Source organism: Nitrosomonas sp. JL21, from assembly GCF_009833095.1.
Lineage (GTDB): Bacteria > Pseudomonadota > Gammaproteobacteria > Burkholderiales > Nitrosomonadaceae > Nitrosomonas.
The window spans coordinates 1-111,182 of record NZ_QRCB01000007.1 but is presented as its reverse complement, the minus strand read 5'-3'; the positions used below and the strand labels follow the sequence as shown (position 1 = coordinate 111,182).

Sequence of the window (111,182 nt, the reverse complement as noted above, 5' to 3'; positions counted from 1 at the left end):
CCGGAACTAGTTGACCACTACAATGCAGCTTGACTCAAACTAAAAAGTTTCCGGAAAAACCGGCCCGATTCAGATGACCTCTTCAGATTATCTTGGGTGAAACAAAAAATCGAAATCTCCTCAATTCCCAATTTTTTGCACTTCTTCGACTAACATAATTCCCGACCGAATCCCAAATCCATACCCGCATTCTTTGGTTAAGCCTTGCCTGACGACCCAGCCGGTGATTCCCATCTGGAATGAACCCAATAAGGTGAGGGATAGTGTTTCCAGGCATAAGCTTCGATGATTCCAAAAGACCACACCACATGATATCGAGGCGCTGCAAATCGCAGTCAGTACGATACAGCACATAATCACTTTGACATTGCGCTGCTCGGCAAAAACTTAGGGACCAAGCTCTATCATTTTTTAGAAACAGGGAAGATATAACACAAATACTTATCAGATAAAAACGGTCAAGTTATTGAATCAAGGCGAAGTGAATAAGTGGAGGAAGAGGAAAGTTTCACAATTTCGAAGATCCTCTAAGAATCATGCTTCTTTTCAGTTTTAATCTTCCATTTGATCGTCACAAAGGTGCCGATATAGGCGCCCATAAAAGCGGCTGCTATGTAAATTTTATTTTCAACGTAATTGGTCACAGTAAATGCGGTCACCAAGATGATCATCGCTGACCAGAAAGCTGCAGGATGAGCCCTTCTTTCTTCCACATCTATAAAATAGAGCGTCCAGCATACATCTGCGAGCGCCATCGCCACCATGATCAATAAAAATGTAACAATCGAGAATTCTGAAAAATCCATCTAAAACCTGAAAAGATAATAAAGGCCATTCGGCCAACCCGACCATTTTACCAGTAATGCTGATGATGTCTGTAGTCAATCGGAAAAATCGGCTTCGGATAAGTGCCATTGACAAATCCGATGACCTTGCCTTGGTAACGAGTTTGCCCCCGAATTGATAGGTGTCCGCCAGTCTCAGTGATTTCCAAGCTTCCGCCCAGTGAATGAGTAACAACCGGCAACGAAATTCCAAATACTTTAGTTGCCACAAAGGCGCTTGCTGCACTGCCGGTACCGCAGCTCAGCGTGACATCTTCGACTCCGACTTCAAATGTGCGCACGGCAATTCCTTCCTGATTACGCCACACGAAATTAATATTGACCCCTTCAGGATGTCCCACCCATGCACACAACGATTTATCTTCGCGCAGGGATTTCCCGAGTATGCGAGCGTGTTCCAGCGTGATTTCCGATCCTAAGACGACGACATGCGGAACCCCGGTAAATACATAATGCATATGGTCACTGATCTGATGATAATCGCGCGCCATACCCAGATCGACTTCGGTGAGATCATCGATCACGCTGACTTCTTTATAACCGTCTCCGGTAACGATCGAAAAGCTGTCACGCGTCACATAGGTATCCCGAAAATAACGAGTTGCACAGCGAAGCCCATTGCCGCACATGGTCTCTTCAGTGCCGTCGCAATCAAAGATTTTCATCGAAGGCATTTTTTGCAATTGATCGACATCGACGTACAGAATGCCATCTGTCTCATGCTGATTGGCCAAGGCCGTTGCAATCGCTGAGCGGTCAAATCCAGCCAGCGGTGTTTTCATTTCATCAACTACCAAAAAAGAATTACCACATCCATCCATTTTTGTCGCTTTAATTCTCATGATTGGCATGCCTCATGTTATTTTCATTCAATCAAACTGAAAGACCGACATTCCGCTTAAGGCCGGTATCCCATCCGCCGCGTAAGGTGAGCCTGAGCCACGCCGGGAATAAATTCATCCTGCACAATGCCCGTCAATGCAAAACCATTCCTCAGATAAAATCGCAAGCTTTCATTGGCATCGGCATCGGTCACAACGTTGAGGATTTTTCCACCTTGCTTTTCCATCTCCGTAAAAATGCTGTCCAACATTCGAGATCCGAATCCTTTGCCACGATGCTGAATGTCGACCGCCAACGTCAGCAGGTGATAAGTATCGACCGTTCTCCTGGCAACGGCATAACCAACGGGAAAGCCTTTTGACATCGCGCAAACGCCGAAACTCTTGCCATTCGAAATATCTTCAAATTCATCCTGAATGGCTGCTTGATACATGGTGCCAATATCCTGCAGCGCAATATTCATCAGATCGGGATATAAATCTTTGGAAATGGGAACAATCATGATGCCTAAACTCCCAGCAGGGTATAGGTACGATCCTGATGACAGATCGTGCCCGCACTGGATGCTTTAGTAACGGCCCTATTAGTCAGTTCTGCGAGCAACTCCGTTTTCCCGGTGAAACGATCTGAATAATGAGGTGAAAGGCGTTGCACTGCCGCCTGAACAATCAACGCGATCATATCGTTATGCTCAATCTGGGCGTGACGGCACATGGTCGTCAAATCAGCTTCGGTGGGATGCAAGCCTGGAATTACATTGGCTTCAAGAAAATACAATTGATCGTCGCGCTCCCGAAAATCCATGCGGTTGTAATCGCGCACCTCCAAAGATCCGTGCGCCGCAATCGCAATTTTTGCAAATTCTTTCGCCTTCTCAGTCCATGTAAGGTAGGTAATGTACGGATTTTCGATGTCCTTGACATGGGGATCACGCACATGAGGCTGACCAGGAATTTTAGAAAAGTCGATTTCCAGGATCGGCAATACATACTGACCGATCACACCAATCGTATACTCTTTACCTGGCAGAAACTCCTCGACTAGCGCAGCTTCATTGAATTGTGTATACACCAAACTCACTGCATATTCGAGTTCGGCGATGTCATGCACCTTGCTTTTCTGACTGATGCCGATACTGGTTCCTTCGCTGTAGGGTTTGACCATCAATGGAAATGACAAGTCGCCGAGTTTGTCCCCAGGTATCATAAGCTGAAACCGTGCAGTGGGTACGCCATCATAAGCAACGATCCGCTTGGCGGTTGCCTTGTCCATTTTATTGATGAATGTCTTAGGACTGCTGCCGGTGTAGGGAATGTGCAAATGTTCACAAAAAAAAGGAACAATTGCTTCGCGCAATTCCTTTTCTTCCAATCCTTCGGTGTTATTGAAAACTAGGTCGATATGAGCCTTGCGTTTGTCGAGCTGATAATAAATGTCTGGCCCTACATCAATTAACTCGACATCGGCACCGATACGTTCCAAAGCTGCGGTTACAGCATTGATTGTGTCAGGACCTTCAAATTCGCCAAAGCGTTCATCTTCCATCCATGGTTGCCTGACATTGCAGGTGTAAGCAATATTGAGCTTCTTCATTGGGGGAGGGTAATTGGCTGAGTATTGCTTACATAAACCAAAGTCAGGGGTGTGGAACTCATGTGAAACTGCATGCCTATTTAACCTAGAAGTTGCAATAACGAAGCGGCATCTGATTGGTTGACATCTTCAACGCAGAAATTAGTAATTTTTTTGATAGGGGTATCTAAATCTTTATTCACGCACCTGCCATTCAGTAGTTTCATATTCACCAGACCAATTAAGGATTTAAGTAAATATCTTATTCTAAATTAATAGCAGAAAAGAGTGCTTCAGGTTATTTCCGTGGATCGCGATCTCGTTCGATGAGTATTCGAAAAGATAAAATGTATTGTATGATCGACCCGCAACCCAGAGAAAACAATTAAGGAGTCAACATGATCATGAACAAGCGATTAACAATGATGTTGCTTTCAGGATGTATGCTAGGCAACGCGGCCATTTTGCACGCAGCACCGAGTTACACATTTACCGATCTTTCACCTGCTAGTTCTTTCGCTATAGCCAATGCCATCAATAACCACGACCAGATAGCGGGATATCAATCCATCCAGGTACCCCTTCCCGGCATTCCAGGGTCAACCGTATCGACATTTACGGCTACTCTGTGGAACGGAGCAACAGGATCGGCAACATTTCTAACGACCCCCGCTTTCGATCTCGGTTCAGTCGCCAATGATTTGAATGATGCCGGGCAAGTTGTTGGGTTTACTTCGGATCTTGCCGGAAAAACAGCTGCCATACGTTGGGAAAATGGCATAACCACGCCGCTGCCCTCAATGAATGCTTTTTACGCAAATCCTCTGAGTGTCAACACATCCGGTGAAATCGTTGGCATTATCGGTCCTGATGATAGCTCAAGATTCCTTGCACACTGGGACAAGAATCTAACCCCGACACTTCAAGGGTCCAGCGGTGGAGATTATGCCATCAACGATTCGGGGCAGATCGCCGGCAGTTTTGAATTCAGTCCGGGCAATTTCCAGGCTGGCATATCATTAAATGGCAACTTGACCGCGATCGGCACATTGGGCGCGTCTTCTGACACACCTTTGGATATCAACGATCAAGGCATGGTAGTGGGTTTCGGAGTCACCCCAAGCAATAATATGAGAGCATTTTTATATGATGGCGATACGCTGAGCGCTTTGCGAATGATCCCTGGCATTGGAGGTCAGACCTTCGCCAATGCCATCAATGAATTGGGACAAGTGGTAGGTTCTTCGGTTGCAGCAGGCGGTGCGTTTGAACATGCCACTTTATGGAATGGCTATCAGGTGTTCGACCTCAATGATTTTCTGGATGAGAGCAGCAAAAATGCCGGTTGGGTACTGACGGACGCATTGGACATCAATGATCAAGGCTGGATCGTGGGCGAGGCAGAAAATACGATTAGCGGAGAAAAACATGCTTTCTTATTTTCTTCAGATCATCCCATTCCGCCGGTTCCAGAATCACAAACCTATCTCATGCTGCTGGCCGGTTTGGCCTTACTCGGATTGAAGTTACAAAAAAAGCATCTCTTTTGATATGCAGCACCGCAAACAATTAGGCTTTTCACTACTGTTCCGCGAATATCGATATCTGAGACTGCTCGAAAAACTCCTGCATCGATCTGAATGCCTTGAATTCAGGCTCAAAATGTTCATTCTTTAACCCCATATTGAGTCTTTAGAGTTGATTTCAGTTGACCATCCCTGAAATCCTTTCAAGAACCGCTCAATGTCAATCAATAGCCTCGGTTTAGGTATGACAAGTTGCGGAAGATCAGCGAATCAAAGATCAAGTGCAAACATCGATCAACCTGTCTCGGTTTTAGTTTTACTTGACTGGGGCAGGCGCTACGCCGATTTTCGCTGTTTTGTCTGGATCAGATCAATTATGGATTCATCGATTTGATGCGCCGTAAGATCGTGGCGAGGTAAAGAAGAAACGGAGGAAAACTCAGACACGATGCCAATGACGCTGCGTATCGAGGCAGCGATTTCTTGCATGGTTTGACCAGCATCAGTAACCAGCTTGTTACCATTAGCAATCTTGAGTTCCGAATCGTTTACCAATTGTTTGATTTCACTAGCTGCTGCTGCAACACGCTGCGACAGAGTGCGTACCTCCCCAGCAACCACCGCAAACCCTCGCCCTTCGCTGCCGGCACGCGCGGCCTCAACAGCGGCATTGAGGGCGAGGATATTGGTTTGAAAAGTGATTTCATCAATAATAACAGTGATTTCCGAGATCTTGTTGGAAGATTGTTTGATTGAATCCATTGTCGTCATCACTTGCCCAACGACATTCACGCCCTTGTCAGTGATTGGCGCCATGCCATTGGCAACACGCATGATGTCATTCAAATTGTTATCGATGAAAATGGAGAGTTGATTGAAGGATTCAGCCAAAGACCGGCTAAATCCCTGTTTGTTATGTATATCCATTTTGAGATTGCAACCACTTTTGTTATTGGCTGCAGCATCGACGATGTCCTGAATTTCATTGACGATCCTGGTTAACGAATCGACCGTATTATTCACGTCATTCTTGGTTTTCCCAAAAACCCCAGGATAGTCTTCGGTGATTTTCTGACTCAAGTCGCCCGCCGCCAATGCATTGGTGACTCGTATTACATCATTCAATCCGACTTCAGTAGTTTGTGATAATTGATTGAGCAAGCCGCAAATCTTGTTGCCGAAACCCTTTTTATTGGACAAATCGATTTTTTTGCTGAAATCTCCTTGTACGGCTGCGTTGACTATGATTTCAATTTCTGTCACCAGACGAGATAGACTTTCTTGCATGGCAAGCATGGACGCCAGCATGCCCTCCGAACCGTTCTCATGTCCTCCAACCACGCTTGAACTTAAATCTCCCTGCGTTATCCGCTCTGCCAGGAAGGCTACCTTTGCCGCTTCGATTCCTTCGGTACGTAATTGCAATGCCAGATAAACCAGAATGATCGATTCGAAAACGACATAAGCGGCGTGCAACAATACGATGCCGAAATTCTCACCATGATGGAAAATCCAGACATCGAGCTGAGCCGCCTGAAGAAAATTACCCACCAAATGCTGAACCGCGATGAGCGCCGCACCAAAGACGATCGGCCGCCAGTCCCGGTAAGCCAATAGGAATGCCAGCACCGCAAATAAGCCGAAATGCATTTCGATCATGCCGTGGCTCACCTGGATTTGAATTGCAATTAGAACAATCAACGCGCTGGCCATCGTTAATCTTGACATCAACGTGCCTTTCATCGAACGCCAGATAACTGCAGAGATGATCAGTGTAGGAATGCCAATCGCCAGACTCAATACCAATTGATCATAAACCAGCCCGACGGCAATCGTGACCAATAATAAAAACGCCGCTGTGGCCATCATTACCCCATCAACCCGGGTGCGCATCGGTTTCAGCAATTCTTCGTGATTGTCTAGCATGTGCATATACGTTGCTCCGCTCTGTTGCAAAAAAGTCTTACAGAAAAAAGCCCATTCATTCTTAGCCACGTGGCTGCAGGACACATGCAGTAAGTTCAGATTTACTGCAGAAGAACATCCCTTATTACCATAGCGATAATTCTGAATGTAGGAAAAACGGCAATCACGACTATAAATTTAGGGGAATTTGAAAAGAAAAGAGTGCAGTCAGGAAGAGCTTAAGAAGACTAAAAAATCATTGATGCGATGCAAAAACATATTGAACCGGCTTCCACATTGCATGATCGGGCGGCGCAGCATTTTTCGAAGATTCTCTGGGTAAATGCTGATTGATCGGCACACGAGAATGAGTGGCAGGCGAGAAACGGAGCAACCGAAACCTATCAATAAGATAATTGAGAAAGCGAGGGCCACGCAACGAAACAAATCGCTCGCGCTGTCAATCGATCAGCGTTTCTCAAGCATTATTATTGATCAATTTCTCGCGCAGACGCAATGCCAGAAGATTCAACGCAATCGATGACTCACCCATAACGAAGCCGCAAACAGCAATACGGCCCCGCCCTGATGAGAAGCGGCCAATGGTACCGGAACCACATGTAGCAATGTCGCGATTCCCAGACTGATCTGGATGACCAGCATCAGTAAAAACAAATGACAAGCAAAACGGGTCGTACCCGACAATTCTGCCTGACGGGATTTGAACCAGAACAGGGGCACCAGAAATGCCAATGTCCAGGCAATCAAACGATGATCAAACTGCACGGTCGTGATGTTATCGAAAAAATTGCGATACCACGGATCCAACCCAAATAAATCAGGTGGAATGAGATATCCGTTCATCAGCGGGAAGGTATTATAAGCCAGGCCGGCACGTATGCCGGCAACGAAACCGCCTGACAAAACCATGATAAAAATGAGTGTCGAAAGGCTGAACGAAAATCGACGCAATTTTATTGTCGCTTCAGTGTCATGGGATTTTTCGCGCTCCGGTGATAGCAGATCCAGAGCCACCCAGAACATCGTAGCAAAAATAACGAATGCCAAGCCCAAGTGCGCAGTAAGACGGTACTGGCTCACATGAGGGTCATTGATCAATCCGCTCATGACCATATACCAGCCCATGAATCCCTGCAATCCGCCCAGGATGAAGATACCTGTCAATTTCAATCCCAAGGGTCGATTGATTTGTTTTTTCCACAGAAAATAAACGAACGGTACAAAAAACGCCAATCCAATCAAGCGTCCTAGAACGCGGTGAATATACTCCCACCAAAAAATCGATTTGAATTCATCGACGCTCATGCCCTTATTGACTTGCTGATACTGCGGTGTGGCACGGTATTTTTCGAGCAGAACATCCCAATCTGCTTGGGTAATCGGAGGCATCGTGCCGACGATCGGTTGCCACTCGACAATCGACAGCCCGGAATCAGTCAGCCGTGTAACACCCCCCACCACGACCATGGCAAATACCATGGCACAACAAATTAATAACCAGATAGCAATAGGTTTTTGCATAATCATTTACTGTGAATAATATTAAATACAATGGATCGTCATGAAGATGACATCATTTTGAACGCAGCAGCCGCTGCTTGGTGCGTTCCCATTCTTTCGTTTTCTCGGATTCCCGCTTGTCATGCTGTTTCTTGCCTTTGGCCAGGCCGATCTCCAACTTGATCCTGCCCGACTTATAGTGCATATCCAATGGCATCAGCGTATAGCCGGCTCGCTCAACCTTACCGATGAGCCGTGTGATTTGCTCGGCATGCAACATGAGCTTGCGCGTTCGGACTGGATCAGGATGGATATGCGTCGATGCTGTTTTAAGCGGACTGATATGCGATCCGATCAAGAATAATTCGCCGTTGCGGATGATCACATACGCTTCTTTGAGCTGAACCCGCCCTTCCCGAATCGCCTTGACTTCCCACCCTTCCAGTACGACGCCTGCCTCATATTTTTCCTCGATGAAATAATCGTGAAAGGCTTTTTTATTTTGTACTATACTCATAGAGGAACGAAAGCGGCGGGATTGACTAAACGTGAGGGCATTTTATCAGTTTTTCAGTTTTGCCTCATGAGTACGAGGTAATTTACATTTATGGCAGAAATAGAAAAATCAGTCTTGGTTGAATACTCAGCAGAGCAAATGTTTGCATTGGTGGATAATGTTGAGGAATATCCAAAATTCCTGCCTTGGTGCGGTGGCACGTCGGTGGATCCACAAGATGAAATAACGACGCATGCAACCGTCAAAATCGATTATCACCATATCCAGCACAGTTTCACCACCATCAATAAGCGCTTTTCTCCCGATCTGATCGAAATGAGCCTCCTGAATGGTCCATTTGAACATCTGGATGGGTATTGGCAATTCATCGCGCTGTCCGAGCATGCGTGCAAGATCAAATTCAGGCTTCACTACACATTTTCTCATAAAATCCTCGAGAAATTGGTGGGGCCGGTGTTTCACATGATTGCAAATAGTTTCGTTGAGTCTTTTATCGAACGCGCCGAAGTGATCTATGGCCCACCGCATGACCAGTAATGTTCACCGTTGAAATCGCCTACGCGCTGCCTGATCTGCAGATACTAAAAAAGATTACCGTGCAGGAAGGCTGTACGGTACACGAAGCCATCCTCATTTCTAATCTTCTCGATCAGTTTCCTGACATCGATTTAACAAAACGTAAAGTGGGTATCTTTGGAAAATTTGCACACCCTGATACACCCTTGCAGCCCAACGATCGGATTGAAATTTACCGGCCATTGATCATTGAGCCCAAAGATGCCCGCAGGCAACGTGCAAAAATCAAATTGCGCCAATATCAGACTTAAGAAGCATCGCCCGATTGTTTTGAATATACGTTCGCAATATCTATTCGATTGATCTAGACAGACCCGATTCAGTTGTATTACATTAATTAAGCACTTAGAGACAATTCAGCAATGTAGTTTCTGAATTCCTTGACACTTTAAAGACCGGGAGGGTTACATTTACAGGGTACACCCGACATTACATTGTCCCTGTTTATTTAAAAGCTTAATGAGCAGCTCAATAACAAAAACAATTCAAATTTTACTGATAGGGCCCAGCTGCATCGTGCAATTTGGTTTGGAAACGTTGATCAACCAGCAAAAACCAAAAATGGAGGTCATTGGCAACAGCACGAGCTGCACTGATGCGCTATCCGATGTCAAGCATTTGTCAGCGGATGTCATCGTGCTGGATCTCAATCATGATTCTGGAGAAGAAATGACAGCGGTACTGCATTTGATTTCTTCCACTACGGCCAAGGTGCTTTTCTTCAAGTGGTCCGATGACACTGAGATCTACGATAAAGCGATATTGGCGGGTGCCAAGGGTATCATCGAAAAAGAAGCAGGATTGGAGACCATTCTGAAAGCCATCGAAAAAATTCACGAAGGCCAAGTTTGGTTAAACCAGGGCACCATTGAGCGATTGATCAATCAATTGTCGCAACAAAAATTCAAATCTGGAGACATTCAAGCAAAATATGGCGTCGATAAGTTAACTCCCAAGGAAAAAAAGGTTTTTTTTACGATGATAGAAAATGTCGGTATACCGGCCAAAGTGGTCGCGTCCAAATTACACATCAGCGAAAGCACGTTGCGCAATCACTTGACGGCAATCTATGAGAAACTTGAAGTCAACAGCAGACTGGAATTGTGGAGTTATGTGCACAAGCACAAATTGAAGTAGAAACCCATCCCATCACGGGATCACTCAACACGTGCTCGTTTTTTTAACGCTATCTGGAGAAATTGATCAATGATATCCCCTACTGATGCGCAGGCGAAGAATGCTCCTGACCTTTCCGAATCATCGACCAAGCGAATCAATATCAAGATGCAACCCACCGAACATACTCATCAACTCATGTATTCGAATTTGACACATGTGCAAGGCGAACAGGGCGTAGTCATCATTGATTTTGGTTTTCTCGATCCGCAGACGATCAATGCGGTCAATCAGCTCGCCAGAACCGGCGAAAAAGTGCCGGAAACCATCAATGCGCGGATGTCATGCAGAATGGCGATCAGTATCGAGGCAGCTACTCATCTATATCAGCAGTTGAATCAATTGATGCAAAAAAAAGGCTGACACGCAGCAAGATGCAATACAACCTCGCCAAGTTCTCCTGAATTCATCATCACTGACAGACGGATAGCAAATGACACATGACAACAACGTTTCTGCTCAAACGATCACCAGTTCGCCTTCATCCCCTATATCGCACATCAAGATTTCGCTGCAGCAGAGCGAACAAACCGGGCAGCCGATATATGCAAACTTCACATCGCTGAGCCCGGGTCAGGGTGTCGTGATTGTCAATTTTGGCTTCATCGATTCGCAAGCAATTCGGGCGTTACAACATAACATCAAATCCGGCCAAAATCCGCCTGCTCAGATTGCTGCGAATATGTCCTGCAGGGTGGCGCTGAATTCAAATGCCATCCAGCAACTCGCTCAACAACTCGGGCAATTGCTGAACCTTCCAATAAATACACCAGCAAATATTGATCAAAAGAACCCGACCCAATCACCACAGGAGCAGCCGTCGAACAACGCCCCGCCAGAGAAAGCAGCAGAAGCACCAAATTCTTCAGGTGGATTCCGGTTTCCCTGGTCGAAAAAATAGTCCTAATAAAAAACCAATCAGAAGCATCCGCACCGGAGTCTTCTGATTGGTTGATATACACACCTTCAAAACGCTAGAAAACTTCTGTCAAACTCCTGCATTCGGCAGTTTCCCCAGAAGCCAGGTTCAAAAATTTCCTCAGTTACCTTTCCTTCCGAAAGCGATGGCCCTCAGGATGGGAATACATATTAGTCCAATCAATACGCCGATTGCCATCATTCCATAATTGCGGAAATTATTGTTGGTAAAAGTAGTAATTTGCCGCATTACTGCATTCGGTTCTGCTTTGTCCGATGCTTTGGGCAGATTCTCAGCCTGATAGGTATCGTTGATGTTATACGATGTTACCCCTGGAATACTGGGAATGTCGTCGCCCCCCTTGCCCACCACCAGTTGCGCTTTCATGCCTTTTTCCATGTGATGGGAAATATCGCAATGCACCAGAAAGGTATCATCGGATCCAGGGACGATGATCGTGCCCGAGACCGTTTTGGGTCCGGTTACTTCGAGATGAAACATGCCATATTTATATAAGTACTTGGGTAAGCCATGCATCATGAACTGATGACGAATATCGTCTTCATTGATAAAGTGCCAGGTTACTTTCGCGCACGGTTTGACATGCCATTGCTGCTGATCAAATGCGAAAGCTGTGCCTGGGAACTTGGCAGCATATTTCCTGCCGGCGCGCACGGTAATTTCGACCTCCTCGGAAATACTTTTACAGCTACTGGGCAGTTTATCCAAATTCTGTCCCATGATCATGGTACCTTCATGGTCCATGATGTGGTCATGATCCATATGATGATGATGATGAAGGTCGCCATGTTCAGTCGCCTGCGTATCATGTTGACTGTGATCGATACTATGATCATGGCCGTGATCGGCGGCGGCCCCATGCTCAGCCGCATGATCCACGGCCGAACCACTCTGCTGGCTCATGCTATGACCGCTATGGTCATGCTTATCCATGTCATGGCCGCTGTGATCGTGCTCATTCTGAGTCGCGGCATGACCGCTGTGATCATGATGATCGTGGGCATCTTTTTGCTTGTCCTGTTCCTGTGCCATTGCATGGCCGTTAACAACTAGCATACCGGCAAGCAGGAAAGTGAGTGTAGTCTTAGCCATTATTCATTGCTCCCTTTTGGGCTTTTCAGACGTGAGACGGTTGCGGTGATGCTTTGCTTAATACCTTCCCGCTTGGCGAAAATAAAATAGATCACCAACCCTATCAACAACCCATACAGCGCATTCAGTAGCGAAGTTTGCGTTGCCGGGTCCAATCCCATTTGCCCGGCAGGTGAACCAAGACTTGCCCATTCATCCAGATCCTGCCAAATGGGATATCTTCTTTCGTAATATTCCTTGGTGAAAAATTCACTCAGATCAATACCGAAGTGGCTGACCTTCGGCATGCCATGCTCGCCCAGATACGACTTATAGACGATCGAGCTCATGCTGCCGCCTTCTGCCATACCGTTCGTGGTAATTCCCTTCTCGCGATGATCATGAATCAACCAATCACCTTCGCCATAACTATGCTTTCCGTCATTGATGGTTTCCAGTTTCAGATCCAGTCGCTGCGCTGGAGCCATGTCAAAGACATCACGCATGATTTGCGCCATCGGGTTATGTTCGACGCCATCGTAATGAGTGATCGTGGCATGATGGCCATGGGTATGAACGGCGATCATTTCTCCGCCACTGTTCAACATGCGCAGCTTTATTTTCTGATCCGGCTCAACCACGATCAGGGATTCTCTCAATGTGTACGGAAACGACAAGCCGTTCAAAGTGTAGTAATCCTCGGTAGCATCGGTTATGTCATAGCGTTGATTCATATCACGGGCAATCAGGCGTGGATCATTGTATTTTTGAACCATATCGCTGAGCTCTTTATCCATGGCGTGGTAATGCAAATCATATTCCTGAGTGAATTGCTCACGCACTGCCACCGATGGATGCCGCACATGACCGGCGCCGATATTGAGGGTTTGCAGCCAGTTATTGGGTTTGTTTTCTTCAATCACGATCATGCCGGCCAGACCCATGGTCAAATGGGTGTGCGTCTGAACATGGCAATGGTAAAACATCGTGCCGGGCTGGCGCGGCTGGAACTGATAGACTCGTCGGCCGCCGGGCATCAGTTCAACCTCGCTGGTTTGCGGCACACCATCCTGGCCGCCGTGTTCGCCATGCGAAAATGGATGATCTACGCCATGCAAATGGATGCTGTGGGGAAAATAATGGGTATTTTCCAGTACGATTTGAACGATATCACCCACTTCAACGCGGATGACCGGAGAAGGCAGGCGCAACAATGGATTGGCTCTGACGCTCTCGAAGTTCTCCGTCGACATGCCACTGGTTTTTGGAGCGAAAACCCAAGCGCCCGGCTGAATGCCGGGTGCAATGTCAAATGTGGGAATAATGCCCGGGAAATCCGGGGATTTGCCGTTGAGCTCCATGATTTCAAGCTTGATAATGATACGATCAGGATCTCCATCGCCATCCAAATCATCCGTCTTGATGATGGCATCGGGAGAAAGACCGGTCTTCATCAGCGTGTCCATCGAGATATGATTAGTACCTTTGACTGCAGCCGCAATCCAGGCAGGATTATCCGGACTGCACCCAGGGGAGGCTTCAATTTTGACCCCTTCGATTTCCTGAGCTTCGCGCCATGCAGGTGAAATCTTCGGATCGCACATCGGTTCGGAAGTCAACGCGGCCCGATCGACTTTAATTGTCTCAGGCAACTTCGACGCTGCCTGCGCAGACACAGCGAACAGCATTGTGTATACGGTCAACAGGGCAATAACAATATGGTTAGGCATATTAACGCACCTTTAAAATTTATCTAAAAAATAACTCAAAATATGATTTTGATTAGATCAGCGAGTTTTTGTTGCGTTCTACATCTCTCTTCAATAACAACATCATCTCATAGGAAAAATCTATAGATACAAAAATACAGTCATCGGTATCTCTGCAGGTCGGTAAAATGATGAAAAATAATTTTCTCCACATGCTTACAACAATAGTATCCGGCTTATTATACCGAACCCTATTTCCATTTTGTGGTTTTTCCATGAGCGAATGAGATTTTCATGATCAACATAATGAGCATGTTATGAAACTTCTTGAACAACCTGTATGAGTGATCTCACATTTCCGCCAAGAACTATGCCAGCTCTGCAATCAGCCATCCGATTCCTCGGTTACATACTCGTCAGCGCGCATGTGCTGGCCTGTGGTCGCACCGCCCCGCCCGCACCCAGCGTTCCTGCGGATCAACCGCTTATGGTTACGATAATGAACGCAAAACCCATCAGTTTACCGGTAAGCCTGGAAACCATCGCACAAACTGAAGGAGCCAAAGAAATCGAAATACGGCCTCGGGTGGGTGGAATTCTGCTCAAACGCCTGTATGTCGAGGGCGCGGCAGTTAAAGCGGGAGATCCTCTGTTCTTGATTGATCCCGAGCCATTTCAACATGCGTTGGCGGAAGCCAAAGCCCAGTTCCAGGAACACACAGCTCGGGTAGTGCGCGCCAAAACCGAAGAAAACCGCCAACGCCAACTGCTTGCGAAAAACTTTGTCAGCCAAAGCGCTTATGATCAAGCCAAAGCCGACCTGGCAATTGCAGAAGCGGCCTTGCAAGCCGCCAAAGCACGGGTTCGGCAAGCGGAACTCAATCTCTCCTATACCACCGTTACAGCACCTGTGAGTGGAATTACCGGCCGTTCGTCGTTTTCCGAAGGCACCTTGGTGTCCGCAAATGCCAGTTTATTGACGTCGCTGATTCAATTGTCGCCAATCTGGGTGCGATTCAGTTTCTCGGACAATGAGCTGGCTCAACTGGGCGAGCATTTGAACGAGAAGAATGTGCATCGCGTGAGCTTGATTCTGCCGGATGCATCGGAATATCAACAAGAAGGTAAAATCAACTTTGCCGCCAGCGCCATCGATCCTGCATTAGGCACGCAACAATTGCGCGCCACGTTTGAAAACACCGATCAGCGGATTCTGCCGGGACAATTCGTGCGCATTCGGGTCACCGCCGGCAAACCGAGAAATGTCTATGTCATACCTCAGGTTGCCGTGATGACATCCGATTTTGGAAGATTCGTCTATCTCGTTGATGAGAACAATACCGCGATACAGCGGCCGGTTACCGTAGGCAACTGGATCGGCACGGATTGGATTATTCTCAACGGATTGAACCCGGGCGACCGCGTGGTGATCGATAACCTCATCAAATTGACACCGAGAAAAGCAGTTGAGCCCCAATCACCGGCAACGCTATTGCCGGTACCATGATTAACTCTTAATTGCCGCAGAAACTGCACTATGGCTCATTTTTTCATTGCACGGCCGATTCTGGCATCGGTTTTATCGATCATCATCGTTCTGGCCGGTTTGGCTGCCGCTTTGCAACTACCGATCGAACAATATCCGAAGATAACGCCTCCCACGGTTATCGTGACAGCGACATTTCCGGGTGCAAATGCGGAAACCATGATCAAAACCGTCGCCGCTCCGATCGAAGAGAAATTGAGCGCCATCGAAAGTCTGCTGTATTACAGCTCGAGCGCTGACTCGAGCGGCCGGTTAACGATCACCATCACGTTCGAGATCGGCACAGATATCGACCGTGCCACCTTCAATGTCAGTAATGAAGTCAATAGCGCAGTGGCTCGCTTACCCGATGAAGTGCGGCGAACCGGCATCACCGTGCAAAAACGATCGAACGATCTGTTGCTGGTCTTTGCAGTCACCTCGGACGATCCGAAACACACCCAGCTTTTCATCAGTAATTTCATTACCAATAATCTTCTGGATGACCTCAGGCGCGCACCGGGCGTCGGTGAAGCGCGAATTTTCGGCGCTCAGGATTATTCCATGCGAATTTGGTTGCGGCCTGACAGAATGGCTCAGCTTGGCGTTACCACCAGTGACGTCACCAATGCGATTCGAGCGCAGAATGCGCAACCTGCAGTGGGAAAAATAGGCCAGGAACCGGCACTGGCCGATCAGCAACTGGTCTATACCGTCACCGCCAAGGGCCGGCTGCTGGAGCCCGAAGAATTCGAGCGCATCATTCTGCGATCGAATGGGCCCAGCGGCGTACTCTACCTCAAGGATGTCGCACGCATCGAACTGGGCGCCCAGGATTATTCCACTCGCACATTACTGAATGGCGAGCCCGGACTGGGCATCGGCATTTTCTTGCGAACCGGAGCAAATGCGCTGGATACGGCCGATGCCATCAAGCAAAAAATGCGAGAACTGGAGCACTTTTTTCCAGAAGGTATGCAGTACGTCATTTCCTATGACACCAGCGTATTCGTCAAGGCCTCGATTTTGGAAGTCGTGAAAACACTTGGAGAAGCGATGCTTCTGGTCGTTCTGGTCGTGTATCTATTTCTGCAAAGCTGGCGCGCTACGCTGATTCCCATCATCGCCATTCCGATTTCGTTGATTGGCACCTTTGCCGGATTATGGCTGCTGGGTTATTCGATCAATACGCTGACGTTGTTCGCGATGGTGCTCTCCATCGGCATTGTCGTCGATGATGCGATCGTTGTGCTGGAAAATATCGAGCGCCTCATGTCGCACGAAAAGCTCTCGCCAACGGATGCCGCGATCAAGGCCATGCAACAAGTATCCAGCGCCGTTGTGGCGATGACCATGGTACTGGCCGCGGTTTTCATTCCGGTAGCGTTTCTCGGTGGCATTGCCGGAGCGCTTTACCAGCAATTCGCAGTCACGGTCGCAGTGGCCGCCATTATTTCAGGTATCGTGGCGCTCACGCTGACACCAACCCTGTGCGCCATGTTACTCAGTCCCGCACATCAGCACTCGGTGTTTTTCACGTGGTTCAATGCACATTTTGAGCGCATCCGCAGATTCTATGTCCGATTGGTCGGCACCAGCCTGCGGCATGGCGCAAGAAGTGCAGCGATATTCGTCGTCATGTTGGGCGGCCTGGTCTATTTGGCGAGCCATATTCCAAACAGCCTGGTACCGCCGGAAGATCAGGGTTACGTCCTCGCGGCGGTCATATTACCCGATGGCGCGACATTGGCACGCACTATCAAAACTGCCGACGCCATCACCCGTGAAATGGCCAAGGAATCCGCACTAACCTATCAATTTGCCGTCAATGGACTCGATTTCATCGGCGGTGGCAATAAAACCAATGTTTCAACACTATTCGTGCGCATGAAGGACTGGTCGGAACGCACCACAACCTCAACCGACGTCGTCAATAAACTCTTCTTGCTCGGCTCGCAACAGCCCGATGGCATGGCGATTGCGTTCAATCCAGCACCGATACGCGGATTAGGCAGTACCGGAGGTTTCGAATTTTATGTGCAAAGCCGTATCAATTCGGATGTCACGCAATTGGCCGGCGTCGTCGGGGAATTGGTGCAAACCTTGAAAAACGAACCCAAGCTTGCCACGGTCAACTCTTTCTTGCGCTCATCGGTACCGCAATATTTCATCGAAATCGATGAGGCCAAAGCTATTTCTCAAGGCGTATCCGTTTCAGACATTTATGCCACGCTGCAAAGCACGATGGGATCGTTTTACGTGAATGACTTCAATCGTTCCGGACGCACCTATCGGGTGCAGTTGCAAGCGGAAGCAGCGTATCGGATGAAGGCCGAAGACCTCGGAAAAGTCTACGTTCGTTCAGACTCCGGCGTCATGATCCCACTGTCGGCTTTGAGCACGGTCAAGGATATTGTGGGCGCAGAGCAACTGGATCGTTTCAATGGATTACTGGCTGCGAAAATTGTCGGTAGCGGCGCCAGCGGCGTCAGTTCAGGCGAAGCCATCGCAGTGATTGAACAGATTGCCGCCGATACCCTGCCGGAAGGGTATCAGATTGCGTGGACAGGGACTGCATTCCAGGAAAAACGAATGGGATCCGCGGCGATTTTTGCATTCAGCCTCGCGATTGTGATGGTTTTCCTGATCCTCGCAGCTCAATTTGAAACCTGGGCATTGCCCTTGGCCGTCATCATGGCGATTCCCTTTGCGATGGTGGGCGCATTGTCGGCCATTTTGCTGCGCGACATGCCGAATGACGTCTATTTCCAGATTGGCATGGTCACACTCATTGGGCTCACGGCTAAGAATGCCATCCTATTAGTCGAATTTGCCAGCCAAACAATGAAGGGAGGTGCGGGAATGGCGCAAGCTGCGCTACAGTCTGCACAGTTGCGTTTCCGGCCTATCGTCATGACTTCCATGGCATTCATTCTAGGCGTGGTTCCATTGGTCATCGCAACGGGAGCAGGTTCCGCTGCCCGGCAATCGATGGGAACGGGGGTGTTTGGCGGAATGATCATGGCGACGACGATTGCCACCATCTTTGTGCCCTTATTCTTTTCTTGGCTGGTGAGAAAGCGGTCGGCTGCGCCCTCTTCCGTCCAACTCGCCAACGGTCGGCATAAGTCAGAATAATTAGTCGAATGAGAAATTCAGCTACAATCTCATCCATGAGTGCACCTAAAACAAAAACACGACACCCCGCTCAGAAAAAATTGGGCGATGTCAATATCATTCTGGTTGGTATGATGGGTGCTGGAAAAACCACCATCGGCAGAACATTGGCCAGCAACCTCGGAAAAGAATTCATTGATTCAGATCATGAAATTCAGGAACGTACCGGGGTTAAAATTCCAGTCATTTTTGAGATCGAAGGCGAAGCAGGTTTTCGCAAACGAGAATCCGAGGTACTGGCTGAATTGGTCAAGAAAAACAACATTATTTTGGCCACGGGCGGTGGCGCTGTGCTGAGTCAGGAAAATCGCCTGCTGCTGAGAGAACATGGCATGGTCATTTACCTGCGCGCATCGGTGCATGATTTGCACCGGCGTACCCGCCACGATAAAAACCGCCCATTGCTTCAAACAGATAATTTATTTGAGCGACTGAATGAACTTTATATCCAACGGGATGCTCACTACCGGGAAACCGCGCACGTCATCATCGACAGCGGAAAACAAGGGGTGCGCCAATTAATACAAAAACTCATCAATAAGTTAATATCGATTGATCTCGATTCTCTCAAACAAACTAATAATCAATATACTATGCACACCCTTTCGGTAGATTTCACTCCGTCTTCGGAAAAACGCAGCTATCCGATCCATATTGGGCACGGTATCTTGGAGCGCGTTGAATTGATCATCGCTTGCCTGCCGCAAAAACGCGTTGCCATCGTGAGCAATACCACCGTGGCCTCGCTTTATCTGGAAAAATTGCGTACTGCGCTGGAGAAACGTGCCGTGGCGTCCATACCCATCATCATTCCCGATGGCGAAATCCACAAGAACTGGATGACCTTGAATGTCATTTACGATGCGCTGCTGAAGAACCATTGTGAGCGCAATACCGCCATACTGGCATTGGGAGGCGGCGTCGTAGGGGATTTGGCTGGCTTCGCAGCGGCCACCTATCTACGTGGAGTGCCCTTCATACAAATACCGACCACCTTGCTCGCCCAGGTTGATTCGTCGGTGGGGGGGAAAACCGGTATCAATCATGAACTGGGCAAGAACATGATAGGCGCATTCTATCAACCCCGTATGGTACTGACCGATAGCGCAACGTTGGATACGCTGCCGGATCGCGAGTTTCGCGCCGGCCTGGCAGAAATCATCAAGTACGGATTGATCCGCGACCCGGCCTTCTTCGATTGGCTGGAACAAAATATGCGCCGGCTCCTCACACGCGACCCGATCATTTTGAATGAGGCTATCCAGCGCAGTTGTGAAAACAAGGCCGAAATCGTGGCTGCGGATGAAAGAGAAAAAGGAATACGTGCCTTGCTGAATCTCGGCCATACATTTGGCCATGCGATTGAGAATGGCATGGGATATGGCGTCTGGTTGCATGGCGAAGCGGTGGCGGCAGGTACTGTGTTGGCTGCAGAATTATCGCGCCGCATGAAACTCATCAGTGAAGCGGATGTAAACCGCATTCGCAAAATTTTTACGCAAGCTGGACTGCCGGTGACAGCGCCGAAAATGCCGGCAGAGAAATATTTGCAGTTGATGACGCTCGATAAAAAGGTGGATGCCGGAAAGACGCGCTTCATCGTGCTTAACCGCATAGGCGAAGCGATGATGCGGGCAGATATTCCGCCTGCTTTGCTGAACGACACGATACTTGCTTGCATGGCCGATGAGTGACCTGGCAAATTTTGCAGTATCGTCCACAAATTCACGCGGACGCAAAATTCGTGAAGCCCCTCCGACGACGCGCAGCGAGTTTCAACGCGACCGTGACCGCATCATCCATTCGGCAGCTTTCCGACGGCTAGAGTACAAGACTCAGGTATTCGTCAACCATGAAGGCGATCTGTTTCGCACGCGCCTGACGCATAGCCTGGAAGTCGCGCAAATTGGCCGTTCGATCGCAAGAACGCTGCGCTTGAATGAAGATTTGGTGGAAGCGATCTCGCTGTCGCATGATCTCGGCCATACGCCCTTCGGACATGCCGGTCAGGATGCATTGAACGACTGCATGAAGGACTATGGCGGCTTTGAACATAATCTGCAATCGCTGCGCGTGGTTGACGTTTTGGAAGAACGTTACGCGGATTTCAACGGCTTGAATTTATGCTATGAAACTCGCCAGGGTATCATCAAGCATGCCGCCAAAAAGAACCTGCCCAAGCTGGGGGAAATCGGCGAGCGTTTTCTGAAGAATCAGAGACCTTCCCTGGAAGCGCAGTTAGCGAATTTTTCGGATGAAATTGCCTACAACAATCACGATATCGATGATGGCCTGCGCTCGGGCCTGATCACGCTGCAACAATTAGAAAATGTGTCTATTTTTTCCCGACATTTGGCCGGCGTCAAAAATAAATACCCGGCGCTGTGTGAACGGCGCATGAAATATGAAACCATACGCAGCATGATCAATACGCTCGTGACCGATCTCGTTCAACAAAGCACTCATAACATCAACGAATCTGGTGTCGATAGCCTTGCCGCGATTCATGCTGCGCCGCCTCTGATCGGTTTCAGTCCACACATCAGGCAGGAACAGCAGGAATTGAAGAAATTTTTGTACGACAATCTTTACCGGCACTACCGGGTTGTGCGCATGAGCAATAAGGCCCAGCATACCATCCAGCAATTATTTTCAGCCTTCAGCTCCGAAACTCGCCTGTTGCCAACCGAATATCAGAAAAAATTCGATCTGGAAGGCCACCAAGTCATTGCCGATTATATTGCCGGTATGACCGATCGATACGCCATCAAGGAATACCAGCGTCTGTTTACAATTGCGGAAAACTAACCACGTCGACTTCATCAAACCTCACATGATGAATGATACTTCGATCGGTGATCAGCGCAGTTCAAGCGATATACGCAGCCGTCATTCGCTGGTAATATTGGGGACTGGTGAAAGGTTACTATTTTTGATGAGAATGGCCTTTTAAAAGAACAATAACACACAGGCTTTTTTGAATGACGACACTTAAAAATGATACGCTGCTCCGTGCCCTGTTAAAGCAACCTGTTGAATACACTCCGGTCTGGCTGATGCGACAAGCTGGCAGATATCTGGCCGAGTACAACGCCACCCGCGCGCGCGCCGGAGATTTCCTGGCTCTATGCAAAACTCCGGATTTTGCCACCGAAGTCACGCTGCAACCCTTGGCGCGATTTCCATTGGATGCAGCCATCCTGTTTTCAGATATTCTGACGATCCCGGATGCGATGGGACTGGGACTATATTTTTCCCAGGGTGAAGGGCCGATGTTCAAGCATCCGCTGCGGGAAGAAAAGGAAATTCTTGCCTTGGCGGTACCTGATCCAAGTGAAAAGTTACGCTATGTGCTCGATGCGGTTTCCCAGATTCGCAAGGCCCTCGACAATCGAGTACCATTGATCGGCTTTTCCGGCAGCCCCTTTACGCTGGCGTGCTACATGGTCGAAGGTCGAGGTGGCACAGAATTTCGAGAAATAAAAACGCTGTTGTACCAGCGCCCTGAGCTGTTGCATCATATTCTTGATATCAACGCCCGGGCGATCACGGCTTATCTGAATGCACAAATAGAATCCGGAGCGCAGGTGGCCATGATCTTCGATACCTGGGGAGGCGCGTTATCACAAGCTGCTTATCAGGAATTTTCCTTGCGCTATATCCAGCAGATCCTTGCGGGATTGAAGCGTGAACAGGATGGTCAGCGCATTCCAAGCATCGTTTTCACCAAGGGCGGTGGTTTATGGTTGGAAGCAATTGCAGCCAGCGGCTGTGATGCAGTGGGATTGGACTGGACAATCGATATTGGCGAAGCTCGCCGCCGAGTTGGAGACAAGGTTGCGTTACAAGGCAACCTGGATCCATCGGTGTTGTTTGCTTCACCTGCGGTCATCACTGCAGAAGTTGATAAAATTCTTACCAGCTATGGAAATGGCAGTGGCCATGTATTCAACCTGGGACACGGGATTTCGCAATTCACACCGCCTGAGAATGCCGCCGCTTTGGTGGAAGCCGTACATACGCTCAGTCGCAAATTTCATATAATGAGCAACTAGATACAATCAATCGCAGGTGGCTTTATGCATATATTGATCATTGAAGACGATTTAGCCATAGCGGCTAATCTTTACGATTTTTTGGAATCACGAGGACATAGTGCGGATGCCGCGGCGAATGGCATTGCCGGACTTCACCTTGCCGTAACACAGCGCTTTGACGCCATCTTATTGGATCTTGGCCTACCGGGCATGAATGGCATGACGTTGTGCAAGAAACTGCGTCAGGAATCCCAAATCGATACACCAATCCTGATGCTGACCGCGCGCGACACGCTGGAAGATAAATTAACCGGCTTTGAACATGGCGCAGATGATTATCTGATTAAGCCTTTCGCCCTGAAAGAAGTCGAAGCCCGGCTGCTGGCTCTGCATAAACGGCATGTCGGCAAAGTGGCCAACCGTAAATTGGAATTCGACAAACTCTCTTTTGACCCCAAAACGCTGACCATTCGTTTCGAAAATAAGGATGTCAAACTTCCGCCCAAATGCATCCGTCTCTTAGCCTTGATGATGAGCGAACCAGGCAGGGTTTTCAGTCGTGAAGAGCTCGAATTGGAAGCGTGGGAGGATGTGCAAGAAACCAGCGACACATTACGTAGCCATATGCATATCTTACGGCGCGCACTCACGAAAGCGGGCGGCTACGATCCCATTGAAACAGTGCATGGCCTTGGATATTGTTTAACATCCCGTGTACCGACCTCCGATTGAACACAACTTACGCTATCGCGTAGCGGTAGCGTTAGCAACTTTCAGCATCTTCATTGTTGGAACGTTGTGCATCATTCTCTATTTCTCTTCCGACAATATCGAAGAAGCCCATATCGAACAAGTGATCGAAATGGAAATGGACCATCTCGTTCATCGCTATCAAAAACATTCCGATTTTATTTCTCAAGTCGGCTCACACCTCAAAAGTTACGTCATCCATACCATTGATGATGAATTGCAGATCCCCGCGTATTTGCGCGGATTTTACACCGGCTACCATCGCATTAATTATAATTCGGCAGATTTCCATGTGTTAGTACGCACGATCGAGGGGGTAAAATTTCTTGTCGCCTACCGGATCGAACTCCACCAGCAACGGTTGAAAAAATTAAGATTACTGATTCTGTTGACCTGGATTGCCGTGATTGCCATTTCTTTTGGAGTAGGTTATCAACTCGCCAAAATTTTGGTCAAGCAAGTCACCGATCTAGCTGAGCGGGTCAATTTGTTGACACCGGGCGGTGATATCCAGAGCGGCCTATTGACCCAACCGGGAATGGACGAAGAAGTGGCTCAATTGGCTACCGCATTGGATAATTACCAGAATCGAATCAAGCGCATGCTCCAGCGTGAACAAGAATTCACCGCCAATATCAGTCATGAATTGCGCACACCCATTACTACCATCCTGACCAGTTGCGAATTATTGGTTTCAGAACCCAATTTACCCACGCGGGCGCACCAGCGGATCAAAATGGTCGAATCGGCCGCCACCCGTATGGGGGAGCAGTTGCAAGCTCTATTATTTCTTGCTCGTGAACAAGCCTTGGGGATAATCGAAACAGTTGCGGTAGCTGAATGCGTCCATGATGCTGCCGATCCATTAATGGCGGAAATCGGCAAGAAGAAATTGATCTTTGAAGTGCTGATCGCACCCGACGTCACTCTGACGGTCAACCGACAAGCGCTGCATACCGCCTTGATGAATTTGATCCGGAATTCCGTGCAATACACCAAACGTGGATATATCCGCATTAAATTCACTAGGCAGCGATTATCCATCGAAGATTCCGGCATTGGCATCGAACCGGCGTATCTTCCCCTCCTCTATGAGCGTTTCTTTCGTGGCTCCTCGCAAGGTGAAGGACTGGGAATCGGCCTTGCTATTGTGAAGCGGATATGCAATCACTATGGCTGGCTCATTGAGGTCGACAGCACGCCCGGAAAAGGAACTACTTTTCATATAATTTTCCCTTAATTTCTTAAAGATAGTATTTCAATTTCTTCACTAATAATTCACGAATTCTTCACATTTCTTGTGTTAACGTTTTGACGTGAAGGGCAATCCAGTCACAGGTTTTCGGATGTAAGAAGGGTTTTGAGCTTTTTTTATTGTTGTGTAATTCAGTGGGATTGTTAATTTTCATAACAGCACGATCAAAGAATCAAATCTACGTCTTCAATAATAGTAGAGAAGTTCGAGAGTGGAATTATGAAACATACCGAAAAGTACAATGATAAAGGCAGTATTCAAGAAAAAATATATAATTATTAAGTGAATAGGGAGTTTTGTATGGCAACTATACAACCGGTCGTACTGTTTTTTGTATTTGGTGTATTGGCAGGGGTAATAAAATCTGACCTGAAAATACCCGAGGCTCTATATAAGAGCTTGAGTCTTTTTCTGTTGATCGCCATTGGATTCAAGGGTGGAGTTTCAATGGCCAAGTATGAAATCATGGAAGTGTTACCCATCGCAATTTCCATGGTCGTCTTAGCTGCATTGATTCCACTGACAGCATATCCAATCCTAAGATTCATCGGTAAATTTACTCAAGCTGATGCAGGTGCAATTTCAGCTCACTATGGCTCGGTGAGTGCGGTGACGTTTGCCGTAGGTGTAGCTTTCTTAGCGGCGAAAGATGAACCTTCCGAGGGCTATATGGTACTGATTATGGCATTGATGGAAATACCCGCCTTGGTAACTGGTACGGTTCTGGCTCGTGCTGGAGCTGGCGGTGAAAAAACCCAATGGGGCAAGTTGATGCATGAAATTTTGACCGGCACCAGCTTGTATCTGTTGATCGCTGGTGTGATTATCGGCTATTACGCTGGTATAGTGAAATTGGTTTCTCCACTGGACAAAATGTTCATGGACTTGTTCATGGGAGTGCTGGCGTTCTTCTTGCTGGAAATGGGATTGCTCGCAGCTTCAAGATTGTCAGCAGTTTTGAAAAAAGGGGTATTCATTGTTTCGTTTGGTATACTTTTTCCATTAACAGCAGGATTTTTTGGCGCTTATTTAGGATGGTTATTCGGTTTATCGGAAGGCGGCACGATGTTGCTTGCTGTCTTGTACGCCAGTTGTTCTTATATTGCTGCTCCAGCAGCAATGCGTATTGCCGTGCCCGATGCTGACCCAGCAGTTTCAATTGGTGCTTCTCTAGGTGTTACCTTTCCCTTTAACATATTTATCGGGGTACCGATTTATTGGGAAATGTCGCATTGGTTTCATACTATCGCAGTATAAAGGCCATCATATTTAGAACGACTTTTATTGGAAAAGATTATGAATAACACAATTACAATGAAACGATTTGAGATTGTCATCGGGATCGAACAACTTGAAGATCTGATGGATTTGTTGGAAAAAAGCGGAGTTCGCGGCTATACCGTGATCAAAAATGCGGGAGGTTACGGATCCCGAGGAGCGCGAAATCCTGATGATGTGCTGATGGAACAAGAAAATATCGTTGTCATTCTTGCTTGCAAAGAAGATCAAGCCCAACGAGTAGTCAATGAATTGAGACCGGCATTGAAAAGCTTCGGTGGTATGTGTCTGATCTCAGATTGTCTCTGGCTTGAAGGCCCAGCTGTTTCTTACTAGCCTTGACTCCCTTGTTCAGCAATATTCTGTAACCTGCAAAACGTGCACTTCAAAATGCACGTTTTGCAATAAAACTCACCTCTCAGCCCGAATTCTCCAGTGGCGAATGAGCAAACATAGTACTAGCGAGTTCATTGCTATCTGAAGGTACAATCATTGCCAATCAAACGGGTGCTGGAGTAAGCAGATTTTTTTCTTTATCTACAATTTTTATTCTGTTTCAAGTACATCTGGAAATCTGCTCCCCATCACTATTCGGAAATATAGTGATAAAAATAAAAAACCGTCATCATAGCTACATGCTATTTATCAAAATTTCATTATCAGCATTACAAAGTCGTTTATATCAGCCATTGAATCAGGTATAATCCCGCGCTTTGGGTCGTTAGCTCAGCCGGTAGAGCAGCGGACTTTTAATCCGTTGGTCGGCAGTTCGAATCTGCCACGACCTACCAAATAAAAATAAGCACTTAGTGATTTTTGATCCTAAGTGCTTTTTTCTTGGGGTTACATTGCCCATTAAACTTCAACAAGACATGCAAAACTAACCAAGGTATATATCTCGATACCTCTCGCTCAGATCAACCTGAGCTATCACAATGCCAAATTGAGAGAGTAAACCCCGTATCTGGTTTGCCTGTGCGGTTCTGGCTTTGACGAATCCCTGTCTGGCACGGTGTATCGACAAGATCGCCTGTTGCTCAACGTTTTCCGGCAGATCATGCCCAGGCATTGAGTCATAGGTTATTTATCAATAAGGAATTATGGCATTGTTTGCCAATCGGCTGAGCTGTTAAAATGATCACCCTTTACCGGGGTGCTAATAGCTTTTCTATGTTTGAAATCAAAACCCTTTTGCTTTTCTTTCTAACAGCGATTGCCGAGATTATTGGGTGTTATTTACCTTACCTATGGCTGACGCAGGGAAAAAGTGTGTGGTTACTTATTCCTGCAGGATTGAGTTTGGCAATTTTCGTCTGGTTATTATCATTGCATCCTGCTTCAGCGGGCAGGGTATATGCAGCCTATGGAGGAGTCTATGTCTTTGTAGCCATTCTCTGGTTATGGGGGATCGACGGGATAAAACCAACGTTATGGGATATCGTGGGATCGCTGGTATCCATTGCAGGGATGGCGATTATCATGTTTTCTCCCAAAGCTGCCTAGCTCGAAATAACACAGGCTGTCCTGGAAAAAACAAAGTTATCCGAAAAAATAGTCAGAAGGAGGATGAGAAAAAAGAGTTTCCGGACTTTCCGAACTTCGGTAACTTTTCTCATCCACCCGAACAATCAAATATTTTCTGCTTTCTATATTTAACCACCTCCTTTCATCATTTAAAGATACTGAAATTTCTACAGTAACGCCAAATACAACCACCGATGACTATCGTCATCATTGATGGTCGCGTCGGTGCAATCGCCCCGATTGTCCGAATAATCCAATTGCATGCATGAGAAATCGCTCAGTGCCAGGGCGCGCTTCTCACTCTGCAATGTAAAGGTATATTCTCGAATAATCTCTTTTGCATCCAATGATCGTGTACTTTGTCCGGCAAATGAGTCGGTCAGATCGGTACCGTATTTCATCCCGGTCATAGAATCTTCATCGGTACGTAGATGCATTGATGTTGCCCTGATACGCAGAGAATTCAGAATGGTTTCATCAGCGATATCAAAATACAGGCCATGTAAATTACCCATGACGCCGCCGACTTGTTTGACCTTGAAGAACAGAGATCCGCCATTCATTTCTTCTATAGTTACCCAAGCTTTTGCCGCATTTTGTTCACTGTTCGTTCCTGATCCTTTAACGAGAAAAGATATGTTTGCCATGATCGCCTCCTGAATTCTCTGATTAAAAATTGTTTCGTTAAACCAAACTGCTCTTGCATTGGATGTAACTATAGAATGTTATGAGAGGCGAATTGTTAAGCAAATGTAAACTCTTTGTGAATTCTTCGACATGATTGGCAATATCGCAGGCAATGCCTTGAGATGTCATGCAACGCAATTTCTTGTAATCTATCCAGCATGAGCATTGATATAAAAACAACAATGGAGTTTGGATATGAAAGCAATATTTTTTCAGCATGGCGGATCGATCGACGTGCTGCAATATGGAGATCTTCCTTTTGCAGGCCAATGCGAGGATCACCAGGTGCTGGTGCGGATAAAAGCCGCCGGGATCAATCCGATCGATTATAAGATTCGCTCTGCGCCGGATCGCTTTCCGGTCACTTTCCCAGTCATTCCCGGCTGCGATGGCGCCGGAATCGTCGAAACCGTTGGTCGTCAGGTACGCAATTGCAAACCCGGCGATGAAGTGTATTTTTCACAGCCCGGGTTTAATAACCGCCAAGGCACCTATGCCGAGTATGTCCTGGTCGATGCGCATTTAGTGGCGATGAAACCGGCATCGTTGACGTTCGAACAGGCAGCAGCCGTGCCGTTAGTGGCAATCACTGCATGGGAGGCATTGCACGATCGGGCACGCCTCAGCAGCGGTCAAACCGTATTGATTCACGCCGGTGCTGGAGGCATAGGTCATATCGCCATTCAATTGGCGAAGCGGGCGGGTGCCATCGTAGCAACAACCGTGAGTAATGATGAGAAGGCAGATTTCGTAGAGCGCCTGGGTGCCGATAAAATTATCAATTACCGCACGCAGGATGTTGTCGACGAAATCATGCAATGGACGAACGGTCAAGGCGTTGATACCGTCTTCGATACCGTGGGTGGATCCGTACTGCAAGAATGTTTCCGATATGTGAAATGCTACGGTGATGTCATCACCATCTTGCAACCCTCAGCAGATTTCAATTGGAGCGAAGCCCGGCTGCGCAACATACGTTTTAGCTTCGAATTGATGCTGACCCCGGTATTGTTGGAGTTGGAGGATGCAAAATCTCATCAAGCAGACATCCTGCGCCAATGCGCAACGTTGTTTGATGATGACCAATTGTCGATTCAGGTGGCTCGCGTTTTCGATTTAGCAGAAGCCGCCAGCGCACAACACTATCTGGAACAAAATCATCCACTAGGCAAGCTGGTGCTTACATTATTATGAGCAGACACTAAAACCATAAAACTTACTCAAACCGGCGATATTGCCATCTTCAATCGGAGTCAATTATCTAGTGCAATAGTCAAATCGCTATGAAATGATAACTTTTTTTCACTTGCCCAATCAGAAAATAGTAGTCCTACCGGTCTTTAAAAAAGTGAAATTTGAATCATGAAAACAAGTCATTGCCGTTATAGTCAATGATAATTTCAAGCATCCAAAAAATGAGTGAACTCAATGTCTTGCTATTTCACCTCTGTCACTGTTAACACTATAAGAGACACATTAGTTTAATTTTCAATTCTTTAATTGTCCTCATTATTCTGATCGAGGGATTTGATATATGACAGCACATCCCGGAATTCTCATTCTAGGTCACGGTGAAATGGGCCAAGTGATGGCGTATTTGCTCAAGGATCAGCATACGGTAGATATTTGGGAGAAATTTCCGCATCGTGATTTTCCATATGTCCGCCTGGAAGACAGCGCACCGCGAGCCGATATCGTCTTGTTTTGCTTGCCGGTCAATCCGCATCGTGAAGTGGTGCAAGCCATTGCCCCTCTGCTGAAAAAAGACTGCTTATGTGTCAGTATCGCGAAAGGATTGGATGAGTCCGGCAAAACTGCTGCGCAAATTTTTGCGGAAAACTTACCGGCGCAGCAACCGTATGCGCTGTTGTACGGCCCCATGATTTCAGAGGAAATTCGCACCGGGCATCATGCGTTTGCCCAATTGGGGTGTCATGATCTCCGATCTTTTGAAACGATGCACGATTGCTTCCAAAATGTTCCACTATTGATGACTCATTCCTATGACATCATCGGAATCAGTTGGTCGGTAATTCTAAAAAATGTCTACGCGATGGCTTTTGGAATGGCCGATGAGCTCAAGCTGGGCGACAACGTCCGAGGTTTTTTGGCTGTCGCTGCTCTGCTAGAATTGAATCGGATCGTCGTGGAAATGGGCGGGCATCCTGGCACGCCCTATCACCTGGCGGGATTGGGCGATCTCATTACGACTGCCACCAGCATCAGTTCGCATCATCATGAATTAGGTAGAAAACTGGCTCGGGGAGAAACTGCTGAGATATCGGGCGAAGGGCCGCACACCCTGCAGATGGTTCATCAGCATCGGTTGTTCGACACCCAACCCTATCCGCTTTTTCAACTGATCCACTCCATCGTGCAAAACCCTCATCATGTCCGTAAAAAACTTGAAGGCTATTTCGAACAATTTTCAAGGCTGCCTATCGCGCGTTCTTCACTCAATGATGAATAGTTGTTAATTCCGTTCACGTTTCAATGTTGCATCAAAAATAAGTTAGAATACGGCTCTTTTAGAATTTTAGCGGGAGTTCCTGAATGTCAATGGCTGACCGTGACGGCGTAATCTGGTACGACGGAAAAATGGTTCCCTGGCGGGATGCCAATACGCATGTGCTGACGCACACGTTACACTATGGACTAGGTGTTTTTGAAGGATTGCGTGCTTACGAAACGGCACAAGGACCGGCGATATTCCGGTTACGGGAGCATACCGAGCGTTTGTTCAATTCAGCGCATATTTTCATGATGAAAATACCGTATGACAAAGCCACGTTGATGCAAGCGCAATGCGATGTCGTAAAACAGAATAAACTGACTGCCGGCTATATTCGCCCTATCGCTTTCTACGGCGCCGAAGCCATGGGCTTATCAGCCCGCACGCTGTCCGTTCATGTCGCTATCGCCGCATGGCCTTGGGGCACCTATCTTGGCCCGGAAAGCCTGGAAAATGGCATCCGCGTCAAAACTTCCTCATTCACTCGCCACCATGTCAACGTCAACATGTGCCGTGCCAAATCTGTGACCACGTATGCCAATTCCATCCTGGCCAATCAGGAAGTCGCCTTGAATGGCTATGACGAAGCCTTGTTGCTGGATGTCGAAGGTTATGTGGCGGAAGGATCAGGAGAAAATATCTTTATCGTCAAGCAAGGAAAACTGTATACGCCCGATTTGACATCCTGTCTGGAAGGCATCACTCGCGCGTCGATCCTGGAGTTGGCGGCTGAAATCGGTGTTCCTGTCATCGAAAAACGCATCACCCGTGATGAAATCTATTGCGCTGACGAGGCCTTTTTTACCGGCACCGCCGCCGAAGTCACACCGATACGCGAATTGGATAACCGCATCATTGGAATCGGCAAACGCGGACCGATCACTGCTCAGATTCAGACCATGTTTTTCGATTGCGTCAAGGGCAGAGCCAGCAATCACGCAGACTGGCTTACTCTGATTTAATACCGCCATAGTGGAGTTATTGTTATGAACCAGCAAACTGACAACAAAGCACGTGAAATTGAAGTAACCGCAGAGGATTTGCCATTGCATTGCCCGACACCGGCAATGAGACTATGGAATTCGCATCCGCGGGTGTTTCTGCCGATTGAAGCGACCGGTGAAGCCCTGTGTCCTTACTGCGGCACGCATTACATCCTGAAAGGCGGAGCAATAGCGGGACATCATTGAACCTGTTGATATCCCAAAAAGAATAATCAATCAAGCAATCGAATATAAGAATCAACGAATCTTTGGACACCATTTGATCAACCATCACTTTAATTTACTTTAAACATATGATGCATGAAATTCCTCCTGAAATTTTCAAGGCGTATGATATTCGTGGCATTGTCGGTAAAACGATCACAGTGGAAAACGTTGAGAAAATCGGTCACGCGATTGGCTCTGAGGCCCGTGCCCGCAAACTCACTTCGATTGCTGTTGGGCGCGATGGACGATTGTCCGGGCCTGAGTTGTCCCAGGCGCTGGCGCGCGGGATCCAGAAAAGCGGCATCAACGTCATCGATGTCGGAATGGTCGCCACCCCCATGCTGTATTATGCCGCTTACGAATTGTGCCAATATACTGGCGTCATGGTGACCGGAAGTCATAACCCGCCCGATTATAACGGCTTCAAAATCGTGTTGGGCGGCCAGACGCTGGCCGCCGAAACCATCCAGGCATTGCGTCTGCGCATTGAAAACAACGATCTTCAGCACGGCAGCGGAAATTATTCCGAACACGACATCGTAGATGCTTATATTGCGCGTATCAGTAGCGATATCAAGCTGGCACGGCCGATGAAAATCATCGTCGATTGCGGCAACGGTGTGGCGGGCGCATTTGCCCCCAGGCTCTATCGCAATTTGGGATGCGAGGTTATTGAATTATTTTGTGATGTGGATGGCAGTTTTCCTAATCATCATCCCGATCCATCCGTGCCGGAAAATTTGCACGATGTCATCCAGGCGCTGAAAACAACGGATGCTGACATCGGGTTGGCGTTCGATGGTGACGGCGATCGGTTGGGCATTGTCACCAAGAGCGGCGCCATTATCAATCCTGACCGCCAGTTGATGCTGTTTGCAGCGGATGTGCTGTCGCGCAATCCCGGCGGCAAGATCATTTTCGACGTCAAATGCACGCGCAATCTTGCACCCTGGATCAGTCAACATGGTGGCGTACCTATCATGTGGAAAACCGGGCATTCGTTCATCAAATCCAAGCTCATCGAAACTCAGGCATTGCTGGCGGGTGAAATGAGCGGTCATTTATTTTTCAAAGAACGGTGGTACGGTTTCGATGATGGCTTGTACGCCGGAGCCCGGCTGCTTGAATTACTGAGTCATCAAGCCGATTACAACGCCATTCTTCATGCCCTTCCGGATAGTATCAATACGCCGGAACTGCAGGTTCGCACTGCAGAAGGCGAAAATCATGCTTTGATTGCAAAATTACAGCAGCAGGCAGTTTTTGATCATCCGCAGCACGTCATTACGATCGATGGATTACGAGTGGAATATCCGGACGGTTTTGGCCTGGCTCGTGCTTCCAACACCACGCCGGTAATCGTGCTGCGCTTCGAAGCTGACAATGAGACGGCTTTACGTCGCATACAGGAAGATTTCCGGCGCAATATCCTGCAAGCAAAACCGGACGCCCAGCTTCCCTTTTAATGGATACTCATCCGGCAGATCATGCGCATTGCAATCGCTCAGATTAATTGTACCGTTGGAGATATCGCAGGGAATGCAGCTAAAATTCTGGAAGCCGTAGACCAGGCAAAAAAGGCTGGTGCCCAACTGGTGATGACGCCGGAATTGGCATTGTCGGGTTATCCTCCCGTTGATCTGCTGTTGCGTGAAATTTTTTGCCAATCCTGTAACGAAGCGCTTACCGAGCTGGTGAAAAAGATCCATGGCATCACACTCATCGTCGGCCACCCGAGCTTTCAGGATGATAAGCTCTACAACGCCGCTTCAGTGATCCAGAATGGCGCGATTACACACACTTACCATAAGAAATTTCTCAGCAAATCGCCTTTTTTCAATGAATCCTATTACTTCGACGCGGGCAAGGAGCCGTGCATATTCGAATTATCCGGAATTCGATTCGGTATCAATATTTGCTCGGATTTCTGGCTGGGCCATGCCGCCAATGTCATCGATCGCCCGCATGTCGATGTCCTGCTGGTTCTGAATGCTTCGGCATACCATATCAAAAAGCAAGTTTCCCGTTATCAGATCACTCATCAATTCGTTAAGCAAACCGGTATTTCCGTCATTCATGCCAATCTCGTCGGTGGACAGGATGAACTGGTGTTCGACGGCGCATCCTTTGCTATGAATCGTCAAGGAGAACTGACTCATCAACTGGAAGAATTTACCGAAACTGTCGGATTGGTCGACATTGAGAACAAGCATTTGATTTCCGGTAAACTCGCCGCCTCGCAACCCTCCATTGCCAGTGTTTATCAGGCGCTATGCCTGGGTGTGCGGGATTATGTCCGGAAGAATAATTTTCCCGGGGTGTTGCTGGGAATGTCCGGTGGCATTGACTCAGCGCTGACACTGGCCATCGCGGTGGATGCTATCGGCGCGGAAAATGTGAAGACCGTGATGATGCCATCACAATACACCGCTGAGATCAGCGTGCAGGATGCGCAGCAGATGACCCAAACCATGCAGGTCACGCATTCCGAATGTAATATTCAATCGTTGTTCGCGCTTTATTTATCAGAGATCGAAGCGGCCTTCGACATTCCCAACAAAGCCATCGACTCAGCGAGTACCATGCCGGAAAATCTACAAGCGCGCATCCGCGGCGCGATATTGATGGCGCTCTCCAATCACTCCGGATCGCTGGTACTGACGACCGGCAATAAATCTGAACTGGCGGTCGGCTATTGCACGTTATATGGCGATATGGCAGGTGGTTTTGCGGTCCTCAAGGATGTCAGCAAAACCATGGTGTATCAGTTGTGCGAGTACCGCAATCAGATCAGTCCGGTCATCCCGGAGCGCATCATTTCGCGCCCTCCTTCCGCAGAATTGCGGCCTGATCAATTGGATCAGGATTCGTTGCCGCCCTATGAAGTTTTGGATGGCATTATCGAAGCGTATGTCGAGAAAAATTATTCACCCGCTGAAATCATCAACCTGAATTACAATGTCGACGATGTCACCAAAGTCATCCAATTGATCCACAAGAACGAATACAAGCGCCACCAGGCCCCTCCCGGTATTCGCATCACTCACTGTGATTTTGGTACTGCCTGGTATTATCCCATTACCTCCAGCTATAAGGCGTGGTCATCCATTTGAGCTTCATAGCTCGGTTGGAACTTGATTCCTGCTTCAACATCCTATGATCATGATATTGATCCGTTTGATGGTCGTGCTGCCGATTTTGATTTCCGCACAGGGCTACGCGCATGAATTACCTGAATTGGGGGACATATCGCAAGCCACGCTGACACCGTATCAGGAGCGGCAATTGGGTTTGCAGATCATGCGCCAGATCCGTGCGGATCCCCGTTATCTGGATGATGCGGAAATTGCCAGCTACCTCAGTAACCTCGGTCATAAATTGATTGCCAATTCGAATGAAGCCAGCATCGACCAGACCTTTGAGTTTTTTGCCGTCCAGGATCCGTCGATCAATGCATTCGCGTTGCCCGGCGGCTTCATGGGATTCAACAGCGGACTCATCATCGCCGCTCAAAGCGAATCGGAACTGGCTGCCGTAATGTCTCATGAAATTGCCCATGTGACGCAAAAACATCTGGCCCGCATGATCGCCGAACAGAAATACGATTGGGTGAAATCGATTGCATCGCTTGCGGTTGCAATTCTCGCGGCACGATCGAGCGCTCAGGCAAGCCAGGCCATTCTTGTCGCATCGCAGGCCAGCATCATCCAATCAAAACTTGATTTTACCCGCAAGCATGAAAAAGAAGCCGATCGAATCGGTCTGAATATTTTGCTCGACGCTGGATTCGATCCCCAGGGCATGCCCACTTTTTTTGAACGGCTCCAGAAAGCCGGGCGCTTTCATGAAACCGGCGCGCCTTCATATCTGCGGACGCATCCGCTCACTTTCGAACGGATTGCAGATATTCAGAATCGAACGCGGGAAATGCCCTATCGCCAAGTTCCCGACAGCATCGATTTTTTATTGGTGCGCGCCAAGCTCCGCGCTTTGCAAGGGAAATCCTACGAGGCCGTCGCACAATTCAAGACCCGATTGGAAGAAAAACGCTATAACAACGAGGCCGTTGAGCGTTACGGTTACATTCAAGCGCTCTTGCGCGACAAGAAAGCGCATCAGGCCAATGCAGAATTGAATCGGTTGTACCAAGTGCTGCAAAGCGATCCTTCTGCATCGGTCCTGAGCGATCATGTGCTGGGGAAGCCGATACGGATCGAATACAAGCAATTAATAGCCGGTGCCATGATGGAAACACTTGCCGCCGATGTACTGGTGGCCAATGACAAAATCGCTGAGGCCATGAAAACCTATCAGCACGCCTTGAAAAGGTATCCTCAGCATCGCGCCCTGATTCATGGCTATGGACGCACGCTCATTCAGAACAAGAAACCGCAAGCCGCACTTGAGTTCATCAATAAACAACTCCAGCTCATTCAAGATGATGCGCAATTGTTCGGCTTGCAAGCACAGTGCTACGAACTGTTAGGTGATAAAATGCTTGAGCATCGCGCCCAGGCTGAAGTTTATTTTCTCAAGGGCCATTTTGGCGCCGCCATTGATCAACTGAAAACGGCATTACAGCACGGCAATGGAAATTTCTATCAATTATCCAGTATCGAAGCGCGCCTGAAACAGTTGCAGACGCTCAAGTCAGACGAAGAAAAAGCAGAAAAATAAACTTGCATGATCACGATCAGCTTCAAACACTCTATCATTGCCGCCGCGATAATCTCGGTTGCCGTCATGTATTGGTATGGCAATGAAAATAAGGAAGGCAAATCTACTCAATATAAAACCCGTACGGTAGAACGAGGTGATATCGTGCAGAGCATCTCTGCCAATGGCACATTGACGCCAGTTGTGCTTGTCAATGTCGGGACGCAGATTTCCGGCACGGTGGCCAAGCTGTACGCCGATTATAATGATCAGGTGGAAATCGGCCAGATACTGGCAGAACTGGATCCGGCATTGCTGCGCGCGCAATTGCAGCAATCCAAGGCAAATCTGCTCAATGCCCAGGTGGCGGTAAAGATTGCTGAAGCCAAACTGAAACGCAACCGGTTATTGAAGGAAAAGGAGTTCATTTCCCCCGAAGCATTGGAAATCGTCGAACAGGAAGTCGAAGCCGCGCATGCGCAGCTTGCGATCAGCAAGGCTCAGGTTGAGCGCGACCAGGCCAATCTCAATTACAGCGTCATCCGTTCCCCGATTTCCGGTGTCGTCATTGCACGGGATGTCGATATCGGCCAGACGGTCGCAGCGAATTTTCAAACGCCCACGCTGTTCCAGATCGCCAAGGATCTGCGCCGAATGCAGATCAATATCAGCGTTGCCGAAGCCGATATCGGTCAATTGCATATTGACCAATCCATCAATTTCACCGTAGACGCTTTTCCGCAGCGAAAATATACCGGCACAGTCAGACAAGTCCGGCTCAATCCCACCATCCAGGAAAATGTGGTCACCTATAATGTCGTCGCCATGGTGGATAATGAGGATGGCACGCTATTGCCGGGCATGACGGCAAACATTCACTTCGTCGTGATGCAGAAAACCGACGTGTTGCGGGTATCCAATGCTGCATTGCGTTATCAGCCCAAAGACAACGAATCGAGCCAGAGTCCCAAGCCGGCAAAATCCACTGCTCAATCGACGGTGTACCGGCTTTCCGATAATCAATCGATTGAGGTCAGTATCACTACCGGCATTACAGATGGCAATTTCACTGAAATCGTCACAGGCGACATCAACGAAGGCGATAAAGTCATCATCAGCGAAATCGTTGACAAAAAGGAATCGGAAAGCAAATTCAAACTACGGGTATTCTGATGCCCGCACAATCATTAAACCCGGCCGCTTACCCGCTGATCCAGATAGAACGGCTCTGCAAAAGCTATAGCTTGCAGGATGCATCGGGCAAAACCATCACTAATCAAGTTTTATTTGATATTCATCTGACTATCCAGCAAGGCGAGTTCGTCGCCATCATGGGTCATTCCGGTTCAGGCAAATCTACCCTGATGAATATTCTCGGCTGTCTGGATACGCCGACCAGCGGATCGTATTGGCTTGCTGAAAAAAATGTCGCGACACTCAGCAAAGATGAGCTCGCTCGTATTCGCAATGAGAAAATCGGTTTTGTATTCCAGGGATTCAACCTGCTCAAGCGCATGACCGCGCTGGACAATGTCGCAACACCGCTGTTGTATGCTGGCATCAGCCGTGCGCAAAGCCGCAAACGCGCGTTGGAACTTTTGCGCCGCACCGGCTTGGAAAATTTCGCGATGCATCAACCCAATCAGCTTTCCGGCGGACAACAGCAGCGAGTGGCCATCAGCCGCGCACTCGTCAACCATCCGCCGCTGATCCTGGCGGATGAGCCGACCGGCAATTTGGATACGCAGACCAGCCGGGAAATTATGCTATTGTTCGATCAACTCAATCGCGAACAGGGGATTACCATCGTCCTGGTGACGCATGAAGACGATATCGCTGCGTACGCTCATCGCTTGATCCGGCTAAAAGATGGGCATATCGTTCTTGACGAGAAGAATCGCCATGAAACAGCACCTGGCGGAACGCCATCGTTTCCATCACTTTGATAGCGATTACGTTGATCATGATCTGGAATTACCACTGACACATGAACTTGCTCTCGATCATTGGCGAGGCGCTGCGCGCCTTACGGCAGAACCGGCTGCGCACGGGCCTGACCATGCTCGGCATGATCATCGGCGTTGCCGCTGTCGTGCTGATGCTATCGATCGGCCAAGGCGCGCGTACCAAAATCAATGAAACCATCGCCGCGATGGGCAGCAATTTATTTTTAGTGGTGCCAGGCGCAACCTCGTCTGGCGGCTTCAGTTTCGGTAGCGGCAGCGTCAGAACGTTGACCATCAACGACTCGCATGCGATCGCCGAACTCACATCGATCAAAGCTACCGCTCCGGTCACGACCGGGCCGGTGCAGTTGAATTATGGCGCCAAGAACTGGAGCACGATCATCACCGGTACTACGCCCAATTATTTCGAGGTCGGCAATTGGAAAATGGAGTCGGGTGCTGCTTTTACCGAGTCTGATCTGCGTTCTGCAGCGCGCTTCGTGGTTCTCGGTTCTGTGACCGCCAAAAATTTGTTCAACGAAGAAGATCCTATCGGAAAAACCATCCGCATCAGCAATCGCCCCTTTGTCGTGGTCGGGATACTCATGGCCAAAGGCCAAAGCCTGACCGGACGCGATCAGGATGATACCGTGATCATTCCTATCAGCACGAGTGAGCGCCAGATTACCGGCAGTCAATTTCCAGGCTCGATCCGCTACATGCTGGTGCAGGCAAAAACGCCTGATGACATGGATATCGCTGAAATCGAGATCACCCAGCTATTGCGTCAGCGCCATCGCATCCCCAAAGGCAAGGAAAATGATTTCACGGTACGCAACTTGACCGCTATCGCCGATGTTGCGACCGACGCCGCCAAAGTCATGTCGATTGTGCTCGGAGCAATTGCATCCGTTTCATTGTTGGTGGGCGGTATTGGCATCATGAACATCATGCTGGTATCTGTCACGGAACGCACCCGTGAGATTGGCATACGAATGGCGATAGGCGCGAATCAACGTGCCATTCTGACGCAATTTCTGCTGGAAGCCATGATGATCTGCCTCATGGGCGGCATCATAGGCTTGATAATAGGCATCGGCGGCGCCTGGCTGGTCAGCCGCTTTGCTGATATGCTGATCGTCATTACCGCTGGAATGGTTGGATTGGCTTTCTTGTTTTCATCCGCTGTGGGTATTTTCTTTGGATTTTATCCAGCCAAGAAAGCAGCTTCGCTGAAACCGGTCGATGCGCTTCGTTATGAATGATTGGCCGATAAAAACAGTCAGCGGAAAGGATGAACGAGGCGCCCGAACTGGCGAGCGTGAATTAGTCCCACTATTCCGCGCTTATTATCGATTTTGTCACCTTTTTTTGGGCAGATAATATGTCAGAGAAAGAACAGGGAAGATTACCCATGGCAATCAACGAGCGCCCTACTTCCGATTTTCTGGCGATTATCGTCGTAGAAAACCAGAATACCGCGATGACGGTCGGTGAAATTAAAAATGCGTTGCATGAGCGCGGTTTCGGCATTCTGATGGCCATCGCATCGATACCGATTTGCCTGCCGGTGCCCGTTCCGCCAGGCTATACGACGGTATTTTCGATACCGCTGTTCATTTTCTCGACGCAGATGGTATTAGGTATGCGTGCACCGTGGCTGCCTGCCTGGATAGAGAAAAAAAGCATACCGCGTTCTGTACTGGAAAAAATCGTCGCTGCGATTACACCCTGGCTCAAGAAGCTCGAGAACCGCATGCATCCGCGCATGACCTATATCACGGTTCACACCTGGGAAAGAATCATCGGGATTTTTTCGTTTGTTTTTGCTCTCTCTATTTCACTACCCTTGCCATTGACGAATTTTCCGCCGGGTTGCGGCATACTGATCATGTCGCTGGGATTATTGAACCGGGACGGTTTCATGATCCTGATCGGTATGCTGATCGGCACAATCGGCATTGGCATTACCATGATCGTGCTGGTGATGATTTGGATGGGCATGTCGTTTTCATTGTTTTATTGAACCAAGATCATGGCGCTCTAACCTGAATCGCGATTCGACAATGTCCGTCAAAGTCTATTACAACAGCGCCTGCCCCGTTTGTAACGCAGGAATCCATAAGCAACGGCAACGCATGCAGCAATGCGGAGTTGACGATGCGGAATGGATCGATGTGCATCAGATGCCGGAAGCTGCCCAGGAACTAAGCATTCCGCTTGAGCAGATCAGGGAGCGTTTGCATGTCAGAGATGCCGATGGAGAGCTCTGCATTGGCATCGATGCGTTCGCCGAATTGTTCGAGCGCACACCGAGTCAGCGTGGATGGGGAAAATTGCTGCGATTGCCTATTATCAGATCTGTGGCGCCCCTCTTCTACAATGGCTTTGCACGACTGCTGTACCGGTGGAATCGCGCGCTCAAACACTGGTGACTGCCGGTAATTCGCTCCGATGGTTATGCCATCATCTTCCAGGTCAGCTTTTCTCCAGCATACATAGGTATCAGCGCCTCGCCGGCAAATTCGTAGCTTTTCGGGATCTGCCAATGTTGCCGGCGCAGCGTAATGCGTTCATCATTGCGCGGCAACTGATAGAAATCCGCACCATGGAAACTGGCGAAAGCTTCGAGCTTTTCAAGGGCATTGGCTTGTTCAAAAGCTGTTGCATAGAGTTCCAGCGCAGCATGGGCAGTAAAAATACCGGCGCAGCCACAGGCGTTTTCTTTGTTGACCTGTGAGTGAGGCGCACTGTCAGTGCCCAGAAAAAATTTGGCATTACCGCTGGTGGCAGCTGCCAGCAACGCTTGCCGGTGCTCTTCGCGCTTCAGTATCGGCAAGCAATAATGGTGCGGACGGATGCCACCTTGGAACAAGCTGTTACGGTTCAGCAATAAGTGATGGGCAGTTATCGTTGCGGCCACGCAGCCCGAGGATTGTTTGACAAAATCAACCGCATCACGGGTAGTAATATGCTCAAATACGATGCGCAGCGCAGGAAAATAATGCGTCAGCGGCGCCAGTACCCGATCGATGAACGTGCGCTCTCGATCAAAAACATCAATCCCGGTATCCGTGACTTCGCCATGTACCAGCAACGGCATCTGATGCAATTGCATGGCTTCCAGCGTGGCATAGCATTTGGCGATGTCGGTGACACCGGAATCTGAATTCGTTGTCGCACCGGCCGGATAGAGTTTGATGCCGTGCACGATACCGCTTGCTTTGGCGCGGATGATTTCGTCGGGAGGCGTGTTATCCGTCAAATAAAGCGTCACCAGCGGTTCGAACCGTGATTTCAAAGCGTCGGGTAACGCAGTGAAAATGCGTGTTCGATACGATTCCGCCAAATCGGTAGTAGTGATCGGAGGCCTCAAGTTAGGCATGATGATGGCGCGTGCGAACTGCTGTGCCGTATGAGGCAGCACAGCGCGCATCTGTTCGCCATCACGCACATGAACGTGCCAATCGTCCGGGCGGGTAAGAGTTATGCTGTCCACAATCGATTGCCGAGAGAAAATTGCATTATACGCCAAGCGCAAATCGAGTCTTGGATTCCGCCATTTGTAGGGAGAGAGTTGGGAAAGCTACTGAGCTTAATTATCATGTATAGAAATCAGGTTCAACATGCTCATTTACTTTTCCCAAACTGTGCTCTTACCCGACTCTGCCTTGCCTGATCGTCGCCAGCTAGCATTCTCCAAGTTTTTTTAATTCCAATGCCAATTGATAAAGTGCATTTTTATTTTCCGCAGTAATCTCTGCCGTTAATTTGACGGCCTGCTTGAGGGGTAATTCGGCCAGCAGACATTTCAGCGTGTGTTGCGCCTGTTCGCTGAGTTGGTTTTTTTCCTGGATTTCAGCGCCCTCCACCAACACGACGAACTCGCCTTTTTGCTGATTGCTGTCTGCCTGTAGCCAGGCATTGATTTCTTCGAGCGTACCGGTTTTGATCGTTTCAAATAACTTGGTTAATTCACGTGCAATCGTGATGGTGCGCTGTGGCCCGAATATGCTTTGCATATCGGTGATACATTCCAGGATGCGATGAGGCGCTTCATAAAAAATCAACGTGCAGAAATATGATTTCAAAGTGGTTAATTCTTGTTTTCGTAGACCGGATTTAGCCGGTAAGAACCCATAAAACAAAAAATGCGGATGCATGATTCCACTGGCTGACAACGCGCAGATCGCCGCATTTGCGCCAGGGATCGGAATCACCGTGAAACCTTGTTTTCTTACTTCCTGCACGACCAGAGCCCCGGGATCCGAGATGCACGGCGTTCCGGCATCGGTGATCAAGGCAACACTTTTACCGGCGCTCAATAGGGATAGGATCGTGTCAGCCGATGATCGCTCATTATGCTGATGCACATGGATCAATTGAGCCTTAACCCCATGTTTTGTCAACAAGTGCCTGGAATTCTGCGTGTGCTCGGCAGCGACCACATCAACATGAGCCAGTATCTCCAGCGCGCGTAGGCTGATATCGTTCAAGTTTCCTATCGGTGTCGCAACCACATATAATGCATTTTTTTTAAGCATGATCTTCACTATGCAACGTTTTTATTTTCTGTTTCTGGTCAGCGGTCTGTTGTTCATCACTTCATCGGCAAGTGCCATGGATTCAGCGGAACATCCTCAACCACAAACAACGTTCGAAGCGCCCATCATACGTCATATTGCAGTCATCCTGCCGTTGGAATCATCGTCGTTCGGCGAAGCAGCAACGATGGTAAAAGAGGGCTTTGCAGCTGCGACGTTGCGTGAAAAGCAGCTTCCCTATGTGATCCGGTTTTATTCGACCTCCGACGATCCTTTGGATATTTTTGCCACCCACCAGCAGGCGCTGGCTGCCGGCGCAGCTTTCGTGGTTGGCCCATTGACCCGCGATGGCGTTTCGGCAATCGCATCGACGGAGCATCTGGATGTGCCCACATTGGCGCTGAATACTTCCGACGGTGTGGCTGCGCTGTCATCCAAGCTTTATTTGTTTGGTTTGCGCATGGAAACCGAGGCCAGTCAAATCGCTCGATTAGCCTATGCGAGCGGCAAAAATCATGCGTTCATCATCACTGATGACAGTGGATTATCCAAACGTCTGCAAACAGCCTTTTCCGAACAGTGGCACAGCGAGATCGGCAAAACGGCAGAGGCTATCCGCTATAGTGAAGACCCCGCCAAGCTGCAGCAATTACGAACGATTACGGCCGATCCTGATCATTTGATTTTTCTCGCGCTGGATGCCGCCAAATCCCGCGTCATCCGACCATATCTGGATCCGGATGCTCCGGTCTTTGCCACGTCGCAAATTTTTACCGATGCCGAAAATTTTTTACTGAATAATGATCTGAACGGCATCGAATTTGTCGATATGCCTTGGTTATTGCAACCCGATCATCCAGCAGTCATGGCGTATGGTCATCCCAGCGCCAGCAAGAGCGCGGATATGAAGCGTCTTTATGCGCTGGGAATCGATGCCTTTCGTTTGATGACCCATCTATTGCCGCCGATGTCGCAGCCGATCGAAGAAATTCCCTTTGACGGCGTCACGGGCCATATCCGTTTCGTGCCCCCGAATCATTTTGTGCGTGAGCCTGTTGCTGCCCGGTTTGAGCAGGGAAAAGTCCAGTTGATCAGATCTCAGCAAGAATTCGCTCCCTATGAAAGGCAATGACGCCGAGTACCGAGCATTGGCATATCTGCAGCGCCAGCACCTGCAATTGATAGTGAAAAATTACCGTTGCCGCTTTGGTGAAATCGATTTGATCATGCGTGAAGGCAGCACCTTGGTATTTATCGAAGTGCGCCAGCGCAGCACTCAGAAGCATGGCGGCGCAGCCGGCAGCATTACCGCTGCGAAGCAGGCCAAGCTTCTGCAAACGGCCCGGCACTATCTGGCAGAAATCGGCCACGAACCGGCATGCCGATTTGATGCCCTGTTGCTATCTGGGAGCGATGGTGAGCATATCGAATGGATCAAAAATGCGTTTGGCGAATAACCGCTCGCACCGGTAGGTTTTTAAATCACAAGTGGATACTGCGGCCGCCGTCGACCGCAATCGTCTGCCCAGTGATATAAGGTGCATCAGCAATTAGAAATTGCACGGTGCGGGCGATGTCATCGGGCTCCCCGCAGCGTTTCAACAAGGTGCTGTCAATGATTTGCCGGCGTGCCGCTTCATCAGCCCACTCTCCTTCTTCCGGCCATAGAATCGGCCCCGGTGAAACGCCATTGACGCGCACTTCTGGCGACATCTCGACAGCGAGTGATTTCGTTAACGCCAATAATCCACCCTTGGCGGCATTGTAGATGACATAATTTTTCAAAGGCCGCTCGGTATGAATATCGACAATATTCACGATACAACCCCGCTGCTGCTTCAGATAAGGCGCAGCTGCCTGAGATAAGAACAGCGGCGCCTGAAGGTTGCTGCCGACGAGATCAATCCAGTCGGCCTGAGTCAATTGCGGCAGCGGGGTTGGAAAAAAACTTGAGGCGTTATTGATCAATCCATCTAATCGACCAAAGCGTTGCACTGATTTTTCGATCAGCTCGGGTAATAATTCAATGTCCAGTAAATCCGCTTGCACCAATGCCACCGAATCCGGCCGCTGCCGAGTCAATTCATCGTGCAGAGCCTTGGCTTCGTGCAGAGAAGTCCGATAATGAATGATCAGCCGCGCGCCATGTGCATGCAGCCGCCGGCAAATCGATGCTCCGACCCGCTTGGCGCCTCCGGTAATCAAAATTACGCTGTCTCGCACTTACACCTCCTCAAACAACTGCTACACTATATATTGAGATCATCAACAAGCTGCAATGTATCACAACACTTTTTCCTATGTCTGCACCGAAGACTTTGCCACTTGCCAACGAAGACGCATTGAACCATAGCCGTTCGGTACAGATGAGGATACGCGATAAGATAGTCGCCGCCGGCGGTTGGATTTCATTTGAGCAATTCATGCATTTGGCGTTGTATGCGCCAGGACTCGGTTATTACAGCAGCGGCGCAACCAAGCTGGGCAGCGCGGGAGATTTTGTCACGGCCCCGGAAATATCTCCGTTATTCGGTCGGGCAGTGGCTCAGCAAATCAAGCAAATAATCCACTGTATGTCTACCCCCGATCTACTTGAATTTGGTGCTGGATCTGGGAAACTGGCGCTGGATATATTGCTTGAACTGGAACGATCCAATGCCTTACCCAGAAAATATTATATTCTCGACGTGAGCGCAGAGTTGCGCTCACGGCAACAAGCGCTACTGGCAGAGCATGCTCCTCACCTCACAGCAATCATCGAATGGCTCGAGCAAATACCGCCTCGATTCAGTGGTGTCATGCTCGCAAATGAAGTGCTGGATGCCATGCCGGTGCATAGCATCGTATGGCATAGCAATGCAGCATTTGAACGAGGCGTGGCATGGGAGAATGAGCAATTTGTCTGGCAAAATCGCCCGATTCTGAGTGCTGAACTTCGTGCAATGGCTGAAACCTTGTCATCATTGATCAATCTCGGCGGATCGTCGCACCCGTATTTCAGTGAAATCAATTTGAATGCTCGGTATTTCATGCGCAGTCTGTCCGACATCCTGCAACAAGGCGTCATTTTATTGATCGACTATGGTTTCGGCCGTAATGAGTATTATCATCCGCAGCGCAGTGAGGGGACATTGATGTGCCATTATCGTCACCATACGCATGGCGATCCGTTTTATTTGCCGGGACTACAAGATATCACCAGTCATGTCGATTTCAGTGCCATTACTCAGACAGTTGAGAATACCCATTTAGAGCTTGGCGGTTATACGACGCAGGCGCACTTCTTGATCAATTGCGGCATCACTGACATCCTGGCCCAGACCTCTGCAGAGGATCTCACGCATTACTTACCTCAGGCCAATCAACTGCATAGACTCATCAGCCCTGCTGAGATGGGCGAATTGTTCAAAGCCATCGCATTTGTAAAAGATTTTCCCGAGCCATTGATGGGTTTTCACAGAGGAGATATGAGCCGCATGCTGTAACTTTGCTGTAAAGAAAACAAGAGACCCACCGTTATAGAGGAGATATTTTTTTATATTGTTAAGCATAAAAACTGAACTCATGTACTTCACGCCCATGACCAATTATTGCCAAATGTCAATTAAAGAAGATTAATCAAATGCTAGTGCTTAACAAATTAGAATTCAGCCATAATCTTCGTCGAACCCTGCAACACGTCTCACAGCTTCCTCCCCTGCCCGAAACAACCCAACAGCTTCTGAAGCTCCGCAACGATCCGGACGCCAATATTGAACGACTGACCAGTCTCATCGAGAAAGACCCGAGCCTGACCGCTTTCATCATGAAATATGCGCGAATGTCCATTTTTGGCTATGGCGACCGGATCAGCTCGGTGCATCATGCCATTACGCTGGTGTTGGGCTTCAATACCGCGCTTAATCTGACGCTATGCACAATTTCTGCCGGTTGCTTCAAGTTGCCTAATGATGGCGCCCTGGGCCGGGTCCGTATCTGGAGTCAAGCGCTGGCCTGTGCGACACTCGGTTCGGAACTGTGCCAGAAAATGGCAAATAAGGATTTGATCAATTGCGATCTCGCCTACTTGAATGGGTTATTCCATAACTTCGGGCATCTACTGTTCGGACATCTGTATCCCAGAGAATTCTCATTCCTGAACAATCTCGTTTCGCGGCATCCGGAGCTTAATGCACGCGCATTGCAATTGCATACGTTTGGAATCGCTTATGACACGATAGGGATGTATCTGATCAAAGCTTGGAACCTGCCTGAAGAAATCATGACGGCCGTGGCTGAGCAGCATTTCCCTGATTATTCGGGTAATCACGCAGCGTATGTCAAACTCATCGCCGTCGCCAAACGCCTGTTGTCGAATCAACCCAATCCTGATGGATGTTCCAACGTGGCAACGGCAGCACTTCTGGATGAACTCGGAATTTCTGAGTCCGATGCAAAGCTGGCTCAGGAAAGAATTTGCGGTTCGCAAAATGAATTTCTTGTCATCGCAGAAGAGATAAGCGATTAAGTTTTTGCCTTCCGTTTCATGATGCGGCTTTGCAGCCACCAGCATTGACTCGATAAATCGTCAAAGTCATAAAAAGCTATTACGAAAATTTGAAAACTGCTGAATCATATTGAAAATTCAGCAGTTATCGAGGTAGGTTCGGAAGAATCAATCAAAGAAATCGATTACCCGAAATTCTGCGATCAATTGAAATTGACAGTCCATTCTTTAGTCCAGTCACTATTGGAATCCTTGAATGCACCGGCATAATCGACCGGAGAAAAGAAAGCATCGCTCACCGGAGCCCCGCCCAATGTCAATGGAGAACCGGTTGTCGGTAAGTAGCCGCTCAGCAGTGGATCTTCGGCCTTATTCAACTGTGATAGAAACCAATCAGAAGTAGTAAAAGCAGCTCCTTCACCATCAGCGAAATTAGTCGCGCAGTTAACATACGAGTTCTGAATGGTCAGGGATCCTGTCAAATTGCCCGGTGTACCTGCATTGGCGAAAGTTCTCTCACCATCGATCATTAAGCAAACGGGAGAACCTACAATGACAGAATTCCAGATATTGGCTCCGGTTCCACGACGCAATAAAATACCTTGAGTAGCGGTATCGCCCACGCGGCCCAGTATCGTGAGATTGGATAGAATGGGCTGAGCGCGAGGAGCATCATCGTGATTCTTCTCATTATTATCCGCTTCAATGCCACGATCGCCGATCGCCGCCGCCTGCTTGATCAAGGCAAATTGTACCCGGCCTTGCCATCCATTTGTCCAATCGAGAGAATCATCCTGAATATTGGTCAGCACCAAGTGCTTCATCTGAACAGTGCCTCCGAAGACTTCGACGCCATCATCCAAACCTTCATGCACTTGCACATAGTCGATCAGCGTTCCTGAACCTACGCCATTCAGTGTAAAACCGTTGAGTTCCTCGTCTTGACGCACGGCACTGCCGGCATACCGAATTTGGGTATATTTGATGACGCCGCTATTATCGGTTGGGTCGTTGCCGCCATATAGCTCACTGACAATGGCCTCGAAAGGAACTTCACATAGAGGAACGCCTGCATTGCATCCATTCACCGGCGCATTACCTGAAATCAATAAGCCGCCCCATTCTCCTGCAACTAATTCACTCGGGCCCGTCATCACAATCGGATTATCGGGCGTGCCTTCAGCCATGATTCTTGAGCCGCGCCGTATCCATAAATAAGCGGCTTGATCCCCTGATCCGCCTACACCGATTATTTTTGTACCCGGGTTGATGGTCAATGTAGCACTTTGCGTATTGTCGCCACCTACATACACTGGACCTTGAAGTACCCACTCGATGTTCTTTGTTAAAGTAACATCGGATGTAATCGTCCCGCTTAAACTACACGAGTTTGCTGAAGCGCCAGGTTGCGCAAAACTTGGGCACCCTTTGAATGCATTATCGGCTAATTGATCAATAGTGAAGCGTAATGGGTCAGATCCTGGCACTAATTTCAATTTAACGTAGAAATCATCTGCGCCTACGGTGACCGATGGCACATGAACTGAAAGCGTGTCGAAATCGAATACGTTGCGTTGTCCTGTTGTTGCGGCGATGGGCGCTGCCGCAGTCAATTGCAATTCACTTCCATTGAGTTGTAGTTGTGCGCTATAGAATGCAGAGGATTCTTCGCTGAGCACCTCGACAATTGGAAGATTGACTATTCCAGTCGCAGGATCAAAGGTTGCTGTCGCGGCGTCTGCAGTGCTTGCAACGCCAGTTGCAAGCACTGCAGATAAGGCTAAAAAATTTTTTTTAATACATTGTATGTGATACATGATTTACCCACCTCCAGTTAATTGTTATTTAAGGTGGGTCAATCTAACAGGTGGATATGACAATACCATTACATTTATATGTCATACCTACTGAAGAAGCTCTGAAAAAGGTAGCGAATGACGTGCAGGCAGGTTGAAGTCGAGTGAAAGTTTGGAGCATCCACTTTGCCAGCAAAATAGATGTACGAGTTGAAAAAATCAGACTTTTATCCGGTTAAAACCTTGACCAATGCTCATCGACAATTTGGCCATTTTGGATGACGAATCGATAATTGTACTCATCAATTCGATAGCTCCATACTTCCCGTTTGACAAACAGAATTCCTCCAAATGCCCGGGTTTGAATCAATCCCAAGTCAGTACGAACATGAGGCTCTCCGAGATTGATTAATAACTTATCCGAAAGCTCTCCTTTGGAAATGATATTGCCGTTGGGTGCGCGAAAACCGCATAACAACAGGATTGCAACTGTCAGAATGAATAGTTTTTTCATGATTCTCCCCCTTTTCTTGATTCCGTTGATCAGTTTTACCATCGGGTGAGTGTCACTATACTCAACAGAAAATTAATGCATGCTGAACATGAAAAAACCTATTCCTATGCTTGTGGTCATTTCAGAAAATGGCCAAATGCTGCATTTGCCCAATGTCGTCTGAAGGCACCGTGGATTGAGCGATTAGCTTTCCTGTTTAACCAATTTCTACACTATGTGAATCTCCTATCAGTATTGAATAATGCCGTCCAATGAATTCCAGCAATTCATCAACGAACTCAATAGGTAAAAAATCTGAGTTTTCCTAGACATAACTGTCATAGTGCATTCATGAAAAATTCATTTCGATGACATCAAGCTTTCATATTGCCGAGATACAGTTGCGCTGACGAAAAGTACCACACTTACTTATCGTTTCTTTGTTCCGCGTAATCACAAATCAAAATGGAGAAAATTATGAACAAATCAATGCTGACCATACCCGTTTGCGCTGCACTGACCACATGGGTCTATGCAGGTGCGGATTTTGTCAACGGCCCGATGAAATTCAAACCTCTCGCTGCTTCAGCTTATCAACAAACGACATCTGATCCAGCAATTCTCAACAGTGAACCCTGGGTAATTCCAAAAGGATTTACCCAATCGATTGTTTCTGACGAGTCAGATTTGGATATTTATCCCAATTCTAATGATTGGAATGATATGAACACCGTCAATGAAACGGGAAAGCATGCCGGCCGGTATCTTTATCGTACTCACGAAGTACGTCCCGGCGCAGATCCCTATGCAGGAGGCGCAGTATCGGTGGTGGATTTAAAAACCGGAAAAGCCCAGATTCTCGCACAGCGATCGGATTGGGAAGCGTTGGATGGCTTGGTCTGGACGCCGTGGAGATCCATACTGTTTGGCGAAGAAACCATCAGTGCGCAATTACCCGACCCTGACGTGCCACAAGCGCAAAGTGGCATGCTGTACGAAATGAAATTCAAGAAAGATGCCCCGATGATCGTCAAAGACATCCAAGTTCGCCCCATGCTCGGGTCTTTGGCACATGAAGGCATTGAAGTTGACGAAGAAGGAAATGTCTATGTGATCGACGAAGACCGGAAAGGATCGATTTACAAATTCATTCCCAAGAACTACGGCGACCTGGGGAGTGGTCAGTTGTATGCTCTTCGCGTCAAAAATGGTATGAAAACAGGGGAAGCCGACTGGGTGGCTCTGGATATGAATCAAGTTCAAATCAATGCCAGAGTCGCCGCTCAATCTGCGAATGCGACATCTTTTTGCCGGCCCGAAGATCTGGAGCGCATTCGAAATACACTGTATGCAGCTTTGACCTGCGAAGATGCCACCAATCCCGCCAATATCGATGGCCCAGGCGCCATACTCGCAGTGAAACTGGGACCCAAGCCCAGCGTGAGTTATTTTGTTCAACCAGGCATCAATGTCCCTGTCGAAGTAAAACCCACCAGCACAACACCGGGTGTTACCGGTTTAATGCGTCCGGATAATCTGGCCAATGGCCCAGACGGAAATTTATGGATCGTTGAAGATAATGACAATAGCGACATATGGGTGGCCAAGCCCGATGAGGATGGCGATGGCTACAGCGATGGCGTGTATTTATTTGCTTCTCTGAAGGACAAAACAGCGGAAGGAACCGGTATTTATTTCGGGAAAGATCCGCATACGCTGTTTGTGAATATCCAGCATTCAGAAACCGGCAACGACAAAACCATGGCTATCGGCCGGAAACCCTCGAAAGATTGATCGTGTCCAAGCCGATGAGATATATGGGTATTCATTTCCTGCATTGAAAGGGATGTTTCGATCAAAGCTTGTCTCCTTTCTTTATCTGCACTCCCCTCTTAGTGTGTAGATCTACCGCTTGACCCAAGCGCTTATTTCTAAGCGTCACAACGATCCAAGAGATCGTGGGCGTGTTGAATTGGGTCTCATGACTTGTGAAATTACTATCGTTTTTTGATGCCAATTGGCACACTTCATCAATACGCCAAACGCACACTTAAATTGAAGAAGCGTCCGCGGCGATACTGGCGGGCAATTTCATCGCCTTGTGTAATGCGTATATCGTCATCCAGCAAGTTTTGCGCGCTGAGCTGCGCCGAAAATCCTTTGTATACGTTTTGGCTAACGACAAAATCCAATTGATGCACGGGTTGCTCATATTTATCGGGCGCAGTCTGCACACCCGCCGCCATGATGCGCTGACTGGACACGTTGTACAGTAGCGTTGCCTGAGTCTTCCATTTGGGATTGTCATATCCAACCTGAGCATTCAAGATGTGTTCGGAATGCCCCTGCAATGGCCGATGATTGGTCGTTTGGGCGATGAGATTCTGTGCCGTCAACTCGACATTGGATTGAGACCAGGTATAGTTGCCCCCGACATAAAAATTCTGCAATGACGGATGCACGAAATCCAATTTCTTCATGATTTCCCACTCGAAACCATAAACATGCGCTTTTTGGGCATTCTGATAAGTATTCAATGCACCAGTGCCCGGTTGAGCGACCAATTCGATCGGATTGATCAAATCTTTCCAGAAGAAGCCGGCAAAAATATTCTCGGTTGGCGATAAATAATATTCCCAACGCAAATCCCAATTGGTTATCGCGGTTTGTTTCAGCTCCGGATTTCCGACCGTCTCCTGATTGGTATTCATATCAAAAAACGGCGCTGAGGAGAGTTCGCGGAAATCAGGCCGTGACAGCGTTTGACTGAATCCGGCCCGCAACTGCTGTTTGTCGGTCAGAAAAAAAGTTGCCACTACGGAAGGAAGCATGTCGACACGATTCAATTGCGCCGTTGTCGGCAAGCTCCTCAAGAACGTATTCACTCGCTGGTCGTTGTCTTCCCATCGCAAACCGCCGGTGACATTGATTCGATCAAATGACATGAGATCCAACTTGCCATAATAAGCCCATAAATCCTGGGAAGCGGTATATTGATCGCTTTTGCGCGTCACGTCGCGAAGCTGGAATCCATTTGCGCCGATATATTGAGGCTGCAAGATGCTCTCGAGAGAAGGCTGACCGATGATGGCCTGATTGGACGCATCCGGCCCGAACCTGAAGTAGCTGAACCGCCGGGAACTTGCATCCCTGCTTTTAGTTTGCGAAATAAAGCCGCCACTCAGCGTCAATCGATGTTGAGGAGCAAGTTGCAGCGGCAATTTTCCGTCGACTCGCCAGCTCTGATCTTTGTCGACTAAATCTGCATACGTAATCAACGTGCTATCTGCTTTTTGAGATAGCAAATAATTTCCGGTCTGTTGACTCAAGTCATACCGATAATCGCGCGTTTTAGGCTCATCCCGATTGGCGGTCGCATCGGTATACAACCAGTTCAGAGTGAAATCCTTCAACCCATCGAATCGGTGCTCACCACCGAATTGATTCACCAGTAATTGATTGGAAAAAAATCGTAATCTCGTCCGGCGGATATCGGTAGTTTCCGCATCGACAAATCCCTCCGATAATCGCGCTTCGTCGATCGATTGACGTAAAAACATCGTTCGGGCAAATAAGCGATGAGCATCTTTATATTCCAATTCGGTCGACGCATATCCGGTAATCGCGACTTCCCGCATCGAGCGTTGCACATCCAGGTTTTGAGTTTCAACCAATTTGGCAGAGGCAAATTCCCGATTACGCTCATTTTGCTTTCTGAATTCCTGCTTCCAGCCCGCAGCGGCGATATAACCCAGCCTAAAATCGCCAAACGAAAAGCTATCACCCATCGAAGCTTGAAAACCGGTGTCGGGGCCGCGTTTATTTCTATTCACATCCCAGACACCTGACACGTTTTCACCAATTCTTTCGAGCTGGCCGGGTGTGACGCCGGTGGGATTGAATGCAGACGCCGGTTGTAGATTTCCGTGCTTGAGGGTGTCTGCAAGTGAGTCAGGCATCGCCCGCGCCCCATCATCATAACCGGTAAAATCCGCTCCCCCGCCCTTGTAATTCAGACCGTCCTGAAAGGTCGTATTATCATTGACACCGGCTTGCAGATTCAGGTTGAAGAAAAACGCATCGGGGATGCCGCGGGTACGCAATTCCACCGTACCGCCTGCAAACTCCGCTTGACGATCGGGGGAATACGTTTTTTGAACTAGAACGCTTTCGAGAATATTCGTCGGGAAAAGATCCATCGGCACCACGCGCCGGGTAGGATCAGGACTGGGTACTGCTGCACCATTGACCAATGTCGTCGAGAACCGTTCACCCAAGCCACGAATAAAGACGAACTGGCCTCCTACCAACGTCAATCCGGAAGCTCTGCGCAGGGCGCTTGCAGCATCGCTATCCCCAGCCCGGCTGAATTGCTCGGCCCCGAGAACCGTTGCTACCGACTGTGCAGTGCGCTGCTCCTCGATAACCGACGCAATCGTGCCAGCCAGGTGGGGCTCCAGCACTACATATTCGGCCAGTTCAACGCCGGCGGGCGTCAGTTTGAAACTGAGATTTGCAGTCTGTGCCTTGTCAATTCGGACATCATCCTGTGTCTGACTGCTATAGGCATTATGCAGAAGCGAAACACTATAATTGCCTGTTGGAATAGCAACCGTTACTTTACCCTGCTCATCGGTTCGCAATTTTTCCTTCAATCCACTCAAAAAAACCTGCACATCCCTCACCGGTTTGCCAGTTTCTGCTGATGTCACCTGCACCGTGAGCATTCCTTCGCCTGAATCACGACTGACCGCTTCAACTGCACCGGCATCTGCCACGATCCCTGCTGCAGAACTTTCGATATTGACCAGCGGTTTTCTCTTGCTGGGGAAGAAAGTCACCAGGATTTGGACGTTTTCTGCCGAACGCAACGGCAGATCAAACGTGAATTCCCGCGTTCCGGCTTTGATCGTGAATTGGTAAAATCCAGGAGGCAATTTTCCGGCAATGCTGCCGTTTGAATTTGTCCTAAGCGGCGCATCCCCCGCTTTCCATGAATAAGTTGTCGGCGTTGCTTCAAAAATCAGCTTTGCAGTAGATTTGTCAAACGATTCACTGCTGATGATTAATTCTGCGTCTTCAATGGGCAAACCCTGTTGGAATAGATGCAACGAGAATTCAGCTTTTTCTGCTTCCCTTGCCATCACCGGACTAGCAAGAGTAGCAAGCAATTGAATAAATAAAACAAAAACAAGTTGATTGAGAAATGACCATTGCCGTGGTCGAGAAAATAGTATGTTCATTTGGCGTGTCGGAGCCCCTCCTCATCAGCCATGCATGTGCTGATAAAGATAAATTTTTAGTTGTCGGATCAAAAAGAATGTTTAAGGCGGGTGCTAAGGCGGCATGGAAAAGAACGTGGCAATTGAAGCTTTCAGACCAGTTTTTGCAGGCCGTTGCGATCGAGGATCTAAGTGCATAGCCAAGGTTCGGTCTTACATACTTCCATCAACCGGCGAAGTTCTGTGCCTTTGCGGAAAAGCTCGGCCTGCTTCAGATGATCTAAGTGTTTTGTGGCTTCCGCAAATCGGCGGGTGGAAAAAAATGCATACGCCAGGGCGTAACGGACATCCTGGTCTTCAAGCAAGCCTGTGCGGTACAAACTCGATTCCATATTCGCCGCTCGTTCAAATTGCCTTAATGCCAGGAGAATTGATAGACGTTGTTTTAATTTGATTTTCTGGTCGTTCACACTTTCGTTGAGGGTCAATGCCTTGTGAAAACGCCCCGCGCGGCGGTATAGTTCCGCAGCTTCCGCCTGCAATGTTGGATTCAATAGCGCTGCTTGTTCGAGAATAAATGCCGCTGAGTTAATCTTGCCTTGATCCAGATAGGTATGGGCCAGCAATTTGGCGATCATCTCATCAGTAGGGAACTGCAAGCGTGCAATTTCCAGGATATGCAATGCGGGCTGATATTCCCTGCTCAACCGTAAAGCGTTTCCAAGCGCGGCATAATCACTGGCCGTGGTATTTGGTCGATGCAAATAGCTTCGACCCAGTTTGACGGCTTCCTGATAAAGGCCAAGTTCTACCAAATAAAAGACCTTACGTTTTGCGAAGCGCTCATCGTTCGGAAAAGCCTGCTGCCCGTCATTCAATGCACGAATGGCCGCTTCGGTTTCCTTCAAATGCCAGTGAGATTCTGCTTTCAGGCTGATTAATGCCGCATCTTTTTGCACTAAAGGCCCCGCCTTGACAACCGCTTCCAGCGTTTTTCGATACTCTTTGAGACCGAAATGAACTTTGGCAAGATAGATAAACAGGGTTGGATCCTTTTGCCCATGTTTGGCAGCCAACTGCAAGCTGCCTTTTGCCGCTACAAGATCATTCAGTCCCAGATATGCCAATCCTTGTAGGATATGGAATCTGGCCAGGTCGGTTTTTTTGTTTTCCAGATCGACATTCTGCAATGCCATGAGTGCCCGATCGTTGTGTCCATCCTTTAACATCACTGCAGCCAGCTCAAGGTAGTCAATCTGCTGCGCTTTGTTGGCACTAGCCCATGCAGCAGGGATGATGCAAATCCCAAGAATCGCCAGCAAGATAGCGTAATGAAGCAAACCGAAGAGCGGCAATGTCCTGAAGCTTCCTGGCACTGAGAAAAGTGAAATCATGATAAATCGAAGCGAATTCTTTGCTTTGCCCAGACGCGAACGGCATCCCCTTTATACTTGGCGGGTTCAAAATGCCAGGCGCGTATACCTTGTAGCGCTGCAGCGTCAAAAATCCCTGATGGACTGGATTCAAGCACCTGCACTTGATTGACCGAGCCGTCGGCTTCAACCAACACCGACAACACGACATAGCCGTTGACTCCATTTTTCTTGGCCGCAGGCGGGTATTTGAAAGAACCGCGGGTAATCGGCTTGGGTGGAACATCCACCAGATCAGCGGTCATGACGGCTTGGTCGGTTTTACCCAATAAATCATCCTTGAGAGTATCCCCTTGTCCATCATTCAACCCCAGCGACCCCATATCGATACCCGATAACGACGTAGCAAAGCCTTTGAAGGGGGCGGCGGTTTGCTGTGGGCGAGGCGCTCTTTTCGTCTCGGTTTTCTTAATTTCCTGTTTGGGCTCTGGTTTTATCTCTGGCATCATGGCAATGTCGGTCATCTCCTGAACAGATTTCTTGTCAGCCTCCTCCACGGCATGATTCATCCAGAAGATCAAGCCGAAGACGACAATCAGGCCGAATAGCATCGATGCGATTCCCGCCAGATGATGTTTGAATGTAGTGGTTCCCATGTCTTCTCCTTCTCTGTTATCCTGCTTCTTTTTTAGTAGCAACGCCCACGCTCTCGGCTCCGGCCAAGCGCGCCTGATCCACGACCTCAATCAATTTGCCGGCAGGTACGCCATCGTCAGCGACTACCAGTACCACTTTACTGGAAGCCGTGTTCAGTAAATCGCGCAGCTTGCTTTGTATCGACCATACTCGAATCGGTTCGCCATCCAGATAGGTCTCTCCGTTGCGGTCGATAAACAAGCGGATGGCTTTACTGGATGCAATCACCGAGCTGCTTGCTTTGGGTCGTTCAAGTTCCAGTTTCATATCCTTGACAAAGGTTGCCGTCACCATGAAAAAAATGAGTAATATGAATACCATGTCAATCATCGGTGTCATATCGATCACGGCTTCTGCTTCAGGCGGTTCGTTATTTTTCATCGCAAATCAGTTCTTTTGTTGGAATCGGGTGGTGGCACAAGACATCTTTGATTTGGGACAGATCTTGTTCAATTTGCTGTTGCTTTCTATTCAGAAGGCTGTTGGCGAGCACACCGGGGACAGCCACCGTCAGTCCCATTTGAGTGGTAAACAGCGCTTCTGCAATACCGCCGGCGATACCGCCTGACTGAGAATGCAGCGTCATGGTCGACAGGGATTGGAAAGTTTCGATCATCCCTGTCACAGTTCCCAATAATCCCAATAAAGGAGCAATGAGAACGACCACTCGGGTCACTGCAGCAAATTTGGCAATTTCTCGCTCATAACCATAAAAAGTTTCATCCAGATGACGGCGTAAGTTTCTGACCCCCCTGTTCTTTAACTCGATGCCTTGCTTGACTGCCTCAGCCATCCTGTTATCGGCTGGGATGCCGGCATTCTGCTGATAGCGCTTTACCACATCGCGCACTCCCATGTGCTTGAAATCTTTCATCGCCCAGAATCGATAACCGACGCCGTACCAGAGTATCAAGGTGCACAGCACCAGCGGAAGCATGACTGCTCCACCGATAGCAAATAACTCTTTGATCCATAGTGTCAGTTCTAATATGCTCATTTCAATGACTCGGTAATAGCCCGGCAGCATCACTCACACTCATGGCGTCATTCGAATCCAATGGGCTTCCCATGAAAATATTCACAATGCGCAGCGCCGCATGCTCCATGTCCCGTTTGATATTTCTCGCCCAGGTCGTCAATAATGATCCGAGTAATAATGTTGGGATAGCTACTACCAAACCCAATTCCGTAGTGACTAAAGCGATCGCGATACCTTCGGACAATAATCTGGGGTCTCCGGTACCGAATTGGGTGATTGAATCGAATGTTTCGATCATCCCAGTCACCGTTCCGAGTAAACCCAGCAACGGCGCTACCGAGGCAATCACCAGAATAGCGGGCCCAAACCGATCCAACGGACCGGATTCTTGCAAAATGGCTTCATACACGATGCCTTCCATGTGATCTCGATCATCTTTCAAATGACGCAAGGTATACAGCAAGACTCGGCCAATGGCTGAAGCTTCTTTTGCTTGACATGTTTGCTTGGCCACGTCCAGATTGCCTTCAGCCAGGTCATGGATGATCTGATCGGAAAGTTTTTTGGTGTCAGCACTGTTAGTGCGCAGCAAAGCCATCCGAATCAGAATAAAACATCCTCCGATAAGACCAAGTGTCACGATAACCCAGCCAATAGGCCCTCCCGAATCAATGTGTTCAAGCAGGGTTTGTTCATGGAGTTCATCAACAGCAGCGGTGCGTGACTCGAATAAAAATAACTGCAGCGTGTTGGGTTGCTCATTGCTGCTCAAAGCCACGGCACTCTCGGCTCCTGCATGCTTCCAGACTTTGAATTCCCCGCCACCCGCAGGCGCCAAGCTACCGCTACCTTCAGGGCTGATCCCATAGGCTGCAATATTGCCGACCCGAAAAAGAGTTCCTTCGGCTTGTTTGCCATTTGTAAGAAAAAATTTGCCTGATGTAGTCTGAAAGCCACTTACTGCGTGCAGCAAGGATAATGCTTGCTCGAAAATCCATTTGATTTTGGCGGGATCACTTTCTGTTGCTTCTTTAACAGCGCTGGGTATTTCAATGCCATGATTTTTTAATGTTGCCTCTGCCTGCAAAAGAGTTGTGCCCAATATATCGTTGCGCTCGGTAGCCGCTGCTTCTTTTCGCTCAACTTCATTTAATTGCGCTGTCAACTGATCAATCTTGATCGAACGGCTCACCGAATTCCGCTCAAGCCCGCCAATCTTATTGTTGAGTGTTTGTTCTTCACGATTTGCCGTCGTTTGATACGTTCTTAATCGCTCGGTTAATTCACGCTTTTGCGCTTCCAGGAAAGCGTACTCACGCTTATAGGCAGTTTCCAGATTGCTGCTCGACTGTTTTACCAGCGCAGGTTTAGAGTTATCTTGCAATTCAGATGAGGATGACGATGTAGAGGAATTTTCTGCGGTGGCGCCTGCTTTGCTTTCATTTTCTTTGGCATGCCCCAAATTTGCGATAGCCGCCAGCACCAACCCGACGATAATTATTTTCTTCATTTTCTTAATGGATTGGGAATTTCGAAATAGCCTTGGCGGATCTGTTTTTTCAGCGAATCAAATAATGATTTGATACGTTCAATCTCTTCATTATCTTCAACAACTTCAAATTTCCAATGATCGTCGGATGTTTTTTTCGCCATTCCGCTGCGCTGATCCCTGGTTTGGAAAAAAAGGAATATCGTGCCCAGTTTGGCGACCTCCGCTAAAACCTGTTCCCCATTCAAGGTGATGGTCTGTTGATAAATTCCATTTTCCTTGCTCAGGCGAAGTTCATCTTCGATCAAAGCCCACGCGTGATTGGTGGCTTTGTTAGGATCCATCACTTGATGGGTGATATTATTTTCGAGATCATGAATGACCTTCATCCGGTCTTCGGTTTTAAAAGGAAAACCTGTCTGGGTATACGATTTATAGTCGTTCAATACGGACAACAGCACCGGCTTCAGATGCTCACCGGATTGTTCTGATTTTTTTGCGTTTTCTGTCATTTTATCAATCGAATGCTGCAATTTCTCGATACTGAGTTTTTGCCGGCGTTCTTCGACACTGAGATCTGCAATTTGCGAAGACAATGCGGTCATCTTGCTGGTATGTTTATCTTTTTCGGTATCTAACTGGGTTTGCAGGGTTTCAACTTCTCCACGTATCTTTGCCAGCGATTTGGCTAAATTCTCCAGATTACTCGCAGCAGCTTCGGAACTGGATAGCCAGAGCAATATCCATCCACTTGCTGAAATCAGTTGTGTAAGCGATTGTTTTTTCATAAATGAAATGAATTGAAAAAGAAATATCCAGGTGTGTCGTAGCACGTCTCAACAGGATTGCGTGTGCATACTACAAGTTGAATATTTCATTTTCATGACGAATTGATGTCATTTCATCGTCATGAAAGATTGTTCTGTCGTCGTGCGTTGATGTAATCCGAATAGCGCTCAGGTGGGGTTATCGATCGTTGAATGTCAAAGCACGACGGGAATTCGTGCTTTACCGACTTGAATGAGTGCACTGGCTCCGCAAGCTATGCTTGTTTGGAACATGACGCATGCTTTTATTTAATTGAGCGACGACTTGAAATGATCGTTAAGCATAGGGTGTCATAAAAATGTAACGTTTACTTCATATGATCTGAGCAACGATAACTTTATTAACGGTAATATGACTGTAACGATACTGGTTGTTGAAGATGAGCCTGCAATTCAGGAGTTGATTGCGCTCAATCTGAAGCGCGAGGGTTATATGACGTTATCCGCTCTGAGCGCGGATAACGCCATGCAATTGATCAATAATGTTTTACCCGATCTGGTTTTACTCGATTGGATGCTGCCGGATACACCCGGGATTGAATTTGCGCGCCGGTTGCGCCGCGAAGAACGGACCAAAGCCATTCCGTTGATCATGCTGACTGCGCGCATTGATGAGAATGACAAAATTGCCGGACTCGAAGCAGGCGCCGATGACTATATCACCAAGCCGTTTTCTCCCCGCGAGCTGATCGCCAGGATTAAGGCGGTGCTTCGCCGGCGATTGCCTGAGATGTCCGATGAAGTGCTGGAACTGGGGGGATTGCGCTTGGATCCGGTTTCGCATCGCGTGCATGCATGCAACGATGGGTTTTCCGATTTGGCTGAAATCAATCTGGGGCCGACAGAATTTCGCTTATTGCATTTCCTGATGGCCTATAAAGAGCGTGTTCATACCCGTGAACAGCTCTTGGATCGAATTTGGGGCGATCATGTTTTTATTGAAGACCGCACGGTGGATGTGCACATCCGCAGATTACGCAAAATTCTTGAGTCGGTGGGAAAGGAAAATCTCGTGCAGACTGTCCGTGGCACCGGTTATCGATTCTCTGTCACACCGAATTAGAGAATTGAAGAATAATTGAGCATTCTGAGCTGGATGGGATCGCAGCTTTTCTGGGCACGCAATTTTCATACTTCCTGAATGTCATCCTCAACCGGTTGATTGAATTCAATAACCCGTAAATGAAGCTGACGCAACACAGATATTTCCCCTCATCCGCTGATCAATCTGTAACTCGGCAATCGCTGTACCATAGGTTGAGCCACCTGAGAACACCACTATTCGGAGCCACTGGAACTATCAATATCGCTCATTGCCCATGATATATTTCAGGTATGAAATTTACCGGCTGCAGGATAATGTGAATGGCTACTCCGTATGTTTCAAGCAATGTAGTTGATACCCCATTAACGAATGTCAATATGATCGATTCATTATTGAGCGATCGGCATTGGGAAAATCACGCGATCACCTATAGTTTTCCGACGAGCAATGATCCACTCCTCTGGTCCACTCAACCTGGAACCGGTTATGGACCTCCATCCGGTGACGGCGAACCGTGGAGTACTGCGGCTATGCCCCTTACCAGTCAAGATCAGGCCAATTTTGAACAGGCACTGCAACGTTGGGCCAATGTCGCTAATCTCAATTTCGTTAAAGTCATGGAAACACCCAGCGAAGTGGGCGACATTCGGGCCGCATACAGCCTGGATCCGAATGAATATACGCTGGCATGGTCTTATTTGCCTGGTTATAGTGTACGGGCGGGCGATATCTGGGCCAACACATCAGGACTTCTCAACGCTCAAGATTGGAATCCTGGCACGATTTCCTTTGAAGCGCTCTTGCATGAAATCGGCCATGCATTGGGTCTGAAACATCCCTTTTTTGATCCGGATGACGACACTGCGGCTACGTTGCCGCCGAACCTGGACGATACCATGCACACGGTGATGAGTTATACCTATGCCACTCCGGCCGGTGAAGAAGGTAATGAATATTCATTCCATCCAACTACACCGATGATTCTGGATATTGCTGCCATTCAATATATCTATGGAGCCAACCTGCAATACCATAGCGGCAATGACATTTACGCTTTCGATGAAACAACACCCTACCATGAAACTATCTGGGATGCGGGCGGGATAGATACCATTCAATTCACCGGTTCAACGCCCAATGCGATTGATTTGAATCCGGCTGCCGCTTCGTTCATTGGTACGCCGGTATATGTGCAGTCGAATGGCGTGAATGTAGGTTCCCCGATTCCAAATGTATGGATCGCGGGCGGTGTCACCATAGAAAATGTAATTGCCGGTCAAGGCAATGATATTCTGATTGGAAACACTGCCAGCAATTCATTGGATGGCGGAGCAGGCATCGATTATGTCGAGGTGCGTTCACCGCGGGCTCAGTCGATGCTGAATAAAACCGCCAGTGGCTATACCCTAACTGCTATCGCACAATCAGCCGATACGGATCAGTTGATCAACATCGAGCGCTTGAAATTCAATGATCTCAATGTAGCGCTCGATCTGGATGGACAGGCTGGCCAAGTGGCCAAGTTGATCGGCGCTGTGTTTGGTGCTCCAGCCGTTCTCAATCTCGAACTAGTCGGATTAGGCCTGGCTGAGGCAAATAAAGGGTTAGGCTATGAACAACTTGGGCAATTAGCCATTCAGGCGACTGGACTGACCAGTCACGATGAGATCGTCACGTTGCTATGGCAGAACCTATTCAGCGAAGCACCTTCATTCAATGAAAAATCTCCCTATGTCCAGTTGCTCGACAAAGGTGAAATGACCTCGGGAGATCTGGCTGTAGTGGCTGCGGATAGCAGTTTCAATACTGAACATATCGGCCTGTCTGGATTGATGCAAACCGGTCTTCCCTTTTTATGAGGTATGCACCGTTTGATTAATGAATTCATTCGCTTGCAGGGCTAGTTCTTTTGACAACCTGAGCGTTAAATTCAATTCCTGCATCAACCATTCCATCTGACGGCCGTTAATTTTCCACCCTCTTTTTGCAAGATATAGAGTGTCCCATCAGGATCGACCTGAAGATCCACCAGAGTTTTATATCCGCTCGCGAACGGTTTTATTTCCCGGGTGGTCGTATCGAATCGACGAATCCATCCGCCGCAGAAATCTCCAAAAAAATAATCACCGACGAAATAAGCTGGAAATTGCTCAGAAATCGGATTGTAAAAAGCGCTGCCGACAATTGCCGCGCACGGCGCGTTGCCATGATTGTAGGCAGCGATAGGATTACGATATTTCGGATTGTTGCCCCACCCTTCGATCGCCGGCCAGCCATAATTGGCACCTTTCATACCGCGATTGATTTCTTCAGCAATATCCTTGCCTACATCGTTAATGAACATTCTTCCTGTGCCGCGCTGTATCGCAAACGTGAATGGATTGCGCAGACCCAACGCCCAGATTGCCCTGTTGACACCCTTGGCGGTTTTAAAAAATGGATTGTCGGTTGGAATACTGCCATCTTTATTGATGCGGAGAATTTTGCCTTTGAGGTTTGCCAAGCTTTGCGCATTGCTGGGTACCGCATTATCTCCGACAGCTACATAAAGTTTTCCGTCAGTTCCAAAATGTATGGCGCCACCATTATGGTTGTTGTAGCTGTTGAGCTGCTGGATATCCAAGATGACTACTTCACTACCTTGAACAATGCCGTTACCTTGCACTTTGAAACGGCTGACGCGATTATGAAGGAACGGCGCTTTGCTGGTGTAATACACATATATCCACTGATTGACCAGGAAATTAGGATCAAGTGCGATGCCCAGCAGGCCGCGTTCTCCAGTACTATCCACTTTCGACTTGATGTTCAGAAGCGATGCACCCAGCATATGATTATTATCCACAACCCGTATTCGTCCAGCTTGCTCACCGATGAATACACGTCCATCCGGCGAAACGGCCATCGCAGTGGGATTGACCATGTTTTGCGCAATGACGGTTGCTTTGAATCCTGCTGGAACTGCCGCAGATGCCAAGGCCGGCAACAAAATGACTAGTGCTGCATAGATTTTCCAATTCAAGTGAACATGCCGTTTGGATATTGAAGGATTTTTACTACGTGAAGAGTTGCTGATATATGACGAAAAAAAATGAAGGGATGATAGAAATTCTTTGAAAAACACTAGCTTTCTCCTTTAAAAACGAAAATATAAATGATAAAAAAAGTAAAATATTCCTCCTTTTCTAGTTTTCCTACAGGGAATGTACTGAAGATTTTCGCACCCGTCAAATGCGGACTTGCATTAATAAGACCATGATGCTGTTGACTAACAATATTGGCAAACAGCTATATATGTTGCCGATCGATATGTTTTACCTTGATTATAAATGTATTTTTTCAACAAATCGGAAATTTTTCAGATATTGATCTGGCAGTCGATGAGGGGAATGGCGGCGTCGTAAAGAATAAAAAAAGTACTACAAAAAAACGGCTGCCAGTTCAACACTGGCAGCCGCAGAGCTAGGAGTTAGTTTCTACTGACTAATGTCCAATAGGATTTTGTTGGTCTGAAGTCAGACCCGCTTTCCATACCGCAGGCAGTTTTTGCACCCAGCCGTTGTAGACATTCGGAACAGCCAGGACACCTTGACCGCCGAATCCTGGTAACTCGCTCATCCTGTCGTCCTTGGCCGTATGAGGAGTGTCGACCAGTGAGACATGACCGGCAATGGTTGCATCAGAAATATCGCCATCGTTATTTGGATCGATATCCACCACAGTCAGTCTATTACTGAATTTGGTGGTCACATAAGCATAGTAGCCTCCGCCTTGCTTCGCTCCAAAGTTAGCCCCATGACAACCCGGATCACAAGGCAGCGTTTTGACGACTTTCTCAGTAGCGGTGTCCACGATGACGATAGAACCACCCATCGTGGCAATAACAACTGCTTTGCCATCCGGCGAAACTGGCGATTGAATCGGCAATATACCAAGCTCGAACTCTCCATTTCCATTTTTATCGACCGGGCCAGTCATCGGATCGTATTCGTCGATAAGATTGATGGTATTCAGCAATTCTCCTGATTCGTTCAGTACGCTCAGGCTATGATGCAACAAGTTAGCCGCAAAGATTTTGCTGGAATCGGGCATCATGCCAATAGCGATCGGGTGCGCACCAGGAGCATTCACTGAAGTCGGTGTCCGGGCTTGAATGCCGCCTTGTGCACCATAAATACCGATGTCATGGGTATTGATGTTCGGCGTAACGATCTTGGAACCGTCAGAGCTGATCCAATGTCCATGCGGATTTGCCGAAATATGACCTTGTCCTTGCGTGGGCAGCATTTTACTTACCTTGGTTGTTCCGGCAGGAATGATATAAATTCCATTTTCGCCATTGATCGCAATCGTAATATCATCATTCGTCGGTAATGTCATGACGTGGGAAGGTGAATAGCCGACCTGGATATTTTTGATCAACTCACCAGTTTCACGCTCGATCATCGATAATTTGTTATCAAACCATTGGGTCTGATAAATCACTGATTGATCGCGGCTGGTCCACATGTTATGCGGATTATTGTTATTGATCTGTGGTAAGGCTACTTTACGTTTGACGGTCCAGTTGGTTGTATCCACGACGGTGGTCGTGCCCGGTTTATACTTGTGCGCGGTTTTTTCGAATTGCGTATTAGCCCACACTTCACCTACCCCTGGCGTTACGGGTGTACTACCGAAACTGAGCGTTTGATTAGTAACATTCAGTATGCTGAGCGGCGCGGCGATCCCACCTTCTGTCAGATTGGGATCACGCGGCGCACCGGAAATCTGCACCGGAATCGTCGGGAATCTGACATTCCATACACCCGATGAATAATCTTGCCAGTTTGGAGGCGCTGTTGTAATGAAAAACGTTTGCAATAATCGAATCGCCAGATCGCTGCTGGTGGGTAATCCTTTTATACCGGTGACCAGATCGATCTTGAAGTCTTGTTGCGGATTGCCCAAATCCAGTCCTGGCGTCGCGGGATCATCGACGATGACGGCGGCAAACATATACGGATGTACCTTACAGGTAAAGACATACAATCCCGGTGTATCGAGTTTGACAATGCCACCACCCCGGTATGCGCTGGATTGATCAAACGGCATATGATGCGCGCCGGTTGGCCACAGCAATGAACTGATCGTATGTGCGCCATTAGTATCCGACATGATGAAATTGACGCTGCTGCCCGGCGACATGACTTCCAACGATTTTGTCTTGATGTCGACGCCTTGCAGTGGCGAGCCGTTCGCAGCCGGGTCGCTAAGCTTGACGATCGCGTCGCCGCGAGCGCTTCGGAACCAGCTTGCAGGTTCATCGGATACTTCGAACGTCACTAGTCCAGGTTCATCTTTCGGTCCCAGCAAAATCCGGCCATAGGGAGACGCGCCGACGAGACTGGCGCCATCGCCACCCACGGGATCGACTTTGAAGCTGCCATGCATGCCGGCTTCCATATGTGCGATCAGATGGCAGTGATATTGCCAATCACCTGCACCGACCCCGGAACCTGCTTTGATCGTGAAAGAATGCGTATCAAATTCTTCTTTCAACAATTTGGTGTCGATGATTTCGCGCGTGCCGGTTTTCAGCCAGCGGTGTGCGTGTAAATGGAACGTATGCCCAGGCCCAACGGATAGGATATGAAAACGCACGATGTCGTTTTCAACTGCGCCAGGATTCGGATTAGCCCAGAGCGGTTTTTGGGTACCGTCGCTGGAAATCTCAGTGCCCCAGAACGTAGAACCGACCATGAACAGCACGAATTGTTTATCGAGCTGTGCTTGAGAAACAGGCACGATATTGCCGTTGGCTTCGATATAGCTATCAACTGGCCCAGCCGGCTTATCGACAATCACTGCGCCAAACAGGCCGAGCAATTCCTTACCGCCCATATCGCCATGATAAGCGTAAGCGCCTTCTTTATTGGCCTTGACAGTGAATTTCTTGGTTTTTCCCGGGTTGATCCTGCCAGCGTTTTGCGCGGACAGCCCTGGAATTTCAAATCCGACCTTGACTTCGGTGCTGTTGGTCAATGTGATGCTTAACGTGTCGCCTTTTTTCACAAACAAGGTGGGGCCGGGAATGACAGCTTCGTTTCCTCCCAATGCATAGGCTAATTGCCCATTCGGCAACGCTTTGGCGGTCAGTGCAATATTATGAACTGCAGCCCATGCTACCGATGATGCCAAAAATGCTACCACCACAACCATCCATTTTGCCCCCTGCAACATCGGGCGGTTAAATCTTGAAGGTGTACTCGTATTCATTGTATTGTCCTTATCATCTCGATATTGATCTTCTCGCTTACTGAACATTGAATTTACCCCTCATGCCCAGCAGTCGATTAGAAAGATTCTTATCCTCATACTGTGAGCTATGTTCAGCTTTGACGCTGAATACGTGCTTTTCGAGCGGACCGATGGCGGCCTGATTGATAAGGTTGTGAGTACCCGGATCAAACCAATGATATCCATCCAGTTTGAAGGTGTGGATATCGGTTCCCAATGCGATCAGATGAAACCTGACACGGGTATCTTCTCTAGCAGATAGTGTTGGATTGGGACCGTGTTTGGATTGTTTTTTATTCGCGCCGTTGATTTCCATTCCCCAGAATGCGTCATCCCCGAGGTACAGCACATATTCCTTGGCGTACTGAGGCGCACCGATCGGGTTGACGATGATGGCGCCAAAAAGGCCTTTATGCTCGGCGCCGTTGTGCGTTTCGAAATTATGGTCGTGGTATGCCCAGGTTCCAGCAGTTCCGGGCGCCACATTCCATTTGTATTCGTAAACGACATAAGTTTCTTCCAGTCCGGCGCCAGCGCCTTCATCGAAAAGCTTGTTGATGACTTTGAGCGTACCGTCGCTGAGAATGTCGTAATGAACGCCATGCACGTGAATACTGACTTGCTTGCTGATTCCGGGAACCGGAACATTATTGCCGGGAATGGCATTCAAAATTGAAATTTTGACGGTATCGCCTTCGGTCAACTCGATGGTTGGTCCAGGGATAGTTGCCTCGGTACTGTAACGATGTGTGACGTTAGTACCCCCAATCGTGTGACTCAGCATCTTGTACGCCAGTAACTTATTGCCGAAACCGTCGTCACGGGTTTCTTCAGCGGTCAACTGAATCACATGCTCTGCAGCCAAGCTGTTACCATTCAGGAGTAACGACATCATTACGCCTAAGAAAAGTGCGAGTAACGGCTTGAACACAGCATGAGGGGTGGACTGCGCAGCGTAAGAACTCTCGAAGAGTCCTGTGCCACTGCACAATGGATTAGATTGAAACGACATTTTTAACATCCCTCCTTAAAATGAAAAATATGTCTCGAATAATCGCGGTATTGATCAATCGATCGCTCCCATACTGGATCGAACTGATTACACACGACGCTCGAAAACTCACTTTATTCAAACAAATAGCAGCCGGGTTTGGCTGCTATTATTCAAATGTGAGAAGGGAATGGTATCAAAGCCGTTTGCGGCTAAATAGATGTCATTTGTCCTGAAAACGAAGTCATTTTTCGGAATTTTCAGAGTCAAATGTCCCGAACATGTAGGAAACCTTGAAGTAGTTATAATGCGGAGCTTTCAGGCAAAGTTCAACTTGTTTCTTGACCCCTATTTTTTTATAAACAATGGAGAGTTGATTGCGCACAGTTTTCTCAGTGATGAATAAATGTGTGCTGATTTCCTTTGCTGACAATCCCTTACACGCCAGATAAGCCACTTGCCGCTCGCTCTCGCTTAAACGAGGTTGCGGTAATTGATTGTTATGATTTGATTTTTCATGATCCTCCCCATCTCCGCCCTGTCCCCGCAACAGCACTTTGATGATCTGACGATCAAACCAGATCTGCCCGGCATGGATCGAGAAGATGGCCTTCAGCAATAGATCTGAAGAATGGTGCTTGTTAACGATGCCCACCGCGCCTGAACGGAATGTCTGCAAGCAGATCTCTTTATCGGTATTCGGAGAAAAAGCTAATACCTTACAGCGAGGGTGCATATTCAACAACTTGGAAATGTAATCCGCACAATTCCCATTGGTCAATTGCAGATCCAAAAGAACCACGTCCGGTTTATGCTGCAACACCAAATCCAGCATTTCTTCGATGCAGTGAGTTTCCGCGATCAGATGTATGGAGCCGTGATCCTGTAATAATGAGCGCAGACCCATCCTCATCAGCTCAAAACTTTCCGCAACCAGTAGGCGAATGATATGTTGAGACTCCCCAGCCATGCCGTTAGGATTAATTAAAAATCAATATAGCCGCAGTTGCAAGGTCTACAGCAATCTCTGGTATGACTACAAAAATGGATACGCTAGAGATTTATAAGACACATGAACAGAAAAAATAAAATATCTCATTGATTATAATGAAATCTTATTAATTTACTGAATAATAATTTTACCAAACCCTCTTGAATAACTATAGGAGTCATTTGTCCCTAAAATATTAAAATTTTTTTGCTACTCAACGGTAAAATATCCCGATCTTGTAGGAATAATAGAAATACTTAGGTAGTAATAATTGAATAAATAACCGACCATTTTCCTAATTAAAAAATCAATTCTATAAATAATTGGTTATAAAATATTACCTTATATGAATTATTGCGTAGGAACAACTGAAATTCTCATTAGAATATCGCAATGTATTTCGATTCGATGATGAGAAGAAATGGTGAACGAAAAATGCGTGCTCTATTGCTCCAGTTTTTTCTTAAGAATGGCATGAACTTGTGCAGGATTTGCTTTACCCTGCGTTGCTTTCATGATTTGACCAACGAGAGAATTAAACGCTTTTTCTTTACCGTTGCGATAATCGGCTACTTGTTGAGGATTGGCTTGCAATACTTGATCGATGATTTTGTCGATGGCGCCATCATCTGAAATCTGTTTCAAGCCTTTTGCTGCGATGATGGCGTCAACGTCTTTATTGAGTTCTCCGTGCCACAGGCTTTCAAACACCGCTTTCGCAGCCTTGCCCGAAATGGTGCCATCACTGATCCGTGTCAATAGAGCCGCTAAACTATCAGGTTGTATGGGGCAAGCAGGAATTTCGATGCCTTCTTTGTTCAATTGCGCCATGACATCGCCCATGATCCAATTGGCGCATAATTTTGCTTGCGTTGGTAACACTCTGACGGTGGCTTCAAAATAATCCGCTATTTCTCTGGAGCTGGTTAACACGGCTGCATCGTAAGCCGTCAAGGATAACTCGGAAACATACCGGTCTTCTCGAACCTGCGGCAACTCTGGCAGAGAAGATGCGATGTGACCAATCCAATCCGGTGAAATCTCCAACGGCAACAAATCAGGATCCGGGAAATAACGGTAATCGTTGGCGTCTTCCTTGGTGCGCATCGTGCGGGTTTCATCCTTGTTGGCATCGTACAGGCGGGTTTCTTGTCGTATCGCGCCGCCGTCTTCAAGTATGTCGATTTGCCGTCGCGCTTCGTAGTCGATGGCTTTTTCGAGGAAACGGAACGAGTTGAGATTCTTGATTTCGCATCGTGTCCCAAATTTCTCCTGTCCTCGCGGGCGTACCGAGACATTCGCATCACAGCGGAACGAACCTTCCTGCATATTGCCATCGCAAATACCGATCCATCGCACCAGCGAATGCAGGGTTTTGGCATACGCAACCGCTTCGGCGCTGCTGCGCAGATCCGGCTCGGAAACAATTTCCAGCAATGGTGTACCGGCACGATTCAAATCGATGCCGCTCATGCCATGAAAATCCTCATGCAATGATTTACCGGCATCTTCTTCCAAATGCGCGCGCGTCAAGCGGATGGTTTTTTCAATTCCATCTACTTCAATCTTGATGCTGCCTCCCTGTACCACTGGCAATTCATATTGGCTGATTTGATACCCCTTCGGCAGATCCGGATAGAAATAATTCTTGCGCGCGAAAATTGACGGCGAGTTGATTTTTGCACCTACCGACAAACCAAATTTAATCGCTCGCTCAACCGCGCCTTTATTGAGTACCGGCAGAACGCCCGGCAACGCCAGGTCAATCACGCACGCTTGAGTATTCGGCGCCGCACCATAGGCTGTCGACGCACCTGAGAAAATTTTCGATTGGGTTGAAAGTTGAGTATGTACTTCAAGACCGATGACGATTTCCCATTGCATGATTGATTTCCGACTCGATGAAGAAAATTGAATGAATTGATTGATGGAATTACAAAGGCGATTGCTGATGCCAATCAGTAGTTTGCTGATATTGATGCGCTACGTTGAGCATCTGGGCTTCCCGAAAATAATTGCCGATGATATGCAATCCTACCGGCCGATGTTGATCTCCAAAACCAACCGGAATCGACATCGCCGGTAGTCCCGTCAAGTTGGCTGCACTGGTGTAGATATCCGACAGATACATTTGGATGGGATCACCGCTTTTCTCACCCACATTAAAAGCCACTGTCGGCGTGGTTGGGCCCATGATGATGTCACACTGCTTGTAGGCGTCGGTGAAGTCTTGAGCGATCAAACGGCGCAGTTTCTGCGCCTTGATATAATAAGCATCATAATAGCCATGCGACAAGACGTAAGTGCCGATCAAAATGCGCCGTTTCACTTCCGGTCCAAAGCCTTGCGCACGCGTCTTGCGATACATGTCGCCCAGATCACCATAGGATTCGGCGCGATAGCCATATCGCACGCCATCAAATCGGGATAAATTACTGGAAGCTTCGGCGGGTGCAAGCACATAATAAACCGGAATCGATAGTGGTGTATTCGGCAATGTCACTTCAACCGTTTGCGCACCCAATTTGCGATATTCATTGAGCGCGTTTTCGATAGCCATTTCGACATCCTTACTCATACCTTCTGCGAAGTATTCTTTCGGCAGGCCAATGCGCAAACCGTTCAGCGGTTTCTGCAGATCCCGCGTGTAATCTTCAATATCTCGCTGCAAACTGGTTGAGTCGCGCGGATCGAACCCCACCATGACATTCAGCAAAAGCGCGAGGTCTTCCGCTGATTTCGCCATGGGCCCGCCCTGATCCAAACTGGATGCGAAAGCAATCATGCCATAGCGCGACACCAGCCCATAAGTCGGTTTGATGCCGGAAATTCCGCACAAGGCCGCCGGTTGTCGAATCGAGCCGCCAGTATCCGTGCCGGTGGCTGCCGGAGCCAGTCGCGCTGCTACCGCACAGGCTGCACCCCCTGAGCTTCCGCCTGGAACTGCCAATCGATCCCAGGGATTGCGGACAACGCCATAATAGGAAGTTTCATTGCTGGATCCCATGGCAAACTCATCCATATTGGTTTTGCCAAGATTGACCGAACCCGTTTGATTGAAACGTTCAATAACCCCTGCATCATAAGGAGATACAAAATTCGACAGCATTTTGGAACCGCAGGTCGTCAACCAGCCTTTCGCGCAAAAGATGTCTTTCTGAGCAATCGGAATCCCGGTCAAAGCATTGGCCTTGCCTGATGCAAGCAGTTTATCGGCTGCTTGCGCTTGCGCTAGGCTCATTTCTTCATTCACGGTAATGAAGGCGTTGTACTCGGGATTCAGTTGTTGAATGCGCTTCAGGAATTCCGTAGTCAATTCGGTACTGGAGATTTTCTTACCGGCAAGTTGAGTCGAAAGCTGTTCAAGACTGGCATTAAATAAGGTATTCATCAATGGAAATAATCGATTACAGATAATATGGTCGCGCAAATCGCAAGCTGAGGGTTACTGACTGTGCACGGCAAGACGATTGTCCGGGATTCCAACAACGCATCAAATCATTCGATGACCTTGGGAACAAGATACAGGCCAGCTTCAACCTGAGGTGCAATGGCTTGGCATGCGTCACGTTGATCAGTTTCGGTAATTTCATCGTCGCGCAACCGCTGGGTTACGCTCTGAGCATGAGACATGGGTTCTACTGATGATGTATCAATCGCTTGCATGGTTTCGATGAGATCAAAAATACCTGTCAATTGAGTCAAAGTCGCTTCGGCCTCATCATTATCGATTTCGATATAAGCAAGATCAGCAATGCGTTTTACATCAGTTACAGTCAGGGTCATGTTAAATTGGCAACCTTATATTCGAAGAAGTATTAGGGTATCATGCCCCAAGTTTCACCGGCGTATTATTTTTTTACGGGCTTTTTGATAATTGCTCTCGTCATAAATCATAATCACTCATAACGGATTTTGCCACCATGTTTAATTTCTTGAACAACAATATTCTCGGAAACTATTTTTCAACAGATATGGCAATTGACTTGGGCACAGCGAATACGCTGATTTACGTCCATGACCACGGTATCGTTCTGGACGAACCCTCGGTAGTGGCCATCCGCGAAGAAAGCGGAGCCAATGGAAAAAAAATGATTCAACAAGTTGGTCTTGCGGCAAAACAAATGTTAGGGCGTACACCCGGCAATATCACAGCGATTCGTCCGATGAAGGATGGCGTTATCGCAGATTTCACAGTCACCGAGCAAATGCTCAAAATGTTTATCCGCAAAGTCAATCCGCCGCGCTTATTTTCGGCCAATCCCCGCATTGTGATCTGTGTGCCTTATGGATCGACGCAAGTGGAGCGGCGGGCTATCCGTGAAGCAGCCTATGGCGCCGGTGCCCGCAAGGTTGAACTGATCGAGGAGCCGATGGCGGCAGCGCTTGGCGCCGATTTGCCGGTTGAATCACCCACAGGTTCGATGGTGGTTGATATCGGTGGCGGCACTACCGAAGTAGGTGTGGTTTCTTTGGGTGGCATCGTGTATTCCAATTCGGTACGGGTGGGCGGGGACAAATTCGACGAGGCCATCATTCATTACATACGCCGCAATTATGGCATGCTGATCGGCGAAGTGACCGCTGAAATCATCAAGAAGGAAATCGGCTCGGCTTTTCCAGGCTCCGAAGTTCGCGAAATCGAAGTCAAAGGCCGCAACTTGGCAGAAGGAATTCCACGTAGCTTTACGATTTCCAGCAATGAAATCCTGGAAGCACTGACCGAGCCATTGAATAACATCGTTAGCGCGGTCAAAACCGCTCTTGAACATACCCCGCCGGAACTCGGAGCCGATATTGCCGAAAAAGGCATGGTCATGACCGGTGGCGGAGCTTTATTACGCGATGTGGATCGTTTATTGATGGAAGAAACCGGCTTGTCCGTCATCGTGGCAGACGATCCCTTGACCTGCGTAGTTCGCGGTGCCGGTATCGCATTGGAAAATATGGACCGAACGATAGGGATTTTTGCGCGCGACTAATTCAAATGCATTGAAGCACGACATGGGTTGCCGAGTGCAATGAAAACAGCCCCTCAGTTTTTCAGACATGGACCAGGGCCGTTCGCGCGGCTGTTCGTATTCATATTGCTGTCGTGCCTGCTGATTGCCGAGGATCTGCGGTTCAGATATTTTCCTGAATTACGGCAAACCATCGGCATCGTGATCTTTCCATTGCAAAAGGTTGCCTATCTTCCCACTAATATCTATGATCAGATTGAAGAGCTTTTTGCCAGCCTGTACTTGCTTGAGGAAAACATAAAACTCAGGCAGCAATATCTGGAGGATCGAGAACAACTACTGACATTGCATACCTTACAAACTGAAAATGAGCATCTGCGTCAGCTGCTGGGCGCCGTGCAGTATATTGAAACCAACACCGAGGCCAAAGCAGTTCTGGCTGATATTTTGTATACCCCGCGGGATCCCTTCAATCACAAGATCACTCTGAACAAAGGGCATTACCACGGCGTCCAGCTTGGTCAGCCTGTCATCGATGATAAAGGCATCATCGGGCAGATCACGCAATTGTATCCATGGTCGGCGGAAGTAACGCTGCTGATAGACAAGAATCATTCTGTGCCTGTTCAGGTGTTGCGTAATAGCCTGCGTTCGGTGGTCACTGGAACGGGCAAGAAAGATGAATTGGAATTGCGCTATCTATCGGTCAGTACTGACATTCAGCAAGGCGATATGTTGGTGACATCGGGAATCGGCGGTGTATATCCAACCGGTATTCCGGTCGCTATAGTACAAAGAATAGAACGGGATCCGGTCGATGACTTTGTTCAAATCATCAGCAAACCGATTGCCGGGGTGGATCGAAACCGGCAAGTCCTGGTGTTATCGCTCGTCCAGCCATCACCGAGCAACTCTATCGAGATGCCTGAAATTGAATCGCAAAAAAACTGAAACCAAAAAACTGGATCCTGGAGAATATTTCAAACAGGATATTTATATAGCGCCCAGCGGCCGGTATATCACCTTCAGCTTGATCATTGCGCTGATACTCAATTTCTTGCCTTTCCCGCAGCATGTCTTGCTCTTTCGCCCGGATTTCGTGGCACTGACACTCATGTATTGGAGCGTCAATCATCCGCATAAAATCGGCATGAGCGTAGCATTCGTGATGGGTTTGCTGATGGATGTCGGCAATACCGGTATACTTGGACAGCATGCCCTGGCGTATTGTGTTGTCATCTATTTGACGCTGGTGCTGGGTCGGCGGTTACGCATATTCAATCTATTTCAGCAAGCGCCTCAAATTAGCCTGGTATTACTGGTGATGCAAATCGTCATCGTTCTGATTGCAGTGTTGGGTGGCTCGCGTTTGCCCGGTTGGTCATATTTCTCTGCTACCGCAACGGCCACGCTGTTATGGGTTCCGCTATCCGCGTTATTGAACGCGCCACTGAAGCAGAAATCAGATCCCAATGCGCTATGAAACATAGAGTGGAACTACGAAATCATCCGATCGAACTGCATAAATTCCGCATCCGTCTGGCCGTATCTGCTGCATTTGTCGTAGTGCTGTTAGCGATTCTATATGTGCGCTTCTATTATTTACAGATTACTCGCGAGGAGCACTACCACACTCTGGCGGAAGCCAACCGTATTTCCATACTTCCGCTGGTCCCCAATCGGGGATTGATTTATGATCGTAACGGCAGAGTGTTGGCACAGAACTATTCCGCTTATGCATTAGAAATAGTACCCAGTAAAGTTGCCGACATCGAGGACACGCTCGATGAATTGGCGACCATCATTGAAATCACGGCCGTCGATCGCCAGCGCTTCAGAAAATTGATGAAGGAAAGCAAGCGCTTTAAAAGTTTACCCATCCGGAATCGCCTCACCGATGTCGAAATTGCAAGTTTCGCAGCCAACCGCTACCGATTCCCTGGCGTGGAAATCAAGGCACGGGTTTTTCGCCAATATCCGGAAAAAGAAATCATTTCCCATGTCGTCGGCTATATCAGCCGCATCAATGACCGGGATCTCGAACAGCTGGAATTGAACGGCGATCTCACTAACTATCGCGGTTCTCATCACATCGGAAAGATTGGCATCGAACAGAGCTATGAACGGGAGTTGCATGGCATCACCGGTTTCGAGGAAGTCGAGACCGATGCGGCAGGACGCTCGATTCGCGTTCTTTCACGCACTCGGCCTACTTCCGGCAATAATTTGATTTTGTCATTGGATCTGGGTTTGCAGGAAGCTGCAGAAAAAGCTTTCGGCGAACGCCGAGGCGCGCTCGTCGCGCTGAATCCCAACAATGGCGAAGTACTGGCCTTTTTGAGCAAGCCCGGTTATGACAATAATCTGTTCATCGGCGGCATCGACCAGGAAAACTGGAATCTACTGAATAATTCAATCGATAGACCTCTTAATAACCGAGCGCTGCGCGGCATCTATCCCCCGGGCTCAACATTCAAACCCTTCATGGCATTGGCTGCGCTGGAGCTCGGAAAACGGAGTCCCGAATATAGCATGAGCGATCCGGGTTATTTCTCACTCCCCGGTGTCAATCGCCGTTATCGCGACTGGAAACCCGGCGGACATGGGCGGGTCAATCTCCATAAGTCACTGGTAGTTTCATGCGATACTTACTATTACAGCCTAGCCAATGATCTCGGAATAGACAATATACATAACTTCATCAGTCAGTTCGGACTGGGAAAAAGAACCGGTATCGACATCGAAGGTGAGGTTTCAGGATTGTTACCATCGGCAAGCTGGAAAATGAAGCAATACAAGCAAAAATGGTATGCCGGCGATACTATTTCAGTTGCGATCGGCCAGGGCTATAACCTCACCACACCCCTGCAGCTGGCTTTCGCCACCATGATGATCGCGAATAATGGCAAAGCCTACCTTCCACGGCTAGTCAAGCAAATACAAAATAGTCAGACCGGGCATATTGAGGATGTTCCGGCGGAATTGCTGTATACGCTCAATCTGAAACCTTCGCATCTGGAAATTGTAAAAAATGCGCTGGTTGATGTTACCCGGCCGGGCGGTACTGCTGCAAAAGCGGGTGCCAATGCAGCTTATACCTTTGCGGGTAAAACCGGCACATCGCAAGTGATCGGAATCAAGCAAGGAGAGCGCTACAATGAGAAGTCGATCAATGAGCGCCATCGCGATCATGCGATGTTCATCGCTTATGCACCGGCTGAAAATCCACAGATTGCCTTGGCGATATTGGTCGAAAACACCGGCACTGGCGGATCGACGGCAGCGCCGATAGCACGTCAGGTATTCGATTATTTTTTATTGGGCAAGCAGCCTGAATCGACCGTAGCTCAAGTGACCGAAGTCCTTGAAGATCATGCGCATGAGCATCTCTAGCGAAGCTCGGATAAAAGCAGTGCGCACTGGTCAGGCGGAAGAAAATGGATGAAAAAGCACAGCTTATCTGTCATAGAATGCGCACTTTGAGCTTAATTCCCAACATTGCAACGAGACGATGTGGTTTTCAAGTTGTTTCGATGGGTTGCCACATTCACAAAATAACATCAAATAAGCCTGTATTTTCAAATGATTGAATTAAGAAAAATTTGGTATTATTTTTCCCGTTATATCGACGGCTTCCTTCTAGTCGGCATACTCACATTGATGATCATTGGTTTGATTGTCCTCTACAGCGCATCGGGTGCCAATGTGAGCAAGGTGAGCCATCAAATGATTAACATGGCGGTCGCTCTGGTGATCATGTGGATGGTCGCTAATATTCCGCTGCAGCAGATCAAACGTCTTGCAGTACCGATGTACGTGCTCGGCTTTGCGTTATTGGTAGGCGTTGCATTCTTTGGAGAAATCAATAATGGTGCCAGGCGCTGGCTCAATATCGGCATTACCAGAATTCAGCCCTCCGAATTGATGAAAATCGCTATTCCGCTCATGATGGCCTGGTATTTCGATAAACATGAAATTACGCTACGCCTCCGGGATTATCTGGGCGCGACGATGCTACTGATGTTTCCCGTTTTTCTGATCTTGAAGCAACCCGACCTGGGAACGGCGCTATTGATTGCCGCCAGCGGTTTTTATGTGCTTTTTCTGGCAGGCTTGTCGTGGCGCATCATCGTTGGATTGAGCATTACCGCCATCGGCAGTTTTCCAGTGCTATGGGCCATGATGCATGATTATCAGCGCCAGCGCATCATGACATTATTGGATCCTTCGCAAGATCCATTGGGTGCGGGTTATCATACCATCCAATCATCGATTGCAATCGGCTCCGGTGGAATTATCGGAAAGGGCTGGCAAAACGGCACTCAGACGCAATTGGATTTCTTACCAGAACAGAGCACCGATTTTATTTTTGCTGTTTTCTCGGAGGAATTTGGATTGATCGGCAATACGTTACTGCTGCTGGCCTATCTTGTCGTGATCGGGCGTTGCTTTGTCATCACTGCGAATGCGTCGACTCAGTTTACTCGCTTGATTGCCGGTTCCATAACCCTGACATTTTTTACCTATATTTTTGTGAACATGGGAATGGTTAGTGGTATTCTTCCGGTTGTGGGCGTTCCGCTGCCGTTGATCAGCTATGGTGGAACCTCCATGGTAACCATGTTGCTCGGTTTTGGTATTTTAATGAGTATTCAAACCCATCCTAAACTCATCAAAACATGACAATGACACCTAAATCCTTTGCTTTCTCCGTCCCAAAAATCATTTTGATACTGATCGCTGCATCATTAGCCGCCTGTAGCAGCATTTCGCAGCACGGCAGCCGATCGAAGCAGTCTTATTCATCTGCAACTTCATCAGGCACGCATTCACAGACAGGCTTGATGGCACGAAAAGGCGGTGGTTATTATTTAGATGATGGTCCCGGCGATAACCCTCCTGCTGATTTACACTTGATTCCAGATGCTGTGCCAAAAGCTGAACAGTTGCGCTCAGCCAATATGCAACCCTACGTTGCTTTGGGAAGATCATATAAACCCATGACTAAGCTTTATTCCTATAAGGAACGTGGCATTGCTTCCTGGTATGGCCGCCGCTACCACGGTAATCCTACAGCATCGGGTGAAGTCTATGATATGTACGGAATGACTGCCGCGCATCCTACGCTACCACTGCCTAGCTATGCCCGGGTCACCAATTTAGAAAATGGCAAATCGATCGTTGTTCGTCTTAACGACCGCGGCCCTTTTCTTTCCGACCGCGTAATCGATCTTTCCTACACGGCAGCTTACAAATTAGGAATCTTAGCGGGTGGTAGTGGCCATGTCGAAGTGGAAAGTATCCTGCCTGGAGATGCGCCAGCGCATCAGTCAGTCAATGCTCAAGTCGTTAATACTCGACTACCAGCACCTTCAATTGCGGAAACTGTCCATAAGCGCGATGCCAATGCAGTATATCTACAATTGGGAGCATTTGGTTCGCCAGATAATGCACATAACTTTCTGACCCATGTCCGAAAGAAAATTCCGTGGCTCAATAAAGAAATCAATATCACCAAAAATAACGGCCTGTATAAGATTCATGCCGGCCCGTACCCTGATCAAATGTTGGCAAAACAAGATGCGAACGCAATCACTCAGCATCTGTCGGTGACACCAGTGATTGTTATCGATTGATTATAGAAAATTAGAATCAGAACGAGTAACGCCGATGAAAAATGTGTAGCTTGGGTGTAAAGCGAGCATACTCAGTAATTCCCACAGCCTTCCAAAAAAAATCCCTATTGCAAACAATAGGGATTAAAGGGCCTCGTCATAAATCTTCATCAACACCAGAAAATTGAAATAATCTCTCTTCTTCAGTCAAGTATTCAGTGAGCTTGCCTGGTGACTTCAAACATTGAAGGATGGCAGCGATCTAATGTTCACTATACGCTCACTGATCAGGTTCAAAGGTCAAAACAGAGAGGGAATATACCTCTATATTTAAGTTATGAGAGTGGTTTCTCCCACAGGTACGCTGTACAAGCGACAAGCCATCCGGCATGCTCATGCATTCGATGACCGTCTCGGTTAATGGGGTGTCTGAGCTGGATATAGTGCTATACTCACCATTGCTTTAAGAGGCTCTCAAGCTAGGATCGAGCAACGATCTAGCAAGACGAAATCGGGGTTCAGCACCCGCGATTTATGAATGCTCGGCCTAATGACTGATTTAAACGCACACTATGACCCAGTACAGCACTTTCTCAAGTGGCCTCAACCGCGGACCAGGAATCGAGGCTGTGCAATAGCGCTCGAAACGAGAGTTTTTTGATGAACAAAATACAGTCATTTTTTCGATTACCGTTAGGGATATTTCCGACTCACGACTTTAAAAAATGTTATCAACCCTTGCCATAACATCCATTAATCATGTGTTACGAAGCGAACACTGGGCTTGCAAGCGCCTGCAATCCTTCAGTGGACAGACAGCTTGCATTCAGATATTGCCTTGGATTCATGTAAAAGTACTGATTAATTCCCGGGGAGAGATTCAGAATATAGACGATAGCATCGATACTGATGTAACGATCATATTACCGTCACCCATGCATCCTGATCGAGTGACACGCGAATTATCGTTTGGAGAGGCCATCCACGTCATTGGCAATCAATCATTGGCTGACGAGCTGATCGCGATCAGCAAGCAGTTTAACATCAGCAGAACTGTCGAACATGATTTGAGCAAGGTGGTCGGAGATATTCCGGCACATCGTCTTACCCGTGCGGGAAAAAACTTTCTGCAGTGGCACACTGAAAATTTTGATGCTTTATCGCAAGCCTTGGCTGAATATTTGACGGAAGAAAATCAGGTGCTGGCAAAAACCGACGCGATCAATCAGCTTATTCGGGATATTCAGAATCTTCAGCACCACGTGGAAGCCTTTGATCACCGCGTGAATTGCTTGGCTGAATCCATGAATGCCCTGTCTGAGAATCCTACAGGTTAAAAGGTATATGCTTATTTTGTTCCATTGCCGCACTACACCTAACAAAACTAAAAATACATGCGCCTATTTCGCCTTATCAAAATACAATACGTTGCCTTCCAATTCGGGCTAGACGAATTTGCACTCAGTCATAGCCGGCTGAGATTTCTCCGGGTTTTCGTACGGACACTCACGTTTTGGCGCAAACTTGATAAACCGCGTGGCGAGCGCTTGCGACTGGCGTTGGAAGCTCTAGGTCCTATTTTTGTGAAATTTGGCCAAATGTTATCCACCCGGCGTGATTTGCTGCCGCAGGATATTGCCGATGAATTAGCCAAATTGCAAGATCAAGTTCCGCCTTTTTCATCGGAACTTGCACTAGGAATTTTGGAAAAGGTCTATGAACGCAAAATCCATGAAGTATTCTTTAAATTTGATCTGACCCCTGAAGCCAGTGCATCGGTTGCGCAAGTTCACTTCGCCGTGTTGCACGATGGCACTGAAGTAGCAGTCAAAATTTTACGCCCGAATCTAGCCCCGATTATCATGCACGATATTGCCCTGCTGGATACGGGTGCTTGGCTCGCTGAAGCTGTGTGGTCAGATGGGAAGCGACTAAAACTACGTCAAGTCGTTTCAGAATTTGCTCGGCATCTCGATGACGAACTGGATTTGATGCGCGAAGCTGCCAATTGCAGCCAATTGCGCCGCAATTTTCTCGACTCTCCGTTGCTGCTAGTGCCAGAGGTTTATTGGGATTATTGTCATAGCAATGTCATGGTCATGGAGCGCGTCAAAGGCATTCCCATCAGTCACGTCGAAACGCTGAAAGAACAAGGCATAGATATTCCTCAGTTGGCTCGGGTTGGCGTAGAGATATTCTTTACCCAAGTATTCCGCGATGGTTACTTTCATGCCGATATGCACCCCGGCAATATCTTCGTCGGTCAGGACGGTCGTTATATTGCAGTCGATTTTGGCATTATGGGAACCTTAAGTGATGAAGATAAGAATTATCTTGCTCAGAATTTTTTGGCATTCTTTCGCCGCGACTATGGTCGCGTTGCGCAAGCACACGTTGAGGCCGGATGGGCTCCAAAGAATACTCGTGTCGATGATTTTGAAGCCGCGATTCGAGCCGTTTGCGAGCCGATCTTCGATAAACCGTTGAAGGAAATATCTTTCGGGCGTGTTCTTTTACAACTCTTTCAAGCTTCGCGGCAATTCAACGTTGAAATTCAACCCCAATTGGTTCTGCTGCAAAAAACATTGCTCAATATCGAGGGGCTGGGGCGCGATCTTGATCCCAATCTCGACTTATGGAAAACCGCCAAGCCATTTCTGGAAAATTGGATGTCCGAGCAAATCGGCTTGCGTGGATTTGCGAGTCGAGTGCAAAAAGAAGCCCCGAACTGGGCTATCATTTTTCCCGAATTCCCCCGTTTGATACATCAGGTCTTAGCTGAGAAGCGCAATCATGAATTGGAAAAGCTGATGGCTATACTGGTGATTGAGGAGAAACGTCAAAATAGATTATTGATCCTGATCGTAATTTTATTGACAGGATTGCTTATCTGGCAGGTATTACAGTAATTTAATGAATAAATCACCATCTATTTTTAAGATTGTCTTATGAGCTATTACCACTATCATGTTTTTTTCTGTACTAATCAGCGGGAGAACGGTGCCAAGTGTTGCAATAATTTTGGTGCTCAGGAATTACGCGACTACGCGAAAGAGCGCATTAAATCCCTGAAACAGAGCGGTAAGAATAAAATTCGCATCAACAACGCCGGTTGTCTTGACCGTTGCAATGAGGGACCCGTCATTGTCATCTACCCTGACGAAACCTGGTATACCTATCTCGACAAGGACGACATCGATGAAATCATCGATGAGCATCTCATCAAAGGAAATATCGTTGAGCGTCTCAAGATATGATCGAGAATAACCTCAACCTGTTGCGAAAGTAAGGACACTAGTGCCTGACCGGATTCAAAAACTGTTTATTCCCGGCCCTGCAGGAAAGCTCGAGGTCGTTCTTGGGCAACCCACCACTGCGCCGCGAGGAATTGCAATCATTGCACACCCCCACCCATTGCATGGCGGCACGATGGAAAACAAAGTGGTTCAGACGATGTTCTCGACATTGCTAGCACTCGATTTTACCGCCGCTAAATTCAATTTCCGCGGAGTCGGACTCAGCGAAGGACAATATGATCACGGAGTTGGAGAAGCCGACGATGCAATTGCCGTAGCAAAATCCATCTATCAGCACTGGAATCTGGAAGGTACTCGGTTACCGTTATTGCTGGCAGGATTTTCCTTTGGCGGCGCAATTCAGCTGCAGGTAGCTCATACATTGAACCCCAACTATCTTATTTTGGTAGCGCCGTCAGTTGCCAACTTCCAAGCTCCAACCGTTCCGGAAACCACCGAACATGCATTGATCATCCAAGGAGATAAGGATGACATCGTATTGCCAGAAACTATCCTGGATTGGGCAACACCTACATCGCAGCCGATTATTTTTATACCAGGCGCCGAACATTTTTTTCATGGCAAGCTAATGATACTCAAGGCCATCATTACACAAGCTTTTCGAAAAACTTAGAAAACTCGGAGAACCTACTTATTTCATGATGTTTTATTGAAATCCAGGCCGAAACACTTATTTGCAATGAATTGCATTTTCTTTAGATTTCGCCTTGCTTGATGGCCGCTCGCCATTTTCTCCAAAATTTCTTCAGTGCCCTTCCCTTTCTATTCAACCAGGCGATGCTGAATAGCATACCGTACCAATTGCGCGTTATTCTTCATATTCATTTTTTCTAGAATACGTGACCGGTAGGTGCTTACTGTCTTGACGCTGAGCGATAATTTATTCGCGATTGCGGTGAGCGATTCACCGGCGACGATAAGCTTGAATACATGAAGCTCTCGATCCGAAAACGTGGTGTGTGTGAGCGCGCCAGAATCCAAGACGGGATTGAACAAGAGCTTTTCCGCAAGCTCAGGATTTACATATTTACCTCCTTTGGCAAGACGGCGGATCACATTGATCAATTGATCGGTTGGACTATCCTTGGTCAAATAACCGGAAGCCCCTGAACGAATGGCCCGGATGGCATATTCTTCTTCGGGATACATGCTGAGTACGAGAATACGTGAGGCTGCATTGGCAGACAAAATTCGCTTCAGAATATCCAACCCATTGATATCAGGTAAGTTGATATCCAATAATGCAATATCCCATTCAAATTCTCTGGATTTCTTGAGAATGTCTTTCCCGTCCACTGCTTCTGCAACTACATGGATATCTTCAGTTTCGCTGAAAATCCTGCGTAATCCATCCCGGAATAAAGCATGATCATCTGCAATCATCACGTTAATCATTCGACTGATTCCTCAATTAATTCTATTTCAGTTAAAGGTATCCTGAGCGTTACATGACTTCCTTCCCTTGGAGAACCATGAATTTCCAATTTTCCACCCAGTTGCTGCATTCGCTCGTTCATCCCGATGATACCAAATGACCCAGGATTGAGCATTTGAGATTCTGTGATGCCTACTCCATTGTCTTTAATGATAATAGCAAGACTATCATTCTCTTCAAGAAGTTCAACATCAACCTTGGTGGCATTCGAATGCCGCGTGATATTGATGAACGCTTCTTGGATGATCCTAAAAATACTGGTTTCGTGGTGCTTATCGAAAAATGAAAAATTCGGAACCATGGATTCGAGTGAGCATTTGATATTCGTACGTTGCTCGAATTCACGTATCAACCATTCGATGGCACCATAGAGTCCAAGATGGTCCAGTACGTTTGGCCGCAAATTTACCGAAACCCTGCGCGCAGTTTCAATGGCTTCTCCGGTGAGCCTATACAGCGAGGTAATTCGCTCATGCATCGGTTCAGCGCTTATTTTCTTGGATAACCAATCGAGGTCCATTTTCAGAACGGTCAATGTTCCTCCCAACACATCATGAATCTCACGGCCGATGCGGGTTCTCTCTTCTTCTCTGATATCTTGCAGATGAGTTGTCAGATGACGCAGATTTTCAATCAATCGCTTACGTTCAGTGATATCTTCAATCATGCAGACATAACAGGTCTCCATGTCACCCACCATCTCAAACAGTACAATGGACATTTCAATCCAGATAATTGATTCGTCCGGGCGCAATATTCTTTTGATGATCTTGGAATCGTGAAGTTGTTGATCGACAATTCGCCGCATGTCATCGCGATAAGAAGACAAATCATCCTGATGAATGATATCCGGTTGAGTAAGACTCAATAGCTCATCAACGTTTCTGCCGACGATCGCAGCAAACTTGGGGTTTACATTGTAATATTTACCGGTCTGCAGGTTGATCAGGGCAATGCCTAGCGGTGCCTTTTCAAAAATCGTTTGAAATTGCCTCTGAACCTTTCGACTGCTTTCTTCAATACGCTTTCTTTCGATTGAATAACGGATAACACGCGCCAAAACGCCCTCTGTCAAACTGCCTTTGACCAGATAATCCTGCGCTCCTGCACTGATCGTTTTTATGGCTAGCTTTTCATCATCGCGGAAAGATAGCACTGCGATCGGAATACTCGGCGCTTTTTCCCGTAATCGCGTGATGGTGGAAATTCCGTCGCTGTCAGGCAGTGTCAGATCAGACAGAATCAAATCAAATGAATGCTGTCGAATAAGCTCAAATGCAGTACCTAAACGCTCTGCATGAACAATGCTGATCTGATCACCCATCGCCAATTGCAAATCATTTTGCACCAGTATTGCATCCGTTTCATTATCTTCGATCAGCAAAATATGGATTTTAGATATTGTCATGACGGATTAAGGCTCATATAAAATCGAGGCAGCAAACCAAAAATCATTGATCGATTTGGCTGTTTGAATACATTCATCAAAATCGACCGATTTCTTGATATAGCCATTTGCATGACTATTATAGGCAGCTTTGACATCCTCTTTTACGATCGAGGATGTATATACAAGGGTAGGAATATATTTGAACTCAGGATCAGCTTTTACTGCCATTAAAACCTCTAAGCCATTTTTTCGAGGCATGTTCAAATCCAGCAGAATGATATCCGGTCGAGGCGCTGTGAGATACTGACCCTGGCGTTTCAAAAAATCCATCGCATATACGCCATCTTCAGCTACATAGATTTCATGATCTCTATCTTCACAGAAAGTGAACGCTTCCTTCATCAATAATACATCCGTTGGATTATCATCAATCATTAGTATCACATGGGGACGGGTAGTTTTTTTAGAATGCATAAGAATCAATTGGATTTAGGAATCGTGAAATAAATCGTAGAACCTACGCTTGGCTTTGACTTAATCCATATTTTGCCACCATGACGTTCTACGACTTTCTTGCAGATAGCCAGACCAATGCCAGTTCCCACATATTCCCTACGACTATGTAATCGCTGAAAAACCCGGAAGATTCGTTCAAGATATTGCTCTTCTATGCCAATTCCATTATCCGACACTGAAAAAATCCATTCATTTAAATTTTGTTCGACACCGATATGTATCTTGGGTGGCAGCTCTCGTTGAAATTTAAGAGCATTATTGATTAAGTTGGTGAACAGTTGAATAAACTGAAACGGAATGCCTTTCACTACAGGAAGCTTATCGTAGGTAATGATCGCTTTGCATTCCCCTATGATCACTGATAGGTCTGTCAATACATTACGTAATAATTTTTCGCAATCAACTGACTCCAACGCTTGATGTGCATTCACTTGAGCGTATGTCAACAAGTCATCAATCAGCAGTTGCATACGATGAGTACCTGCTACTGCATGAGAAATCAATTCATTGGCGCGATCGTCCAATTTTTCATTGCAGTATTTTTTCAACAACTGGACAAAACTATTAATCGCCCGGAGCGGTTCTTGCAAATCATGTGTAACCACATAGGCGAATTGCTCAAGTTCATCATTAGAACGAGCCAGTTCCTTCATCTGCATCTCCATTTTTTCTTCGAGTTGCTTATAGGCCGTCACATCTGTCCATATTGAAATGTAATGCAGAGGAGTTTCATGTTGAACGGGAATTATAGGAACTATCGTTGCATCGATCCAGAAAAATGTGCCATCTTTGGTTCTGTTCTTGAGTTCTCCTTTCCAAACATGACCTTTTGCCAAGGTATTCCATACATTACCCATGAATTCAGAGGTATGAAAGCCGGAGTTGATGATACGATGATCTTGGCCAATCAGTTCATTTTCTGAGTATTGGGATGTAATGCAGAACTGTTGATTAATATAATTAATTTTTCCTTGATTATCCGTTATCGCCAAACTGGCATGACGATTGATAGCACTTTCAATGATCTGAAGCTCTCGCAGCTTTTCAACTTGTTGACTGATCTGATTCTTATGTTCCAACCAGAGACCAAGATCATTAGCTAGATTCCGTAATAATGGGAAATCCTCCTCCTCGGACCAGTCAATCTCGTCAATATTTTCATAAAAAAAACATAGTTGCCCGCATTTTTTCCCATTCATAAAAATGGGAGCCGAAAATTTATGTACTAAAGCCTGTGTGAATCGGTCAGATTTAAAACAGGTATCGTGGATCTCAAGAAATGGAAAAAGACTATTGCTCTGATTCCAGGCTAAACTCAGATTCTTAACAATATAAGCCCCTAATTCGTCGAGGGTCTGATTTAACGTTATTGCACGAGAAATTTCATATAAGTAAATGAATTTATTTAATTTATGATCATCCTCGATAGTCTTCATAGCTGACAATATTCTTATTCAGTCATTCGTTCGAAATTAACTGTAGTGCTGCAACAATATTCATCAACTGTTCCACAGATCCCGCTCTACGGATTCTGTTTCTTATTTTAAATCATTGATAAAGCGATTATTGTAATCATTGCATTGTGTAGTTTACACAAGACATCAATAGTAACTAGGTAGAAAATCAAAGGATATAGGAATTTTCTGACTATTCTCTTCTTTACTGAGTTAATCAAGATCAGTTATTTCTGACCGATTCAAATCAACATCATGATTATAATAAATAAAACTGCACATAAAAAAATAATGAAATACTTTAAAGATTAAAGGGATCAAATTCTTAAAGGTTTAAAATTCACGCTTTTATAAGGCTCAGAAAATTAAATACATTATCAATACCTCATCACATCGTTATTCTGAAATATGAGCTGATGAGATACAGAATTATTAATATAATTCATTGTTTATTAATATTAATATTGATTTTCTAAATTTATATACCAACACATTTCATGTAGGATGTTTCTTACTAAAAAATACTTCATAATTTAACAGAAAATAAGAAGTTGCCGACACAATATATTGCCGCCGACTCCGTTAACTAAAATCACAACATCCAATGAGTTTTCGAGAGGAAAGAATATGCGAGTCAATCTACCGGTTACTAACATCGAATATCTTCTTGATGAAGAGAAATTATTATTATCCACTACCGATACCAAAGGCAGAATCACGTATGTGAATCAAGCTTTCATAGAAGTGAGCGGGTATTCGGAAGAAGAACTGATAGGAAAAGCGCATAACCTAGTCCGCCATCCGGATATGCCTCCGGAAGCGTTCGAAGATTTCTGGAACACGCTTAAGCAAGGGTCGCCATGGACAGGGTTGGTCAAAAATCGCCGAAAAAATGGCGATTTTTATTGGGTCAATGCGAATGCCACACCTTTAGTAGAAAATGGAAAAACAACAGGCTATTTATCCGTTCGCATCAAACCATCTCGAGAAATTATCGAACGGGTCAGTCCAATTTATCTGAAATTTTTAGAAGGAAATGCACGTAATTTAAAGATCGAAAAAGGTCAGGTTGTACGTACCGATTTCATCGGCAAAATGAAATCGTCGTTAGCTTTAACGATCGGTAAGCGCATCGGCTTATGCATGATGATCCCGACATTTTTGTTAGCGGCTATTGGCGGTCTCAGTTGGTGGAATCTTTCATTAACACAACCGTCGTCGTTGCTCAGCAATAGCATTATTGGAATGACTTTAGCCGGAATGGCGATGATGCTGTATTTTACCTATAGTCTGATGAAAAACATCTTATCTCCTTTGAAACAGGCTGTTAATCAAGCTAACACCTTATCTTCAGGTGATCTTACTTGCAAAATTGAAGTCAATCGTAACGATGAATTTGGGCTATTATTCAAATCCATTAATCAAATGAGCATCAATCTGAGAACTACCGTGCTTGATATACAAAGAAATGCTGCTTCGGTACGCCTTGCTTCCGGAGAAATCGCATCAGGTAATCTCGATTTATCTCAGCGCACGGAAGAACAGGCTTCTTCACTTGAAGAGACTGCTTCGAGTATGGAGGAACTCACTTCCACTGTCCGGCAAAATACTGATAATTCGATCAACGCTAATCAACTCGCCCAGACTACAAGCGATATCACATCGCGAGGCGGTAATATGATGAGAGAAGTTGTCACCACAATGTCTTCGATTACCGAAAGCTCAAGCAAGATTGCCGATATCATCAATGTAATCGATGGGATTGCTTTTCAAACCAATATCCTAGCTCTGAATGCAGCGGTTGAGGCAGCTCGTGCTGGTGAGCAAGGAAGAGGTTTTGCGGTAGTAGCGACCGAAGTTCGTAATCTTGCACAACGCAGCGCAACTGCGGCCAAAGAAATCAAGATATTGATCGATGATTCCGTGCAGAAAGTTGAAAAAGGCGCCACTTTAGTGGATGAGACCGGTAAGACCATGGATGAGATCGTGAATTCCATTAAGCATGTGACTGAAATAATGTCTGATATCACGGCAGCATCTCAAGAACAAAGCATGGGTATCGAACAGATGCATCAGGCCATCGCTCAAATGGACGATGTTACCCAACAAAATGCAGCCTTAGTAGAAGAAGCAGCGGCAGCGGCTGCATCTCTTGAGCAGCAAGCCAGTGAATTGTTAGGCGCAGTATCTATCTTCAATGTGATGCAGCATAGTTCGAATCAATCTTCTGCAGCGGTACAGCTCACGCGTAGCAAGCAACACCCAATCAGCTCCAAACATCTTTCAAGCACTACTCATAGCAAACTACCACAACGGGAAAAAATCGTTGTCAACAGCAAAAACCGATACTTGGAAAATTTTTAATGTGTAGTAATTCAGACGGCCTGTTGAAGAACTGAGTTAATAATAAAACAGGAGCTTCACTTTCGATCATCGGTAAAGATCAATGTGACATAATGGAATGGACGATAGAAGGATTATTCGCTGAAGCCAAACAGTTCCACGGACAAGGTGCGCCCGTTATCGCGGGGGTTATAGAAAGTGTCGATTCAAGCTCCAATAACCGCAATAGTCCAAAATATTAAGCAAATTATTAAACAATTACTTGATATTTATTGGCTCCTAAGAAGATACAGGTATGCTAGAAAAGAAATATTGGGCGTACAAAATTATCTGGACTACTTTAAGCACATGCCCAAACTTTTTCTATATAAGTCAGCCTTGGCATAAACAAGCTTTTCAACATACACATAAGGTATCAAGGTTGCCGGTTGGTCAAGACTTTAAAGAGATTGAATGGTGCCTAAATCACTTGATTCCAAGATGAAACTAAATAAAGCGCCCCGCTGCAAACAGCAGGATACTTCGCTCTTCAATCTGCTGGTTTCCAACCAGATTTCGCCCCAAGGGGCGAGGAATTAAACCCGAAGCGGTAATTAAACCCAATTCAACACGCCCTCGACCTCCTGGATCGTTGTGACATTCTTATTCTTAAGATTAACGATAAGAATGCTTGAGTTAAGCGGTTCATCTACAACAATTAGTGTTGTAAATAATTAAAGAAGAACGAGAGAGCAAAATACAAACACTGCTTTTTCTCTGGAGAGATAAAAACCCAATTCAACACGCCCATGCTCTCTAGGAACATTGTGACATTTACTTAAAGAAATAAAATGCTTGGGTTAAGCGGTTCATTTACAATATGGAATAGGGAATTGTAAATAATTAATATTTAATTCATAAGCTTATTTATTCAACGGTATCAACCTAATAAAGTACCCCGCCGCAAGCAGCGGGGTGTTAACTTCGATCTTCAATCTGCAATGAATTAAGCCCGAAGCGATTAAATAGCCAAATTACATATATTAATTTGTACTTGGTCTATATGCGCTTAAATAGTAGGTTCTATAAATGCTGGTTCTTGGAGCTTCAAATTTTACGGCGCTCAGCAAATAAAGCACAAAAAGAGATAATCCTAACTTACCATCTGTAATGAGCCAGTTCATAAGATAATGGGTTAATTCAAACATCGATAGCAGACCGATCAATGTAATACCAATTGCAGTAGCAGAAATAATAAATACTTGCTTTGTTGTCATGATAGTCTCCGTATTAAGGAAAAAATATTAAAAAATAATTACATCTAACGAAATAAATCTATTTTCATCCTTATTCAGGTCTTACTAACAATATGGATGAATCAACTTTCGTAACTAATTGCTCAGCAACTGATCCTACATAAAAACGTTCCAATCCGCGACGGTTCGAAGTTCCTACTACTAATAGATCAACTTTCCAATCATAAACAGCAGCAGCAATAGCTTCAGCAATACCATTCAAACCATACTCCGCTTCAGCGACAAGCAAACGGGTCTCGACAGTCAAAGTGTTAGTATCTGATTTGGCTCGCTCTAATATTTCGTTACCTTTTTCCTTGTCACTTTCATTTTCATCGCCGATACAATGAACGATACAAAGAGCTGCGTTGTAGGTATTTGCTATATTTATTGCTTCGGATAAAGCTCGCTTTGCTATTTCGCTGCCATCGACAGCAACCATCACTTTTTTATACATTCAAATAATCTCTTATTGAGTTGTTTCTGCTTATTTCTAAAAAGCTACTTTTCAATTACTGAGCACTAATTGATTTAAGACAAATTATGAGATGGTAATTTTTCTCTTAAATTACCGCTTTGTTCTTTTTTCAAATACACAAAATATTGTTTAATCACAGAAACTAATATTTTTTTATACATGATGAATTCTCCTATAATCAATTACCTGTTTAATCTTGAATGTGTTTAAAACGTTAAGCTTAAACCGACATCTTTTACTGCAAATTACTGTTATCTTTTTTCAGATTATCAAAATACCGTTTAATAACTGATCTACCTGGCATATTTTCATGTTTGGTATACACCAAGTAATGAATAACACCATGCACTGCCATTGCAATTAACAATCCTTCAAAAATTCCCACTTTGTAAACCAAACCAGCCGTCAAAAAAGCCAGCATTAATGCGTAAGGACCATAATGTGTAACATGTACAAGACCAGCAATCATCTTATAACCGGTAAACAACATAATCGCCGCTAATGCAAATTTGGGAAGGTAATCTAAATAATGTGTGTTAAAAGTGAAGAAGCAAACTACTGAGCCAATAATCAATACTGAAAATTTGGTCATAGCACCCGCTAATTTATTTGTCGTGCTTTTAGCCAAACCATCTAAATTAGTCATGCCACCAAAGAAACTAGAACCTAAATTAGCAATCCAGATTGCAAACAAACTGTTATTACTATTAGTTTTACGTTTCAATGGATCAATTTTCTCGATTGCCGCATTACTCATAACCTGTTCAATCACATCCACAATTGCCAGCATTGCGCAGAAAAATATCATGTAAGCCAGCATCAGTATTGTCGTATCTTCACTCGGAAGCGGTAATCTCAATTCAAGAGGAATGTCTTCTACAGAAATCATCGGTACAGAGACAAATTGCGCCAAGACCACACCGCCAATAATGATTGCGAAGTAAGGAATCGCCGGCTGCGTGTCTTTAAACTTAGAGAACAGGAGCAAAAATAAAGCGAGACCGCCTGCCGATATTGCAGCCATCTGGATACGCGCCTCATTCCAAAAATCTTCTGTCACTAATTCTGCAGGTATTTCATATGTAAACTCTGAGAACTTGAGTAGAATCTTTAAACCGACACCTGCCAACAGTCCTTCAACCAGGTATACCGGGACTGCAACTAGCAAATATCGCTGCCAATTGAATTTCCAAATAATGGCTTGCATAACAGCAGTCATACAAATACAAAATGCCATGTTCTGAACACCGAAAGCAGCTACCCCCATCGCCAGTACTGGCGCCAAGCCTGCAGCAATACCTGGAGAACCAATAAAATTACCTGGTTTGAACCAAGCATTTATCCATCCGATTAAGGAAGCAAAAGCTACCGTAGCCAACCCAACCTTGATCGGATAATTCGACATAATTGCGATACCAATCGTTAATGGAATAGCCATTGCTCCAGTTATAAGTCCTGCAGCAGTATCACGAAAAAAATATTGCGATTGGAAAGCAGCTGACCCTTCTTTTTTAACAATCTCTACGCTTTTTTGCTGTGAGACTATCGAGTCGTCATCTGATCTTGTTGCCATAAATTACCTCTCTCTCGTAAACTTTTAGTGATAAACTACAAAAAAACCTCAATATAAATCAGCTTCTTGTAGTCAACTAGCTATGTGAAGAACTTTCTGTATTCATAAGAGGCAACCATTTGAAAATCTGTTTATTTTTTATCAATACAATTACCTTACAGATCATCAAGCATTTCCTATTTTTGCCCACAAGATAGAAAACCTTCATTAAATAAGCTTGGACTAATCGTAGCTCGGAAGAATTACCTTGTATATTAGGCAAACCATTATTATTAAATAAGTAAAACTATTAACATTAGCAGGTAAATTAATTAGCATTACTAAGTAAAACCATTGTTCAAAATAAGCAAAACCATTATACGAATCTGGTGAATTACTTATCCATAATAAGTAAAACCCTTAGACGCTTATCAAATTCCTTAAAATAATTAATAGAAAACCCTCAAGTAAGTGAAGTGATAAAAAGATAAAAAAAACGAAACAAACTTCTCTTCTTAATTTGCATTTTTGCAGAGCATCATCTTAAAAATGTCAAATGAACTTGCTCTAAATATAAAAATTACATTTATCAACTCATACTGAGTTGATCTCCAAAATAAAAATAATCCTTAAAAAAAATAAGAAAAACCATTAGAAAAGGCTAAAAAGATCATAGGATATGACGTGATTTAATGAAGCTGGACACTCCAGTTAAGAGAAAATAGCGTACCTGGAGGAAGAAATGATAGCGAGGAAGCGATATACAAAAGAATTCAAATTAAATGCGATCTGCCTGGTATTAGATCAGGGTTACACGACGGCAGAAGTATCTCGAAATCTTGAGATCACAACCGATATGCTGAGGAGGTGGATCAGGAAATACCAGAGGGACGATGTGGATCGAGCGTTCGGGGAAATAAAAAGCTGACGCCTGAGCAGGAAAAAATCCGGCAATTGAAGGCGCAAATCAAGCAGCTTGAGCTGGAGAGGGAAATACAAAGGAAGCGACGGAGATTGAAGCGAAAGAAACGAAGTGAAGTATTCGTTCATCACCCAAAAGAAGAAGACCTACGGTTGGCTTGATATGCCAACTCATGGGTGTGAGTCGTAGTGTCTATTATGATTATATCCGATGCACTGATTTCACACGCCATTCGAGGCGTTTAGTCTGCTTTCCCAGAAAATATTACATGAGAACAACGTCATATTGCTCTTGGGTGTAGGATTCTTCAACTTGCAAACGGATGGGTTTAGCTATGAAATCACCTAATTGCGCCAAACTTTGGGATTCTTCATCAAGGAATAAATCAATCACCTGTTGCGACGCAAGAATCCGAAATTCATTCGCCTCAAACTGTCTCGATTCTCGTAAAAGCTCACGTAATATTTCGTAGCAAATCGTCTGTGCTGTGCGAATCTCTCCTCGCCCCTGACACGTCGGACAGGGTTCACACAAAATATGCGCAAGGCTTTCACGCGTACGCTTACGTGTCATTTCAACCAACCCAAGCGCACTAAATCCATTCACAGTAATTCGAGTGCGATCTTTAAGTAGCGCTTTATTAAGTTCAGTTAATACTGCAGCCCTGTGCTCTTCTGAATCCATATCAATGAAATCGATGATAATGATCCCACCGAGGTTGCGTAAACGAAGCTGGCGTGCAATAACCTGAGCTGCTTCAAGATTGGTCTTAAAAATAGTGTCGTCGAAATTGCGCACACCAATAAACCCACCCGTATTCACATCCATTGTGGTCAATGCTTCTGTCTGATCAATAATCAGATATCCACCGGACTTCAAGTTAACCCGCTTCGCCAAAGACCTCCCAATTTCTTCTTCAACACCGTACAAATCGAATAATGGACGATCTCCGGTATACAGAGTAAGTCGCTCAACAATATACGACATATAGCTTTGCGCAAATTTTATCAGCCGCTGATAATTCTCGCGTGAATCTACAAAAATGCGTGCCGTGTCTTCATTGACAAAATCTCTCAGCATGCGATGGCTCAAATCTAGATCTTGGTAAAGCAGCATGGGCGTTGCGATGGTTTGGGATTTATGTTGAATATCGTGCCAAAGTCGATGCAGATACTCAAGGTCTGCACGCAGATCATCCTCATCCGCTGTTTCAGCCATCGTCCGAATGATGTAGCCTCCTTCTTCCTCCGATGGCAATAGTTGCTGTAATTTGTCCCGCAATAATTCGCGTTCGCTATCATTTTCAATTCGCTGAGAAATACCAATATGTGATTCTTGGGGCAAATAAACCAGAAAACGCCCCGCCAAACTGATTTGAGTAGATAGTCGCGCTCCTTTGGTACCAATCGCATCTTTGATAACCTGTACCAATATACTATTACCTTCATACAACAATTTCTCAATCGGTTTACTGGCCTCACTGTCCTGTTCCGAGCTCCAAATGTCAGCCACATGCAGAAATGCAGCTCGATCAAGCCCAATATCCACGAAAGCCGATTGCATACCAGGTAAAACCCGACTGACGCGACCGTTATAAATATTCCCAACGATACCCCGGCCACTTGTTCGTTCGATATGAAGCTCTTGAGTAACACCCTGTTCAAGTATCGCAACTCGAGTTTCTTGAGGGGTGATATTGACAAGAATTTCGTTATTCATGGGGTTAATGCAAACTATTCTTTGAATTTTTTTAATACTTGATTACATTTTTACTCATATCACGCAGTAATCGAAAAACTATCCGCTGAATGTCGATAAGCGAATACTCACGGAAAAAGCTCTATTCCAGCTTCTTCCAGCAACTGCGCAGTTTCATACAGTGGCAACCCCACAATTCCACTGTAACTTCCTGATATCTCGACAATGAACGCGGCTGCCATCCCTTGGATGGCATATGCACCTGCTTTGTCCAGCATAGTATTCTGTCCGAGATACTTTCGAATTTCACGTTCACTGATCTCACGAAACCGTACGGTTGATGTCGACAAGCGTATTTGTACCTTATCTTTGATGCCTACACCGATTGCTGTCATCACCTGATGCGATCGTCCCGATAACGTTCTCAGCATTTCTTCTGCTTGTAGAATATCCTTTGGCTTTCCTAGAATACATCCATCCAATGCTACTATGGTATCGGCAACCAGCACAGGCAGAACTGGAAATTTACGTTGCAGAATTCGTTTCCAGCCTTCATTCGCTTTGAATTGAACGACTCGATAAATATAATCAGTCGGCGTTTCTCCCACGAAGGGTTGTTCATCGATATCGATCGGACGACCCAATGTTTCCCTCATCAGTAAAAGATTAAATCTCACGCCAATTTGTCTGAGCAATTCACGTCGTCGCGGACTTCTTGAAGCAAGATATATTTGGTTATCGGAAAGTATCATGAGACAAGGCTTAAAATTTTAATTGACTTGATTACTTGCGTCCCGGCATTATCTCATCAATGGAATGATAATAGCGTAGAACTATGAAAACTATTTACGCGCGATGGTAAGGATGGCCATTGAGAATAGAAACAGCACGATATAATTGCTCAGCGAGGAGTACTCGGACCAAACCATGTGGCAAAGTCATCTTCGATAATGCAATTCTGTCGCTAGCCATCCGTTTAATCTCAGCGTGTAATCCATCTGCACCGCCAATGATGAATACCAGGTCGTTACCTTCTATCGTCCACCGCTTGATTTCATCCGCAAACTTGATGGTAGGATATTGCTCGCCATGCTCATCAAGTACTATGATGCGGCAATGCAATGGCAGTACCGCGCGTATTCGTTGACTTTCAGCACTTAATAACTGCTCAGTTTGCTTACCGGAAATTCTTTTTTCAGGTTTTATTTCTAACAAATGAACCGATATTTCGCGAGGCAAGCGTTTAATATATTCAAGATAACCCACCTTGATCCAATCCGGCATTTTGTTACCGACTGCGAGTATAAAGAATTTCATAGGACAAAAACATCTTCCAGCGTATCAAATCGCTGCACCGAATCAGTATTCACCTAGACCACAGCGCTTTCAAATTATAGTATTCACGAGCGGCGGGCAGCATGATATGCACAATGGCATCGCCAAGATCGACCAATAACCATTCTCCCGATCTCTCGCCTTCCACGCTGAAAATATGTCCTCCTGCTGCTTTTACTTTTTCCTGGACATTATTGGCTAGTGATTTGGTTTGCCGGGTAGAATCTGCGCTTGCAATGATAATATATTCAAATAATGATGTTATTTTAGAAACCTCAATGACATCAATATCATAAGCTTTAATATCTTCAAGTGCATCAACAACTGTTCTCACAAGCTCTTCTGAATTCATTTTTTCTCAATATATAAGCCATTTTCTTTAATAAAATTAGACACATTATCTGGCAATAAGTAGCGAATGCTCTTTCCATCCCGAATCAATGATCGGATATACGAAGCTGATATCTCAAGCAGCGAAGTATGTGCGCAATAGACAAAACCATTCGCTTGAAGTGTCAAATCCCGTGGATTCTTGACATTGCGCGATATCAGTTCTTTTTTGATGTCATCATGTAAGTAATGATCATCATCAATAAAAGAATACCCTGGACGCGGAACGATAATAATATGGCATAAATCGAATAATGACTGCCAGTTATACCATTGATTGATCTTGATAAAGGCGTCTATTCCCAATAAAAAACAAAGCGCGGAGCTATCTCCAATTTCATTACGGTATTCACGCAAAGATTCAACCGTGGTACTGATTCCGTTACGATGAATTTCACGCTCATCCAATAAAAATTTTCCGTTACCGTAAATAGCCAAGCTGACCATATACGACCTGTGATTTCTTGAGGCAACCGGAGCAGCACGCAATCGAGGAGTCCCAGACGGAACAAAGATGACGCGAGACAAGTCAATCAATTCCGCTAATTCTTCTGCAATACGTAAATGGCCGTAATGAATGGGATCAAATGTACCGCCATAAATACCGATCAATGAATATATTTTAATGGTGCCAAGCCTTCTGTGCGATATTTCAATCCATGCCCTGAATCACAACAATGCCAAGCGCATATCGGTCAATACTTCGGACAGGTGCGTCGTAAATTGCGCTGCTGCTGCGCCGTCGATTACTCGATGATCATAGGAAAGCGATAAAGGAAGCATCAAACGAGGGACAAACTGATCGCCATGATATACGGGCTTAATGCTTGCTTTAGAAACTCCTAGAATAGCTACTTCAGGCGCATTAATGATCGGTGTGAATGCTGTGCCACCGATTCCACCCAAGCTGGAAATGGTAAAACTGGCGCCCTGCATATCGACCGGTTTCAGCTTTCCTTCGCGTGCCAGTGCTGAAAGCTGAACCAATTCTTCTGCAATGGTGATGATTCCCTTTTGATCAAGATCCTTGATGACCGGCACAACCAGTCCATTCACCGTATTCACCGCGAATCCGATGTGATGATAGTGTTTAATGATCAAATTAATTTCACCATCCACAGCATTATCCATTGACGCATTAAACTCCGGAAACTTCTTCAGCGACGCAACCAATGCTTTCATTAAAAAGGCCAACAGTGTTAGTTTCACTTTCTTTTCCTTTTCATTGAATTCTTTTCGCAACGCTTCCAGATCGGTGATATCCGCTTCATCAAACTGGGTGACATGGGGAATCATGACCCAATTTCGATGCAAATTCGCCCCGGAAATTTGCTTGATGCGGCTTAATGGCTTTAGCTCGATGGGGCCGAATTTAGCAAAATTAACTTGCGGCCACGGTAGTACATCAAACGCTGATCCGTTGCCATTGCCGCGGCTTTTTGACAATTCATTTTTGACATACGCTTGGATATCTTCCTTCAAAATACGGTGTTTCGGACCGCTGCCGGTGATGGCATTGAGATTGACGCCAAGCTCCCGCGCAAAACGCCGAATCGAAGGGCTTGCATGAGCCAGCGAGGTCGTCTGAGTTGCTGGCGTTGTCTCCTTCGGTTTGCCAAATTCCGAGTTCACAGCCGGTTGCCGCACAGAAGTTTCCGATTGTTTCACTGGAATTTCTGAAATGCTGTCGCTAGGAGTAGGCCGGTCTTTCTCAATCGAACGTTGTTCAGGAACCTCGATCGTAGCCACCACCGAACCTTCGGCAACTTTATCACCCACTTGAACAAACAATTCTTTGATGGAGCCTGAAAACGGAGACGGAATTTCGATGGTGGCCTTGTCGGATTCCAGCGTAATCAACGAATCCTCGGCGCTAACCACATCACCAGTTTTCACCAGCACTTCAATGACGGGAACGTCCTTAAAATCACCAATATCAGGAATGAGTACTTTTTTTAGTTCTGCCACACCTATTCCTCAAAAAGATCTCAGCTTATTGCCGGATTGGGTTTTTCTACATCAATGCCGTATTTTTCAATTGCCTGTACAACCTGTTGAGTCGAAATAATACCTTCTTCCGCCAAAATCTTGAGTGCCGCAATGGTGATATAAAACCGATCAACTTCAAAGAAATGGCGCAATCTCTCGCGCGTATCTGAACGGCCAAATCCATCGGTTCCCAGCACTCGATATTTCCCCGGAATAAATTCCCGAATCTGATCGGCATAGAGTTTCATATAATCTGTGGCTGCAACTACAGGCCCTTGCCGGTCCTTGAAACAATTCTCCACATGCGAGGTTTTTACCGGTTGATCAGGATGAAGCAGATTCCAACGTGTCACAGCAAGGGCTTCACGCCTCAATTCATTAAAACTGGTGACACTCCAGATATCGGCAGTCACATCAAAGTCTTTTTTCAAGAGCTCAGCCGCAGCGATCACTTCGCGCAAGATAGTACCCGCACCCAGCAATTGAACCCGCGCTTCACTTCCCTTCTCACCTGCCTTGAATAAATACATCCCCTTCAATATATCCTTCTCAACACCGGCAGGCATTTCAGGATGGGAGTAATTTTCATTCATTACCGTAATATAGTAATAAATATCTTCTTGCTCCTGATACATGCGGCGCAATCCATCCTGGATGATGACTGCCAGTTCGTATGCGAAAGCTGGGTCATACGACACGCAATTGGGAATCGTTGATGCAACGATATGGCTATGCCCATCTTCATGTTGCAAGCCTTCACCATTTAATGTCGTTCGTCCAGCCGTGCCTCCCAATAAGAAGCCTCGGCAGCGCATATCTCCCGCAGCCCAGGCTAAATCGCCGACGCGTTGAAAACCGAACATGGAATAAAAAATAAAAAACGGGATCATTTGAATACCATGCGTACTGTATGCTGTCGCCGCAGCGATCCATGATGACATTGCCCCCGCTTCATTGATGCCTTCCTGTAAAATTTGCCCGTGCTTATCTTCCTTGTAATACATCAGTTGGTCGGCATCCTGGGGGGTATACAATTGACCAACCGATGACCAGATGCCCAATTGCCGGAACATCCCTTCCATTCCGAACGTACGCGATTCGTCGGCAACGATCGGAACGACATGCTTACCGATCTGTTTATCCTTTATCAAAATATTCAGAATACGCACAAATGCCATGGTCGTTGACGATTCCCGTCCTTCCCCGCTTGCTTTCAGCACCGATTCGAAAGCCCCCAGCGGAGGCGTTTTCAGTGCCTGGGCACTGGTTTTGCGGCGATGAAATGCACCACCCAATGGTTTGCGCCGTTCTTGCATATAGATGAACTCTGGAGAATTCTCATCAAATGTCAAATACGGTATTTCATCAATTTTGTCATCGGGAATATCCAAACCAAAGCGATTGCGGAATGCTTTTAAAGAGGTCGTCCCCATCTTTTTTTGTTGATGGGTGATATTTTGTGCTTCACCGGCTTCGCCCATGCCATAGCCTTTAATAGTCTTGGCCAGAATTACCGTAGGCTGGCCGGTATGTTTCACCGCAGCAGCATAGGCGGCATATACTTTGTAAGGATCATGGCCGCCACGGTTCAATCGCCAGATATCGTCATCCGACATATTGGCAACCATTTCCAATAACTCCGGATACTTGCCGAAGAAATGCTCACGCACATACGCGCCATCCCTGGCCTTAAAGTTCTGATATTCGCCATCCACGCATTCCATCATGCGCTTCTGTAATAATCCTTTGGTATCCTTGGCTAATAAAGGATCCCAATATGATCCCCAGATCACCTTGATCACATTCCAGCCCGCACCACGAAATGCACCCTCGAGTTCCTGGATGATTTTTCCATTTCCTCGCACTGGGCCATCCAGACGCTGAAGATTGCAATTGACCACAAAAATCAAATTGTCGAGATTCTCCCGTGAAGCCAAAGAAATTGCACCCAGCGATTCGGGCTCATCCATTTCTCCATCGCCCATGAATGCCCAGATTTTACGGCCGTTGGTATTGACCAAGCCACGACTGCCCAAATATTTCATGAACCGCGCTTGATAAATGGCCATCAGCGGCCCAAGACCCATTGACACTGTCGGAAATTGCCAGAACGTAGGCATCAACCAAGGATGGGGATACGATGACAAGCCATTTCCGCCGGCTTCTTGACGGAAATTATCCAGTTGTTCCTGACTTAACTCTTTCGATAAAAAGGCATAGGCATACACACCCGGTGACGAATGGCCCTGCACATACACCAAATCTCCACCATGAGTGTCGCTCGGTGCATGCCAGAAATGGTTGTAGCCCATGTCATATAACGTCGCGGCTGACGCAAAGCTGGCGATATGCCCGCCTACGTTGGTATTGCGGTTGGCGCGCAATACCATCGCCATCGCATTCCAACGCACATAGGAACGAATGCGGTGTTCGATGGCATTATTTCCAGGCGAACGTTCTTCCTTACCGGTGGGAATGGTGTTGATATAGGCTGTGGTAGCACTGTAGGGAAGATAAGCCCCGGATCGTCGCGCTTTTTCGATCAATTTCTCCAATAAAAAATGAGCGCGTTCTCCGCCGGCACTCATAATTACTGAATCTAACGCATCCAGCCATTCCTGCGTTTCTTGGGGATCGATATCAGGTTGTAATTCCATTTTAAGCGCATCCGTTAGAAATTAAACTTGCTTGTACTTGTAATTGATACCTGCATGAGCACGTTCCGCAGCCAGAATAGTGTTACAAAGCAGCATGGTAATCGTCATGGGCCCTACACCGCCGGGAACAGGAGTGAGATAGTCCGCCACTGATTTAACCGATTCATAATCGACATCACCGCACAATGTTCCGTCAGGCAATCGGTTGATACCGACATCAATCACCACTGCTCCCGCTTTTACCATATCTCCGGTAATCAAACGCGGCTTACCTGTCGCCACCACCAAAATATCTGCTTGCTTGGTAAATTGAGATAAATCGCGCGTCTTGGAAGTACAGACAGTGACTGTGGCGCCTCGTTCCAATAACATCAGCGCCATCGGCTTGCCGACAATATTGCTGCGGCCCACTACGACGGCGTGCTGTCCTTCAATCGAGATATGATGTCTTTCCAACATCACTATGACACCATATGGCGTACATGGTAAAAATTGAGCGTTGCCAGTGACGAGTGCACCGATGTTATAGAGATGGAAACCATCCACATCTTTTTCTACAGCAATGGCAGTAATGACGCGATTATTTTCGAACTGGGGAGGCAAAGGCAATTGAACCAGAATGCCATGGATATGTGGATTCTGGTTCAGTGCATGAATGCAATCCAGCACGTCCTGTTGTTGCGTATCCTGTGAAAAACTATGCACTTCAGAAAAAATACCGATCTCGCTACACGCTTTGACCTTATTTCGGACATAAATGCTTGAAGCCGGGTTATCGCCCACAATAATGACGGCCAAACCTGGCGTGACGCCTCCTGATTGAATCAATTTTTCCGCGCGTAATTTCCATTCAGCACGAACTGATGCGGCTATTTGTCTGCCATCGATGATTTGAGCGCTCATTTTTCCGCTAGCAACCGATTTTGATGAATTATCCCGAACTTCCGTTCCGACCGCATTGAATCGATGCAATCGCCTCATTCAGGCTGATTACCCGCTTTACTTTTTTTGATCCTCGAACGATACATGAAAATACCAATCAAAAATACCGGTATCACATACAGCGCCGCCGCGATCAATCCCGCCGCAAGCGTAGCAATCACGCTGTTACCCGGCATGAATAACGTAATGAACCATATGACCACAAAAGCCACCAGCAACCCGCCGTAGAGCATGATCTTTCTGCCTCGATCATACAACCGCCAGAACGCCCCCGAGACCTGCATATCATCCACATAATGGTCGAATACTTCTGCCAAGCTGTTATCGCCCGGTACCGATTGATACCCGACAATGACGGCCAGCGCATCGTGGTTATCCTCGAGCTTGGACATTTTACGCAGGAACTCAACACGCTTTGCCGCACTTTTTGGACGCAGCCCTTCCTGCTCGAACATGGTTTTCATTGCAGTGAATGCCAATTCCCGTGCTTCCCGACCATTTCCCAAAGTTTCAGCAAATTTCCACATAACCCCCAGCAAATAAAGCTGAACAGTCATATCCCTGAATTCAGGGGCAAAATCATACTGTTTACTTTTAATCAGCCCAAGCTGCGTGGCTTTGATTTCCTTGGCATGCTCGATACACGCGTCCATGGTTGACATGTCGGCAGAAGCTAATGACGAACTAGAAGCATCTGCCAGTGATGTATTTGAATCTGTTTGAGTGTCTTTCATTTTCAAACCCTATGCATATTGTTCCAATCAGAATAATGATGCGCATTATATACCGGCTAGAAGAATCAGAATAAAGAACGTGCTGACTTCCACTATCCGCAATGCACGCCAGCACAGGTTTGTACAGAATGCACTCATGCTGCGCCAGAATGTGAAATTAATTTGGATTACTTTTAAGATCGAGGCGCTGCCATATCATTGAAGTCAGATTCGCTGAATTTAACGTATAAAAATGTAATCCTGGCGCACCGGCTTGCAGCAAACGCTCACAAAGCTGGGTCACTACATCTAATCCGAATGCTTGAATCGATGCCGCATCATCGCTATATCCTTCAAGCTTCCTGCGAATCCAGCGTGGAATTTCTGCCCCACAGGTATCCGAAAATCTCACCAGTTGTGAGAATTTATTGATCGGCATGATTCCAGGCACAATTGGGATATTCAGACCCGCCGATTCGCAGGATTCGACAAAATTAAAATAGGCATCGGCATTATAAAAATACTGGGTGATTGCAGAACTGGCGCCCATGTCGATTTTATGCTTGAAATTCTCAAAATCCGTTTGTGCGGACCGTGCTTGGGGATGATATTCAGGGTATGCAGCCACTTCGATATGAAAAGCATTTCCATATTCTTGCCGAATAAAGGCAACCAGCTCGCTGGCGTAGCGAAACTCACCCGCCTGGGCCATGCCCGAGGGTAAATCACCCCGCAATGCAACAATGTGTCGAATACCTGCCTGGTAATATTTTTCCAGAATCTCAAGAATATTTTGTTGGGTTGAGCCTATACAAGACAAGTGCGGCGCTACGATGTGCCCTTCTGCTTGAATTTCCAAAACAGTCTCCAGCGTGCGCTCACGCGTTGACCCACCAGCACCAAACGTCACCGAAAAAAATTTGGGATTAAACTGCGCCAACTGTTGACGGGTTAGTTTTAATTTTTCTATGCCTTGAGGAGTCTGGGGGGGGAAAAGTTCAAAGCTGAATGCAGGAGAAAATTTCTTTTGTGATTCCATTGTTATCCATCATTCCAGAATGATCAGTCATCATGAAGATTTCAGAAATCCTCATAGCGTTACAGAGGACAACAGGAGAACTATCAAGATGAAACCCAACAGTTCTCCATAACCTAGGAAAACGCTGATTAATGGACTTGACGAGCAAATCGCTACGTTGCGGCACCCACTCCTTCACTTATTATGTGAAGTCTTGATTGCTGCATTTACTATCGCCTATCGCCTCATCTCGTTCGCCGAATTAACCAGCTTATCCCAAGATTAATATCGATACAGCTCCGGTTTGAAGGGCCCATTCTTATTGAGTCCCAGGTAAGTCGCTTGCTCATCGGTCAATTCGGTCAGTTTCACACCCAGTTTCCCCACATGCAGCCGGGCCACCTTCTCATCCAAATGCTTAGGCAATACATAAACGTTTTTCTGATAGTTTGCGCCATTCTGCCATAACTCCATCTGCGCTAGCACTTGATTGGTAAACGAACTTGACATGACAAACGAGGGATGGCCAGTAGCGCATCCGAGATTTACCAGTCTACCTTGTGCAAGTACGATGATTCGACGTCCTGTAGGAAAAATGACATGATCGACCTGCGGCTTAATGTTTTCCCAAGAGTACTTCTGGACTGATGCGATATCGATTTCCGAATCAAAATGACCAATATTGCACACAATGGCTTGATCCTTCATGTTCAACATGTGGTCATGCGTAATTACGCGCACGTTGCCAGTGGCAGTGACAAAAATATCCGCAAGCTGGCACGCATCATCCATCGTTACCACCCGATAGCCTTCCATCGCAGCCTGCAACGCACAAATGGGATCAATTTCAGTAATCCACACCGTTGCGCCCAATCCCCGCAACGATTGCGCACAACCTTTACCGACATCACCATAACCGCAGACAACGGCGATTTTACCGGCAATCATTACATCAGTCGCACGCTTGATGCCATCCACCAATGATTCACGACAACCATACAGATTATCGAACTTCGATTTGGTAACAGAATCGTTGACGTTGAATGCGGGGAATGGAAGCTCGCCATTTTTATGCATTTCATATAAACGATGAACCCCGGTGGTCGTCTCTTCCGTGACGCCTTGTATTCTGGCGAGGTTTTTCGAGTACCAATCCGGATGAATAGCTAATTTCGCAGCAATCGAAGCAAATAACGCGGTCTCTTCTTCGTTATTCGGACGGGCGATCACCGATGGATCCTTCTCGGCTTTGGCACCTAGAATGAGTAATAGAGTCGCATCACCGCCATCATCCAAAATCATATTGGCACCGCTCGACTGGCCTGCAACCGTCCACTCAAAGATGCGGTGAGCGTAATCCCAGTAATCCGTCAAGGTTTCACCTTTGTACGCAAACACTGGAATATTATTGGCTGCAATGGCTGCCGCCGCATGATCCTGCGTGGAAAAAATATTGCAGGAGGCCCAGCGCACTTCAGCACCCAACGCCACTAATGTCTCAATGAGCACGGCTGTCTGGATGGTCATGTGCAGAGAACCTGCGATACGAGCTCCTGCTAGCGGTTTCTGATGCGCATACTCTTTACGTAATGCCATCAAACCCGGCATTTCCGTTTCAGCGATTGCAATTTCCTTGCGACCCCATTCTGCCAATGAAATATCGGCAACCTTATAATCAACGAAAGACTCGCCAGTCGGTGTGAGCACAGCGTTCATAGTTTTCTCCTCAGTATGAACGAGCGCCGTTGGAACAATAGCCGCCAGTGTTGAGCCTCACGACAAATGCCGTTGCAGCGCTCCTCAACACCTCGGAAAGGGTGGTTAACGTATTTGGATCGATTGATCGATTAAATCCCAGTAGATCAGATACCCGCATCAGCCCGTAATTGTGCTGCCTTATCGGTCGCTTCCCAGGTAAATTCGGGGAGCTCGCGTCCGAAATGTCCATACGCCGCAGTTTTGGCATAAATTGGACGCAACAAATCAAGCGCATGAATAATACCGCGCGGACGCAGATCAAAGTGCTTTTCAATTAATTGCACAATTTTTTCGTCGGCAATTTTACCGGTACCAAAGGTATTGACCATCAGTGAAACAGGTCGTGCAACACCGATGGCGTACGCCACCTGCACTTCGCATTTCTGAGCAATTCCGGCAGCAACGATATTCTTTGCTACATAACGACCGGCATAGGTGGCGGAACGATCAACCTTAGAAGGATCTTTGCCGGAAAAAGCGCCGCCACCATGATGCGCAGACCCGCCATAGCTATCCACAATAATTTTGCGTCCCGTCAGACCGCAATCTCCCATCGGTCCTCCTACTACAAAGCGGCCGGTTGGATTGACCAGGTAATTAATGCTTTTGCTAATTAATTCAGCAGGCAGCACGGGTTTGATGATCTCTTCGATGACTGCTTCAGTCAACGCTTGATGTGTAATATCCGGGTCATGCTGAGTGGAGATAACTACAGTTTCGATCTGTCTGGGCTTGCCATCCTGATATCGTACTGAAACTTGAGATTTGGCATCAGGGCGAAGCCAGGCTAATCGTCCTTTTTTTCTTAATTCGGCTTGACGCTCGACCAAGCGATGCGCATAAAAAATAGGCATAGGCATCAATTGCGGCGTCTCATCGCAGGCGTAACCGAACATTAAACCCTGATCACCTGCTCCCTGCTCCATTTCTTCTTCTTTAGAGCGATTAACGCCTTGGGCGATATCAGGTGATTGTTTATTGAATGCTGTAAGTACCGCGCAAGTCGTCGAATCAAAGCCGATATTTGAACTGGTATAGCCAATATTCTTAACAGTCTCGCGTGCAATGATATTATAATCGACTGATGCATGCGTGGTTATCTCTCCTGATAGTACAATCAAACCAGTACTGCATAACGTTTCACAAGCTACCCGCGCATTGGCGTCTTGACGCAGAATTGCATCTAAAACAGCATCTGAAATCTGATCAGCAACTTTATCAGGATGCCCCTCGGAAACCGATTCCGACGTAAAAAGATATTCACTCATAAGAAAATATAAGAAGTAAGTAATTAAATTTATGGCAAAACCGGCAATTATACCGGATTCATAAAAACTATCCCGATTTTTTCCGTTCGATTAATAAAAATACGACAAAACTTACGCATTTCTCCTAAATACAAACTTTTTCCTCGAGAAAGGTATTGTTCAAAAAAATTTTATGAGAATATGTTATAAAAAAAAGGAAGTTTCTGTCGAAATATAAATACTAACAATATCCAGATAGATTTGAAAAAATTCTGGTCCTCTTGGTTAAATCAAATGTCAATTCATGGATGTTACAATTGATAAGCATCGATTTTATTCATAACGTAATTTTCGTTTCAAAATACCGACCTCATTGCTATGTCTTAGCATCAGGAATTTTGTTACCAATACTGTTGGGCATATCTAGTTTCGCTGCTGCACAAAGCAAACCAGTGCAACCCATGCTCCAACCCTACTTTAATTATGCGCTCACAGCCGACGATAATATTTTGCGATTGCGCACATTATTTCTTAATAGGCCAGAGGAAGCCTTTCCGGATAATCCCCAGCTCGTCGCTCTGATACGCCAAGGTAAAATTGCCGATCTGACAAATCGTATAACCGGTGGCATCCAATTTGATAAGACCATCAGCCGGCAACGATTCACCGCCGACTTCAATTATACGTATACTAAATTCGAGCGATTCAGCTTCATGAATACCAATTTGATCAGCACCAATGGAAATTGGAATTGGGTCTTGGGAAATTACCTTGAAGGTAATATGGGTGCCAGTTATGTGCAATCATTATTACCTTTAATATTCATTCCGGGAACTCAAGTAATACGCACTGAGCAAACTCAATTTTTCAATGGCGCATGGCGTTTTCATCCGAGTTGGAGTCTGCACGGTGAATATACTCACTATAGCCTGGACACAAAGTCAAATAATGCGCTGACGGGATTTAACAGATTTCGCTTCCTGGAACGCACAGAAAATCGCTTTGAAGGCGGCATCGATTATATCACTGCTAATAAAAATACCGTGGGAGTATTCTTTCGCGCAATTTTAGGTGATTTTTCACTTCCTCTTTCAGAGATTAATCCTGCCAATCCTAACATTTCTGGCAGCAATGACTTTACTCAGATAGAAGCCATGGGCAAAATCAATTGGCACCTAACAGAAAAATCTCGTGTTCTGTTAACAGGAGGATGGGTAGATCGCAGTAATGCCAGCTTCAAACAGCGGGATTTCAGTGGGTTTAATGCACGCGGTACTTATTATTGGCAACCTACCGAAAAACTGGGACTCGCCGTAAGTGGTTGGCGACTCACTAATTCAATGAATAATCTGACTGCCAACTTCGGTATCAATACGGGTGTAAATTTAGTCCCTTATTGGAATATTACTGAAAAGGTAAGATTCGAAGGAGAATTTTCATATGAAACCCGTAATTTTAATCGATTTTCTGTAGTAACCGACAGCGTAATACCTGTGGGAAGACATAATACTTTCCGCAATGCAGCACTGCGCTTAATCTATTCTCCGTACTTGGGTCTTCAGCTCAATGCTTCTATTTATCATACCGATCTTGATACCGATGCCGAACGAGGCGGACAGCGTACAGGAGGATATAACGCAAATGGCGCCAGCATTGGACTGCAATATGTGTATGGAAAGCGATAACGTCGCATGACTCACTACTCGTGCACTCTTCCGATAGATAATTTAACAAAACAATACCCCTAGCCAAATTACCCACTAGAAGGTATGATTCGAGCCTTGAAGCTGGAGGTGTGGCCGAGCGGTTTAAGGCAGCAGTCTTGAAAACTGCCGTAGGGGTGACTCTACCGTGAGTTCGAATCTCACCGCCTCCGCCACAGATCCAGTATTCACGGAATTCTCGGCTGTATTACTTATAATTTCCCATCATTAGTCCCATCAAAAAATCTGATTTAGTTTCTAGTTTTCTGAGTAGCAGCAGATCGACCTATACTTGTTTATCAACGTATCTCCTTAAATACGGTGCACGTGATCTGTAATTCCTCTAGTACGGCTAACGATTCTGGAATGTAAATTAAGCTACTAATTATGTTGAGCTTCCATGACAATTGCTATTTTATGCTGTAAATGGCATAGAGTAATTTCGAATACAAAAAAAGTTTCTTTCACAGCAGTAGTCAGTGTTTATTGATTCCAAAAATAAAGC

Annotated in this window: 96 protein-coding genes, 2 tRNA genes, 3 pseudogenes and 1 riboswitch; of the genes and pseudogenes, 52 read left to right on the top strand and 49 right to left on the bottom strand. The window is 46.7% G+C overall.

Going from position 1 to position 111,182, the window contains the following annotated elements; all coding sequences use genetic code 11:
* Positions 1 to 527 precede the first annotated feature (527 nt).
* The 4 genes from ABF87_RS03385 to ABF87_RS03370 are packed head-to-tail and all read right to left on the bottom strand — an operon-like array spanning position 528 to position 3,281.
* Positions 528 to 806, bottom strand: a complete 279-nt coding sequence (locus tag ABF87_RS03385; RefSeq protein ID WP_160827724.1) for a hypothetical protein — start codon at positions 804 to 806, stop codon at positions 528 to 530.
* 47 nt (positions 807 to 853) lie between these two features.
* Positions 854 to 1,687, bottom strand: coding sequence for a diaminopimelate epimerase (dapF, locus tag ABF87_RS03380; protein ID WP_160827723.1), 834 nt, complete (start codon positions 1,685 to 1,687; stop codon positions 854 to 856).
* 56 nt (positions 1,688 to 1,743) lie between these two features.
* On the bottom strand, positions 1,744 to 2,190 hold the full coding sequence (locus ABF87_RS03375; protein ID WP_160827722.1) for a GNAT family N-acetyltransferase: 447 nt from the start codon (positions 2,188 to 2,190) through the stop codon (positions 1,744 to 1,746).
* 5 nt (positions 2,191 to 2,195) lie between these two features.
* Entirely contained in the window at positions 2,196 to 3,281 is a 1,086-nt protein-coding gene (locus ABF87_RS03370) for a hypothetical protein (protein ID WP_160827721.1), read from the bottom strand.
* 383 nt (positions 3,282 to 3,664) lie between these two features.
* Between ABF87_RS03370 and ABF87_RS03365 the strand changes: the two genes are divergently transcribed.
* On the top strand, positions 3,665 to 4,810 hold the full coding sequence (locus ABF87_RS03365) for a hypothetical protein (RefSeq protein ID WP_160827720.1): 1,146 nt from the start codon (positions 3,665 to 3,667) through the stop codon (positions 4,808 to 4,810).
* A gap of 312 nt (positions 4,811 to 5,122) precedes the next feature.
* Here the strand turns inward: ABF87_RS03365 and ABF87_RS03360 are convergent, their stop codons facing one another.
* From ABF87_RS03360 to smpB, 3 genes are all read right to left on the bottom strand, one after another.
* Positions 5,123 to 6,712: a methyl-accepting chemotaxis protein gene (locus ABF87_RS03360; RefSeq protein WP_240143501.1), complete on the bottom strand. Its 1,590-nt coding sequence runs from the start codon at positions 6,710 to 6,712 to the stop codon at positions 5,123 to 5,125.
* Between the two features lie 507 nt (positions 6,713 to 7,219).
* On the bottom strand, positions 7,220 to 8,233 hold the full coding sequence (locus ABF87_RS03355; RefSeq protein ID WP_160827718.1) for a COX15/CtaA family protein: 1,014 nt from the start codon (positions 8,231 to 8,233) through the stop codon (positions 7,220 to 7,222).
* Between the two features lie 52 nt (positions 8,234 to 8,285).
* Entirely contained in the window at positions 8,286 to 8,729 is a 444-nt protein-coding gene (smpB, locus tag ABF87_RS03350) for an SsrA-binding protein SmpB (RefSeq protein WP_160827717.1), read from the bottom strand.
* Positions 8,730 to 8,819: 90 nt separating this feature from the next.
* Here smpB and ABF87_RS03345 point away from each other — a divergent pair, with 90 nt between their 5' ends.
* From ABF87_RS03345 to ABF87_RS03325, 5 genes are all read left to right on the top strand, one after another.
* Positions 8,820 to 9,266: a type II toxin-antitoxin system RatA family toxin gene (locus ABF87_RS03345; protein ID WP_160827716.1), complete on the top strand. Its 447-nt coding sequence runs from the start codon at positions 8,820 to 8,822 to the stop codon at positions 9,264 to 9,266.
* Positions 9,266 to 9,556 carry an RnfH family protein gene (locus tag ABF87_RS03340; protein WP_160827715.1) on the top strand — a complete coding sequence of 97 codons (291 nt, stop codon included), beginning with the start codon at positions 9,266 to 9,268 and terminating at the stop codon, positions 9,554 to 9,556. Before ABF87_RS03345 ends, ABF87_RS03340 begins: the two co-directional genes overlap by 1 nt.
* A gap of 265 nt (positions 9,557 to 9,821) precedes the next feature.
* Complete coding sequence (locus ABF87_RS03335; protein ID WP_160827714.1) at positions 9,822 to 10,442, top strand: response regulator transcription factor; 621 nt, start codon at positions 9,822 to 9,824, stop codon at positions 10,440 to 10,442.
* Between the two features lie 69 nt (positions 10,443 to 10,511).
* Complete coding sequence (locus ABF87_RS03330) at positions 10,512 to 10,844, top strand: hypothetical protein (protein WP_160827713.1); 333 nt, start codon at positions 10,512 to 10,514, stop codon at positions 10,842 to 10,844.
* 70 nt (positions 10,845 to 10,914) lie between these two features.
* Complete coding sequence (locus ABF87_RS03325) at positions 10,915 to 11,382, top strand: hypothetical protein (protein WP_160827712.1); 468 nt, start codon at positions 10,915 to 10,917, stop codon at positions 11,380 to 11,382.
* A 138-nt stretch (positions 11,383 to 11,520) separates the two neighbouring features.
* Here the strand turns inward: ABF87_RS03325 and ABF87_RS03320 are convergent, their stop codons facing one another.
* Both ABF87_RS03320 and ABF87_RS03315 read right to left on the bottom strand, forming a co-directional pair.
* Complete coding sequence (locus ABF87_RS03320; RefSeq protein WP_160827711.1) at positions 11,521 to 12,513, bottom strand: copper oxidase; 993 nt, start codon at positions 12,511 to 12,513, stop codon at positions 11,521 to 11,523.
* Entirely contained in the window at positions 12,513 to 14,222 is a 1,710-nt protein-coding gene (locus ABF87_RS03315; RefSeq protein ID WP_160827710.1) for a multicopper oxidase domain-containing protein, read from the bottom strand. Before ABF87_RS03315 ends, ABF87_RS03320 begins: the two co-directional genes overlap by 1 nt.
* Positions 14,223 to 14,541: 319 nt before the next feature.
* Here ABF87_RS03315 and ABF87_RS03310 point away from each other — a divergent pair, with 319 nt between their 5' ends.
* From ABF87_RS03310 to ABF87_RS03265, 11 genes and pseudogenes are all read left to right on the top strand, one after another.
* On the top strand, positions 14,542 to 15,708 hold the full coding sequence (locus tag ABF87_RS03310; protein WP_160827709.1) for an efflux RND transporter periplasmic adaptor subunit: 1,167 nt from the start codon (positions 14,542 to 14,544) through the stop codon (positions 15,706 to 15,708).
* A 30-nt stretch (positions 15,709 to 15,738) separates the two neighbouring features.
* Complete coding sequence (locus ABF87_RS03305; protein ID WP_160827708.1) at positions 15,739 to 18,864, top strand: multidrug efflux RND transporter permease subunit; 3,126 nt, start codon at positions 15,739 to 15,741, stop codon at positions 18,862 to 18,864.
* 8 nt (positions 18,865 to 18,872) lie between these two features.
* Positions 18,873 to 19,436: pseudogene (locus tag ABF87_RS14930) on the top strand (shikimate kinase); the annotation flags it as partial.
* 60 nt (positions 19,437 to 19,496) lie between these two features.
* Entirely contained in the window at positions 19,497 to 20,597 is a 1,101-nt protein-coding gene (gene aroB, locus ABF87_RS14925) for a 3-dehydroquinate synthase (protein ID WP_240143503.1), read from the top strand.
* Positions 20,590 to 21,711 (top strand): deoxyguanosinetriphosphate triphosphohydrolase, encoded by a 1,122-nt coding sequence (locus tag ABF87_RS03295; protein WP_160827706.1) that lies wholly within the window; start codon positions 20,590 to 20,592, stop codon positions 21,709 to 21,711. The genes aroB and ABF87_RS03295 overlap by 8 nt, the downstream gene beginning before the upstream one ends.
* Before the next feature lie 173 nt (positions 21,712 to 21,884).
* Entirely contained in the window at positions 21,885 to 22,958 is a 1,074-nt protein-coding gene (hemE, locus tag ABF87_RS03290) for a uroporphyrinogen decarboxylase (RefSeq protein ID WP_160827705.1), read from the top strand.
* Between the two features lie 24 nt (positions 22,959 to 22,982).
* Entirely contained in the window at positions 22,983 to 23,672 is a 690-nt protein-coding gene (locus ABF87_RS03285; protein ID WP_160827704.1) for a response regulator transcription factor, read from the top strand.
* Positions 23,653 to 24,930, top strand: a complete 1,278-nt coding sequence (locus tag ABF87_RS15390) for a HAMP domain-containing sensor histidine kinase (protein WP_160827703.1) — start codon at positions 23,653 to 23,655, stop codon at positions 24,928 to 24,930. The genes ABF87_RS03285 and ABF87_RS15390 overlap by 20 nt, the downstream gene beginning before the upstream one ends.
* A 315-nt stretch (positions 24,931 to 25,245) precedes the next feature.
* Positions 25,246 to 26,202, top strand: a complete 957-nt coding sequence (locus ABF87_RS03275; protein WP_160827734.1) for a sodium-dependent bicarbonate transport family permease — start codon at positions 25,246 to 25,248, stop codon at positions 26,200 to 26,202.
* A 39-nt stretch (positions 26,203 to 26,241) separates the two neighbouring features.
* The gene (locus ABF87_RS03270) at positions 26,242 to 26,559 is read left to right on the top strand and encodes a DUF190 domain-containing protein (RefSeq protein WP_160827702.1); all 318 of its coding nucleotides are present in this window, start codon (positions 26,242 to 26,244) and stop codon (positions 26,557 to 26,559) included.
* Between the two features lie 379 nt (positions 26,560 to 26,938).
* Positions 26,939 to 27,014, top strand: a tRNA-Lys gene (locus ABF87_RS03265).
* 131 nt (positions 27,015 to 27,145) lie between these two features.
* On the opposite strand, the pseudogene ABF87_RS03260 reads toward ABF87_RS03265, so the two are convergent.
* Positions 27,146 to 27,271, bottom strand: a pseudogene (locus tag ABF87_RS03260) (IS110 family transposase); the annotation flags it as partial.
* Positions 27,272 to 27,393: 122 nt separating this feature from the next.
* On the opposite strand from ABF87_RS03260, the gene ABF87_RS03255 reads away from it, so the two are divergent.
* Positions 27,394 to 27,726 (top strand): YnfA family protein, encoded by a 333-nt coding sequence (locus ABF87_RS03255; RefSeq protein WP_160827733.1) that lies wholly within the window; start codon positions 27,394 to 27,396, stop codon positions 27,724 to 27,726.
* Between the two features lie 188 nt (positions 27,727 to 27,914).
* On the opposite strand, the gene ABF87_RS03250 is transcribed toward ABF87_RS03255, so the two are convergent.
* Positions 27,915 to 28,394: a hypothetical protein gene (locus tag ABF87_RS03250; protein ID WP_160827701.1), complete on the bottom strand. Its 480-nt coding sequence runs from the start codon at positions 28,392 to 28,394 to the stop codon at positions 27,915 to 27,917.
* Between the two features lie 235 nt (positions 28,395 to 28,629).
* Here ABF87_RS03250 and ABF87_RS03245 point away from each other — a divergent pair, with 235 nt between their 5' ends.
* The 12 genes from ABF87_RS03245 (at position 28,630) to ABF87_RS03190 (ending at position 41,194) form a co-directional block, all read left to right on the top strand.
* The gene (locus ABF87_RS03245) at positions 28,630 to 29,628 is read left to right on the top strand and encodes a zinc-dependent alcohol dehydrogenase family protein (RefSeq protein ID WP_160827700.1); all 999 of its coding nucleotides are present in this window, start codon (positions 28,630 to 28,632) and stop codon (positions 29,626 to 29,628) included.
* A gap of 340 nt (positions 29,629 to 29,968) precedes the next feature.
* On the top strand, positions 29,969 to 30,904 hold the full coding sequence (locus ABF87_RS03240; RefSeq protein WP_160827699.1) for a hypothetical protein: 936 nt from the start codon (positions 29,969 to 29,971) through the stop codon (positions 30,902 to 30,904).
* A gap of 83 nt (positions 30,905 to 30,987) precedes the next feature.
* On the top strand, positions 30,988 to 31,908 hold the full coding sequence (locus ABF87_RS03235) for a branched-chain amino acid transaminase (protein ID WP_160827698.1): 921 nt from the start codon (positions 30,988 to 30,990) through the stop codon (positions 31,906 to 31,908).
* Positions 31,909 to 31,932: 24 nt separating this feature from the next.
* Entirely contained in the window at positions 31,933 to 32,136 is a 204-nt protein-coding gene (locus ABF87_RS03230) for a zinc-finger domain-containing protein (RefSeq protein WP_160827697.1), read from the top strand.
* A 110-nt stretch (positions 32,137 to 32,246) separates the two neighbouring features.
* On the top strand, positions 32,247 to 33,623 hold the full coding sequence (locus ABF87_RS03225; RefSeq protein ID WP_160827732.1) for a phosphomannomutase/phosphoglucomutase: 1,377 nt from the start codon (positions 32,247 to 32,249) through the stop codon (positions 33,621 to 33,623).
* Positions 33,624 to 33,644: 21 nt separating this feature from the next.
* Positions 33,645 to 35,270: an NAD+ synthase gene (locus ABF87_RS03220; protein ID WP_160827696.1), complete on the top strand. Its 1,626-nt coding sequence runs from the start codon at positions 33,645 to 33,647 to the stop codon at positions 35,268 to 35,270.
* Positions 35,271 to 35,313: 43 nt separating this feature from the next.
* Positions 35,314 to 36,834, top strand: a complete 1,521-nt coding sequence (locus tag ABF87_RS03215) for a M48 family metalloprotease (protein ID WP_345789868.1) — start codon at positions 35,314 to 35,316, stop codon at positions 36,832 to 36,834.
* Positions 36,835 to 36,840: 6 nt separating this feature from the next.
* The gene (locus ABF87_RS03210) at positions 36,841 to 37,986 is read left to right on the top strand and encodes an efflux RND transporter periplasmic adaptor subunit (protein ID WP_160827695.1); all 1,146 of its coding nucleotides are present in this window, start codon (positions 36,841 to 36,843) and stop codon (positions 37,984 to 37,986) included.
* The gene (locus ABF87_RS03205) at positions 37,986 to 38,759 is read left to right on the top strand and encodes an ABC transporter ATP-binding protein (RefSeq protein WP_160827694.1); all 774 of its coding nucleotides are present in this window, start codon (positions 37,986 to 37,988) and stop codon (positions 38,757 to 38,759) included. The genes ABF87_RS03210 and ABF87_RS03205 overlap by 1 nt, the downstream gene beginning before the upstream one ends.
* A 41-nt stretch (positions 38,760 to 38,800) precedes the next feature.
* Positions 38,801 to 40,024: an ABC transporter permease gene (locus tag ABF87_RS03200; protein ID WP_160827693.1), complete on the top strand. Its 1,224-nt coding sequence runs from the start codon at positions 38,801 to 38,803 to the stop codon at positions 40,022 to 40,024.
* Between the two features lie 119 nt (positions 40,025 to 40,143).
* The gene (locus tag ABF87_RS03195; RefSeq protein ID WP_240143500.1) at positions 40,144 to 40,785 is read left to right on the top strand and encodes an exopolysaccharide biosynthesis protein; all 642 of its coding nucleotides are present in this window, start codon (positions 40,144 to 40,146) and stop codon (positions 40,783 to 40,785) included.
* A 40-nt stretch (positions 40,786 to 40,825) separates the two neighbouring features.
* Positions 40,826 to 41,194 carry a DUF393 domain-containing protein gene (locus ABF87_RS03190; protein ID WP_160827692.1) on the top strand — a complete coding sequence of 123 codons (369 nt, stop codon included), beginning with the start codon at positions 40,826 to 40,828 and terminating at the stop codon, positions 41,192 to 41,194.
* A 23-nt stretch (positions 41,195 to 41,217) separates the two neighbouring features.
* Here the strand turns inward: ABF87_RS03190 and pyrC are convergent, their stop codons facing one another.
* Positions 41,218 to 42,258 carry a dihydroorotase gene (gene pyrC, locus ABF87_RS03185; protein WP_160827691.1) on the bottom strand — a complete coding sequence of 347 codons (1,041 nt, stop codon included), beginning with the start codon at positions 42,256 to 42,258 and terminating at the stop codon, positions 41,218 to 41,220.
* A gap of 190 nt (positions 42,259 to 42,448) precedes the next feature.
* Positions 42,449 to 43,303, bottom strand: a complete 855-nt coding sequence (gene rsmI / locus ABF87_RS03180) for a 16S rRNA (cytidine(1402)-2'-O)-methyltransferase (RefSeq protein ID WP_160827690.1) — start codon at positions 43,301 to 43,303, stop codon at positions 42,449 to 42,451.
* 10 nt (positions 43,304 to 43,313) lie between these two features.
* Here rsmI and ABF87_RS03175 point away from each other — a divergent pair, with 10 nt between their 5' ends.
* Together ABF87_RS03175 and ABF87_RS03170 are read left to right on the top strand one after the other, a co-directional pair.
* Positions 43,314 to 44,435: a penicillin-binding protein activator gene (locus ABF87_RS03175; RefSeq protein ID WP_160827689.1), complete on the top strand. Its 1,122-nt coding sequence runs from the start codon at positions 43,314 to 43,316 to the stop codon at positions 44,433 to 44,435.
* Positions 44,422 to 44,760, top strand: coding sequence for a YraN family protein (locus ABF87_RS03170; RefSeq protein WP_160827688.1), 339 nt, complete (start codon positions 44,422 to 44,424; stop codon positions 44,758 to 44,760). Before ABF87_RS03175 ends, ABF87_RS03170 begins: the two co-directional genes overlap by 14 nt.
* Before the next feature lie 25 nt (positions 44,761 to 44,785).
* Here the strand turns inward: ABF87_RS03170 and ABF87_RS03165 are convergent, their stop codons facing one another.
* Entirely contained in the window at positions 44,786 to 45,526 is a 741-nt protein-coding gene (locus tag ABF87_RS03165) for a pteridine reductase (RefSeq protein ID WP_160827687.1), read from the bottom strand.
* Between the two features lie 77 nt (positions 45,527 to 45,603).
* On the opposite strand from ABF87_RS03165, the gene ABF87_RS03160 reads away from it, so the two are divergent.
* Both ABF87_RS03160 and ABF87_RS03155 read left to right on the top strand, forming a co-directional pair.
* Positions 45,604 to 46,788 carry an SAM-dependent methyltransferase gene (locus tag ABF87_RS03160; protein ID WP_160827686.1) on the top strand — a complete coding sequence of 395 codons (1,185 nt, stop codon included), beginning with the start codon at positions 45,604 to 45,606 and terminating at the stop codon, positions 46,786 to 46,788.
* 143 nt (positions 46,789 to 46,931) lie between these two features.
* Entirely contained in the window at positions 46,932 to 47,810 is an 879-nt protein-coding gene (locus ABF87_RS03155) for an HDOD domain-containing protein (protein WP_160827685.1), read from the top strand.
* Between the two features lie 182 nt (positions 47,811 to 47,992).
* Here the strand turns inward: ABF87_RS03155 and ABF87_RS03150 are convergent, their stop codons facing one another.
* Both ABF87_RS03150 and ABF87_RS03145 read right to left on the bottom strand, forming a co-directional pair.
* Entirely contained in the window at positions 47,993 to 49,606 is a 1,614-nt protein-coding gene (locus ABF87_RS03150) for a hypothetical protein (protein WP_160827684.1), read from the bottom strand.
* Between the two features lie 214 nt (positions 49,607 to 49,820).
* Entirely contained in the window at positions 49,821 to 50,099 is a 279-nt protein-coding gene (locus ABF87_RS03145) for a hypothetical protein (RefSeq protein ID WP_160827683.1), read from the bottom strand.
* Between the two features lie 456 nt (positions 50,100 to 50,555).
* Between ABF87_RS03145 and ABF87_RS03140 the strand changes: the two genes are divergently transcribed.
* Entirely contained in the window at positions 50,556 to 51,872 is a 1,317-nt protein-coding gene (locus tag ABF87_RS03140) for an alkaline phosphatase PhoX (RefSeq protein WP_160827682.1), read from the top strand.
* A gap of 236 nt (positions 51,873 to 52,108) precedes the next feature.
* Here the strand turns inward: ABF87_RS03140 and ABF87_RS03135 are convergent, their stop codons facing one another.
* Entirely contained in the window at positions 52,109 to 55,222 is a 3,114-nt protein-coding gene (locus ABF87_RS03135; RefSeq protein ID WP_240143498.1) for a TonB-dependent receptor, read from the bottom strand.
* 62 nt (positions 55,223 to 55,284) lie between these two features.
* On the opposite strand from ABF87_RS03135, the gene ABF87_RS14645 reads away from it, so the two are divergent.
* Positions 55,285 to 55,500, top strand: a complete 216-nt coding sequence (locus ABF87_RS14645; protein ID WP_164503128.1) for a hypothetical protein — start codon at positions 55,285 to 55,287, stop codon at positions 55,498 to 55,500.
* Here ABF87_RS14645 and ABF87_RS03130 read toward each other — a convergent pair.
* From ABF87_RS03130 to ABF87_RS03105, 6 genes are read right to left on the bottom strand one after another with little or no spacing between them, the layout of a single operon-like run.
* The gene (locus ABF87_RS03130; protein WP_160827680.1) at positions 55,489 to 56,694 is read right to left on the bottom strand and encodes a CDC27 family protein; all 1,206 of its coding nucleotides are present in this window, start codon (positions 56,692 to 56,694) and stop codon (positions 55,489 to 55,491) included. The genes ABF87_RS14645 and ABF87_RS03130 overlap by 12 nt on opposite strands.
* Positions 56,691 to 57,329 carry an energy transducer TonB gene (locus tag ABF87_RS03125; RefSeq protein ID WP_160827679.1) on the bottom strand — a complete coding sequence of 213 codons (639 nt, stop codon included), beginning with the start codon at positions 57,327 to 57,329 and terminating at the stop codon, positions 56,691 to 56,693. Before ABF87_RS03125 ends, ABF87_RS03130 begins: the two co-directional genes overlap by 4 nt.
* A gap of 16 nt (positions 57,330 to 57,345) precedes the next feature.
* Entirely contained in the window at positions 57,346 to 57,750 is a 405-nt protein-coding gene (locus tag ABF87_RS03120) for a biopolymer transporter ExbD (protein ID WP_160827678.1), read from the bottom strand.
* Positions 57,740 to 58,366 (bottom strand): MotA/TolQ/ExbB proton channel family protein, encoded by a 627-nt coding sequence (locus ABF87_RS03115; RefSeq protein WP_160827677.1) that lies wholly within the window; start codon positions 58,364 to 58,366, stop codon positions 57,740 to 57,742. The genes ABF87_RS03120 and ABF87_RS03115 overlap by 11 nt, the downstream gene beginning before the upstream one ends.
* Before the next feature lies 1 nt (position 58,367).
* Positions 58,368 to 59,858 (bottom strand): MotA/TolQ/ExbB proton channel family protein, encoded by a 1,491-nt coding sequence (locus ABF87_RS03110; RefSeq protein WP_160827676.1) that lies wholly within the window; start codon positions 59,856 to 59,858, stop codon positions 58,368 to 58,370.
* Positions 59,855 to 60,625 carry a DUF3450 family protein gene (locus ABF87_RS03105; protein ID WP_160827675.1) on the bottom strand — a complete coding sequence of 257 codons (771 nt, stop codon included), beginning with the start codon at positions 60,623 to 60,625 and terminating at the stop codon, positions 59,855 to 59,857. Before ABF87_RS03105 ends, ABF87_RS03110 begins: the two co-directional genes overlap by 4 nt.
* Positions 60,626 to 61,016: 391 nt before the next feature.
* Here ABF87_RS03105 and phoB point away from each other — a divergent pair, with 391 nt between their 5' ends.
* On the top strand, positions 61,017 to 61,727 hold the full coding sequence (gene phoB, locus ABF87_RS03100) for a phosphate regulon transcriptional regulator PhoB (RefSeq protein ID WP_160827674.1): 711 nt from the start codon (positions 61,017 to 61,019) through the stop codon (positions 61,725 to 61,727).
* A 302-nt stretch (positions 61,728 to 62,029) separates the two neighbouring features.
* Positions 62,030 to 63,568: a M10 family metallopeptidase gene (locus ABF87_RS03095; RefSeq protein WP_160827673.1), complete on the top strand. Its 1,539-nt coding sequence runs from the start codon at positions 62,030 to 62,032 to the stop codon at positions 63,566 to 63,568.
* An 83-nt stretch (positions 63,569 to 63,651) separates the two neighbouring features.
* Here ABF87_RS03095 and ABF87_RS03090 read toward each other — a convergent pair whose 3' ends face one another.
* From ABF87_RS03090 to gatC, 7 genes are all read right to left on the bottom strand, one after another.
* A complete protein-coding gene (locus tag ABF87_RS03090; protein WP_160827672.1) occupies positions 63,652 to 64,731 on the bottom strand; it encodes a PQQ-dependent sugar dehydrogenase in 1,080 nt (359 codons plus the stop codon).
* 461 nt (positions 64,732 to 65,192) lie between these two features.
* A complete protein-coding gene (locus ABF87_RS03085) occupies positions 65,193 to 67,967 on the bottom strand; it encodes a multicopper oxidase domain-containing protein (protein ID WP_240143497.1) in 2,775 nt (924 codons plus the stop codon).
* A 37-nt stretch (positions 67,968 to 68,004) separates the two neighbouring features.
* Complete coding sequence (locus ABF87_RS03080) at positions 68,005 to 69,000, bottom strand: multicopper oxidase domain-containing protein (RefSeq protein WP_160827670.1); 996 nt, start codon at positions 68,998 to 69,000, stop codon at positions 68,005 to 68,007.
* Between the two features lie 223 nt (positions 69,001 to 69,223).
* Positions 69,224 to 69,949 (bottom strand): response regulator transcription factor, encoded by a 726-nt coding sequence (locus ABF87_RS03075; protein ID WP_160827669.1) that lies wholly within the window; start codon positions 69,947 to 69,949, stop codon positions 69,224 to 69,226.
* A 465-nt stretch (positions 69,950 to 70,414) separates the two neighbouring features.
* A complete protein-coding gene (gene gatB, locus ABF87_RS03070; protein WP_160827668.1) occupies positions 70,415 to 71,854 on the bottom strand; it encodes an Asp-tRNA(Asn)/Glu-tRNA(Gln) amidotransferase subunit GatB in 1,440 nt (479 codons plus the stop codon).
* A gap of 49 nt (positions 71,855 to 71,903) precedes the next feature.
* Positions 71,904 to 73,361 (bottom strand): Asp-tRNA(Asn)/Glu-tRNA(Gln) amidotransferase subunit GatA, encoded by a 1,458-nt coding sequence (gene gatA / locus ABF87_RS03065; RefSeq protein ID WP_160827667.1) that lies wholly within the window; start codon positions 73,359 to 73,361, stop codon positions 71,904 to 71,906.
* A gap of 107 nt (positions 73,362 to 73,468) precedes the next feature.
* A complete protein-coding gene (gene gatC, locus ABF87_RS03060) occupies positions 73,469 to 73,756 on the bottom strand; it encodes an Asp-tRNA(Asn)/Glu-tRNA(Gln) amidotransferase subunit GatC (RefSeq protein ID WP_160827666.1) in 288 nt (95 codons plus the stop codon).
* A 137-nt stretch (positions 73,757 to 73,893) separates the two neighbouring features.
* Here gatC and ABF87_RS03055 point away from each other — a divergent pair, with 137 nt between their 5' ends.
* The 10 genes from ABF87_RS03055 (at position 73,894) to ABF87_RS03010 (ending at position 84,476) form a co-directional block, all read left to right on the top strand.
* Positions 73,894 to 74,952 (top strand): rod shape-determining protein, encoded by a 1,059-nt coding sequence (locus ABF87_RS03055; protein WP_160827665.1) that lies wholly within the window; start codon positions 73,894 to 73,896, stop codon positions 74,950 to 74,952.
* Between the two features lie 39 nt (positions 74,953 to 74,991).
* Positions 74,992 to 75,882, top strand: coding sequence for a rod shape-determining protein MreC (gene mreC, locus ABF87_RS03050; RefSeq protein WP_160827664.1), 891 nt, complete (start codon positions 74,992 to 74,994; stop codon positions 75,880 to 75,882).
* Positions 75,863 to 76,414, top strand: a complete 552-nt coding sequence (gene mreD, locus ABF87_RS03045) for a rod shape-determining protein MreD (protein WP_160827663.1) — start codon at positions 75,863 to 75,865, stop codon at positions 76,412 to 76,414. Before mreC ends, mreD begins: the two co-directional genes overlap by 20 nt.
* A complete protein-coding gene (mrdA, locus tag ABF87_RS03040) occupies positions 76,411 to 78,324 on the top strand; it encodes a penicillin-binding protein 2 (RefSeq protein WP_160827662.1) in 1,914 nt (637 codons plus the stop codon). The genes mreD and mrdA overlap by 4 nt, the downstream gene beginning before the upstream one ends.
* A gap of 189 nt (positions 78,325 to 78,513) precedes the next feature.
* Entirely contained in the window at positions 78,514 to 79,614 is a 1,101-nt protein-coding gene (rodA, locus tag ABF87_RS03035) for a rod shape-determining protein RodA (protein WP_160827661.1), read from the top strand.
* A 2-nt stretch (positions 79,615 to 79,616) separates the two neighbouring features.
* Positions 79,617 to 80,567, top strand: coding sequence for a septal ring lytic transglycosylase RlpA family protein (locus tag ABF87_RS03030; RefSeq protein WP_160827729.1), 951 nt, complete (start codon positions 79,617 to 79,619; stop codon positions 80,565 to 80,567).
* 704 nt (positions 80,568 to 81,271) lie between these two features.
* Positions 81,272 to 81,883, top strand: a complete 612-nt coding sequence (locus tag ABF87_RS03025; RefSeq protein ID WP_160827660.1) for a hypothetical protein — start codon at positions 81,272 to 81,274, stop codon at positions 81,881 to 81,883.
* Between the two features lie 57 nt (positions 81,884 to 81,940).
* Positions 81,941 to 83,455, top strand: a complete 1,515-nt coding sequence (ubiB, locus tag ABF87_RS03020; protein WP_160827659.1) for a ubiquinone biosynthesis regulatory protein kinase UbiB — start codon at positions 81,941 to 81,943, stop codon at positions 83,453 to 83,455.
* Positions 83,456 to 83,494: 39 nt separating this feature from the next.
* Entirely contained in the window at positions 83,495 to 83,803 is a 309-nt protein-coding gene (locus ABF87_RS03015) for a (2Fe-2S) ferredoxin domain-containing protein (protein WP_160827658.1), read from the top strand.
* Between the two features lie 40 nt (positions 83,804 to 83,843).
* Positions 83,844 to 84,476: an alpha/beta hydrolase gene (locus ABF87_RS03010; RefSeq protein ID WP_160827657.1), complete on the top strand. Its 633-nt coding sequence runs from the start codon at positions 83,844 to 83,846 to the stop codon at positions 84,474 to 84,476.
* Positions 84,477 to 84,625: 149 nt separating this feature from the next.
* Here ABF87_RS03010 and ABF87_RS03005 read toward each other — a convergent pair whose 3' ends face one another.
* The 4 genes from ABF87_RS03005 to ABF87_RS02990 are packed head-to-tail and all read right to left on the bottom strand — an operon-like array spanning position 84,626 to position 88,640.
* A complete protein-coding gene (locus tag ABF87_RS03005) occupies positions 84,626 to 85,258 on the bottom strand; it encodes a response regulator transcription factor (RefSeq protein WP_160827656.1) in 633 nt (210 codons plus the stop codon).
* Positions 85,255 to 86,706 carry a response regulator gene (locus ABF87_RS03000; RefSeq protein ID WP_160827655.1) on the bottom strand — a complete coding sequence of 484 codons (1,452 nt, stop codon included), beginning with the start codon at positions 86,704 to 86,706 and terminating at the stop codon, positions 85,255 to 85,257. Before ABF87_RS03000 ends, ABF87_RS03005 begins: the two co-directional genes overlap by 4 nt.
* 6 nt (positions 86,707 to 86,712) lie before the next feature.
* A complete protein-coding gene (locus ABF87_RS02995; RefSeq protein WP_160827654.1) occupies positions 86,713 to 87,162 on the bottom strand; it encodes a response regulator in 450 nt (149 codons plus the stop codon).
* 5 nt (positions 87,163 to 87,167) lie between these two features.
* A complete protein-coding gene (locus tag ABF87_RS02990; protein WP_160827653.1) occupies positions 87,168 to 88,640 on the bottom strand; it encodes an ATP-binding protein in 1,473 nt (490 codons plus the stop codon).
* Between the two features lie 645 nt (positions 88,641 to 89,285).
* On the opposite strand from ABF87_RS02990, the gene ABF87_RS15225 reads away from it, so the two are divergent.
* On the top strand, positions 89,286 to 91,022 hold the full coding sequence (locus ABF87_RS15225) for a PAS domain-containing methyl-accepting chemotaxis protein (protein ID WP_160827652.1): 1,737 nt from the start codon (positions 89,286 to 89,288) through the stop codon (positions 91,020 to 91,022).
* Between the two features lie 1,001 nt (positions 91,023 to 92,023).
* Here the strand turns inward: ABF87_RS15225 and ABF87_RS02980 are convergent.
* The 3 genes from ABF87_RS02980 to ABF87_RS02970 all read right to left on the bottom strand — a co-directional run bounded on the left by ABF87_RS02980 (position 92,024) and on the right by ABF87_RS02970 (position 94,326).
* The gene (locus ABF87_RS02980) at positions 92,024 to 92,257 is read right to left on the bottom strand and encodes a C4-dicarboxylate ABC transporter (protein WP_160827651.1); all 234 of its coding nucleotides are present in this window, start codon (positions 92,255 to 92,257) and stop codon (positions 92,024 to 92,026) included.
* A gap of 70 nt (positions 92,258 to 92,327) precedes the next feature.
* Positions 92,328 to 92,732, bottom strand: coding sequence for a universal stress protein (locus tag ABF87_RS02975; RefSeq protein WP_160827650.1), 405 nt, complete (start codon positions 92,730 to 92,732; stop codon positions 92,328 to 92,330).
* A gap of 256 nt (positions 92,733 to 92,988) precedes the next feature.
* On the bottom strand, positions 92,989 to 94,326 hold the full coding sequence (locus tag ABF87_RS02970) for a SulP family inorganic anion transporter (RefSeq protein WP_160827649.1): 1,338 nt from the start codon (positions 94,324 to 94,326) through the stop codon (positions 92,989 to 92,991).
* A 721-nt stretch (positions 94,327 to 95,047) separates the two neighbouring features.
* Here ABF87_RS02970 and ABF87_RS14905 point away from each other — a divergent pair.
* A pseudogene (locus ABF87_RS14905) lies at positions 95,048 to 95,447 on the top strand (transposase); the annotation flags it as partial.
* Positions 95,448 to 95,491: 44 nt separating this feature from the next.
* On the opposite strand, the gene rng reads toward ABF87_RS14905, so the two are convergent.
* The 12 genes from rng to metK form a co-directional block, all read right to left on the bottom strand.
* Positions 95,492 to 96,946, bottom strand: a complete 1,455-nt coding sequence (gene rng / locus ABF87_RS02960) for a ribonuclease G (RefSeq protein WP_160827647.1) — start codon at positions 96,944 to 96,946, stop codon at positions 95,492 to 95,494.
* Between the two features lie 107 nt (positions 96,947 to 97,053).
* A complete protein-coding gene (locus ABF87_RS02955) occupies positions 97,054 to 97,674 on the bottom strand; it encodes a Maf family nucleotide pyrophosphatase (RefSeq protein ID WP_160827728.1) in 621 nt (206 codons plus the stop codon).
* A 97-nt stretch (positions 97,675 to 97,771) separates the two neighbouring features.
* Complete coding sequence (gene rlmH / locus ABF87_RS02950) at positions 97,772 to 98,242, bottom strand: 23S rRNA (pseudouridine(1915)-N(3))-methyltransferase RlmH (protein ID WP_160827646.1); 471 nt, start codon at positions 98,240 to 98,242, stop codon at positions 97,772 to 97,774.
* A 49-nt stretch (positions 98,243 to 98,291) separates the two neighbouring features.
* Entirely contained in the window at positions 98,292 to 98,612 is a 321-nt protein-coding gene (gene rsfS / locus ABF87_RS02945) for a ribosome silencing factor (RefSeq protein ID WP_160827645.1), read from the bottom strand.
* The gene (nadD, locus tag ABF87_RS02940; RefSeq protein ID WP_164503129.1) at positions 98,609 to 99,262 is read right to left on the bottom strand and encodes a nicotinate-nucleotide adenylyltransferase; all 654 of its coding nucleotides are present in this window, start codon (positions 99,260 to 99,262) and stop codon (positions 98,609 to 98,611) included. Before nadD ends, rsfS begins: the two co-directional genes overlap by 4 nt.
* 57 nt (positions 99,263 to 99,319) lie before the next feature.
* A complete protein-coding gene (gene aceF, locus ABF87_RS02935) occupies positions 99,320 to 100,618 on the bottom strand; it encodes a dihydrolipoyllysine-residue acetyltransferase (protein ID WP_160827644.1) in 1,299 nt (432 codons plus the stop codon).
* A 20-nt stretch (positions 100,619 to 100,638) separates the two neighbouring features.
* Positions 100,639 to 103,296, bottom strand: coding sequence for a pyruvate dehydrogenase (acetyl-transferring), homodimeric type (gene aceE / locus ABF87_RS02930; RefSeq protein ID WP_160827643.1), 2,658 nt, complete (start codon positions 103,294 to 103,296; stop codon positions 100,639 to 100,641).
* A gap of 21 nt (positions 103,297 to 103,317) precedes the next feature.
* On the bottom strand, positions 103,318 to 104,199 hold the full coding sequence (gene folD, locus ABF87_RS02925; protein WP_160827726.1) for a bifunctional methylenetetrahydrofolate dehydrogenase/methenyltetrahydrofolate cyclohydrolase FolD: 882 nt from the start codon (positions 104,197 to 104,199) through the stop codon (positions 103,318 to 103,320).
* Between the two features lie 74 nt (positions 104,200 to 104,273).
* Positions 104,274 to 104,972: a hypothetical protein gene (locus tag ABF87_RS02920; protein WP_160827642.1), complete on the bottom strand. Its 699-nt coding sequence runs from the start codon at positions 104,970 to 104,972 to the stop codon at positions 104,274 to 104,276.
* A 157-nt stretch (positions 104,973 to 105,129) separates the two neighbouring features.
* Positions 105,130 to 105,990, bottom strand: coding sequence for a methylenetetrahydrofolate reductase [NAD(P)H] (gene metF / locus ABF87_RS02915; RefSeq protein WP_160827641.1), 861 nt, complete (start codon positions 105,988 to 105,990; stop codon positions 105,130 to 105,132).
* A gap of 261 nt (positions 105,991 to 106,251) precedes the next feature.
* Positions 106,252 to 107,685 carry an adenosylhomocysteinase gene (gene ahcY, locus ABF87_RS02910; RefSeq protein ID WP_160827640.1) on the bottom strand — a complete coding sequence of 478 codons (1,434 nt, stop codon included), beginning with the start codon at positions 107,683 to 107,685 and terminating at the stop codon, positions 106,252 to 106,254.
* 14 nt (positions 107,686 to 107,699) lie between these two features.
* A riboswitch (S-adenosyl-L-homocysteine riboswitch) is annotated at positions 107,700 to 107,777 on the bottom strand.
* Positions 107,778 to 107,831: 54 nt separating this feature from the next.
* Positions 107,832 to 108,995 carry a methionine adenosyltransferase gene (metK, locus tag ABF87_RS02905; protein WP_160827639.1) on the bottom strand — a complete coding sequence of 388 codons (1,164 nt, stop codon included), beginning with the start codon at positions 108,993 to 108,995 and terminating at the stop codon, positions 107,832 to 107,834.
* A gap of 704 nt (positions 108,996 to 109,699) precedes the next feature.
* On the opposite strand from metK, the gene ABF87_RS02900 reads away from it, so the two are divergent.
* Together ABF87_RS02900 and ABF87_RS02895 are read left to right on the top strand one after the other, a co-directional pair.
* On the top strand, positions 109,700 to 110,659 hold the full coding sequence (locus tag ABF87_RS02900; RefSeq protein WP_160827638.1) for a hypothetical protein: 960 nt from the start codon (positions 109,700 to 109,702) through the stop codon (positions 110,657 to 110,659).
* Between the two features lie 104 nt (positions 110,660 to 110,763).
* A tRNA-Ser gene (locus tag ABF87_RS02895) sits at positions 110,764 to 110,853 on the top strand.
* The last annotated feature ends 329 nt before the right edge of the window (positions 110,854 to 111,182 follow it).

Coding starts and splice junctions, on each gene's coding strand:
- ABF87_RS03385 (WP_160827724.1), bottom strand. CDS start 806: ATGGATTTTTCAGAATTCTCGATTGTTACATTTTTATTGATCATGGTG.
- dapF (WP_160827723.1), bottom strand. CDS start 1,687: ATGAGAATTAAAGCGACAAAAATGGATGGATGTGGTAATTCTTTTTTG.
- ABF87_RS03375 (WP_160827722.1), bottom strand. CDS start 2,190: ATGATTGTTCCCATTTCCAAAGATTTATATCCCGATCTGATGAATATT.
- ABF87_RS03370 (WP_160827721.1), bottom strand. CDS start 3,281: ATGAAGAAGCTCAATATTGCTTACACCTGCAATGTCAGGCAACCATGG.
- ABF87_RS03365 (WP_160827720.1), top strand. CDS start 3,665: ATGAACAAGCGATTAACAATGATGTTGCTTTCAGGATGTATGCTAGGC.
- ABF87_RS03360 (WP_240143501.1), bottom strand. CDS start 6,712: ATGCTAGACAATCACGAAGAATTGCTGAAACCGATGCGCACCCGGGTT.
- ABF87_RS03355 (WP_160827718.1), bottom strand. CDS start 8,233: ATGCAAAAACCTATTGCTATCTGGTTATTAATTTGTTGTGCCATGGTA.
- smpB (WP_160827717.1), bottom strand. CDS start 8,729: ATGAGTATAGTACAAAATAAAAAAGCCTTTCACGATTATTTCATCGAG.
- ABF87_RS03345 (WP_160827716.1), top strand. CDS start 8,820: ATGGCAGAAATAGAAAAATCAGTCTTGGTTGAATACTCAGCAGAGCAA.
- ABF87_RS03340 (WP_160827715.1), top strand. CDS start 9,266: ATGTTCACCGTTGAAATCGCCTACGCGCTGCCTGATCTGCAGATACTA.
- ABF87_RS03330 (WP_160827713.1), top strand. CDS start 10,512: ATGATATCCCCTACTGATGCGCAGGCGAAGAATGCTCCTGACCTTTCC.
- ABF87_RS03325 (WP_160827712.1), top strand. CDS start 10,915: ATGACACATGACAACAACGTTTCTGCTCAAACGATCACCAGTTCGCCT.
- ABF87_RS03320 (WP_160827711.1), bottom strand. CDS start 12,513: ATGGCTAAGACTACACTCACTTTCCTGCTTGCCGGTATGCTAGTTGTT.
- ABF87_RS03315 (WP_160827710.1), bottom strand. CDS start 14,222: ATGCCTAACCATATTGTTATTGCCCTGTTGACCGTATACACAATGCTG.
- ABF87_RS03310 (WP_160827709.1), top strand. CDS start 14,542: ATGAGTGATCTCACATTTCCGCCAAGAACTATGCCAGCTCTGCAATCA.
- ABF87_RS03305 (WP_160827708.1), top strand. CDS start 15,739: ATGGCTCATTTTTTCATTGCACGGCCGATTCTGGCATCGGTTTTATCG.
- aroB (WP_240143503.1), top strand. CDS start 19,497: ATGCACACCCTTTCGGTAGATTTCACTCCGTCTTCGGAAAAACGCAGC.
- ABF87_RS03295 (WP_160827706.1), top strand. CDS start 20,590: ATGAGTGACCTGGCAAATTTTGCAGTATCGTCCACAAATTCACGCGGA.
- hemE (WP_160827705.1), top strand. CDS start 21,885: ATGACGACACTTAAAAATGATACGCTGCTCCGTGCCCTGTTAAAGCAA.
- ABF87_RS03285 (WP_160827704.1), top strand. CDS start 22,983: ATGCATATATTGATCATTGAAGACGATTTAGCCATAGCGGCTAATCTT.
- ABF87_RS03275 (WP_160827734.1), top strand. CDS start 25,246: ATGGCAACTATACAACCGGTCGTACTGTTTTTTGTATTTGGTGTATTG.
- ABF87_RS03270 (WP_160827702.1), top strand. CDS start 26,242: ATGAATAACACAATTACAATGAAACGATTTGAGATTGTCATCGGGATC.
- ABF87_RS03255 (WP_160827733.1), top strand. CDS start 27,394: ATGTTTGAAATCAAAACCCTTTTGCTTTTCTTTCTAACAGCGATTGCC.
- ABF87_RS03250 (WP_160827701.1), bottom strand. CDS start 28,394: ATGGCAAACATATCTTTTCTCGTTAAAGGATCAGGAACGAACAGTGAA.
- ABF87_RS03245 (WP_160827700.1), top strand. CDS start 28,630: ATGAAAGCAATATTTTTTCAGCATGGCGGATCGATCGACGTGCTGCAA.
- ABF87_RS03240 (WP_160827699.1), top strand. CDS start 29,969: ATGACAGCACATCCCGGAATTCTCATTCTAGGTCACGGTGAAATGGGC.
- ABF87_RS03235 (WP_160827698.1), top strand. CDS start 30,988: ATGTCAATGGCTGACCGTGACGGCGTAATCTGGTACGACGGAAAAATG.
- ABF87_RS03230 (WP_160827697.1), top strand. CDS start 31,933: ATGAACCAGCAAACTGACAACAAAGCACGTGAAATTGAAGTAACCGCA.
- ABF87_RS03225 (WP_160827732.1), top strand. CDS start 32,247: ATGCATGAAATTCCTCCTGAAATTTTCAAGGCGTATGATATTCGTGGC.
- ABF87_RS03220 (WP_160827696.1), top strand. CDS start 33,645: ATGCGCATTGCAATCGCTCAGATTAATTGTACCGTTGGAGATATCGCA.
- ABF87_RS03215 (WP_345789868.1), top strand. CDS start 35,314: ATGATCATGATATTGATCCGTTTGATGGTCGTGCTGCCGATTTTGATT.
- ABF87_RS03210 (WP_160827695.1), top strand. CDS start 36,841: ATGATCACGATCAGCTTCAAACACTCTATCATTGCCGCCGCGATAATC.
- ABF87_RS03205 (WP_160827694.1), top strand. CDS start 37,986: ATGCCCGCACAATCATTAAACCCGGCCGCTTACCCGCTGATCCAGATA.
- ABF87_RS03200 (WP_160827693.1), top strand. CDS start 38,801: ATGAACTTGCTCTCGATCATTGGCGAGGCGCTGCGCGCCTTACGGCAG.
- ABF87_RS03195 (WP_240143500.1), top strand. CDS start 40,144: ATGTCAGAGAAAGAACAGGGAAGATTACCCATGGCAATCAACGAGCGC.
- ABF87_RS03190 (WP_160827692.1), top strand. CDS start 40,826: ATGTCCGTCAAAGTCTATTACAACAGCGCCTGCCCCGTTTGTAACGCA.
- rsmI (WP_160827690.1), bottom strand. CDS start 43,303: ATGCTTAAAAAAAATGCATTATATGTGGTTGCGACACCGATAGGAAAC.
- ABF87_RS03175 (WP_160827689.1), top strand. CDS start 43,314: ATGCAACGTTTTTATTTTCTGTTTCTGGTCAGCGGTCTGTTGTTCATC.
- ABF87_RS03170 (WP_160827688.1), top strand. CDS start 44,422: ATGAAAGGCAATGACGCCGAGTACCGAGCATTGGCATATCTGCAGCGC.
- ABF87_RS03160 (WP_160827686.1), top strand. CDS start 45,604: ATGTCTGCACCGAAGACTTTGCCACTTGCCAACGAAGACGCATTGAAC.
- ABF87_RS03150 (WP_160827684.1), bottom strand. CDS start 49,606: ATGTATCACATACAATGTATTAAAAAAAATTTTTTAGCCTTATCTGCA.
- ABF87_RS03145 (WP_160827683.1), bottom strand. CDS start 50,099: ATGAAAAAACTATTCATTCTGACAGTTGCAATCCTGTTGTTATGCGGT.
- ABF87_RS03140 (WP_160827682.1), top strand. CDS start 50,556: ATGAACAAATCAATGCTGACCATACCCGTTTGCGCTGCACTGACCACA.
- ABF87_RS03135 (WP_240143498.1), bottom strand. CDS start 55,222: ATGGCAAGGGAAGCAGAAAAAGCTGAATTCTCGTTGCATCTATTCCAA.
- ABF87_RS14645 (WP_164503128.1), top strand. CDS start 55,285: ATGACCATTGCCGTGGTCGAGAAAATAGTATGTTCATTTGGCGTGTCG.
- ABF87_RS03130 (WP_160827680.1), bottom strand. CDS start 56,694: ATGATTTCACTTTTCTCAGTGCCAGGAAGCTTCAGGACATTGCCGCTC.
- ABF87_RS03125 (WP_160827679.1), bottom strand. CDS start 57,329: ATGGGAACCACTACATTCAAACATCATCTGGCGGGAATCGCATCGATG.
- ABF87_RS03120 (WP_160827678.1), bottom strand. CDS start 57,750: ATGAAAAATAACGAACCGCCTGAAGCAGAAGCCGTGATCGATATGACA.
- ABF87_RS03115 (WP_160827677.1), bottom strand. CDS start 58,366: ATGAGCATATTAGAACTGACACTATGGATCAAAGAGTTATTTGCTATC.
- ABF87_RS03110 (WP_160827676.1), bottom strand. CDS start 59,858: ATGAAGAAAATAATTATCGTCGGGTTGGTGCTGGCGGCTATCGCAAAT.
- ABF87_RS03105 (WP_160827675.1), bottom strand. CDS start 60,625: ATGAAAAAACAATCGCTTACACAACTGATTTCAGCAAGTGGATGGATA.
- phoB (WP_160827674.1), top strand. CDS start 61,017: ATGACTGTAACGATACTGGTTGTTGAAGATGAGCCTGCAATTCAGGAG.
- ABF87_RS03095 (WP_160827673.1), top strand. CDS start 62,030: ATGGCTACTCCGTATGTTTCAAGCAATGTAGTTGATACCCCATTAACG.
- ABF87_RS03085 (WP_240143497.1), bottom strand. CDS start 67,967: ATGAATACGAGTACACCTTCAAGATTTAACCGCCCGATGTTGCAGGGG.
- ABF87_RS03080 (WP_160827670.1), bottom strand. CDS start 69,000: ATGTCGTTTCAATCTAATCCATTGTGCAGTGGCACAGGACTCTTCGAG.
- ABF87_RS03075 (WP_160827669.1), bottom strand. CDS start 69,949: ATGGCTGGGGAGTCTCAACATATCATTCGCCTACTGGTTGCGGAAAGT.
- gatB (WP_160827668.1), bottom strand. CDS start 71,854: ATGCAATGGGAAATCGTCATCGGTCTTGAAGTACATACTCAACTTTCA.
- gatA (WP_160827667.1), bottom strand. CDS start 73,361: ATGAATACCTTATTTAATGCCAGTCTTGAACAGCTTTCGACTCAACTT.
- gatC (WP_160827666.1), bottom strand. CDS start 73,756: ATGACCCTGACTGTAACTGATGTAAAACGCATTGCTGATCTTGCTTAT.
- ABF87_RS03055 (WP_160827665.1), top strand. CDS start 73,894: ATGTTTAATTTCTTGAACAACAATATTCTCGGAAACTATTTTTCAACA.
- mreC (WP_160827664.1), top strand. CDS start 74,992: ATGAAAACAGCCCCTCAGTTTTTCAGACATGGACCAGGGCCGTTCGCG.
- mrdA (WP_160827662.1), top strand. CDS start 76,411: ATGAAACATAGAGTGGAACTACGAAATCATCCGATCGAACTGCATAAA.
- rodA (WP_160827661.1), top strand. CDS start 78,514: ATGATTGAATTAAGAAAAATTTGGTATTATTTTTCCCGTTATATCGAC.
- ABF87_RS03030 (WP_160827729.1), top strand. CDS start 79,617: ATGACACCTAAATCCTTTGCTTTCTCCGTCCCAAAAATCATTTTGATA.
- ABF87_RS03025 (WP_160827660.1), top strand. CDS start 81,272: ATGTTATCAACCCTTGCCATAACATCCATTAATCATGTGTTACGAAGC.
- ubiB (WP_160827659.1), top strand. CDS start 81,941: ATGCGCCTATTTCGCCTTATCAAAATACAATACGTTGCCTTCCAATTC.
- ABF87_RS03015 (WP_160827658.1), top strand. CDS start 83,495: ATGAGCTATTACCACTATCATGTTTTTTTCTGTACTAATCAGCGGGAG.
- ABF87_RS03005 (WP_160827656.1), bottom strand. CDS start 85,258: ATGATTAACGTGATGATTGCAGATGATCATGCTTTATTCCGGGATGGA.
- ABF87_RS03000 (WP_160827655.1), bottom strand. CDS start 86,706: ATGACAATATCTAAAATCCATATTTTGCTGATCGAAGATAATGAAACG.
- ABF87_RS02995 (WP_160827654.1), bottom strand. CDS start 87,162: ATGCATTCTAAAAAAACTACCCGTCCCCATGTGATACTAATGATTGAT.
- ABF87_RS02990 (WP_160827653.1), bottom strand. CDS start 88,640: ATGAAGACTATCGAGGATGATCATAAATTAAATAAATTCATTTACTTA.
- ABF87_RS15225 (WP_160827652.1), top strand. CDS start 89,286: ATGCGAGTCAATCTACCGGTTACTAACATCGAATATCTTCTTGATGAA.
- ABF87_RS02980 (WP_160827651.1), bottom strand. CDS start 92,257: ATGACAACAAAGCAAGTATTTATTATTTCTGCTACTGCAATTGGTATT.
- ABF87_RS02975 (WP_160827650.1), bottom strand. CDS start 92,732: ATGTATAAAAAAGTGATGGTTGCTGTCGATGGCAGCGAAATAGCAAAG.
- ABF87_RS02970 (WP_160827649.1), bottom strand. CDS start 94,326: ATGGCAACAAGATCAGATGACGACTCGATAGTCTCACAGCAAAAAAGC.
- rng (WP_160827647.1), bottom strand. CDS start 96,946: ATGAATAACGAAATTCTTGTCAATATCACCCCTCAAGAAACTCGAGTT.
- rlmH (WP_160827646.1), bottom strand. CDS start 98,242: ATGAAATTCTTTATACTCGCAGTCGGTAACAAAATGCCGGATTGGATC.
- rsfS (WP_160827645.1), bottom strand. CDS start 98,612: ATGAATTCAGAAGAGCTTGTGAGAACAGTTGTTGATGCACTTGAAGAT.
- aceE (WP_160827643.1), bottom strand. CDS start 103,296: ATGGAATTACAACCTGATATCGATCCCCAAGAAACGCAGGAATGGCTG.
- folD (WP_160827726.1), bottom strand. CDS start 104,199: ATGAGCGCTCAAATCATCGATGGCAGACAAATAGCCGCATCAGTTCGT.
- ABF87_RS02920 (WP_160827642.1), bottom strand. CDS start 104,972: ATGAAAGACACTCAAACAGATTCAAATACATCACTGGCAGATGCTTCT.
- metF (WP_160827641.1), bottom strand. CDS start 105,990: ATGGAATCACAAAAGAAATTTTCTCCTGCATTCAGCTTTGAACTTTTC.
- ahcY (WP_160827640.1), bottom strand. CDS start 107,685: ATGAACGCTGTGCTCACACCGACTGGCGAGTCTTTCGTTGATTATAAG.
- metK (WP_160827639.1), bottom strand. CDS start 108,995: ATGAGTGAATATCTTTTTACGTCGGAATCGGTTTCCGAGGGGCATCCT.